At 60.1% G+C, this 113,226-nt stretch carries 106 protein-coding genes and 3 pseudogenes (2 of these 109 only partly in view); 57 read left to right on the top strand and 52 right to left on the bottom strand.

Features of this window, described 5'->3' with window-relative positions:
- A protein-coding gene (locus HBO10_RS08625) for a TonB-dependent siderophore receptor (protein WP_034129184.1) crosses the window boundary here: on the top strand, positions 1-179 show its 3' portion. The gene continues 2,257 nt to the left of window position 1, outside the view; only the last 179 of its 2,436 coding nucleotides appear in the window; its start codon lies beyond the left edge, outside the window; its stop codon occupies positions 177-179.
- An 18-nt stretch (positions 180-197) separates the two neighbouring features.
- Here HBO10_RS08625 and mnmE read toward each other — a convergent pair whose 3' ends face one another.
- The 5 genes from mnmE to rpmH all read right to left on the bottom strand — a co-directional run bounded on the left by mnmE (position 198) and on the right by rpmH (position 4,126).
- Positions 198-1,568 (bottom strand): tRNA uridine-5-carboxymethylaminomethyl(34) synthesis GTPase MnmE, encoded by a 1,371-nt coding sequence (mnmE, locus tag HBO10_RS08630; RefSeq protein WP_034129185.1) that lies wholly within the window; start codon positions 1,566-1,568, stop codon positions 198-200.
- A gap of 79 nt (positions 1,569-1,647) precedes the next feature.
- Complete coding sequence (gene yidC, locus HBO10_RS08635) at positions 1,648-3,330, bottom strand: membrane protein insertase YidC (RefSeq protein ID WP_034129186.1); 1,683 nt, start codon at positions 3,328-3,330, stop codon at positions 1,648-1,650.
- 2 nt (positions 3,331-3,332) lie between these two features.
- Entirely contained in the window at positions 3,333-3,578 is a 246-nt protein-coding gene (gene yidD / locus HBO10_RS08640; protein ID WP_019816912.1) for a membrane protein insertion efficiency factor YidD, read from the bottom strand.
- Positions 3,571-3,975 (bottom strand): ribonuclease P protein component, encoded by a 405-nt coding sequence (gene rnpA / locus HBO10_RS08645; RefSeq protein WP_003177079.1) that lies wholly within the window; start codon positions 3,973-3,975, stop codon positions 3,571-3,573. The genes yidD and rnpA overlap by 8 nt, the downstream gene beginning before the upstream one ends.
- A gap of 16 nt (positions 3,976-3,991) precedes the next feature.
- A complete protein-coding gene (gene rpmH / locus HBO10_RS08650) occupies positions 3,992-4,126 on the bottom strand; it encodes a 50S ribosomal protein L34 (protein ID WP_003213577.1) in 135 nt (44 codons plus the stop codon).
- Between the two features lie 585 nt (positions 4,127-4,711).
- Between rpmH and dnaA the strand changes: the two genes are divergently transcribed.
- The 4 genes from dnaA to gyrB are packed head-to-tail and all read left to right on the top strand — an operon-like array spanning position 4,712 to position 10,917.
- Positions 4,712-6,229 carry a chromosomal replication initiator protein DnaA gene (dnaA, locus tag HBO10_RS08655; RefSeq protein ID WP_034129187.1) on the top strand — a complete coding sequence of 506 codons (1,518 nt, stop codon included), beginning with the start codon at positions 4,712-4,714 and terminating at the stop codon, positions 6,227-6,229.
- Positions 6,230-6,267: 38 nt separating this feature from the next.
- Complete coding sequence (gene dnaN, locus HBO10_RS08660; RefSeq protein ID WP_003187250.1) at positions 6,268-7,371, top strand: DNA polymerase III subunit beta; 1,104 nt, start codon at positions 6,268-6,270, stop codon at positions 7,369-7,371.
- A 20-nt stretch (positions 7,372-7,391) separates the two neighbouring features.
- Positions 7,392-8,495, top strand: coding sequence for a DNA replication/repair protein RecF (gene recF, locus HBO10_RS08665; protein ID WP_003187251.1), 1,104 nt, complete (start codon positions 7,392-7,394; stop codon positions 8,493-8,495).
- Between the two features lie 4 nt (positions 8,496-8,499).
- On the top strand, positions 8,500-10,917 hold the full coding sequence (gyrB, locus tag HBO10_RS08670) for a DNA topoisomerase (ATP-hydrolyzing) subunit B (protein WP_034129188.1): 2,418 nt from the start codon (positions 8,500-8,502) through the stop codon (positions 10,915-10,917).
- A gap of 104 nt (positions 10,918-11,021) precedes the next feature.
- Here gyrB and HBO10_RS08675 read toward each other — a convergent pair whose 3' ends face one another.
- The gene (locus tag HBO10_RS08675; protein WP_034129189.1) at positions 11,022-11,744 is read right to left on the bottom strand and encodes a response regulator transcription factor; all 723 of its coding nucleotides are present in this window, start codon (positions 11,742-11,744) and stop codon (positions 11,022-11,024) included.
- A 409-nt stretch (positions 11,745-12,153) separates the two neighbouring features.
- On the opposite strand from HBO10_RS08675, the pseudogene HBO10_RS08680 reads away from it, so the two are divergent.
- Positions 12,154-14,433: pseudogene (locus HBO10_RS08680) on the top strand (CHASE2 domain-containing protein).
- A 181-nt stretch (positions 14,434-14,614) separates the two neighbouring features.
- Here the strand turns inward: HBO10_RS08680 and HBO10_RS08685 are convergent.
- From HBO10_RS08685 to glyQ, 4 genes are all read right to left on the bottom strand, one after another.
- Positions 14,615-15,385, bottom strand: a complete 771-nt coding sequence (locus HBO10_RS08685; protein WP_003187258.1) for a lysophospholipid acyltransferase family protein — start codon at positions 15,383-15,385, stop codon at positions 14,615-14,617.
- 82 nt (positions 15,386-15,467) lie between these two features.
- Positions 15,468-16,004: a D-glycero-beta-D-manno-heptose 1,7-bisphosphate 7-phosphatase gene (gmhB, locus tag HBO10_RS08690; RefSeq protein ID WP_161793233.1), complete on the bottom strand. Its 537-nt coding sequence runs from the start codon at positions 16,002-16,004 to the stop codon at positions 15,468-15,470.
- A gap of 2 nt (positions 16,005-16,006) precedes the next feature.
- Positions 16,007-18,061 (bottom strand): glycine--tRNA ligase subunit beta, encoded by a 2,055-nt coding sequence (gene glyS, locus HBO10_RS08695; RefSeq protein ID WP_034129190.1) that lies wholly within the window; start codon positions 18,059-18,061, stop codon positions 16,007-16,009.
- Positions 18,058-19,011, bottom strand: a complete 954-nt coding sequence (gene glyQ / locus HBO10_RS08700) for a glycine--tRNA ligase subunit alpha (RefSeq protein WP_003187265.1) — start codon at positions 19,009-19,011, stop codon at positions 18,058-18,060. The genes glyS and glyQ overlap by 4 nt, the downstream gene beginning before the upstream one ends.
- Positions 19,012-19,092: 81 nt before the next feature.
- Between glyQ and tag the strand changes: the two genes are divergently transcribed.
- Both tag and HBO10_RS08710 read left to right on the top strand, forming a co-directional pair.
- Positions 19,093-19,650, top strand: coding sequence for a DNA-3-methyladenine glycosylase I (gene tag, locus HBO10_RS08705; RefSeq protein WP_034129191.1), 558 nt, complete (start codon positions 19,093-19,095; stop codon positions 19,648-19,650).
- 40 nt (positions 19,651-19,690) lie between these two features.
- Positions 19,691-20,578: a lysophospholipid acyltransferase gene (locus tag HBO10_RS08710; protein WP_014716285.1), complete on the top strand. Its 888-nt coding sequence runs from the start codon at positions 19,691-19,693 to the stop codon at positions 20,576-20,578.
- A gap of 183 nt (positions 20,579-20,761) precedes the next feature.
- Here HBO10_RS08710 and HBO10_RS08715 read toward each other — a convergent pair whose 3' ends face one another.
- The 5 genes from HBO10_RS08715 to def form a co-directional block, all read right to left on the bottom strand.
- Positions 20,762-21,073, bottom strand: coding sequence for a tetratricopeptide repeat protein (locus HBO10_RS08715; protein ID WP_034129192.1), 312 nt, complete (start codon positions 21,071-21,073; stop codon positions 20,762-20,764).
- 135 nt (positions 21,074-21,208) lie between these two features.
- Positions 21,209-22,582, bottom strand: coding sequence for a Trk system potassium transporter TrkA (gene trkA / locus HBO10_RS08720; RefSeq protein WP_014716287.1), 1,374 nt, complete (start codon positions 22,580-22,582; stop codon positions 21,209-21,211).
- A gap of 22 nt (positions 22,583-22,604) precedes the next feature.
- A complete protein-coding gene (gene rsmB / locus HBO10_RS08725) occupies positions 22,605-23,915 on the bottom strand; it encodes a 16S rRNA (cytosine(967)-C(5))-methyltransferase RsmB (RefSeq protein ID WP_034129193.1) in 1,311 nt (436 codons plus the stop codon).
- The gene (gene fmt / locus HBO10_RS08730) at positions 23,912-24,865 is read right to left on the bottom strand and encodes a methionyl-tRNA formyltransferase (RefSeq protein WP_034129194.1); all 954 of its coding nucleotides are present in this window, start codon (positions 24,863-24,865) and stop codon (positions 23,912-23,914) included. Before fmt ends, rsmB begins: the two co-directional genes overlap by 4 nt.
- A 69-nt stretch (positions 24,866-24,934) precedes the next feature.
- Positions 24,935-25,441: a peptide deformylase gene (def, locus tag HBO10_RS08735; protein WP_020301426.1), complete on the bottom strand. Its 507-nt coding sequence runs from the start codon at positions 25,439-25,441 to the stop codon at positions 24,935-24,937.
- Between the two features lie 135 nt (positions 25,442-25,576).
- Between def and HBO10_RS08740 the strand changes: the two genes are divergently transcribed.
- From HBO10_RS08740 to HBO10_RS08750, 3 genes are all read left to right on the top strand, one after another.
- A complete protein-coding gene (locus HBO10_RS08740; protein ID WP_034129195.1) occupies positions 25,577-26,353 on the top strand; it encodes a hypothetical protein in 777 nt (258 codons plus the stop codon).
- 63 nt (positions 26,354-26,416) lie between these two features.
- Positions 26,417-27,520: a DNA-processing protein DprA gene (gene dprA, locus HBO10_RS08745; protein WP_169921963.1), complete on the top strand. Its 1,104-nt coding sequence runs from the start codon at positions 26,417-26,419 to the stop codon at positions 27,518-27,520.
- A gap of 74 nt (positions 27,521-27,594) precedes the next feature.
- Positions 27,595-28,152, top strand: coding sequence for an L-threonylcarbamoyladenylate synthase (locus HBO10_RS08750; protein WP_034129197.1), 558 nt, complete (start codon positions 27,595-27,597; stop codon positions 28,150-28,152).
- Between the two features lie 111 nt (positions 28,153-28,263).
- On the opposite strand, the gene HBO10_RS08755 is transcribed toward HBO10_RS08750, so the two are convergent.
- Entirely contained in the window at positions 28,264-29,241 is a 978-nt protein-coding gene (locus HBO10_RS08755; RefSeq protein ID WP_034129198.1) for a quinone oxidoreductase, read from the bottom strand.
- Between the two features lie 178 nt (positions 29,242-29,419).
- On the opposite strand from HBO10_RS08755, the gene hemF reads away from it, so the two are divergent.
- Positions 29,420-30,352 (top strand): oxygen-dependent coproporphyrinogen oxidase, encoded by a 933-nt coding sequence (gene hemF / locus HBO10_RS08760; protein WP_014716294.1) that lies wholly within the window; start codon positions 29,420-29,422, stop codon positions 30,350-30,352.
- The gene (gene aroE, locus HBO10_RS08765) at positions 30,352-31,170 is read left to right on the top strand and encodes a shikimate dehydrogenase (RefSeq protein ID WP_034129199.1); all 819 of its coding nucleotides are present in this window, start codon (positions 30,352-30,354) and stop codon (positions 31,168-31,170) included. Before hemF ends, aroE begins: the two co-directional genes overlap by 1 nt.
- Positions 31,171-31,298: 128 nt before the next feature.
- Here the strand turns inward: aroE and HBO10_RS08770 are convergent, their stop codons facing one another.
- From HBO10_RS08770 to betC, 3 genes are all read right to left on the bottom strand, one after another.
- Complete coding sequence (locus HBO10_RS08770) at positions 31,299-32,867, bottom strand: SulP family inorganic anion transporter (protein WP_034129200.1); 1,569 nt, start codon at positions 32,865-32,867, stop codon at positions 31,299-31,301.
- A 219-nt stretch (positions 32,868-33,086) separates the two neighbouring features.
- Positions 33,087-34,001 (bottom strand): choline ABC transporter substrate-binding protein, encoded by a 915-nt coding sequence (gene choX, locus HBO10_RS08775; RefSeq protein WP_034129201.1) that lies wholly within the window; start codon positions 33,999-34,001, stop codon positions 33,087-33,089.
- Between the two features lie 18 nt (positions 34,002-34,019).
- On the bottom strand, positions 34,020-35,534 hold the full coding sequence (betC, locus tag HBO10_RS08780) for a choline-sulfatase (RefSeq protein ID WP_034129202.1): 1,515 nt from the start codon (positions 35,532-35,534) through the stop codon (positions 34,020-34,022).
- A gap of 103 nt (positions 35,535-35,637) precedes the next feature.
- On the opposite strand from betC, the gene HBO10_RS08785 reads away from it, so the two are divergent.
- From HBO10_RS08785 to HBO10_RS08810, 6 genes are all read left to right on the top strand, one after another.
- Positions 35,638-36,588, top strand: coding sequence for a LysR family transcriptional regulator (locus HBO10_RS08785; RefSeq protein WP_034129203.1), 951 nt, complete (start codon positions 35,638-35,640; stop codon positions 36,586-36,588).
- 30 nt (positions 36,589-36,618) lie between these two features.
- Positions 36,619-36,945, top strand: coding sequence for a DOPA 4,5-dioxygenase family protein (locus HBO10_RS08790; RefSeq protein WP_014716300.1), 327 nt, complete (start codon positions 36,619-36,621; stop codon positions 36,943-36,945).
- A 176-nt stretch (positions 36,946-37,121) separates the two neighbouring features.
- A complete protein-coding gene (locus HBO10_RS08795; protein WP_034129204.1) occupies positions 37,122-38,081 on the top strand; it encodes a 2-dehydro-3-deoxygalactonokinase in 960 nt (319 codons plus the stop codon).
- A gap of 1 nt (position 38,082) precedes the next feature.
- Positions 38,083-38,703, top strand: coding sequence for a 2-dehydro-3-deoxy-6-phosphogalactonate aldolase (locus tag HBO10_RS08800; RefSeq protein WP_034129205.1), 621 nt, complete (start codon positions 38,083-38,085; stop codon positions 38,701-38,703).
- Positions 38,704-38,751: 48 nt separating this feature from the next.
- Positions 38,752-39,900 (top strand): galactonate dehydratase, encoded by a 1,149-nt coding sequence (gene dgoD, locus HBO10_RS08805; RefSeq protein ID WP_003187297.1) that lies wholly within the window; start codon positions 38,752-38,754, stop codon positions 39,898-39,900.
- A gap of 101 nt (positions 39,901-40,001) precedes the next feature.
- Positions 40,002-41,306: an MFS transporter gene (locus HBO10_RS08810; protein ID WP_034129206.1), complete on the top strand. Its 1,305-nt coding sequence runs from the start codon at positions 40,002-40,004 to the stop codon at positions 41,304-41,306.
- Positions 41,307-41,339: 33 nt separating this feature from the next.
- On the opposite strand, the gene HBO10_RS08815 is transcribed toward HBO10_RS08810, so the two are convergent.
- The 3 genes from HBO10_RS08815 to trpB all read right to left on the bottom strand — a co-directional run bounded on the left by HBO10_RS08815 (position 41,340) and on the right by trpB (position 45,223).
- A complete protein-coding gene (locus HBO10_RS08815) occupies positions 41,340-42,998 on the bottom strand; it encodes a BBE domain-containing protein (protein WP_034129207.1) in 1,659 nt (552 codons plus the stop codon).
- A gap of 189 nt (positions 42,999-43,187) precedes the next feature.
- Positions 43,188-43,997, bottom strand: coding sequence for a tryptophan synthase subunit alpha (trpA, locus tag HBO10_RS08820; protein ID WP_034129208.1), 810 nt, complete (start codon positions 43,995-43,997; stop codon positions 43,188-43,190).
- A complete protein-coding gene (trpB, locus tag HBO10_RS08825) occupies positions 43,997-45,223 on the bottom strand; it encodes a tryptophan synthase subunit beta (RefSeq protein ID WP_003187301.1) in 1,227 nt (408 codons plus the stop codon). Before trpB ends, trpA begins: the two co-directional genes overlap by 1 nt.
- Positions 45,224-45,331: 108 nt before the next feature.
- On the opposite strand from trpB, the gene HBO10_RS08830 reads away from it, so the two are divergent.
- The gene (locus HBO10_RS08830) at positions 45,332-46,228 is read left to right on the top strand and encodes a LysR family transcriptional regulator (protein WP_034129209.1); all 897 of its coding nucleotides are present in this window, start codon (positions 45,332-45,334) and stop codon (positions 46,226-46,228) included.
- A gap of 8 nt (positions 46,229-46,236) precedes the next feature.
- Here HBO10_RS08830 and HBO10_RS08835 read toward each other — a convergent pair whose 3' ends face one another.
- On the bottom strand, positions 46,237-46,563 hold the full coding sequence (locus HBO10_RS08835; protein WP_003187304.1) for a DUF883 family protein: 327 nt from the start codon (positions 46,561-46,563) through the stop codon (positions 46,237-46,239).
- Positions 46,564-46,720: 157 nt separating this feature from the next.
- Between HBO10_RS08835 and HBO10_RS08840 the strand changes: the two genes are divergently transcribed.
- A complete protein-coding gene (locus HBO10_RS08840) occupies positions 46,721-46,936 on the top strand; it encodes a dodecin (protein ID WP_005783406.1) in 216 nt (71 codons plus the stop codon).
- Between the two features lie 116 nt (positions 46,937-47,052).
- Positions 47,053-47,280 (top strand): DUF1161 domain-containing protein, encoded by a 228-nt coding sequence (locus tag HBO10_RS08845; RefSeq protein ID WP_034129210.1) that lies wholly within the window; start codon positions 47,053-47,055, stop codon positions 47,278-47,280.
- 136 nt (positions 47,281-47,416) lie between these two features.
- On the opposite strand, the gene HBO10_RS08850 is transcribed toward HBO10_RS08845, so the two are convergent.
- Complete coding sequence (locus HBO10_RS08850; RefSeq protein WP_034129211.1) at positions 47,417-48,418, bottom strand: LLM class flavin-dependent oxidoreductase; 1,002 nt, start codon at positions 48,416-48,418, stop codon at positions 47,417-47,419.
- Between the two features lie 217 nt (positions 48,419-48,635).
- Here HBO10_RS08850 and HBO10_RS08855 point away from each other — a divergent pair, with 217 nt between their 5' ends.
- Both HBO10_RS08855 and HBO10_RS08860 read left to right on the top strand, forming a co-directional pair.
- Positions 48,636-49,067, top strand: coding sequence for an OsmC family protein (locus HBO10_RS08855; protein WP_034129212.1), 432 nt, complete (start codon positions 48,636-48,638; stop codon positions 49,065-49,067).
- Positions 49,068-49,279: 212 nt separating this feature from the next.
- Positions 49,280-49,519: a DUF1161 domain-containing protein gene (locus tag HBO10_RS08860; RefSeq protein ID WP_003187312.1), complete on the top strand. Its 240-nt coding sequence runs from the start codon at positions 49,280-49,282 to the stop codon at positions 49,517-49,519.
- Between the two features lies 1 nt (position 49,520).
- On the opposite strand, the gene HBO10_RS08865 is transcribed toward HBO10_RS08860, so the two are convergent.
- Complete coding sequence (locus HBO10_RS08865; RefSeq protein ID WP_034129213.1) at positions 49,521-49,943, bottom strand: hypothetical protein; 423 nt, start codon at positions 49,941-49,943, stop codon at positions 49,521-49,523.
- 110 nt (positions 49,944-50,053) lie between these two features.
- Between HBO10_RS08865 and HBO10_RS08870 the strand changes: the two genes are divergently transcribed.
- Positions 50,054-51,097 (top strand): aminopeptidase, encoded by a 1,044-nt coding sequence (locus HBO10_RS08870; RefSeq protein ID WP_034129214.1) that lies wholly within the window; start codon positions 50,054-50,056, stop codon positions 51,095-51,097.
- Positions 51,098-51,192: 95 nt separating this feature from the next.
- Here HBO10_RS08870 and HBO10_RS08875 read toward each other — a convergent pair whose 3' ends face one another.
- A complete protein-coding gene (locus HBO10_RS08875; RefSeq protein ID WP_169921964.1) occupies positions 51,193-51,852 on the bottom strand; it encodes an HAD family hydrolase in 660 nt (219 codons plus the stop codon).
- The gene (locus tag HBO10_RS08880) at positions 51,849-52,391 is read right to left on the bottom strand and encodes a gamma carbonic anhydrase family protein (protein WP_034116625.1); all 543 of its coding nucleotides are present in this window, start codon (positions 52,389-52,391) and stop codon (positions 51,849-51,851) included. The genes HBO10_RS08875 and HBO10_RS08880 overlap by 4 nt, the downstream gene beginning before the upstream one ends.
- 101 nt (positions 52,392-52,492) lie before the next feature.
- Between HBO10_RS08880 and prlC the strand changes: the two genes are divergently transcribed.
- Together prlC and HBO10_RS08890 are read left to right on the top strand one after the other, a co-directional pair.
- Positions 52,493-54,544: an oligopeptidase A gene (prlC, locus tag HBO10_RS08885; RefSeq protein ID WP_034129216.1), complete on the top strand. Its 2,052-nt coding sequence runs from the start codon at positions 52,493-52,495 to the stop codon at positions 54,542-54,544.
- Positions 54,541-54,816 (top strand): YheV family putative zinc ribbon protein, encoded by a 276-nt coding sequence (locus HBO10_RS08890; protein WP_020301415.1) that lies wholly within the window; start codon positions 54,541-54,543, stop codon positions 54,814-54,816. Before prlC ends, HBO10_RS08890 begins: the two co-directional genes overlap by 4 nt.
- A 105-nt stretch (positions 54,817-54,921) precedes the next feature.
- Here the strand turns inward: HBO10_RS08890 and HBO10_RS08895 are convergent, their stop codons facing one another.
- On the bottom strand, positions 54,922-55,572 hold the full coding sequence (locus tag HBO10_RS08895; protein ID WP_034129217.1) for a dual specificity protein phosphatase family protein: 651 nt from the start codon (positions 55,570-55,572) through the stop codon (positions 54,922-54,924).
- Between the two features lie 275 nt (positions 55,573-55,847).
- On the opposite strand from HBO10_RS08895, the gene HBO10_RS08900 reads away from it, so the two are divergent.
- From HBO10_RS08900 to HBO10_RS08925, 6 genes are all read left to right on the top strand, one after another.
- Complete coding sequence (locus HBO10_RS08900; RefSeq protein ID WP_034129218.1) at positions 55,848-56,600, top strand: gluconate 2-dehydrogenase subunit 3 family protein; 753 nt, start codon at positions 55,848-55,850, stop codon at positions 56,598-56,600.
- A 2-nt stretch (positions 56,601-56,602) separates the two neighbouring features.
- Positions 56,603-58,387 (top strand): GMC family oxidoreductase, encoded by a 1,785-nt coding sequence (locus HBO10_RS08905; RefSeq protein ID WP_034129219.1) that lies wholly within the window; start codon positions 56,603-56,605, stop codon positions 58,385-58,387.
- Between the two features lie 12 nt (positions 58,388-58,399).
- The gene (locus HBO10_RS08910; protein ID WP_034129220.1) at positions 58,400-59,698 is read left to right on the top strand and encodes a cytochrome c; all 1,299 of its coding nucleotides are present in this window, start codon (positions 58,400-58,402) and stop codon (positions 59,696-59,698) included.
- Between the two features lie 82 nt (positions 59,699-59,780).
- A complete protein-coding gene (locus HBO10_RS08915; protein WP_034129221.1) occupies positions 59,781-60,839 on the top strand; it encodes a PA0069 family radical SAM protein in 1,059 nt (352 codons plus the stop codon).
- 228 nt (positions 60,840-61,067) lie between these two features.
- The gene (locus HBO10_RS08920) at positions 61,068-61,799 is read left to right on the top strand and encodes a carbonic anhydrase (RefSeq protein WP_003187331.1); all 732 of its coding nucleotides are present in this window, start codon (positions 61,068-61,070) and stop codon (positions 61,797-61,799) included.
- Between the two features lie 85 nt (positions 61,800-61,884).
- Positions 61,885-63,426: a SulP family inorganic anion transporter gene (locus HBO10_RS08925; RefSeq protein ID WP_034129222.1), complete on the top strand. Its 1,542-nt coding sequence runs from the start codon at positions 61,885-61,887 to the stop codon at positions 63,424-63,426.
- 168 nt (positions 63,427-63,594) lie between these two features.
- Here the strand turns inward: HBO10_RS08925 and HBO10_RS08930 are convergent, their stop codons facing one another.
- Positions 63,595-64,242 carry a hypothetical protein gene (locus HBO10_RS08930; protein WP_003187334.1) on the bottom strand — a complete coding sequence of 216 codons (648 nt, stop codon included), beginning with the start codon at positions 64,240-64,242 and terminating at the stop codon, positions 63,595-63,597.
- A 369-nt stretch (positions 64,243-64,611) separates the two neighbouring features.
- On the opposite strand from HBO10_RS08930, the gene coxB reads away from it, so the two are divergent.
- The 4 genes from coxB (at position 64,612) to HBO10_RS08950 (ending at position 68,991) form a co-directional block, all read left to right on the top strand.
- Positions 64,612-65,739 (top strand): cytochrome c oxidase subunit II, encoded by a 1,128-nt coding sequence (gene coxB / locus HBO10_RS08935; protein WP_014716323.1) that lies wholly within the window; start codon positions 64,612-64,614, stop codon positions 65,737-65,739.
- A 58-nt stretch (positions 65,740-65,797) separates the two neighbouring features.
- Positions 65,798-67,381 (top strand): cytochrome c oxidase subunit I, encoded by a 1,584-nt coding sequence (ctaD, locus tag HBO10_RS08940; protein ID WP_003187339.1) that lies wholly within the window; start codon positions 65,798-65,800, stop codon positions 67,379-67,381.
- Between the two features lie 135 nt (positions 67,382-67,516).
- A complete protein-coding gene (locus HBO10_RS08945; protein WP_003187340.1) occupies positions 67,517-68,068 on the top strand; it encodes a cytochrome c oxidase assembly protein in 552 nt (183 codons plus the stop codon).
- 35 nt (positions 68,069-68,103) lie between these two features.
- A complete protein-coding gene (locus tag HBO10_RS08950) occupies positions 68,104-68,991 on the top strand; it encodes a cytochrome c oxidase subunit 3 (RefSeq protein ID WP_034129223.1) in 888 nt (295 codons plus the stop codon).
- A gap of 6 nt (positions 68,992-68,997) precedes the next feature.
- On the opposite strand, the gene HBO10_RS08955 is transcribed toward HBO10_RS08950, so the two are convergent.
- A complete protein-coding gene (locus HBO10_RS08955; RefSeq protein ID WP_003187345.1) occupies positions 68,998-69,201 on the bottom strand; it encodes a twin transmembrane helix small protein in 204 nt (67 codons plus the stop codon).
- 31 nt (positions 69,202-69,232) lie between these two features.
- Between HBO10_RS08955 and HBO10_RS08960 the strand changes: the two genes are divergently transcribed.
- From HBO10_RS08960 to HBO10_RS08980, 5 genes are read left to right on the top strand one after another with little or no spacing between them, the layout of a single operon-like run.
- Positions 69,233-69,997, top strand: a complete 765-nt coding sequence (locus HBO10_RS08960; protein WP_034129224.1) for an SURF1 family protein — start codon at positions 69,233-69,235, stop codon at positions 69,995-69,997.
- The gene (locus tag HBO10_RS08965) at positions 69,963-70,547 is read left to right on the top strand and encodes a hypothetical protein (RefSeq protein WP_034129225.1); all 585 of its coding nucleotides are present in this window, start codon (positions 69,963-69,965) and stop codon (positions 70,545-70,547) included. Before HBO10_RS08960 ends, HBO10_RS08965 begins: the two co-directional genes overlap by 35 nt.
- Positions 70,548-70,557: 10 nt before the next feature.
- Positions 70,558-71,637: a COX15/CtaA family protein gene (locus HBO10_RS08970; RefSeq protein ID WP_034129226.1), complete on the top strand. Its 1,080-nt coding sequence runs from the start codon at positions 70,558-70,560 to the stop codon at positions 71,635-71,637.
- Positions 71,625-72,524 (top strand): heme o synthase, encoded by a 900-nt coding sequence (gene cyoE, locus HBO10_RS08975; RefSeq protein ID WP_034129227.1) that lies wholly within the window; start codon positions 71,625-71,627, stop codon positions 72,522-72,524. Before HBO10_RS08970 ends, cyoE begins: the two co-directional genes overlap by 13 nt.
- Positions 72,521-73,156, top strand: a complete 636-nt coding sequence (locus tag HBO10_RS08980) for an SCO family protein (RefSeq protein ID WP_034129228.1) — start codon at positions 72,521-72,523, stop codon at positions 73,154-73,156. Before cyoE ends, HBO10_RS08980 begins: the two co-directional genes overlap by 4 nt.
- A gap of 129 nt (positions 73,157-73,285) precedes the next feature.
- Here the strand turns inward: HBO10_RS08980 and HBO10_RS08985 are convergent, their stop codons facing one another.
- From HBO10_RS08985 to HBO10_RS08995, 3 genes are read right to left on the bottom strand one after another with little or no spacing between them, the layout of a single operon-like run.
- Positions 73,286-74,056, bottom strand: a complete 771-nt coding sequence (locus HBO10_RS08985) for a MetQ/NlpA family ABC transporter substrate-binding protein (RefSeq protein WP_034129229.1) — start codon at positions 74,054-74,056, stop codon at positions 73,286-73,288.
- A 51-nt stretch (positions 74,057-74,107) separates the two neighbouring features.
- The gene (locus HBO10_RS08990) at positions 74,108-74,782 is read right to left on the bottom strand and encodes a methionine ABC transporter permease (protein WP_003187354.1); all 675 of its coding nucleotides are present in this window, start codon (positions 74,780-74,782) and stop codon (positions 74,108-74,110) included.
- Positions 74,782-75,789, bottom strand: a complete 1,008-nt coding sequence (locus HBO10_RS08995; RefSeq protein ID WP_034129230.1) for a methionine ABC transporter ATP-binding protein — start codon at positions 75,787-75,789, stop codon at positions 74,782-74,784. Before HBO10_RS08995 ends, HBO10_RS08990 begins: the two co-directional genes overlap by 1 nt.
- A gap of 265 nt (positions 75,790-76,054) precedes the next feature.
- Here HBO10_RS08995 and katE point away from each other — a divergent pair, with 265 nt between their 5' ends.
- A complete protein-coding gene (gene katE, locus HBO10_RS09000) occupies positions 76,055-78,196 on the top strand; it encodes a catalase HPII (RefSeq protein ID WP_034129231.1) in 2,142 nt (713 codons plus the stop codon).
- An 86-nt stretch (positions 78,197-78,282) separates the two neighbouring features.
- Here the strand turns inward: katE and HBO10_RS09005 are convergent, their stop codons facing one another.
- The 4 genes from HBO10_RS09005 to HBO10_RS09020 are packed head-to-tail and all read right to left on the bottom strand — an operon-like array spanning position 78,283 to position 81,085.
- The gene (locus HBO10_RS09005) at positions 78,283-79,002 is read right to left on the bottom strand and encodes a PA5502 family lipoprotein (protein WP_014716334.1); all 720 of its coding nucleotides are present in this window, start codon (positions 79,000-79,002) and stop codon (positions 78,283-78,285) included.
- A gap of 37 nt (positions 79,003-79,039) precedes the next feature.
- Entirely contained in the window at positions 79,040-79,828 is a 789-nt protein-coding gene (znuB, locus tag HBO10_RS09010) for a zinc ABC transporter permease subunit ZnuB (RefSeq protein ID WP_034129232.1), read from the bottom strand.
- The gene (gene znuC, locus HBO10_RS09015) at positions 79,821-80,591 is read right to left on the bottom strand and encodes a zinc ABC transporter ATP-binding protein ZnuC (protein WP_034129233.1); all 771 of its coding nucleotides are present in this window, start codon (positions 80,589-80,591) and stop codon (positions 79,821-79,823) included. Before znuC ends, znuB begins: the two co-directional genes overlap by 8 nt.
- Positions 80,591-81,085: a Fur family transcriptional regulator gene (locus tag HBO10_RS09020; RefSeq protein ID WP_169921969.1), complete on the bottom strand. Its 495-nt coding sequence runs from the start codon at positions 81,083-81,085 to the stop codon at positions 80,591-80,593. Before HBO10_RS09020 ends, znuC begins: the two co-directional genes overlap by 1 nt.
- A 46-nt stretch (positions 81,086-81,131) precedes the next feature.
- On the opposite strand from HBO10_RS09020, the gene HBO10_RS09025 reads away from it, so the two are divergent.
- A complete protein-coding gene (locus HBO10_RS09025) occupies positions 81,132-82,061 on the top strand; it encodes a zinc ABC transporter substrate-binding protein (protein WP_034129234.1) in 930 nt (309 codons plus the stop codon).
- Between the two features lie 107 nt (positions 82,062-82,168).
- Here HBO10_RS09025 and HBO10_RS09030 read toward each other — a convergent pair whose 3' ends face one another.
- Together HBO10_RS09030 and HBO10_RS09035 are read right to left on the bottom strand one after the other, a co-directional pair.
- Positions 82,169-83,122, bottom strand: a complete 954-nt coding sequence (locus HBO10_RS09030) for a homoserine kinase (RefSeq protein ID WP_034129235.1) — start codon at positions 83,120-83,122, stop codon at positions 82,169-82,171.
- A gap of 56 nt (positions 83,123-83,178) precedes the next feature.
- Positions 83,179-83,469 (bottom strand): DUF2782 domain-containing protein, encoded by a 291-nt coding sequence (locus tag HBO10_RS09035; RefSeq protein ID WP_016978788.1) that lies wholly within the window; start codon positions 83,467-83,469, stop codon positions 83,179-83,181.
- Positions 83,470-83,543: 74 nt separating this feature from the next.
- On the opposite strand from HBO10_RS09035, the gene polA reads away from it, so the two are divergent.
- On the top strand, positions 83,544-86,339 hold the full coding sequence (polA, locus tag HBO10_RS09040) for a DNA polymerase I (RefSeq protein WP_034129236.1): 2,796 nt from the start codon (positions 83,544-83,546) through the stop codon (positions 86,337-86,339).
- Positions 86,340-86,610: 271 nt separating this feature from the next.
- On the opposite strand, the gene yihA is transcribed toward polA, so the two are convergent.
- The gene (yihA, locus tag HBO10_RS09045; protein ID WP_003187369.1) at positions 86,611-87,252 is read right to left on the bottom strand and encodes a ribosome biogenesis GTP-binding protein YihA/YsxC; all 642 of its coding nucleotides are present in this window, start codon (positions 87,250-87,252) and stop codon (positions 86,611-86,613) included.
- Positions 87,253-87,444: 192 nt separating this feature from the next.
- Here yihA and HBO10_RS31260 point away from each other — a divergent pair.
- From HBO10_RS31260 to HBO10_RS09070, 6 genes and pseudogenes are all read left to right on the top strand, one after another.
- A pseudogene (locus HBO10_RS31260) lies at positions 87,445-87,652 on the top strand (cytochrome).
- 33 nt (positions 87,653-87,685) lie between these two features.
- Positions 87,686-88,312 (top strand): cytochrome c4, encoded by a 627-nt coding sequence (locus HBO10_RS09050; protein ID WP_014716340.1) that lies wholly within the window; start codon positions 87,686-87,688, stop codon positions 88,310-88,312.
- 167 nt (positions 88,313-88,479) lie between these two features.
- On the top strand, positions 88,480-89,115 hold the full coding sequence (gene dsbA / locus HBO10_RS09055; protein ID WP_014716341.1) for a thiol:disulfide interchange protein DsbA: 636 nt from the start codon (positions 88,480-88,482) through the stop codon (positions 89,113-89,115).
- A gap of 10 nt (positions 89,116-89,125) precedes the next feature.
- The gene (locus tag HBO10_RS09060) at positions 89,126-90,004 is read left to right on the top strand and encodes an endonuclease/exonuclease/phosphatase family protein (protein ID WP_034129237.1); all 879 of its coding nucleotides are present in this window, start codon (positions 89,126-89,128) and stop codon (positions 90,002-90,004) included.
- A complete protein-coding gene (locus tag HBO10_RS09065; protein WP_034129238.1) occupies positions 90,001-92,058 on the top strand; it encodes a diguanylate cyclase in 2,058 nt (685 codons plus the stop codon). The genes HBO10_RS09060 and HBO10_RS09065 overlap by 4 nt, the downstream gene beginning before the upstream one ends.
- A gap of 89 nt (positions 92,059-92,147) precedes the next feature.
- Positions 92,148-92,924, top strand: coding sequence for an N-acetylmuramoyl-L-alanine amidase (locus HBO10_RS09070; protein ID WP_034129239.1), 777 nt, complete (start codon positions 92,148-92,150; stop codon positions 92,922-92,924).
- Positions 92,925-93,061: 137 nt separating this feature from the next.
- On the opposite strand, the gene HBO10_RS09075 is transcribed toward HBO10_RS09070, so the two are convergent.
- A complete protein-coding gene (locus HBO10_RS09075) occupies positions 93,062-94,849 on the bottom strand; it encodes a KinB sensor domain-containing domain (protein ID WP_034129240.1) in 1,788 nt (595 codons plus the stop codon).
- 10 nt (positions 94,850-94,859) lie between these two features.
- Positions 94,860-96,206 carry a sigma-54-dependent response regulator transcription factor AlgB gene (gene algB, locus HBO10_RS09080; protein ID WP_034129241.1) on the bottom strand — a complete coding sequence of 449 codons (1,347 nt, stop codon included), beginning with the start codon at positions 96,204-96,206 and terminating at the stop codon, positions 94,860-94,862.
- A gap of 389 nt (positions 96,207-96,595) precedes the next feature.
- On the opposite strand from algB, the gene HBO10_RS09085 reads away from it, so the two are divergent.
- From HBO10_RS09085 to HBO10_RS31265, 6 genes and pseudogenes are all read left to right on the top strand, one after another.
- A complete protein-coding gene (locus tag HBO10_RS09085; RefSeq protein ID WP_020301400.1) occupies positions 96,596-96,880 on the top strand; it encodes a hypothetical protein in 285 nt (94 codons plus the stop codon).
- Positions 96,881-96,957: 77 nt separating this feature from the next.
- On the top strand, positions 96,958-97,122 hold the full coding sequence (locus HBO10_RS09090; RefSeq protein WP_003187386.1) for a DUF1328 domain-containing protein: 165 nt from the start codon (positions 96,958-96,960) through the stop codon (positions 97,120-97,122).
- Between the two features lie 2 nt (positions 97,123-97,124).
- The gene (locus HBO10_RS09095) at positions 97,125-97,592 is read left to right on the top strand and encodes an inhibitor of vertebrate lysozyme family protein (protein ID WP_169921965.1); all 468 of its coding nucleotides are present in this window, start codon (positions 97,125-97,127) and stop codon (positions 97,590-97,592) included.
- Positions 97,593-98,305: 713 nt separating this feature from the next.
- Positions 98,306-99,637: a glutamate/aspartate:proton symporter GltP gene (gene gltP, locus HBO10_RS09100; RefSeq protein WP_003187390.1), complete on the top strand. Its 1,332-nt coding sequence runs from the start codon at positions 98,306-98,308 to the stop codon at positions 99,635-99,637.
- Positions 99,638-99,734: 97 nt separating this feature from the next.
- The gene (locus tag HBO10_RS09105) at positions 99,735-100,964 is read left to right on the top strand and encodes a spore maturation protein (RefSeq protein WP_034129243.1); all 1,230 of its coding nucleotides are present in this window, start codon (positions 99,735-99,737) and stop codon (positions 100,962-100,964) included.
- A gap of 28 nt (positions 100,965-100,992) precedes the next feature.
- A pseudogene (locus HBO10_RS31265) lies at positions 100,993-101,079 on the top strand (outer membrane lipoprotein carrier protein LolA); the annotation flags it as partial.
- Positions 101,080-101,090: 11 nt separating this feature from the next.
- On the opposite strand, the gene lptE reads toward HBO10_RS31265, so the two are convergent.
- From lptE to HBO10_RS09155, 10 genes are all read right to left on the bottom strand, one after another.
- Positions 101,091-101,702, bottom strand: a complete 612-nt coding sequence (lptE, locus tag HBO10_RS09110; protein WP_034129244.1) for an LPS assembly lipoprotein LptE — start codon at positions 101,700-101,702, stop codon at positions 101,091-101,093.
- On the bottom strand, positions 101,699-102,637 hold the full coding sequence (locus HBO10_RS09115) for an MlaD family protein (protein ID WP_003187394.1): 939 nt from the start codon (positions 102,635-102,637) through the stop codon (positions 101,699-101,701). Before HBO10_RS09115 ends, lptE begins: the two co-directional genes overlap by 4 nt.
- A gap of 1 nt (position 102,638) precedes the next feature.
- The gene (locus HBO10_RS09120) at positions 102,639-103,442 is read right to left on the bottom strand and encodes an ATP-binding cassette domain-containing protein (RefSeq protein ID WP_014716351.1); all 804 of its coding nucleotides are present in this window, start codon (positions 103,440-103,442) and stop codon (positions 102,639-102,641) included.
- Positions 103,439-104,587, bottom strand: a complete 1,149-nt coding sequence (locus HBO10_RS09125) for an ABC transporter permease (RefSeq protein ID WP_034129245.1) — start codon at positions 104,585-104,587, stop codon at positions 103,439-103,441. Before HBO10_RS09125 ends, HBO10_RS09120 begins: the two co-directional genes overlap by 4 nt.
- Before the next feature lie 54 nt (positions 104,588-104,641).
- Complete coding sequence (locus tag HBO10_RS09130; RefSeq protein WP_003187399.1) at positions 104,642-105,673, bottom strand: DUF5924 family protein; 1,032 nt, start codon at positions 105,671-105,673, stop codon at positions 104,642-104,644.
- Between the two features lie 68 nt (positions 105,674-105,741).
- Complete coding sequence (locus HBO10_RS09135; RefSeq protein ID WP_060763820.1) at positions 105,742-107,124, bottom strand: pitrilysin family protein; 1,383 nt, start codon at positions 107,122-107,124, stop codon at positions 105,742-105,744.
- 58 nt (positions 107,125-107,182) lie between these two features.
- Positions 107,183-108,841 (bottom strand): Na/Pi cotransporter family protein, encoded by a 1,659-nt coding sequence (locus HBO10_RS09140; RefSeq protein WP_003187402.1) that lies wholly within the window; start codon positions 108,839-108,841, stop codon positions 107,183-107,185.
- Between the two features lie 273 nt (positions 108,842-109,114).
- On the bottom strand, positions 109,115-109,882 hold the full coding sequence (locus HBO10_RS09145; protein ID WP_003187403.1) for a TerC family protein: 768 nt from the start codon (positions 109,880-109,882) through the stop codon (positions 109,115-109,117).
- A 67-nt stretch (positions 109,883-109,949) separates the two neighbouring features.
- Positions 109,950-111,257 carry a CitMHS family transporter gene (locus HBO10_RS09150; RefSeq protein WP_003187405.1) on the bottom strand — a complete coding sequence of 436 codons (1,308 nt, stop codon included), beginning with the start codon at positions 111,255-111,257 and terminating at the stop codon, positions 109,950-109,952.
- Between the two features lie 408 nt (positions 111,258-111,665).
- Positions 111,666-113,226 carry the 3' portion of a DUF4105 domain-containing protein gene (locus tag HBO10_RS09155; RefSeq protein WP_034129248.1) on the bottom strand. The gene runs 401 nt beyond the window's last position, so the window shows 1,561 of its 1,962 coding nt (coding positions 402-1,962); its start codon lies off the right edge, out of view; the stop codon is at positions 111,666-111,668.

Here is a 113,226-nt window from a genome sequence, read left to right on the forward strand (position 1 = left end):
CAGGAAGCGTCACCTTAGTGGATGCGGCACTGGGTTATCAGATCAACCCACACTGGTCGGTGGACCTGAACGCCAAGAACCTGTTCGACAAGAAATATGTATCCGGTTGCAACGATGCGGGGCGTTGCTATTGGGGCGACAGCCGTACCTTGCTCGGTACGGTGTCTTACAACTGGTAGACGGTGTGGATAACTCGGTTACTTGCCAATGCAAAAGCTGGAGAAAATCCGCCCCAGCAAATCATCCGAGCTGAAAGCGCCGGTGATTTCGCCCAACAGCTGCTGCGCCTGACGCAGATCTTCAGCCAGCAGCTCCCCAGCCCCCGCCAAGGTCAGCTGGGCCCGCCCGTGCTCCAGAGCCGCGCTGGCATGACGCAACGCTTCCAGGTGCCTGCGCCGCGCACTGAAGCTACTTTCCGACGTCTGTTCGTAGCCCATGCAGGCTTTAAGGTGCTCGCGCAGCAACTCCAGACCGTCACCCGCCGATTTCGCGCTCAAGCTGATAGTGACGTGGCCATCTTCACTGGTTTCCAGGGCGATGGCTTCACCCGTAAGGTCGGCCTTGTTACGGATCAAGGTGACTTTGGCCGGGTCTGGCCGTTGTTCAAGAAATTCCGGCCACAAGGCAAAAGGATCCACAGCTTCCGGTGCAGTGGCATCCACTACCAGCAACACACGATCGGCTTCGCTGATCGCCTTGAGCGCACGTTCCACGCCGATCTTTTCCACCTGGTCGTCGGTGTCGCGCAGACCAGCGGTGTCGACCACGTGCAGCGGCATACCGTCTATGTGGATATGCTCGCGCAAGATATCCCGGGTAGTGCCGGCGATCTCGGTGACGATGGCCGCCTCGCGCCCTGCCAGAGCATTGAGCAGGCTGGATTTACCGGCATTTGGTCGGCCGGCAATCACCACCGTCATTCCATCGCGCAGCAAGGCGCCCTGCCCGGCTTCGCGCAGCACTGTGGATAACTCAGCGCGGACTTTATCCAGCATCTCCAATACGTGGCCATCCGCCAGGAAGTCGATTTCTTCTTCCGGAAAATCAATCGCGGCTTCGACGTAGATGCGCAGGCTGATCAGTTGCTCGGTCAAGTTATGCACACGCAGGGAAAAAGCCCCCTGCAACGAACGCAATGCGTTACGTGCAGCCTGTGCAGAACTGGCTTCGATCAAATCGGCGATAGCTTCGGCCTGGGCCAGGTCGAGCTTATCGTTCAAGAATGCGCGTTCGCTGAATTCCCCTGGTCTGGCCAGGCGGCAACCCAATTGCAAGCAGCGCTGCAGCAGCATGTCCAACACCACAGGACCACCGTGCCCTTGTAGTTCAAGGACATCTTCACCAGTGAACGAGTTAGGCCCTGGAAAATAGATGGCCAGCCCCTCGTCCAATACGCTGTGGTCGGCATCCAGGAACTGGCCGTAATGGGCATAACGGGGTTTCAGCTCCCGGCCGCTGATGGCCCTGGCTGCCACGCCCGCCAATGGCCCGGAAATTCTAACGATGCCGACGCCGCCCCGACCTTGAGCGGTAGCGACAGCAGCGATGGTTTCACGAGGAGCGCTCATCAGCATGTTCCAGAACAAAAGTGACGGAAAGCAAAACGCCCCACTAGGGGGCGTCTTGAGTGGTTATCCACAGAGTAAATTACGCCTCGGCTTTTTTGGTAGCCGCTTCGATTTTACGTGTGATGTACCACTGTTGAGAGATCGACAACACGTTGTTGACCACCCAGTACAGTACCAAGCCAGCAGGGAACCACAGGAAGAAGAAGGTGAAGATGATTGGCATCATTTTCATTACCTTGGCCTGCATCGGATCCGGCGGGGTTGGGTTCAGACGCTGCTGGATAAACATGGTCGCGCCCATGATGATCGGCAGGATAAAGAACGGGTCTTTGATCGACAGGTCAGTTATCCACAGCATGAACGGCGCCTGGCGCATTTCAACGCTTTCCAGCAATACCCAGTAAAGCGACAGGAACACCGGCATCTGTACCAGAATCGGCAAGCATCCACCCAGCGGGTTGATCTTCTCTTTCTTGTACAACTCCATCATGGCCTGCGACATTTTCTGCCGGTCATCACCATGTTGTTCTTTCAGCGCGGCCAGTTTCGGGGCCACGGCACGCATACGCGCCATCGACTTGTAGCTGGCTGCCGACAGAGGGAAGAAAAGCCCTTTGATCAGCATGGTCAGGAAGATGATCGACCAGCCCCAGTTACCCACGATGCTGTGGATATGTTGCAACAGCCAGAAGATCGGCTGGGCAATGAACCACAGGAAGCCGTAGTCCACAGTCAATTCCAGGCCTGGGGACAACTCTTTCAGTACCGCCTGGCTTTTAGGGCCGGCGTACAGGGTAGCGCTGGTTTCAGCCTTGGCACCTGGAGCGACGGTCAACGCCGGGCCAGTGAAGCCAATGATGTAATTGCCCTGGCTGTCCTTGCGGGTTTGAACCAGGTTCGCGTCACCCTTGTTCGGAATCCAGGCGGTCACGAAATAGTGCTGCAGCCACGCTACCCAGCCACCTTGGACGGTTTCTTTCAGCGTGCCCTTGTCGATATCTTTCATCGACACTTTTTTGTACGGCTCGTTACTTGTCCACAGGGCGGCGCCCAGGTAAGTGGCGGTACCGGTGGCGGTGCTGGAAGACGGATCGGAGCTGGCGTCACGCTTGAGCTGGGCAAACAGGTTGCCGCTCCAGGCTTTGTCGCTGGTGTTGTCGATCAGGTAAGTGACCTTCAAATCGTACAAACCGCGGGTAAAGCTGAAACGCTTGATGTAGTTGACACCGTCGAGGCTGAATTTCAGGTCGACGTTCAACTGGTTCTGGCTGTCTGCCAGTTGATAAGTCTTTTGTTCGGTCGAATAAACCGGACGACCGGTAGCACGTGCATCCGGACCATTGGTACCGGTCAGGCCGCTTTGTGCCAGATAAGTACGTTCACCGCCGTTATCAAACAGTTGGAACGGCACATCCGGATGGTCTTGGCGACGTGGATACAGCGGCAGCTTCAGCTGTGCGATATCACCACCCTGTGGGTCGATAGCCAACTCGAGCACATCCGTTTTCACGTGGATGAGGTCTTTGTTGGTGACCACTGGCGTTTCTAACGGGGCACTTGTCTCGCCATTCGCGCTGGGTACATCGGCACTCGCGGACGCATTGTTACCCAGCGGGGTGTCCGGAATAGCCGGCGCAGCCTGATTGGTAGCAACATTCTGAGTCGGCAGGGCAGCCTGACCGTAGTCCTGGTTCCATTTAAGGACCATGACATAGGACACGATTGCCAGGGCGACGATCAGGATTGTGCGTTTAATATCCATGATTACTCGGCCATCGAAGAAGAACGGGAGGTAGGGATAGGTGGAACCGGGTCATAACCACCGGGATTCCACGGATGACAGCGACCTAAACGACGAAAGGTCAGCCAGCCACCGCGCAGAAGACCATGATTTTCTATGGCCTCTAACGCGTAGCAGGAACAACTGGGGTAGAAACGACAGTGACTGGCCATCAGAGGACTAATGGCATAGCGATAAAACTGGATCGGAACGATTGCCAGTTTACGCATCAAGGCTGTCTACCCCTACAGTTTCGGTGCTGACTGCTGGTGCTGGCTTGTGGGTACGCGCCAAACGTTTCCAGAGCTTGCCGAAATGCTGAATCAATTCGGGGTTTTCTACATCACCCAAGCCTTTGCGCGCGACGATAACAATATCCCAACCAACCAGAGTGTCCTGGTGGAGCCGAAACGATTCGCGCATCAGACGCTTGAGGCGATTGCGCTCAACGGAGAGCTTTACGCTCTTCTTGCCGATCACCAACCCGAGACGGGGGTGATCAAGATCGTTGTTACGCGCAAGGAGCAGGAGATTTTTCCCCGGAACCTTGCCGGTGGGGGAGTCAAAGACTGCCTTGAAATGCCGGGGGGTTAGCAGACGCTTTTCCCGACTGAAGTCCTGACTCACCACCAGTACCGGATTATCAAACTGCCAGACGCGCACGACCTTTGGCGCGGCGACGCGACAGGACAGCACGGCCGTTCTTGGTAGCCATGCGAGCACGGAAGCCGTGAGTACGGGCGCGTTTGATGGTGCTTGGTTGGAAAGTACGTTTCATGGCGTTGTTACCTGGTTCGTCCACAACGGGCCGGAATGGCCCCCGTTTTAAGAGACCGGCGATTCTAGAGAAAGCAAGCCTCTAGGTCAATTTCCAACCAGCTTTTCCTTTAATTAGATGTCGACGGGGTTCTGACGACCTTCTCTCCGTTTGGCTTCCATCTGGCAGGCGATAGATATAAAAATAAAGAAGGAAGTTATTTAAAGCTTTTCTGTAAAGCTTATAAAAGCTAGGGACGCGATCATCTGTGGATAACTGCTTTGAGCCCTTGTTCCACGCGTTGTACAGAGAATGACAACACGGGGGAGAAGCGGTGCTCTGCCTGTGCTGCGCTATCGGATAAGCTGTGTGTGGAACGGGTAGTTATCCACAGGCCAGTTACCCACAGACTTTTGACCCCACTTGTGCAACGAGCTCAGGTGGGTTTATCCACAGAGCTTATGCACAGACCACTGGTCGCCTTTTTAGCGGTTAAGGCATTGATTTTGGCTGGCCTGTGAGCAACCTACATGTGGATAAGTGGACGGCTGGCCGCTACAATGGCGGCTGTTTTTGCCTCACCGGCTTTCAACTTAGGGGATATCCGTGTCAGTGGAACTTTGGCAGCAGTGCGTGGAGCTTTTGCGCGATGAGCTGCCTGCCCAGCAATTCAACACCTGGATCCGTCCGCTACAGGTCGAAGCCGAAGGCGACGAGTTGCGTGTCTATGCGCCCAATCGTTTTGTCCTCGACTGGGTCAACGAGAAGTACCTGGGCCGCGTTCTCGAATTGCTCGATGAACATGGCAACGGTCTGGCTCCTGCTCTCTCCCTATTAATAGGCAGCAAGCGCAGCTCGGCTCCCCGCGCCGCGCCGAATGCGCCATTGGCCGCCGCCGCGTCGCAAGCCCAGGCCGCTGTGGCGCCTGTCGCCGCAGCACCTGCACCGGCAGCTGCGCCGTCCAAGCCGTCCTCGCGCAAAAATGCGCCAGAGAATGAGGAGCCGTCCCGCGACAGCTTCGACCCGATGGCCGGTGCCAGCTCCCAACAGGCACCTGTGCGCTCCGAGCAACGTACTGTGCAGGTAGAAGGTGCGCTCAAGCACACCAGTTACCTGAACCGCACCTTTACCTTCGAGAACTTTGTCGAAGGCAAGTCCAACCAACTGGCCCGAGCGGCCGCCTGGCAGGTCGCCGATAATCCCAAGCATGGTTACAACCCGCTCTTCCTTTATGGCGGCGTGGGCTTGGGTAAGACGCACTTGATGCACGCCGTTGGTAACCACCTATTAAAGAAGAACCCGAATGCCAAGGTGGTTTACCTGCATTCGGAGCGCTTCGTGGCCGACATGGTCAAGGCCTTGCAGCTCAACGCAATCAACGAGTTCAAACGTTTCTACCGCTCCGTTGATGCCCTGTTGATCGATGACATTCAGTTCTTCGCCCGCAAGGAACGTTCCCAAGAGGAGTTCTTCCACACCTTCAACGCCCTGCTCGAAGGTGGCCAGCAGGTCATCTTGACCAGTGACCGTTATCCGAAGGAAATCGAAGGCCTGGAAGAACGTCTGAAGTCGCGTTTCGGCTGGGGCCTGACGGTTGCAGTCGAGCCACCGGAGCTGGAAACCCGTGTTGCGATCCTGATGAAGAAGGCCGACCAGGCTAAAGTCGATCTGCCGCACGATGCTGCGTTCTTCATCGCCCAACGCATCCGTTCCAACGTGCGTGAGCTGGAAGGCGCGCTCAAGCGGGTCATCGCTCACTCGCACTTCATGGGCCGCGATATCACCATCGAGCTGATTCGCGAGTCCTTGAAAGACTTGTTGGCCTTGCAGGACAAGCTGGTGAGTGTGGATAACATCCAGCGCACCGTGGCCGAGTACTACAAGATCAAGATTTCCGACCTGCTGTCCAAGCGCCGTTCGCGCTCGGTCGCACGTCCACGCCAGGTTGCCATGGCCCTCTCCAAGGAGTTGACCAACCACAGCCTGCCGGAAATCGGTGATGTGTTCGGCGGACGCGACCACACCACGGTCTTGCACGCATGCCGCAAGATCAATGAACTTAAGGAATCCGACGCGGATATTCGCGAGGACTACAAGAACCTGCTGCGTACACTGACTACGTGATGACACCAGCGCAGCTTATTAAGGCAAGGGACTAGACCATGCATTTCACCATTCAACGCGAAGCCCTGTTGAAACCCCTGCAACTGGTCGCAGGCGTCGTCGAGCGCCGACAGACCTTGCCGGTGCTTTCCAACGTATTACTGGTGGTCGAGGGGCAGCAGTTGTCCTTGACCGGTACCGATCTGGAAGTCGAACTGGTGGGTCGCGTCCAGCTCGAAGAGCCCGCCGAACCGGGCGAGATCACCGTGCCGGCGCGCAAGCTGATGGATATCTGCAAAAGCCTGCCCAACGATGCGCTGATCGACATCAAGGTGGATGAGCAGAAGTTGGTGGTCAAGGCAGGCCGTAGCCGTTTCACCCTGTCGACCTTGCCGGCCAATGACTTTCCAACCGTAGAAGAAGGCCCGGGCTCGCTGACGTGCAGCCTGGAGCAAAGCAAGCTGCGTCGTTTGATCGAGCGCACCAGCTTCGCTATGGCTCAGCAGGACGTGCGTTACTACCTCAACGGTATGCTGCTGGAAGTATCGGAAGGCATCATCCGCGCCGTGGCCACCGACGGTCACCGTCTGGCAATGTGCTCGATGCGTGCCGATATCGGTCAGCCGGATCGTCACCAGGTGATCGTTCCACGCAAAGGTATCCTTGAACTGGCGCGTTTGCTCACCGAGCCGGACGGCAACGTCAGCATCGTGTTGGGCCAGCACCACATTCGTGCCACCACCGGCGAGTTCACCTTCACCTCCAAGCTGGTCGACGGCAAGTTCCCAGACTACGAGCGTGTGTTGCCTAAAGGTGGCGACAAGCTGGTGGTCGGTGATCGTCAGGCCCTGCGTGAAGCCTTCAGCCGTACTGCGATTCTGTCCAACGAAAAGTACCGTGGTATTCGCCTGCAACTGGCCAACGGCCAACTGAAAATCCAGGCCAACAACCCGGAACAGGAAGAGGCGGAAGAAGAGGTGGGTGTCGACTACAACGGCGCATCGCTGGAAATCGGCTTTAACGTGAGCTACCTGTTGGACGTGCTGGGTGTCATGACCACCGAACAGGTTCGTCTGATCCTGTCGGACTCCAACAGCAGCGCCCTGGTGCAAGAATCTGACAACGACGACTCGGCTTACGTTGTCATGCCGATGCGCCTGTAATCATGCTCAGCAGAAGCTAGATGTCCCTTAGTCGCGTCTCGGTCACCGCGGTGCGCAATCTGCACCCGGTGACCTTCTCCCCTTCCCCCCGCATCAACATCCTCCATGGCGCCAACGGCAGTGGTAAAACCAGCGTGCTGGAAGCCATCCACCTGCTGGGGCTTGCGCGTTCCTTCCGCAGTGCCCGTTTGTTACCCGTGATTCAGTACGAACAATTGGCCTGTACCGTATTTGGCCAAGTGGAACTGGCTGAGGGCGGACATAGCAGCCTGGGGATATCGCGTGATCGCGGTGGCGAATTTCAGATCCGAATCGACGGGCAAAATGCGCGCAGCGCAGCGCAACTCGCCGAGATCCTGCCGTTGCAACTGATCAACCCCGACAGCTTTCGATTGTTGGAGGGGGCCCCAAAAATCCGTCGGCAGTTTCTCGACTGGGGCGTGTTCCACGTGGAACCACGCTTCATGGCCACTTGGCAGCGCCTGCAGAAGGCCCTGCGGCAGCGGAACTCATGGCTGCGGCATGGTACACTTGACGCCGCTTCGCAAGCAGCCTGGGACCGTGAACTGTGCCTGGCCAGCGACGAAATAGATGAATACCGCCGCGCCTATATCAAAGCCTTGAAACCAGTCTTTGAGCAGACCTTGAGCGAGTTATTGGATCTCGAGGGGCTGACGCTGAGTTATTACCGGGGTTGGGACAAAGAGCGTGAGCTGAGTGCAGTGCTCGCAACGTCCTTGCAACGGGATCAGCAAATCGGACACACCCAGGCCGGCCCCCAGCGCGCTGATTTGCGCCTTAGATTAGGTGCACACAATGCTGCGGATATCTTGTCCCGCGGCCAGCAGAAGTTGGTGGTCTGTGCGTTGCGTATCGCGCAGGGCCATTTGGTTAGCCAGGCTCGACGCGGTCAGTGTATTTATTTGGTGGATGACTTGCCGTCAGAACTCGACGAGCAGCACCGCCGCTCGCTATGCCGCTTGTTGGAAGACTTACGCTGCCAGGTGTTTATCACCTGTGTAGACCACGAATTATTGAGGGAAGGCTGGCAGACGGAAACGCCAGTCGCTTTGTTCCACGTGGAACAAGGCCGTATCACCCAGACCCACGACCATCGGGAGTGAAGGCATGAGCGAAGAAAACACGTACGACTCGACCAGCATTAAAGTGCTGAAAGGTTTGGATGCCGTACGCAAACGTCCCGGTATGTACATTGGCGACACCGATGATGGTAGCGGTCTGCACCACATGGTGTTCGAGGTGGTCGATAACTCCATCGACGAAGCTCTGGCCGGTCACTGCGACGACATCAGCATTATCATCCACCCGGATGAATCCATCACCGTGCGTGACAACGGTCGTGGCATCCCTGTAGACGTGCACAAAGAAGAAGGCGTTTCGGCGGCAGAGGTCATCATGACCGTGCTCCACGCTGGCGGTAAGTTCGACGACAACTCCTATAAAGTATCCGGCGGTTTGCACGGTGTAGGTGTGTCGGTAGTGAACGCCCTGTCCGAAGAACTGATCCTCACTGTTCGCCGTAGCGGCAAGATTTGGGAGCAGACCTACGTCCACGGCGTACCACAGGAACCGATGAAAATTGTCGGCGACAGTGAAACCACCGGTACCCAGATCCACTTCAAGCCATCGGAAGAAACCTTCAAGAACATCCACTTTAGCTGGGACATCCTGGCCAAGCGGATTCGTGAACTGTCTTTCCTTAACTCCGGTGTCGGCATCGTCCTCAAGGATGAGCGCAGCGGCAAGGAAGAGCTGTTCAAGTACGAGGGCGGCCTGCGTGCGTTCGTTGAATACCTGAACACCAACAAGACCGCGGTCAACCAGGTGTTCCACTTCAACATTCAGCGCGAAGACGGCATCGGCGTGGAAATCGCCCTGCAGTGGAACGACAGCTTCAACGAGAACCTGTTGTGCTTCACCAACAACATTCCACAACGCGATGGCGGTACTCACTTGGTGGGTTTCCGTTCCGCGCTGACGCGTAACCTGAACACCTACATCGAAGCGGAAGGCTTGGCGAAGAAACATAAAGTCGCCACCACCGGTGACGATGCCCGTGAAGGCCTGACGGCGATTATCTCGGTCAAGGTACCGGATCCGAAGTTCAGCTCCCAGACCAAAGACAAGCTGGTGTCTTCCGAAGTGAAGACCGCGGTTGAACAGGAAATGGGTAAATACTTCTCCGACTTCCTGTTGGAAAACCCGAACGAAGCCAAGCTGGTCGTCGGCAAGATGATCGATGCTGCCCGCGCTCGTGAAGCCGCGCGTAAGGCCCGTGAGATGACCCGCCGTAAAGGTGCGCTGGATATCGCCGGCCTGCCAGGCAAACTGGCTGACTGCCAAGAGAAAGACCCTGCCCTCTCCGAGCTGTATCTGGTGGAAGGTGACTCTGCAGGCGGTTCCGCCAAGCAGGGGCGTAACCGTCGCACCCAGGCCATCCTGCCGTTGAAGGGCAAGATCCTCAACGTTGAGAAGGCCCGCTTCGACAAGATGATTTCCTCCCAGGAAGTCGGCACCTTGATCACCGCATTGGGCTGCGGTATTGGCCGCGATGAGTACAACATCGACAAGCTGCGTTACCACAACATCATCATCATGACCGATGCTGACGTCGACGGTTCGCACATCCGTACCCTGCTGCTGACCTTCTTCTTCCGTCAGTTGCCGGAGCTGATTGAGCGTGGCTATATCTACATCGCCCAGCCGCCGTTGTACAAAGTGAAAAAGGGCAAGCAAGAGCAATACATCAAAGACGACGACGCCATGGAAGAGTACATGACGCAATCGGCCCTTGAAGATGCGAGCCTGCACCTGAATGACGAAGCACCGGGCATCTCGGGTGAGTCGCTGGAGCGCCTGGTCAACGACTTCCGTATGGTCATGAAGACGCTCAAGCGTTTGTCGCGCCTGTACCCTCAGGAGCTGACCGAGCACTTCATCTACCTGCCAGCCGTGAGCCTGGAGCAGTTGGGCGATCACGCCGCCATGCAAGATTGGCTGGCCCAGTACGAAGTACGCCTGCGTACTGTGGAGAAGTCCGGCCTGGTATACAAAGCCAGCCTGCGTGAAGACCGTGAACGTAACGTATGGCTGCCAGAGGTCGAACTGATCTCCCACGGCCTGTCCAACTACGTCACCTTCAACCGCGACTTCTTCGGCAGCAACGACTACAAGACCGTAGTCACCCTCGGTGCTCAACTGAGCACCTTGCTGGACGACGGTGCTTACATTCAGCGTGGCGAACGCAAGAAGCAGGTCAAGGAGTTCAAGGAAGCCTTGGACTGGTTGATGGCGGAAAGCACCAAGCGTCATACCATCCAGCGCTATAAAGGTCTGGGCGAGATGAACCCTGATCAGCTGTGGGAAACCACCATGGACCCTGCTCAACGTCGCATGCTGCGCGTGACCATCGAAGACGCCATTGGCGCAGACCAGATCTTCAACACCCTGATGGGTGATGCGGTCGAGCCTCGTCGTGACTTCATTGAGGGCAATGCTTTGGCGGTGTCTAACCTGGACTTCTGATCAGGCACATCAGCTAAAAACAAAAGGCCAACGCTTAGCGTTGGCCTTTTTTATTGGTCTGCAGACTCGAATTCTTAAATGCTCCACGTGGAACATCGGCGTACTCAATTTTGCGCGGCGGGTGTCACACTCTCCAACCGATACCCGTACCCATAGATCGTCAACAGCTGCCAACCGCGATCAGCTGTCAGCCCTAGCTTGTTACGCAGGCGGTAGATATGCGTGTCCAACGGCCGCGACGACACCATTTCTTCGTGGCTCCAGAACCGCTCATACAGGTACTCGCGAGACAACGGTCGGGCCAGGTTGGCAAATAGACAACTTGCCAAACGGTATTCTCGTTCTGTCAGGTTGATAGGTTTGCCCGCTCGGGTGACGGTCAGTTCGGCATCGTCGAAAGTCAGATCGTTAAAGTTCTGCACTTCCTGGGTGGCCGACTTTTGCAAACCGTGGCGCCGCAGGACGGCGCTGACTCGGGCTTTGAGTTCGTTGGGCCGAAACGGCTTGCTGACATAATCATCCGCCCCACTATTCAACGCCGTTACGATGTCACTCTCGGCATCGCGACTGGTGAGCATGATCACGGCAGGGGGCGATTCCATGTGCTCGCGAGTCCAGCGCAATAACGCGATCCCGGAGATGTCCGGCAGTTGCCAGTCAAGAATCAGCAGGTCAAAGGTTTCCCGGCGTAGCTGGCGCAGCAGGTCTTCACCACGTTCGAAAAAATGCAGCGACCAAGGCTGTTCAGTCGGGCCGGGAATCTGTCGCAGTGTCTGTTCCACCCGTCGCAACTCCGCGGGTTCGTCATCCAGTATTGCGACACGCATGGGTGGGGTCCTTCCTACAAAAAACGAGAGCTTGGATAGGGGCACATGCTGTACAAATGCCGGCCTCTGAATCTGAATAATTATGGGCGGATTTTACGGTGCTCGTATCTCTCGATACGCTGAAAGCGCCGTAAACGCCACCCACTACGTCCTCAAAGAAAGATACCGGCTCCAGTCGGTCAGGAAAAGGGTCGGTGCCGATCGCCTCGCTGGTGCGTAATGCCTGCTTGAATGTGCGGTATCGTTCATTGCGCGGCCGCGGGAACTCCTCCAATGAGACCCAAATAAGCTTCACTGGTTTCAGAACACCGTATGCACTTCATCGCAACCCCATGGAGAGGGATCCTGGGCTTATGAAATCTTTACTCAATGACCATCGACTCCTTGGCACCCTTTTGGCGGTAGCCCTGTGAACCTATGGCGCAAAGCCGAGAAACGCCAACCTACCCAGGCGCAGCTTTTGTTTCATGGGCTGGTTCGTGAATGGCTGTTGATCGGTTTGGTGCTCCTGCCCTTCACCGCTTACTTATCCTTGAGCGCGGGGCTTGCACTCAACAATCCGCTCTATGACAGCCTGCGCCGCCTGACGCCGTTACCGGCAGATCCACGGATCTTTCTGGTGACCATTGATACGCCCAGCCTGGAAGCATTAGGCCCGTGGCCCTGGCCGCGCAGCGTGCATGCCGAGCTGATTGAACGCCTGAACGCCGCACGGCCAGCGGGCATTTTGTTTGACGTGATCTTCAGTGAGCCCGGCGACAATAATGACGACCAACAACTGGCCGATGCCGTCTGCAAAGCCGGCAATGTATTGCTGCCCATCGCCGGGGACAGCAGCGTCAGCCCCAAGGCCCAGGTAACGCCGTTGTCGCCACTGCTCAAGTGCGCCAAGGGCGTCGGGCACATCAACGTCGAAGCGGATAACGACGGAGTGGTGCGCAGCGTGTATCTACGTGAAGGCCCTCCGGGAAGCACACTTCCTCAGTTGGCGTGGCTGGCATTCGCCATGAGCGAGCACGCCGAGACGATGCCGGGCCTGCCGCAAGAGCCTACTGGAGGTCACTGGCACCAGGAACATGAAATCCGTGTGCCGTTCACTTCGGAACCAGACCATTTTCCCAGTGTGTCCTACGTCAGCGTATTGCGGGGCGAGGTACCTCCCGAGTCTCTGCGTGGTCGCCTGGTTCTGATCGGCGCCTCAGCCTATGGCATGGCCGATCGTTTCGTGACGCCGCTCTCTTCCACCGTAGGTACCACAGCGGGCGTTGAAATCCAGGCGGACGTACTGAATGGTTTATTGCAGGGCCGCAGCATCGTTGATTTGCCCGGCTGGCTGGCGGCGTTGCTGGCAACGTCCCTGGTGGCCCTGCTGTTGGGCCTTCTGCTTGTGCGCCCACGCTACGCCCTATGGATGACCTTGGCAGGCATGGCCGTGGCTTTGCTGGGCTCATGGGCATTATTGCGCCTGGGCCACTGGTGGAGCCCCGCAGCGTGCCTGATCGGTTTGTTGCTGAGTTACCTGATCTGGAATTGGCGACGTCTGAGCGTAATCCTCGCCTACTTTGGCTGGGAACTGGCACGCCTGGATAACGAACCCAAGGTGCTTCCGGAACGTCGTCGCGCGCCTGCCAGTTAGGGCGATGTGCTGCAAGGGCGGATCTTTGCCCTTGAACAAGCCGTCAGCCGTACCCGCGATACGCGGCGCTTTATGGCTGATGGCTTAGAGTGCCTACCGGTAGCGACCCTGATTACCGATCCCCAGGGCAGTATCCTGTTGGCCAACCGCGTGGCCCGTGAAGTATTCGGCAATGACCTGGTCGGCGAAAACCTCGTCGAACAGCTCGCCGATCTGGGTTATCCCCCGCTGCATAATGGTGTACGCCCTGCCCTCTCGGCGCTGGAGCTGGTCGAGTTTCGCGATATCCACCAACGCAGTTTGCGCATGGAACTGGCCCCATTGCTGCCTGCCGAAGGGGATTTCGCCCTCGGCTGGTTGTTGAGCCTGACGGACCTGAGCAAGGAGCGTGAAGCCCAGCAGCATCGCGAGACGATGCTGCGTTTCCTTTCCCACGACCTGCGTGCGCCGCATTCAGCGATCCTCGCCCTGCTGGACGTGCACAACGAGGAGTCCCCGGTGTTTACTCAGATCGAACAGCAGGTACGGCGAGCCTTGAGTCTGACCGAATCCTTTGTGCAATTGGCCAAGGCTGAAGCGGACGGTTACCAGTTCCAGCCCACCCTGTTTGCCATGCTGGTGATGGACGCTTTTGATCAAGTGGCGGTGATTGCGCAGTTGAAGGGCATCCATTTGGTCCACGACCTGGATGAGGCGGATGAAGCCATGGTCTATGCCGACCAATCGCTGCTCACACGGGCATTGTTCAACGTGCTGGAGAATGCGATCAAATACTCCCCATCCGGCACCACCGTCAGGTTAAGGCATGGCAGTGCGCAAGGCTGGTTGGAATGCGGGATAAGTGATCAGGGGCCGGGGATTGCGCCGAAGGATCTACCGGAGTTGTTCAACCAATACCGACGTTTCGATTCGGCCCAGGGCAGTGAAGGTCTTGGGTTGGGCCTGACCATGGTCAAGGCGGTAGTAGAACGGCATGGAGGGCGGATCGTGTGCGAAAGTGAGCTAGGCAAAGGCTCGACGTTTATCCTGCTGCTGCCGCTATTGGAGGACTGAAAAAGCGGCTTTTTTGCTGTGCATAAAAAACCGGTCACAAGGACCGGTTTTTTTATGAAGAAAAAACTTATGCACGTTTTTCTGAATTTTATGAGCTTCAGAAATATATAAGTAAATCAGCTTGTTATGAAGCAAAAAAGCCAATTCGCCAACAAAGCGTACACAGGTTATCCACAGATGCTCAAACGGCCGGCGTCTCCACCACCACCGGTTCCGGAGGCAGGGAGCCCATGGCCCGTTGCTGCGCCTCATTCCACGCCGCAGCGCGGTCGTTCAGGGCGGCGATGGCACGTGGTCCTTCGCCTTCTGCATACATCGGTTCGCCGATCACTACGGTGATAGTCCCTGGGCGTTTAGCCCAGCCAGTCTTGGGCCAGAACTTGCCAGCGTTATGCGCAATCGGCAGCACAGGCAGGTTGGCGTTGACCGCCAGGGCGGTACCACCGCGTGAGAACTTGCCCACTGTGCCGTAGGGGACCCGCGTGCCCTCAGGGAAGATCAGCACCCAGACGCCGTCCTTGAGCAACTCATCGCCCTTCTTGGCGACATGCTTGAGCGCAGCCTTGGGGTTGTCCCGGTCGATGGCGATCGGACGCAACATGGCCATGGCCCAGCCGAAGAATGGCACATACAGCAACTCGCGCTTGAGCACCTGGCTCAACGGCGAGAAATACGCAGAGAGGAAGAACGTCTCCCAAGTGCTCTGGTGGTTCGAGAGAATCACGCACGGCTGATCAGGAACGTTTTCAGCGCCCTTGACCTCGAAACGAATATTCAGGAACACCTTGCTCAGCCACAAAGCGCAGCGGCACCAGTAGACATTGATAAAGCGATAGCGCGCCTTGAAGGGCAGGAAGGGTGCAATAAAAAAGCTCAGGGTGCACCAGAGAAACGAACTGGTGCCCAGCAGCAGGTAAAAGAAAAAGGTTCTGATGGCCTGCAAGATCGACATGGCGGCATTTACCGTTGCGGGACACGGCCCGCCTGTTAAAAGCGCACTCCCGAACAGTCCTTGGTCAGGAAGTCGAGGGCGGCTAGTTGTTGATAAGTTCTGCGGCAACGGCCGCCAGATCGTCAAAAATCAAGGTGCCTACCGGCAGGTTTTTAGCCTGGGTCTTTTCGCCTTTTCCGGTTTTAACCAAAACTGGCTGAGAGTCGACGGCTTTGGCCGCCTCCAGGTCACCGAGGCTGTCCCCGACGAACCATATCCCAGCCAAGGGCACCTTGTAATGTTCTGCAATAATTTTCAACATGCCAGGCTTGGGCTTGCGGCAATCGCAGCCTTCGTCCGGCCCGTGGGGGCAGTAGACCACCAGCCCCACCTCACCGCCCTGTTCGGCCACTAACGTGCGCAACCGCGCGTGCATGGCGTCCAGGGTGGCGATGTCGTAGTAACCGCGGGCGATGCCGGACTGGTTGGTGGCGATGGCCACTGTCCAGCCGGCTTTGCTCAACTGCGCGATGGCCTCGATCGAACCGGGCAGCGGGATCCACTCCTCCACCGACTTGATGTAAGCGTCGGAGTCGTAGTTGATCACCCCGTCCCGATCGAGAATCAGCAGTTTCAACATGGTCAGCCCAGTACGGAGATGTCGGCGATATTGATGAACAAACCACGCAGGCGCGCGAGCATCGCGTAGCGGTTTTTGCGCACGCCGGCATCGTCGGCATTGATCATCACCGCTTCGAAGAACGCGTCTACCGGTTCACGCAGAGACGCCAGGCGCGCCAACGCTTGCGCGTAGTCACGCTCGGCGATCAGCGGCTTCACGGCGTTCTCTGCCTTGGCGATGGCCGAGTTCAGCGAGAACTCCTTGGCGTCGGCAAACAGGCCAGGGTCGACTTCGGCATTGCCGAGGTTATCGGCCTTGCTCAGCAGGTTCGACACGCGCTTGTTCACGGCGGCCAGGGCATCGGCTTCCGGCAGCTTGCGGAACGCTTGCACGGCTTGTACACGCTGGTCGAAGTCCAGTGCCGAACCCGGTTGCAGGGCACGTACCGACAGGTAGACGGAAACGTCCACGCCTTCGTCTTCGTAACGCGCACGCAGGCGGTCGAACACGAACTCCAGCACTTGCTCGGCCAGGCCGGCTTGCTTGACCTTGGTGCCGAACTGGCCGACGGCGAATACCACGGCCTGGGTCAGGTCGAGGTCCAGCTTCTTGTCGATCAGGATACGCAGCACGCCCAATGCCGCACGGCGCAGGGCATACGGGTCTTTGCTGCCGGTGGGCAGCATGCCGATACCGAAGATACCCACCAGCGTATCGAGCTTGTCGGCAATCGCCACAGCTGCACCCGTCAGGGTGGTCGGCAGTTCTGCACCGGCACCGCGTGGCATGTACTGCTCGTTCAGGGCCAGGGCGACATCGTCCGGCTCGCCGTCGTTGAGGGCGTAGTAGTAACCGGCAACACCTTGCATCTCAGGGAACTCGCCGACCATTTCGGTGGCCAGGTCGCACTTGGACAGCAAGCCGGCACGCGCAGCCCATGCGGCATCACCGCCAATACGTGGGGCAATGTAGGCCGCCAGCTTGGACACACGCACGGCCTTGTCGTAGACGCTGCCGAGTTTTTCCTGGAACACCACGTTTTGCAGGCGCAGGTTGAAGTCTTCCAGCTTCTGCTTCTTGTCTTGCTTGAAGAAGAACTCGGCGTCGGTCAGGCGCGGGCGCACGACTTTTTCGTTACCGGCGATGATCTGCTGCGGGTCTTTGCTTTCGATGTTGGCCACGGTGATAAAACGCGGCAACAACTTACCGTCCACATCCAGCAGGCAGAAGTATTTCTGGTTGTCCTGCATGGTGGTGATCAAGGCTTCTTGCGGCACATCGAGGAAACGCTCTTCGAACGAGCACACCAGCGGCACCGGCCATTCCACCAGGGCGGTCACTTCGTCCAGCAGGCTTGGCGGCACGATGGCGGTGCCTTCCTGCAGGCGGGCCAATTCTTCGGTGCGCTTGCTGATCAGCTCGCGACGCTCATTGGCGTCGGCCAGCACATAAGCAGCGCGCAGGTCGTTGAGGTAGTTGGCCGGCGAAGTGATACGCACGCTTTCTGGATGATGGAAGCGGTGACCACGGGACTCACGACCGGCCTTCTGGGCGAGGATGGTGCAATCGATGACCTGGTCACCGAGCAGCATCACCAGCCATTGGGTCGGACGCACGAACTCTTCCTTGCGCGCACCCCAGCGCATGCGCTTGGGGATAGGCAGGTCGTTCAGGGAGTCTTCAACGATGGTCGGCAACAGGCTGGCGGTCGGCTTGCCGGTGATGACCTGGCTGAAACGCAGTTTCGGGCCACTTTGGTCGATCTCGCTCAGCTCTACGCCACACTTCTTGGCAAAGCCAAGGGCGGCCTGGGTCGGGTTGCCGTCGGCATCGAAAGCTGCCTGACGCGGTGGGCCGTCCAGGTTGATGTTGCGGTCCGGCTGCTGGGTTTCCAGCGCGGTCAGCAGCACAGCCAGACGGCGCGGCGCGGCGTAGACTTTTTTGGCTTCAAACTTCAGGCCGGCAGTCTGCAGGCCTTTTTCGATACCGGCCAGGAACGCATCGGCCAGGGTATTGAGTGCCTTGGGTGGCAGCTCTTCGGTGCCCAGTTCAACCAGGAAATCTTGAGCACTCATTGTGCAGCCTCCAGCTTAGCCAACACTTCATCACGCAAATCCGGGGTTGCCATCGGGAAGCCCAGCTTGGCGCGAGCCAGCAGGTAGGCTTGGGCGACGGAACGCGCCAGGGTGCGCACACGCAGGATGTATTGCTGGCGCGCAGTAACCGAAATAGCACGGCGGGCATCCAGCAGGTTGAAGGTATGGGACGCCTTCAACACCATTTCATAGCTTGGCAACGGCAGCGGCTGGTCGAGTTCGATCAGGCGCTTGGCTTCGCTTTCATAGAAGTCGAACAGTTCGAACAGCTTGTCGACGTTGGCGTGTTCGAAGTTGTAGGTGGACTGCTCCACCTCGTTCTGATGGAACACATCGCCGTAGGTCACCTTGCCGAACGGGCCGTCAGCCCATACCAGGTCGTAGACCGAGTCCACGCCTTGCAGGTACATGGCCAGGCGCTCAAGGCCATAGGTGATCTCGCCAGTGACCGGGTAGCACTCGATGCCGCCGGCTTGCTGGAAGTAAGTGAACTGCGTCACTTCCATGCCGTTGAGCCAGACTTCCCAGCCCAGGCCCCAGGCGCCCAGGGTTGGCGATTCCCAGTTGTCTTCGACGAAACGAATGTCGTGCACCAGTGGGTCCAGGCCCACATGCTTGAGCGAGCCCAGGTACAGCTCCTGGAAGTTGTCCGGGTTGGGCTTCAATACCACCTGGAACTGGTAGTAGTGCTGCAGACGGTTCGGGTTTTCGCCGTAGCGGCCGTCAGTCGGGCGACGACTGGGCTGCACATAAGCGGCGTTCCAGGTTTCCGGGCCGATGGCCCGCAGGAATGTAGCGGTGTGGAAAGTGCCGGCGCCTACTTCCATATCGTAGGGCTGAAGTACCACACAACCTTGCTCGGCCCAGTATTGCTGGAGGGCGAGGATCAAGTCTTGGAAGGTACGCACGGCTGGCGTAGGCTGGCTCACGAAATTCACCTGTTACTTGGGCTGCGATTTAAAGAGCGGGAGTATACCCGATTCGGCCCCGCCACCACTCCCTGGAGCCTTATGCCACGCTGCTTTTGGTGTTCTGAAGATCCGCTGTACATGGCTTATCACGATCAAGAGTGGGGAACGCCGCTGCGCGATGCGCAGGGTTTGTTCGAGTTGCTTTTGCTCGAAGGGTTCCAGGCAGGCCTGTCCTGGATCACCGTTTTACGCAAACGCGAGCATTATCGAAAGGTCTTGTTCGGGTTTGATGCGCAGCGCCTGGCCCAGTTGAGCGACGAAGAAATCGAGGCGCTGATGCAGGATCCCGGCATCGTGCGCAATCGCTTGAAGCTCAATGCCACCCGGCGCAACGCCGCGGCCTGGCTGGCGCTGGAAGACCCGGTGGGGTTGCTGTGGTCGTTTGTCGGCGGCAAACCCAAGGTCAATCACTTCAAGGATCGCAGCGACGTCCCGGCGATCACGCCCGAAGCCGAAGCCATGAGCAAAGCCTTGAAAAAGGCCGGCTTCACTTTCGTCGGGCCGACCATCTGCTACGCCTTCATGCAGGCCTCGGGCATGGTCATGGACCACACCCAGGACTGCGACCGTTACGCGGACTTGGTCAACGCCGGTTAGAATGCCGGCTTTGCGCACCACACACGATCAGGAGTGAACTGTGGAAAAGTTTAAAGGCGCCTTGCTGGTAGGCGCTCTTCGGTTGTTTGCCCTGCTGCCCTGGCGCGCTGTACAAGCCGTCGGCACAGGGATCGGCTGGATCATGTGGAAAACCCCCAACCGTTCCCGCGATACGGTGCGGATCAACCTCTCCAAATGCTTCCCGGACATGGACCCGGCAGAGCGCGAGCGCCTGGTGGGCCGCAGCCTGATGGACATCGGCAAGTCCCTCACCGAAAGCGCCTGCGCGTGGATCTGGCCGGCGCAGCGCTCCATCGACCTGGTCCGCGAAGTCGAGGGCCTGGAAGTGCTGCACGAGGCCCTGGCTTCTGGCAAAGGCGTGGTGGGCATCACCAGCCATCTAGGCAATTGGGAAGTGTTGAACCACTTCTACTGCAGCCAGTGCAAACCGATCATTTTCTATCGCCCGCCCAAGCTCAAGGCCGTGGACGAGTTGCTGCGCAAGCAGCGCGTGCAGTTGGGCAACCGCGTGGCGGCTTCCACCAAGGAAGGCATTCTCAGTGTGATCAAGGAAGTGCGCAAAGGCGGCCAGGTGGGTATTCCTGCCGACCCGGAGCCGGCTGAGTCCGCCGGGATCTTCGTACCGTTTTTTGCCACCCAGGCGCTCACCAGTAAATTCGTGCCGAACATGCTCGCGGGCCACAAGGCCGTTGGCGTATTCCTGCACGCCCTGCGCCTGCCGGACGGCTCGGGCTACAAGGTGATCCTGGAAGCGGCGCCGGAGGACATGTACAGCACCGACACCGCGACGTCCTGTGCGGCGATGAGCAAGGTAGTTGAGCGCTATGTAGGTGCTTACCCAAGCCAGTACATGTGGAGCATGAAGCGCTTCAAGAAGCGCCCGCCGGGTGAGGCGCGGTGGTATTGATTCACTACTGACTTAAATTCGCTGCGAAACCAATGTGGGAGCGGGCAAGCCCTAATGCCTGTAGGAGCGAGCTTGCTCGCGAAAAACTTCAGCGATAACGCGTGTTTCCTGAATAAACGCGGCGCCTATTGGTTTTTCGCGAGCAAGCTCGCTCCTACAGGTAGTAGGCAAGTCCCCTTCCAATCAAGCCTGGCGGTCGAGTTTCTTCAGGAACACTGCCATCTCTTTTTCGGCCTGCTTGTCGCCGTGGGCCTGGGCCGCTTCAATGCCTTTTTCCCACGCCTGTCGTGCGGAGGCACTGTCACCCTGGGCCTGGTGCGCCTTGCCCAACAACTTCCACGCCGCCGAGTACTTCGGATCGAACTCGACGCATCGCTGCAAATGCTCGGCCGCCTTTGCGTTGTCCTTCAGGTCCAGATAACCCTTGCCCAGGCCAAAGCGCAGCAATGAATTATCCACACCCTTGGCGAGCATTTTTTCCAGGGATTCGAGCATGGCTGTGCATCCTTTAGCTACATAGCGGTTTCGATATCGTCATCGCGGGCAAGCCCGCTCCCACACTTGGAGCGCGATCACATGTGGGAGCGGGCTTGCCCGCGATGGCGGCGGCAGGCTCACACAATTTTTTAATCAGAAAAAACTCAGCCCCACGTGGAACAGCTTCTCAACATCGCGAATATGTTTTTTATCCACAAGGAACAAAATCACGTGGTCTCCGGTGGCGATCACCGTATCGTCATGGGCAATGATCACTTCTTCATCGCGAATGATCGCGCCAATGGTGGTACCGGGCGGCAGGCCGATATCGCGGATCGCCTTGCCAATCACTTTGCTGGACTTGGAGTCACCGTGGGCAATCGCCTCGATGGCTTCCGCTGCGCCACGGCGCAACGAGTGCACGCTGACAATGTCGCCACGGCGCACGTGGGCGAGCAAGGTACCGATGGTCGCCAACTGCGGGCTGATGGCAATGTCGATATCGCCGCCCTGGATCAGGTCCACATAGGCCGGGTTGTTGATGATGGTCATCACCTTCTTCGCCCCCAGCCGCTTGGCCAGCAAGGACGACATGATATTGGCTTCGTCATCGTTGGTCAGGGCCAGGAAGATATCCGCGTCGGCGATGTTCTCTTCCATCAGGAGATCACGGTCCGAGGCGCTGCCTTGCAGTACGACAGTGCTGTCGAGGGTGTCGGACAAATGCCGACACCGCGTCGGGCTCATCTCGATGATCTTCACCTGGTAGCGGCTTTCGATGGCTTCGGCCAAACGCTCGCCAATCTGCCCACCGCCGGCTATGACGATGCGTTTGTAGCTCTCGTCGAGCCTGCGCATTTCGCTCATGACCGCACGAATGTTCGCCTTGGCGGCGATGAAAAACACTTCGTCGTCAGCCTCGATCACCGTGTCGCCCTGGGGCAGGATCGGCCGGTCACGGCGGAAAATCGCGGCGACGCGGGTTTCCACGTTTGGCATGTGCTCACGCAGCTGGCGCAGTTGCTGGCCCACCAACGGCCCGCCGTAATAGGCCTTCACTGCCACCAGTTGCGCTTTGCCTTCGGCGAAGTCGATGACTTGCAACGCACCTGGAATTTCGATCAGGCGCTTGATGTAGTGGGTCACCACCTGTTCCGGGCTGATCAGTACGTCCACCGGAATGGCGTCGTTGTCGAACAACCCGGCGCGGGTCAGGTAAGCCGCTTCCCGCACCCGAGCGATCTTGGTCGGGGTGTGGAACAGGGTGTGGGCGACCTGGCAGGCGACCATGTTGGTCTCGTCGCTGTTGGTCACAGCCACCAGCATGTCGGCATCGTCGGCACCGGCCTGACGCAGCACCGTCGGAAACGACGCGCGACCTTGCACCGTACGAATGTCCAGGCGGTCGCCCAGGTTGCGCAGGCGCTCGGCATCGGTGTCGACCACGGTGATGTCGTTGGCTTCACCGGCCAAATGTTCGGCCAGCGTGCCACCAACCTGCCCTGCTCCAAGGATGATGATTTTCATCCGGTCACTCCCTTAAAACCATTCAGCCGCGCGCGGCAGCGATCTTGATCAGTTTGGCGTAGTAGAAGCCATCGTGCCCGCCTTCCTGCGCGAGCAGTTGGCGACCGTGGGGCTGCTTGATACCGGCGCTAGTGGCGAGGTCCAGTTCGCGCGCGCCGCTGGTGCGGGCGAGGAAAGCTTGGATGACCTCGGTATTTTCGGTGGGCAGCGTGGAGCAGGTGGCGTAAAGCAGGATGCCGCCGACTTCCAGAGTCGGCCACAGCGCGTCGAGCAGTTCGCCTTGCAACACCGCCAGGGCGGCGATGTCGTCGGGCTGGCGGGTCAGCTTGATGTCCGGATGACGGCGGATCACGCCGGTGGCGGAGCAAGGAGCGTCCAGCAGGATGCGCTGGAATGGCTTGCCGTCCCACCAGGTGGCGGTGTCGCGGCCGTCGGCGGCGATCAGGTCGGCGTTGAGGCCCAGGCGTGCAAGGTTTTCCCGCACGCGCACCAGGCGCTTGGCCTCAAGGTCCACAGCCACCACACCGGCCAGGTCTTTTTCAACCTCAAGGATGTGACACGTCTTACCGCCTGGCGCGCAGCAGGCGTCGAGTACGCGCTGGCCTGGGGCCAAATCGAGCAGATCGGCAGCCAATTGCGCGGCCTCGTCCTGCACGCTGATCCAGCCTTCGGCAAAGCCCGGCAGGCTGCGTACATCGGCGGCGACTTCCAGCACGATACCGTCCGTGCTGTACACGCACGGGGTGGCGTTGATGGCCGCGCCGACTAGTAATTGCAGGTATGCATCCCGGCTGTGGTGGCGACGGTTGACCCGCAGGATCATCGGCGGGTGTGCGTTGTTGGCCGCGCAGATAGCCTCCCATTGCTCGGGCCAAAAGGCCTTCAGGGATTTTTGCAGCCAGCGCGGGTGGGCGGTGCGCACCACCGGATCATGTTCCAGCTCGGCCAACAGCGTTTCGCTTTCACGCTGGGCGCGGCGCAGCACGGCATTGAGCAGGGCCTTGGCCCAGGGCTTTTTCAGCTTGTCGGCGCAACCGACGGTTTCACCGATAGCGGCGTGGGCCGGCACGCGGGTGTAGAGCAACTGGTAGAGGCCCACCAGCAACAGCGCCTCGACATCCGCGTCCGCCGCTTTGAACGGTTTTTGCAGCAGCTTGGCGGCCAACGCAGACAACCGTGGCTGCCAACGGGCGGTGCCAAAGGCCAGGTCCTGGGTAAACCCGCGGTCGCGGTCTTCAACCTTATCCAACTGCGTCGGCAGAGAACTGTTGAGCGAAGCCTTGCCATTGAGCACAGCGGCGAGAGCCTTGGCGGCGGCCAGACGTGGGTTCATTGAGTGACCACTCCAAGCGTGGTGCCCAGGGCGAATTTCTCACGACGACTGTTGAACAAATCGCTGAAGTTCAGCGCCTTGCCGCCGGGCAATTGCAGACGCGTCAGGCACAGCGCCTGTTCACCGCAAGCCACCAACAGGCCGTCTTTGCTGGCGCCGATGATCTCACCGGGAGCGCCTACGCCATCGGCCAGGGTCGCGGCCAACACTTTCAAGGCTTCGCCGTTCAGGGTGCTGTGGCAGATCGGCCATGGGTTGAAGGCACGTACCAGGCGCTCCAGCTCCACGGCTGGGCGGCTCCAGTCAATGCGCGCTTCGTCCTTGTTCAGCTTGTGGGCGTAGGTGGCCAGGCTGTCGTCTTGGATTTCACCTTGCAGGGTGCCGGCAGCCAGGCCAGCGATGGCCTGGATCACGGCGGGCGGCCCCAGCTCAGCCAGGCGGTCGTGCAGACTGCCGCCGGTGTCTTGGGCGGAGATCGGGGTGGTGACTTTGAGCAGCATCGGCCCGGTATCCAGGCCGGCTTCCATGCGCATCACGGTCACGCCGCTCTCCTGATCGCCCGCTTCAACGGCGCGCTGAATCGGCGCCGCACCACGCCAGCGTGGCAGCAGTGAAGCATGACTGTTGATGCAACCCAGGCGCGGTATATCCAGCACAGCCTGAGGCAGGATCAAACCGTAAGCCACCACCACCAGCAGGTCGGGCTTCAGCGCGGCCAGTTCGGCCTGGGCGTCGGCGTTACGCAGGGTCGGCGGCTGCAGCACAGGAATGTTGTGCTCCAGCGCCAACTGCTTGACCGGACTCGGCATCAGTTTTTGCCCGCGACCGGCCGGGCGATCCGGCTGGGTGTACACCGCGACGATGTCATAAGGGCTGGCAAGCAGCGCCTTGAGGTGTTCGGCGGCAAATTCAGGAGTGCCGGCAAAAACAATGCGCAATGGCTCGGTCATGGGAGTTCTCGGTTAAAAACAGTCACAAAAGAAAAAGGCTTGCCGCAGCAAGCCTTTGGAAGAAGGGCATCAGGCTTGCTGGCGATGCTTTTTTTCCAGCTTCTTCTTGATGCGGTCACGCTTGAGCGTGGACAGGTAATCGACAAACAGCTTGCCGTTGAGGTGGTCGCATTCATGCTGGATACACACCGCCAGCAGGCCTTCGGCAACCAGTTCGAAAGGCTTGCCGTCACGGTCCAGCGCCTTGATCTTCACGCGCAGCGGGCGTTCCACATTCTCGTAGAACTCCGGCACCGACAGGCAGCCTTCCTGGTATTCGCCCATCTCTTCGGTCAGCGGTTCGAACTCAGGGTTGATGTACACCCGAGGTTCGCTGCGATCTTCCGACAGGTCCATGACCACGACACGCAGATGCACGTTGACCTGGGTAGCGGCGAGGCCGATGCCCGGGGCTTCATACATTGTTTCAAACATGTCATCGACCAACTGACGAACCTTGTCGTCCACTACGGCCACCGGCTTGGCGATCGTGCGCAGGCGCGAGTCGGGAAATTCGAGGATGTTCAAAATAGCCATAAGCGTAATTGCTGCACATGTGAGGAAGAGACAAATCGGCGGTGGGATGGACCCATACGGCCGGTGTGAAACGCTCGGAAGCCGCGAAGGCCATGGCATTTCACGCGAACGCACATAATAAAGGAGATTCACCCCATGAGGAAATCGCTACTCGTCTTGCTGCTGTGGGCCCCGTTCGCCACGGCGTTGATTGCGCAACCCACTGAGCGCCTGGATCAGGCAGCGCAACAGGCCATCCAGCATTTTTTACTGCACAACCGTATTTTTGACTCGCCCGAGGACCTGGATAACGCGCCTTACATTATTGCGGCGCAAGGCGGGCGCGTGCTGGGTGCCAACGACGAGCGTGTGCATGCGCGCGGGCGTCTGGACCCGGCCCAGCCGAGCTACGGGATCTTTCGCCGAGGCAAGGCCTACACCGACCCCGTTACCCAGGAGTTACTCGGCATCAATGCCGACGACATCGGCACTGCGCGCTTTGTGCTTGCCGACAGCCTCACCACCCTCGCAGTGCAACGGGTGACCCAGGAAATCCGCCCAGGCGACCGCTTGTTGCGCGCCGAGCCTCCCGTTGCTTTGGCGAACCTGGAGCCGTGCAAACCTGCACCCTTGATTACAGGGCATATCATCGACATCCCCAAGGGCGTCACGCAGATTGGCGTGCTCGACGCTGTGACCCTGAACAAGGGCCGCCGCGATGGCCTGGTGGAGGGCCAACTGCTGACGGTGATCAAGGCTGGCGCCACCGTGCGAGACGCCCTCACCGGCACGCCCACGCCACTCCCGGATGAGCGAGCCGGCACCCTTCTGGTGTTTCGTACCTATGAAAAGCTCAGCTATGCCCTGGTGCTCAGTGCTTCACGGTCGCTAGCCGTGCAAGACCGTTTCGAGACGGCTGATCAAGCGCAATAAATAGCCTGCTAAATAAGTTACCAACAGAGTTATCCACAGCTTGTTCCGGTCAAGGATGATCATATGAATCCGATAAACAGTAGCGATATTTCCCCGGCAGAGCTGGAAGCCCGGCTACGCTTGCACAGGCTGCCAGAACTGGGGCCCAAGCGTTTTCACGTATTGATCGAAGCCTTTGGTTGCGCTTCCAAGGCCCTGAGTGCTCCCGCCAGCGCCTGGCATTCCCTCGGTTTGCCCGCCGTCAGTGCCGAGGCCCGACGTAGCCCCAAAGTCCGTGACGGTGCCAGTGAAGCGTTGGCCTGGCTGGGGCGCCCGGCCCAGCATTTGCTGATGTGGGACCAACCTGATTACCCGGCGTTGCTCGCGCAGATCGACGATGCGCCGCCGTTGTTATTCGTGGCGGGCGACCCCGGTATTCTGGAAAAACCACAGTTGGCCATGGTGGGAAGTCGGCGTGCCTCTCGCCCGGGCATGGACACGGCAGCGGCCTTTTCCCGTAGCCTGGCGAGCGCCGGTTTTGTCATCACTAGTGGGCTGGCGGTGGGCATTGACGGCGCGGCGCACCAGGCGGCATTGGACGTAGGCGGCCATACCATCGGCGTGCTCGGCACTGGCCTGGAAAATTTTTATCCACAGCGCCATCGCAGGCTCGCCGCGGCGATGATTGCCCAAGGCAGCGCCGTGGTTTCCGAATTTCCGCTGGATGCCGCGCCCCAGGCCGGCAATTTCCCACGGCGCAACCGGATTATCAGCGGGCTGTCGTTAGGCGTGCTGGTGGTGGAGGCCAGTATGGCCAGCGGCTCGCTGATCACCGCACGCCTGGCGGCGGAGCAAGGGCGCGAGGTGTACGCGATTCCGGGTTCCATCCACCACCCCGCCGCCAAGGGCTGTCATCAGCTGATCCGTGATGGCGCGGTGCTTGTGGAAACCATCGAGCACATTCTTGAAAGCCTGCGCGGTTGGCAGCGGTTGTCCCATGCTGCGCCGGTGCGCGTGATCCATCCGTTGGTGGCGCTGCTGCACGCGGCACCGCATAGCAGCGAAGCCTTGGCGATTGCCAGCGGTCGGCCGTTGTCCCAAGTACTGGCCACCCTGACGGAACTGGAGTTGGAGGGCCAAGTGATTTGCGAAAGCGGGCGCTGGCTGGCGCGGTGCCCGCTTTTGTAGTGGCCCGTTTTTGGCGCTAGGTTTTGTAACGAAGATCGGTAAACTGCCCAGAGCTTTAGTCCGGAGAGTAAACAATGGTCAACAGGTGGCGTGTGCTGGAAGCCGCACGGGAAATTCGCGCAGGCGCAGTGATCGCCTATCCGACCGAAGCGGTTTGGGGCCTGGGCTGCGACCCGTGGAACGAAGAAGCAGTGGATCGACTGTTGGCGATCAAGAACCGCTCGGTCGACAAAGGCCTGATCCTGGTGGCGGATAATATTCGTCAGTTCGACTTTCTGTTTGAAGATTTCCCGCAAACGTGGATCGAACGCATGGCCAGCACTTGGCCAGGGCCGAATACCTGGCTGGTGCCCCATCAAGACTTGCTGCCTGAATGGGTCACGGGTGTGCATGACACCGTAGCGCTGCGGGTCAGTGATCATCCGTTGGTGAGAGATTTGTGCGCCCAGGTCGGCCCGTTGATTTCCACCTCGGCCAACCCTCAGGGCCGCCCGGCGGCCCGCACGCGGCTTCGCGTAGAGCAGTATTTTCGCGGGCAAGTGGACTTGGTGTTGGGCGGCGCCCTGGGTGGGCGCAAGAACCCGAGCCTGATTCGGGACCTGGTGACGGGTGATGTGGTGCGCCCCTCGTAAGGTGCAGCTCGTTCCCACGCTCTGCGTGGGAACGCCGCATTGGACGCTCTGCGTCCGCTTGTGACGCAGAGCGTCACGGTATGCATTCCCATGCAGAGCGTGGGAACGATCTTAAGGCAGCAGGATGGTTGAGCCAGTCGTGCGCCGTGCCGACAACTCCGTCTGCGCTTTGGCCGCCTCCGCCAGCGGGTAGCGCTGGTTGATATCAATGCGCACCTTGCCGCTCTTGATCATCGAAAACAGATCGTCCGCCATCGCCTGCAAGTTTGCCGCACTGTTGGCGTAGGTCGCCAACGTTGGCCGGGTTACGTACAGCGAGCCCTTCGCCGACAGAATCCCCAGGTTCACCCCATCCACCGCACCCGACGCGTTGCCGAAGCTCACCACCAAACCCCGTGGCGCCACGCTGTCCAGTGAGGTCAGCCAGGTGTCCTTGCCGACGCCGTCGTACACCACTGGGCACTTCTTGCCGTCAGTCAATTCCAGTACGCGTTGTGCGACATCTTCCTTGCTGTAGTCGATGGTTTCCCAAGCGCCTAGCGATTTGGCCAGGGCGGCTTTTTCCGGGGAGCTGACCGTGCCGATCAACTTCACCCCCAGGGCCTTGGCCCATTGGCAGGCCAGGGAACCCACGCCACCCGCAGCGGCGTGGAACAAAATGGTTTCACCGCCTTTGAGCTCATAGGTCTGGCGCAACAGGTATTGCACGGTCAGGCCTTTGAGCATGGCACCGGCGGCCTGTTCGAAGCTGATCTCATCCGGCAGGTGCACCAGGTTGGCCGCAGGCAACACATGCAGCTCGCTGTAGGCACCCAGCGGACCGCTGCCGTAGGCCACGCGGTCGCCAACTTTGAATTGGCTGACTTCACTGCCCACCGCGTCCACCACGCCAGCGCCTTCCGCACCAAGGCCCGATGGCAGCGCGGGCGGCGCGTAGAGGCCACTGCGGAAGTAGGTGTCGATGAAGTTCAGGCCGATGGCCTCGTTGCGCACCCGAACCTGCTGTGGGCCAGGCTCCGCTGGCGTGTAGTCCACATATTCAAGTACTTCGGGGCCGCCATGGGCGCTGAACTGGATACGTTTGGCCATCTGCACTTCTCCTTGGGTTCGAATCTGCGTAGCCCCCTATCGGACTCCTAAGCTTGATCCTCGTCAACTGCTGTGCACCTAAGTGCAGTGGCATCTAGGCGCAGTGGTATCCTGTGCGCCCATTTGCCGCCGACGCCCCATGGGCCTCGCGTAGCTTTGCCCGATTCAAGGTGATGCCATGACTACCCGCACCGAGGCTGTTAAAGCCTACCTGCTTGACCTGCAAGACCGCATTTGCAGCGCCCTGGAAACCTTCGAGACGGACACTCGCTTTATCGAAGACGCCTGGACCCGGCCAGCCGGCGGTGGCGGTCGTACCCGTGTGATGGAAAACGGTTCGGTGATCGAAAAAGGCGGTGTCAACTTTTCCCACGTGTTCGGCAGCGGTCTGCCACCGTCTGCCAGTGCCCATCGCCCTGAACTGGCGGGCCGTGGGTTTGAGGCCCTGGGTGTGTCGCTGGTGATCCATCCGCATAACCCGCATGTACCGACTTCCCACGCCAATGTGCGGTTTTTCATCGCTGAAAAGGAAGGTGAAGAACCGGTGTGGTGGTTCGGTGGTGGCTTCGATCTCACCCCGTATTACGGCAATGAAGAAGACTGCATTCACTGGCACCGCGTGGCCGAGCAGGCCTGTGCACCGTTTGGCCCGGACGTGTACTCACGCTACAAGGCCTGGTGTGACACCTACTTCCACATCAAGCACCGCAACGAGCCCCGTGGCATCGGTGGCCTGTTCTTCGATGACTTGAACGAGTGGGGCTTTGACACCTGCTTCGCCTTCATCCGCGCCATCGGCGATGCCTACATCGATGCCTACCTGCCGATTGTGCAGCGTCGCAAGGCCATGGCGTACACCGAGCAACAACGCCAGTTCCAGGAGTTCCGCCGGGGCCGCTACGTTGAGTTCAACCTGGTCTATGACCGTGGCACCCTGTTCGGCCTGCAATCGGGCGGGCGTACGGAGTCGATCCTGATGTCGCTGCCACCTCAGGTACGCTGGAGCTACGACTGGAAGGCCGAAGCCGGCAGCGAAGAGGCGCGCCTCACCGACTACTTCCTGCAAGACCGTGACTGGCTCGGCGTTGCCGCGCCCAAGGCGGCGGTGTGATGGACCGTTATGTTGTGTTCGGCAACCCCATCGGCCATAGCAAATCGCCGCTGATTCATCGTCTGTTCGCTGCCCAGACCGGCGAACAACTGGACTACAGCACGATGCTCGCGCCGTTGGAGGACTTCACCGCCTGTGCCCGTGAGTTCTTCCAACACGGCCGTGGCGCCAACGTGACCGTGCCGTTCAAGGAAGAGGCCTATCGCTTGGCCAATACCCTGACCGAACGGGCGCAGCGCGCCGGCGCCGTAAACACTTTGAGCAAATTGGCTGACGGCACGTTGTTGGGCGACAACACCGACGGCGCGGGCCTGGTGCGCGACTTGACGGTCAATGCCGGGCTGAGCCTGCAAGGCAAACGCATCCTGTTGTTGGGCGCCGGTGGCGCGGTACGCGGTGCGCTGGAGCCGTTGCTGGCGCAGCAACCCTCGTCGTTGATCATCGCCAACCGCACCGTGGAAAAGGCCGAGCGACTGGCTGAGCTGTTCGATGACCTGGGCCCGGTGTCTGCCAGTGGTTTCGACTGGTTGCGTGAGCCGGTGGATGTGATCATCAATGCCACGTCGGCCAGCCTGTCAGGCGATGTACCGCCGATTGCCGGCAGCCTGATCGAGCCGGGCAAGACCTTCTGCTACGACATGATGTACGCCAAGGAACCCACCGCATTCTGCCGCTGGGCGAGCGAGCAAGGCGCGGCGGTGGCGATGGATGGCCTGGGCATGCTGGTGGAACAAGCGGCGGAAGCCTTCTTGCTGTGGCGCGGTGTGCGTCCGGATTCGGCGCCCGTACTGGCCGAACTGCGCCGGCAATTGGCCTGATCCCACACGCTGATGTGGGCACACTTAATGTGGGAGCTGGCTTGCCTGCGATAGCAATAGGTCAGTTACCCATGTGCTGGCTGATCCACCGCTATCGCAGGCAAGCCAGCTCCCACAGTTGATCGGGTTTAGTCTTCGAAATGGAGGGGGCAGTTATCCGGCCCCTCCAGCTTCATCAGTTCCTCTACCACCTGCGGCCTGGCCCCACGCAACGTCAAGCTACGGCCCAACCCCGCCAACCGCCGCGCCTCCTGGTGCAGCATCTCCACCCCGGAATAGTCGATAAAGTTTATCTGCTGCGCCTCGATCACCACCCGCTCACCCTGCAGACGTTGCAGGCGCACTTGCAGGTAATGGCTGGCGCCAAAAAAGATCGAGCCGCCCACCCGCAACACATCCGCTTCACCGTCGCGCCAGTGTTGCACCCGTGGCTGCGAGGTGCGCTTGAGGTAGAAAAACAGCGACGCCAGTACCCCGGCATAGATCGCCGTTTGCAGCTCCAACAACAAGGTGGCGACACAGGTCAGGCTCATCACCACAAATTCGGCGCGGCTGACCCGGAACAGCGCACGAATGCCGCGGTGGTCCACCAGGCCCCAGCAGATCAGCAGGATACTCGCCGCCATGCTCGGGATCGGAATATGCGCGATCAACGCTGCGCCAAATAACGCGAATAGCGCCACCCACAGGGCCGAAAACACACCCGCCAATGGCGAACAGGCACCCGCCTCATAACTGAGGCCCGAGCGGGTGAACGATCCGGCTGACAGGTAGCCGGAAAAAAATCCGCCCACGATGTTGGATAAACCCTGGGCGCGTACTTCCTGGTTGGCGTCGAGCAGTTGTTGCGAGCGGGCGGACAGCGAACGGGCAATCGACAGGCTGGTCACCAACCCCAACATCCCCACCGCCACGGCACTGGGCAGCAGGCGCAGCACCAGATCCAGATCCATCGGCAACGGGCTGAACGGCGGCAGTTTGCCAATAAACGAACTGACCCGTGCCACATGCCCGAACATCGCCGGCCACAGCCATGCCGCCACGCTGCCCAACACCAAGGCGATCAACAGTGTCGGCCAGCGTGGCACCAGGTACTTGAGCAGCATACCTGCCAGCAACGTACCCAGCCCCAGGGCCAGGGACGCGTGGTCCCACTCGCCACGGTGGTCGATCAGCGCCAGCAGGCCATTGATAGCCGTGGCCTGGCTCGGTAAATCCAAGCCGAGCAGGTTGGGCAGTTGCCCCAAGGCGATCACTACGGCGGCGCCCAGGGTGAATCCCAGCACCACCGAATGGGAGACAAAGTTCACCAACGCGCCGAAGCGCAGCAGGCCGAGCAACCACTGGAACACCCCGGCGAGGAAGGTCAGCAACAGGATGAGGGTGATGTAGTCCTGGGAGCCTGGCACGGCCAATGGGCTGATGCTGGCGTAAAGCACGATGGAGATGGCGGCCGTGGGCCCGCAGATCAGGTGCCAGGACGAGCCCCACAGGCAGGCGATCAATACCGGGATGATGGCGGCGTAGAGCCCGTATTCGGCAGGGAGACCGGCGATCAGTGCGTAGGCAATCGACTGCGGCAGCGCAAGCACAGCGCCGCTGAGGCCGACGATGGCATCCCGGCCGACGCTGGCGCGGGTTTGGCGCGGCAGCCAGCGCAGGAAGGGCAAAAGTGTATGGCGGTTGGGCCGGGGCATCGCAGGCTCGGGTAAAGGGTTTTGGCAAGAGTATCAATGCATGGGTACTTGTGGGAGCTGGCTTGCCTGCGATGCTGGCGCCTCGGTGTGACAGGCATACCGGGGTGATGCTATCGCAGGCAAGCCAGCTCCCACAGGGTCGCCGGCAAGCGTCAGAGGGATCGTTCCCACGCTCTGCGTGGGAATGCTGCTCGGGACGCTCTGCGTCCGATTTTAACGTCAGAGTTTGGCTTTTACCGCTGGCAACGCCTCCTGGCCATCCAGGGTTTTCACGCCCTCCAACCATTGGTCCAACACTGCCGGGTTGGCCTTGATCCACGCCTTCGCCGCCTGCGCATTGCTGACCTTGTTGTTGGCCACGTCAGCCATGATGCTGTTCTCCATGGCCTGGGTAAAACTCAGGTTGGTCAGCAGTTTGCCGACATTGGGGCACGCTTGTGCGTAACCCTTGCGAGTCAAGGTATAGACGCTGCCGGTGGCACCAAAGTACTGCTCGCCGCCCTTGAGGTAGCGCATTTTCAGTTGCACGTTCATCGGGTGCGGGGTCCAGCCGAGAAAGGTGATAAAACGCTGTTTCTTCACCGCTCGCGAGACCTCTGCGAGCATCGCCTGTTCGCTGGACTCGATCAGCTTCCACTGCCCAAGGTCGAAATCATTCTTCTTGATGATCTCCTGCAGCGAGATATTGGCTGGCGCGCCGGAGCCAATGCCGTAGATTTTCTTGTCGAACTTGTCGGCAAATTTATTCAGGTCGGCAAAGTCATGCACCCCGGCGTCCCACACGTAGTCCGGCACGGCGAGGGTGAACTCGGTGCCCTCCAGGTTCTTCGCCAGTTGCACCACATCGCCGTTGGCCACGAACTTGTCGTAGAAGCCTTGCTGCGCCGGCATCCAGTTGCCGAGGAAGACATCCACCTGGCCGTCCTTGAGCCCGCCGAAGGTAATCGGCACCGCCAGGGTGTCGACCTTGGGTTGATAGCCCATGCCCGTCAGCAGGAAACTGGTGATAGCGTTGGTGGCGGCAATATCGCTCCAGCCTGGGTCGGCCATCTTTACCGTTTCGCAGCGCGTGTCTGCGTACACCTGGGCGCTGCTGAGCATCACCAAACTCAGTACCACGTTCAACTTTTGCATGGCCTTCCCTCTGTCTACTTATTGGTTTTGGCAGGGTTGTGGAAAACGTGCTTTGCGCTCCAGGTCATCAAGGTCGATATGGTTGCGCATGTACTGCTGACTGGCGTCTACCAGTGGCTGGTGATCCCAGCTCTTGAGCTTGCCATGGGTTAGCGCTTCAAACACCAGTCGGCGACGGCGTTGGCTGGCGAGCACCTGTTGATGGATCGCCGGGATGTCCCATTTAGCCCGCGCTTCACGCAAGAACGCCTCGAACAATGGCCGATGTTCAGCTGACTGGCTGAGGTTTTCCTGCTCGCTCGGGTCGTTGTGCACATCGAACAATAGGCAAGGATCGTCCTCGCTGTAGATGAATTTGTAGGCGCCCCGGCGAATCATCATCAATGGGCTGACGGTGCCTTCGGCCATGTATTCGCCAAACACTTCGTCATGCCCGCCCTGCCCCTGCAAGTGCGGGACCAGTGAGCGGCCGTCCAGCGGCAAGTGCGGGTCCAGTTCCCCGCCGGCCAATTCCACCAGGGTCGGCAACAAGTCGGCGGTCGACACGGCCTGGGTGACGCGGCCAGCGGCGAACTGCCCCGGCGCACTGATCAGCAGCGGCACGCGGGCGGCCATTTCAAACCAGTGCATTTTGTACCAGAGGCCGCGCTCGCCAAGCATGTCGCCGTGGTCGCCAGAGAAAATGATCAGGGTGTCGTCGGCCAGGCCGGTGTCTTCCAGGGTCTGCAGCAGCTTGCCGACGTTGCTGTCGATGTAGCTGCAGGCACCGAAGTAGGCGCGGCGCGCGTCGCGGATCTTATCCACAGGCAGCGGTTTGTCCCACAAGTCATAAACCTTGAGCAGCCGCTGGGAATGCGGGTCGAGGTCGGCCTGGGGCGGCGTCGTGGGCATTGGGATGTCGGTGTCTGCGTACAAGTCCCAGAACGGCTTGGGAATGGTGTAAGGGTCGTGGGGATGGGTCATCGACACCGTCAGGCAAAATGGCTGGTCACCTTCCTCACGGATATGGTCGAACAGATATTGCTGGGCCTTGAACACCACCTCTTCGTCGAAATCCAGCTGGTTGGTGCGCACGCACGGTCCGGCTTGCAGCACCGAGGACATGTTGTGATACCAGGTAGGTCGTACGTCTGGCTCATCCCAGTTCACTGCCCAGCCGTAGTCGGCGGGATAGATGTCGCTGGTCAGGCGCTCCTCATAGCCGTGTAACTGGTCGGGGCCGCAGAAGTGCATCTTGCCCGACAGTGCGGTGCGGTAGCCCAGGCGGCGCAAGTAGTGGGCATAGGTCGGCACATCGGCGGGGAAATCGGCGGCGTTGTCGTAGGCGCCGATCTTGCTCGGCAACTGGCCGCTGACCAAGGTGAAGCGCGACGGTGCGCACAGCGGGCTGTTGCAATAGGCGGCGTCGAACACCACGCCTTGTGCCGCCAGGCGGCTGAGGTTGGGCAGCTTGATCGGGGAAGGCCCGTAGAACGGCAGCATCGGCGCGGCCATCTGATCGGCCATGATGAAAAGAATGTTCTTGCGCTTCATGGTTTCTCGGCATTCCATAGGCAGTGTTTATGCCAATGAGCATGCGGCCCATGAATTATGGGGTAAAGCCCATGAGCAGCAATGACTAGGATAAGTTGAGCTTATGTATGAAGCGCTGGGTGACCTCTCTCTCGATTTGCTGCGCGCCTTTGAGGCAGCGGCGCGTCATCGCAGTTTCACCGCGGCCGCGATGGAGCTGGGCACCACCCAACCGGCGGTCAGCCAGCAAATCAAACGCCTTGAAGAGCAACTGGCGATCCGCCTGTTTGATCGCATTTACCGCGGCATCGAACTGACTGACGCCGGTGCCCTGCTGTTCGAGCATGTGCAAGGCGGCCTGCAGAACATCAACCAGGGGCTCGGCGCAATCACTCAACAAAGCCAGCATGAAGTGCTGCAAGTCGCCACCGACTTTGCCTTCGCCGCCTATTGGCTGATGCCACGCCTGCATCGTTTTCACCAGGCCAACCCGCAGGTGGATGTCAGCCTGGTCACCAGTGAGCGCAACCCGGCCACCCTGCGCAGCGATATTGATGTGGCGGTGCTGTTCGGCGATGGCCGTTTCAAGCAGGGCGAGAGCCTGTGGTTGTTCAATGAGGAAGTGTTCCCGGTGTGCAGCCCACAGTGGCTCAAGGAGCAGGTCGCGCCCCTGACGGTGCAGACCTTGCAAGACTGCCCGTTGCTGCACCTGCGCCAGGAAAACAACAGCCAGTGGTTTGACTGGAACGGCGTGTTCCGCGAACTGGGTATCACGGCTGCGCCGACCCCGGGGCAATTGCGCTTCGACAACTACACCTTGCTGATCCAGGCCGCGATTGCCGGCCAGGGCGTCGCCATCGGCTGGCGCCACCTGGTGGATAACCTGCTGGAGCAGAATTGGCTGTGCCGGCCGATCAGCTCCACGGTGATCTCGCGCTTGGGCTATTACGTGGTGCAACCCCAGCGCAAACGCCGCGGACAGTTGGTGGACCGCTTTGTCGAGTGGCTTGTGGCGGAACAGGCCAACAGTGCGCACTCGTTGACCGGGCTGGCCCTGCCGTCGATTGCGGTCTAGGATCGGCCCACAGTGGAACCGGAGTCAGTCATGCAACGTATCAAGGGCTACCACGCCCATATCTACTTCGACGCCAGCACGATTGAGCAGGCGCGCACGCTCTGTGAGGACGCCGCCAAGTTGTTCCCGCTGCGCATGGGCCGTGTGCACGAGCGGCCCGTGGGCCCGCACCCGGATTGGAGTTGCCAGCTGGCGTTCGAGCCGGAATATATCGGTGTGGTGTTGCCGTGGCTGGCGCTGCATCGCAATGGTCTGGTGGTGTTCCTGCACCCTGAAACCGGTGACGACCTCAAGGACCACACCGATTACGCCATCTGGATGGGCGCGATGCGCGAGCTGGACTTGTCGATTTTTTAACCTTCCTTACCCGATAAATCCGCGGCCTTCCCTAAGTAAAAACAAGAATGGTTGTAGGATTTATCTTGTCTTGTCTCATTATATGGGATTGATATTTATATATTGAGATATTCCGCTCCCTAGGTTTATATTCGCCCATCTGCTTTTTTCAGCACCCACTCATTTCAGGTGAAGCGATGCAGGCGCAATTGATCGCGCTCGATTGGGGGACCAGCTCCCTTCGTGCTTACAAACTCGGCCCCGCGGGCGTTGTGCTGGAACAGCGCTCGCAAGCCTGGGGCATCATGCATTTGCCCACAGAGCCCCGGGAAATAGCCGGTGTGCTATGCACTGACGGCTTTGAACTGGCGTTCGATAGCGCCTGTGGCGATTGGCTTGATGCCCAGCCCGGGCTACCGGTGATCGCTTGCGGCATGGTCGGCAGCGCACAGGGTTGGAGCGAGGCGGCCTATCGCAGCACGCCGGTGGATGTCGCCAGTCTCGGCCAGGCGTTGCATGGCATACGCAGCCTGCGTGGGGTGCAGGTGCATATCGTGCCGGGGGTGATCGAGCAAGTGGGTCTGCCTAATGTCATGCGTGGCGAAGAAACCCAAGTGCTCGGCGTACTGCAAGGCCTTGGGCCCCAGGTGTTGATCGGCCTGCCCGGCAGCCATTCCAAGTGGGTCGAGGTGGTGGAAGGCCGCATTACCCATTTCGATACCTTCATGACTGGCGAAGTGTTTGCGGTGTTGAGCAAGCACAGCATCCTGGGGCGTACCCAACAAGCGAGCGAGCAGTTCCAGGCCGAGGCGTTTGATCAAGGCGTGCGCGTAGCGCTGTCCAACGATGGCCAGCGTGGCGTGCTTTCGACCCTGTTCAGTGCCCGTACCCTTGGGCTCACCGCGCAGCTGGCGCCCGACCAGCAACCCGATTACCTGTCTGGCCTGCTCATCGGACATGAGCTCGCCGGCTTGCCAGATTCGGCCAAACATCAGCCGATCATCCTGGTCGGCGCTGCTGCACTTTGCGCCCGCTATCAACGCGCCCTCGCCCTTTGCGGATTTGCCCACGTCAGCCTGGCGCAAGAAGCCACCGAGCGTGGCCTGTGGCAACTGGCGCAAGCCGCCGGGCTCATTCGACCTGTACTGGAGGCCTGACATGCTCAAGCAAGCACTCGCACAAAACGGTTTGATCGCCATCCTGCGCGGCCTACGCCCCGACGAAGCCCAGGCGGTCGGCCAGGTGCTGTACGACGCGGGTTTTCGCGTGATCGAAGTGCCGCTCAACTCGCCAGACCCTTACGCCAGCATTCGCACCCTGTGCGACAGCTTGCCCGCCGATTGCCTGATCGGTGCCGGCACGGTGTTGACGCCTGAGCAGGTCGAACAGGTCAAGGCGGCCGGAGGCCAGGTGATCGTCATGCCCCACAGCGATGCCAAGGTGCTGCGTGCCGCCAAAGCGGCGGGCCTGTACTTGTCGCCTGGGGTAGCCACGCCTACCGAAGCCTTTGCCGCACTGGCCGAAGGCGCCGATGTGTTGAAGCTGTTCCCGGCCGAGCAGATGGGCCCTTCAGTGATCAAGGCATGGCTGGCGGTATTGCCGGCGGGCACGTTGCTGCTGCCGGTGGGCGGCATTACCCCGGACAACATGCAGGTGTTTACCGACGCCGGCGCCAAGGGCTTCGGATTGGGTTCCGGGCTGTTCAAGCCGGGCATGACAGTGGATCAGATTGCGAGCCGTGCCCAGGCTTATGTCGCCGCCTGGAAAGCCCTGAGCTGAGAGCATATTCCGCGCCCACAGGCGCTGCATCTATAAGAGAGACAAGAGATGAAAATCACCAAACTGACGACCTTTATCGTTCCGCCGCGCTGGTGCTTCCTCAAGGTCGAAACCGACCAGGGTGTGACCGGCTGGGGTGAGCCTGTGGTCGAGGGCCGCGCTCACACGGTGGCCGCCGCCGTCGAAGAACTGTCCGACTACCTGATCGGCAAAGACCCTCGCAATATCGAAGATATCTGGACCGTGCTCTATCGCGGCGGCTTCTACCGAGGCGGCGCGGTGCATATGAGCGCCCTCGCCGGCATCGACCAGGCGTTGTGGGACATCAAGGGCAAGGCCCTCGGTGTATCGGTCAGCGATCTGCTGGGCGGCCAGGTGCGTGACAAGATCCGTGTGTACTCATGGATCGGCGGTGACCGCCCCGCCGATACTGCCCGTGCCGCCAAAGAGGCGGTGGCCCGTGGCTTCACAGCCGTGAAAATGAATGGCACCGAAGAATTGCAGTTTGTCGACAGCTTCGAAAAAGTCGACCTGGCCCTGGCCAACGTCGCTGCTGTGCGCGATGCGGTCGGCCCTAACGTGGGTATTGGCGTCGACTTCCATGGCCGCGTGCACAAGCCGATGGCCAAGGTGCTGATGAAAGAGCTCGACCCGTACAAACTGATGTTCATTGAAGAGCCGGTGCTCAGCGAAAACTACGAAGCGCTGAAAGAACTGGCCCCGCTGACCAGTACGCCGATCGCCTTGGGTGAGCGCCTGTTCTCGCGCTGGGATTTCAAGCGGGTGCTCAGCGAAGGCTACGTCGACATCATCCAGCCGGACGCCTCCCACGCAGGTGGTATCACCGAAACCCGCAAGATCGCCAACATGGCCGAAGCCTACGACGTGGCCCTGGCCCTGCACTGTCCGCTGGGCCCGATTGCCTTGGCGGCATGCCTGCAGCTGGATGCGGTTTGCTACAACGCGTTTATCCAGGAGCAGAGCCTGGGTATTCACTACAACGAAAGCAACGATCTGCTCGACTATGTGCGTGATCCAGGCGTATTCGACTATGACCAGGGCTTTGTGAAGATCCCCAACGGCCCAGGTCTGGGCATTGAGATCAACGAGGAGTATGTGGTTGAGCGCGCGGCCATCGGCCATCGCTGGCGCAATCCGATCTGGCGCCATGCCGATGGCAGTTTTGCCGAGTGGTGATTTCCACCTGATTGAAACGCGCAAAAAAATGTGGGAGCAGGCAAGCCAGTTCCCACATTGAGCGCGTTCCTTCCTCAACAAATATAAAAAGAGGCACCCCCATGCACCCTGAATCCCTCACCGGGCAGGCTTCTTTAGTCACGCCTAGCAGAAAGCGCTTTTTCATCATGGTGCTGCTGTTCATCACCGTGGTCATCAACTACCTCGACCGTAGCAACCTGTCGATTGCCGCGCCCGCGCTGACCAGCGAGCTGGGGATCGATCCGGTGCAAGTCGGGCTGATTTTTTCTGCCTTCGGCTGGACCTACGCCGCCATGCAAATCCCGGGTGGCTGGCTGGTAGACCGGGTGCCGCCGCGCATTCTCTACACGGCCGCCCTGCTGCTGTGGTCGATTGCCACCGTGATGCTCGGTTTCGCCGCCAGCTTTATCGCGCTGTTCGTGCTGCGCATGGCCGTGGGCGCGTTGGAGGCGCCGGCCTATCCCATCAACAGCCGTGTGGTCACCACCTGGTTTCCCGAGCGCGAGCGCGCCACGGCTATCGGCGTCTATACCTCCGGGCAATTCGTCGGCCTGGCATTCCTCACTCCGGTACTGGCGTGGCTGCAGCACCAGTACGGCTGGCACATGGTGTTTGTGGTGACCGGTGGCGTCGGCATCCTGTGGGCCGCGATCTGGTACGCGGTGTACCGCGAGCCCAAAGATTTCAAAGGCGCCAACGAAGCCGAAATCCAACTGATCCGCGACGGTGGCGGGCTGGTGGACATGCAGGCTAAAACCGTCAAGGCACCCTTCAGCTGGACCGACCTCGGCATCGTGCTGAGCAAACGCAAGCTGTGGGGCATCTACCTGGGCCAGTTTTGCCTGAACTCCACGCTGTGGTTCTTCCTGACCTGGTTCCCGACGTACCTGGTGAAATATCGCGGCATGGACTTTATCCAGTCTGGCTTGCTGGCCTCCTTGCCGTTCCTGGCCGCGTTTGTGGGCGTGCTGTGTTCGGGGGTGTTTTCCGATTGGCTGATTCGGCGTGGGGCGTCAGTGGGCTTTGCGCGCAAGTTGCCGATCATCAGCGGGCTGCTGATTTCCACGGCGATCATCGGGGCCAACTACGTGGACTCGACGGGGTGGGTCATCGCGTTTCTGGCGGTGGCGTTTTTCGGCAATGGCCTGGCGTCGATCACCTGGTCGCTGGTGTCGACCTTGGCGCCTGCCCGTCTGTTGGGGCTGACCGGCGGGGTGTTCAACTTCATCGGCAACCTGGCGGCAATTGCCACGCCTATCGTGATTGGCTTTCTGGTCAGTGGCTCGTCATTTGCGCCGGCCATTACCTACATTGCGGTCCTGGCGCTGCTCGGCGCGCTTTCCTACATATTGCTGGTCGGCAAAGTCGAGCGGATCGAGCTGTAAAAAGGGCGACCTTCGGGTCGCCCTTTTTTCGTTCTACGGCACCGACATCTCGTTGCGAAATATATTGTGCGGGTCCCAGCGCTGCTTGGTACGGCGCAAGCGGCTTTCGATCATCAGATCGGGAAAGAAGATTTTGTACCACTGGGGGTTTTTGCCGTTGGCCGGATTACCGCCTGTGTAGGTCATGTCGAGGTCGGGGTAATTGATGTAGCAGCCTTCGAACGCATTGTTGAGCGGTACGCCTTGCGCATCGGCAAACGCATTGCCGTACAGCTCTCGGATCCAGTCGGCATGGGCTTGATCCGCGGCCGCGCTGTCGTCGTGCCAGTAACACTGGGGTTGCCACTTGAGGAAGGACGAACGCTGGGCGGCCGACGACTCCTTGCGCACGGGCGCGCTGGCGGCGTTGATCTGGCCGCCGAAGGACTGAATCTGGATCAGGCTTTGTGTCAGGTGGTTGTCAGGGTCCGGCCAGGTCAGGGTAGTCCAGATGGCCTGTAGCACTTGGGGGCTGAACTCACCTTTCTGATAGGCCGATTTATAGCGCCCACGCTGATTGTCTCCCGAACCATTCAATGTTTGCTGGCACACCAGCCAGTCCAGGCGCCGCGCCGCAGCCTGGGCGGATGAGACTGAGTCGATGGGGCGCCCGCCGGCTGTGCCGGGCGGCAAATGGACCACATGAAACGGCACCAGCGACTCGGTGGCAGGTAAGCCGATGGCCGTGAGCATCTTGTCGACAAAATCATCGAAGGGCGCACGGTCGTTCAGCTCACCCTCCTTGTCCACATAATGGATGCCCAAGGTGATATTGCCTGTGTGCTCGTGGCGCATTTCCAGTTTGGTCGCCAGGCCCCAGGTGTCCGGGTTGCTCTGATGACTGGCGAACCATCGCTGGTAAGCCACCAGCAGATTGTTAAGTGCATCCTGGGTCAGTACTGACCAATCCCATTCCAACACCAGCCACAGTACTTCTTTGGGGGCCGGTGGCAGGTCTTCGAAGTAATAGCTGGTGATAATGCCAAATTGCCCACCCCCCGCACCGCAGCACGCGGCGAACAGGTCCAATTCGTCCTGTTGCGTGCTGTCCCGGCTGACATGGCGCGGTTCGAGCCCTTTGCCTTGGCTGTCAGGCACCAAGATATCGACCCCGCTGAGCCAGTCACACACCAGTCCATACTTGCGCGACAGCAGCCCGTAGCCGCCACCACAAATATGCCCGCCCAGGCCCACTGAGTAACATGAGCCGCCGGGCAGGGTCTTGTTGGCCTGCTTGTACAACGCGCTATAGCTGTCCCAGACCTGGCTGCCGGCCTCTAGGCGAAAGCGGTAGCGAAAGGGCTGCGTCGGGCTCAGCTCTGAGCCGATTTGCCCGCTGGCGTCGTACACCACTCGGTTCAGCGCGCTGATATCCAGGATCGACAGCACCTCATTCGGGCTGTCGGGCATCTTGTTGGCGACAAACCCTTCGTAGCAATGACCGCCGCTGCGTACGGTGATGCGCCCATTGGGCAGGGCCAATGCCTGGGCGGCGGCGTCCATGATGTCTTGCGGGCTGCGGCACAGGTAAATCAGATTGGCGCCCTTGGTCGACGATTGGCCCTGCACGTTGCCCAAGGGCCAGCGCAGGTTGAAGCCTTTTTGTAGGGCTGAGTGACGACGGTCTGAAACCGTGACGAGATCAAATGCCATGATGTACTCCTTAAAGAGACAAGAATGACTTCTGATGCGGCTAACTTAACGACCGAGGGGCAAGGACTGCGGGGCTTGCGAAGGTGGTTAGACGGCAAAGGGCACGAAGTGCATTAAAAAAGGAGGTGGGCGACATGCCCACCTCCTTTGAAGCCTAGCGTATAAGCTGCGGTCGTTGCGCCGTGCAACTTACTTGCGTGCGTTGCGCACACCTTCCGACAGCGCTGCGCACAGGGTCAGCACGCCATCAATGGCTTGCTGGTCGTTCTTGGCCGTGGCGATGTGATCGATCAGCGCCGAACCCACTACCACCCCGTCCGCCAAGCGTGCGATGGCCGCTGCCTGGTCGGGTGTGCGGATACCAAAGCCGATGCTGATCGGCAGGTCGGTATGGCGGCGCAGACGGGCCACGGCTTCTTCGACGTGTTCCAGGGTGGCGGCACCCGCCCCGGTGACACCGGCGACCGACACGTAATACACAAACCCGGAGCTGCCATTGAGCACAGTAGGCAGGCGCACGTCATCGGTAGTCGGCGTGGTCAGGCGGATAAAGTCGATACCTGCGGCCTGGGCCGGGTCGCACAGCTCGCCGTTATGCTCGGGGGGCATGTCCACCACGATCAGGCCGTCGACGCCCGCTGCCTTGGCATCGGCAATGAACTGCGACACGCCGTATTTGTGGATCGGGTTGAAATAGCCCATCAACACCAGCGGCGTGTCGTCGTTGTCCTGGCGGAACTCGCGAACCATCTGCAGGGTTTTCAACAGGTTCTGCTTGGCGGCCAGTGCGCGGATATTGGCCAGCTGGATGGCCGGGCCATCGGCCATCGGGTCGGTGAAGGGCATGCCCAGCTCGATCACGTCGGCGCCGGCGGCCGGCAAGCCCTTGAGGATCGCCAGCGAGGTGTCATAGCCGGGGTCGCCAGCAGTGACGAAGGTCACCAGGGCGGCGCGATTTTGTTCTTTAAGTTGCGCAAAGCGGGTTTGCAGGCGGCTCATCAGTGTTTCTCCTGCTTGGACTGTTCCATATGGTGCATCACGGTCTGCATGTCTTTGTCGCCACGGCCCGAGAGGTTGACCACCATCAGGTGATCTTTGGGCAAGTTTGGCGCGCGCTTGAATACTTCAGCCAGGGCGTGGGCGCTTTCCAGTGCCGGAATGATCCCTTCCAGGCGGCAGCATTTGTGGAAGGCTTGCAGGGCCTCATCGTCAGTCACCGAGGTGTACTGGACGCGGCCGATGTCATGCAACCAGGCGTGTTCCGGGCCGATGCCGGGGTAGTCCAGGCCTGCGGAAATCGAGTGGGCGTCGATGATCTGGCCGTCGTCGTCCTGCAGCAGGAAGGTGCGGTTGCCGTGCAGCACGCCCGGTACGCCGCCGTTGAGGCTGGCAGCGTGCTTGCCGGTTTCGATGCCATGGCCTGCGGCTTCAACACCGATGATCTCGACGCTGGTGTCATCCAGGAATGGGTGGAACAGGCCCATGGCGTTGGAACCGCCGCCGATGCACGCCACCAGGCTGTCCGGCAGGCGGCCTTCCTGGGCCTGCAACTGGGTGCGGGTCTCCTTGCCGATCACGGCCTGGAAGTCGCGCACCATCGCCGGGTATGGGTGTGGCCCGGCCACGGTACCGATCAGGTAGAAGGTGCTGTCGACATTGGTTACCCAGTCGCGCAGGGCTTCGTTCATGGCGTCTTTGAGGGTGCCGGTGCCGGCGACCACGGGGATGACCTCGGCGCCCAGCAGCTTCATGCGGAACACGTTGGCCTGCTGGCGCTCGATGTCGGTGGTGCCCATGTAGATCACGCATTGCAGGCCAAAGCGCGCTGCCACGGTTGCGGTGGCCACGCCGTGCATGCCGGCGCCGGTCTCGGCGATGATGCGTTTCTTGCCCATGCGCCGGGCCAGCAGGATCTGGCCGATGCAGTTGTTGATCTTGTGCGCGCCGGTGTGGTTGAGCTCTTCGCGCTTGAGGTAGATCTTGGCGCCGCCGCAGAACTCGGTCAGGCGTTCGGCAAAATACAGCGGGCTTGGGCGCCCGACATAATCGCGCTGAAAGTAGGCCAATTCTTCGTTAAACGCCGGATCTACCTTCGCCGCTTCATATTCACGGGCCAGGTCGAGAATCAACGGCATCAGGGTTTCAGCGACGTAGCGGCCGCCGAACGCACCAAACAGGCCGTTGGCGTCAGGGCCGTTGCGTAGATCGGTCTGGGACTGAGTCATGGGACGCTCCAGGAAAAATGTGTTTAAAGGCAATGACGGTCACTCTACTCGTGACGCTCTGGCCTGAAAACCGATAAGATCGCCGCAACCTGTCAGGAAAACTCACAGATGAGCCGCGACCTTCCTCCCCTCAACGCCCTGCGCGCTTTTGAAGCCACCGCTCGCCTTAACAGCGTCAGCCAGGCTGCGGAGCTATTGTACGTGACCCATGGTGCGGTCAGCCGCCAGTTGAAAGTGCTGGAGGAGCACTTGGGCGTGAGCCTGTTCATCAAGGATGGGCGCGGCCTTAAACTCACAGATGCCGGCGTCAGGCTACGAGATGCCAGCAGCGAGGCTTTCGAGCGGTTGCGCGACGTGTGCGCCGAACTCACCCAACGCGGCGCTGACGCGCCCTTCGTTCTTGGTTGTTCAGGCAGCTTGCTGGCGCGTTGGTTTATCCCTCGGCTGGGGCGGTTGAATGTTGACTTGCCGGATTTACGCTTGCACCTGTCGGCAGGCGAAGGCGATCTGGACCCGCGCCGCCCGGGGCTGGATGCCTTGCTGGTATTCGCTGAGCCGCCGTGGCCGGCGGATATGCAGGTGTATGAGCTGGCCAGCGAGCGCATCGGCCCGGTCTTGAGCCCCCGCTTCGCCGGTTTTGAACAACTGCGTCAGGCCCCAGCGTCGGATCTGCTGGAGCAACCCTTGCTTCACACCACCTCACGTCCGCAAGCCTGGCCCAGTTGGGCACGGCAACACGGCCTAGAGCCCGGCGCGCTGAAACTCGGCCAGGGGTTTGAGCATTTGTATTATCTGCTGGAAGCGGCGGTTGCCGGCTTGGGAGTGGCAATTGCGCCAGAACCGCTGGTGGCAGAGGACCTGCGAGCGGGTCGCCTGGTGGCGCCTTGGGGGTTCAGTGAAACCCCGGCGCACCTGGCGTTGTGGCTACCCAAGCGCGCCGCAGACGGGCGCGCCGGGCAGTTGGCGCAATGGCTCAAGGCTGAGCTGTTGCGTCAACCGATGTAACCGGTCAATCAGTCACCGCGTTTGCACAGCAGATAAGCCGCCAGCAGGCCCAGCGCGCCAACGGCGACACCGGCGGTCGTCCAGGGGTGCTCTTGTGCGTAGTCACGGGTGGCAGCGCTGGTTTCGCGGATTTTGACTTTGCTTTCTTCGTAGGCGTCGCTGATCAGGTGGCGAGAGTGCTTGAGGGCGTTCTCTGCATTGCTTTTCAAGGCCTTCAGCGTTTTGCGCGACTCATCGGACGCGTCGTCCTTGAGGCTCTCCAGCGATTTGAGCAGGCTCGAAATCTCGGCTTCCATGCTTTCCAGCGACGCTTTGCGTAAAGAAGTGTTGGCCATGTGGACATCTCCTGAAGTGATTGAGTGGCGTGTGTAGATACCGACTGCGCCGCTTTCAGAAAGTGCAGTAATTCTGAACTTTCGCCTCCCAACGGTCGCCTGAAGCAGTACGCACATTCGCTGCTAGTCTTGATTGACGACCTAAAGGAGAAACGCCATGAGTGATCATCACACGTACAAAAAAGTCGAACTGGTAGGCTCTTCCACCACCAGCATCGAAGACGCGATCAACAATGCCCTGGCTGAAGCCAACAAAAGCATCAAGCATCTGGAGTGGTTTGAGGTGACCGAAACCCGTGGTCACATCAAGGATGGCAAGGCTGCGCACTTCCAGGTCACGCTCAAAGTGGGATTCCGCATTGCCAGTAGTTGATCGGCAGAGTTGAACTTTGCCCGCTGGCCGATTGCCATAACCTGCGCTACAAACAACGGGTGCCGACGCGATGAGCGTCGGCACGCTCTTTTTGATCAGCGCAAGGAAAGTAACGGATGAAGAAGTTTCTGTTAGCGGTAGGGTTGTTGAGCATTGCGGGTACCGCTATGGCGGCGGGCAAGCCTTGTGAAGAGCTGAAAAGCGAAATCGCAGCGAAAATCGACGCCAACGGCGCTTCGGGGTATTCGCTGGAAGTGGTGGACAAAGGTGCTACGCCAAGTGACCAGAAAGTAGTTGGCACCTGCGAAGGTGGCACCAAGGAAATTGCCTACAAGCGCGGCTAACCTCGTGCTGTATAAGCGACGCACCTGTGGCGAGGGAGCTTGCTCCCGCTGGAGTGCGCAGCGCTCCCATTTTTTGGGGCCGCTACGCAGCCCAGCGGGAGCAAGCTCCCTCGCCACAGGTATATCGTTTGACCATTCAGCCCTTCATTACTTGTGCAAGCAGCTCGTAGGAATGAATCCGGTCGGCGTGCTCATACAGGTCACTGGTAAAAATCAGCTCATCGGCACCGGTCTGCTCGATCAACACCTCCAACTTGCCGCGAATCTTCGCCGGGCTGCCCACCATGGCCAAGCCGAGGAAGCTACCGACCGCATCTTTTTCATGGGGCAACCACAGGCCGTCCATGGTTTTTACTGGAGGGCGCTGCACCAGGCTCTGGCCGCGCATCAACGCGAGAATACGCTGGTACACCGAGGTGGCCAGGTAATCGGCCTGCTCATCGGTGTCGGCCGCCACCAGCGGAATGCCGAGCATCACGTAGGGCTTGTCCAGCACCGCCGAAGGCTTGAAGTGATTGCGATACACGCGAATTGCCTCATGCATCAAGCGCGGTGCGAAATGGGAGGCGAAGGCGTAAGGCAAGCCACGCTCACCGGCCAATTGTGCGCTGAACAGGCTTGAACCCAGCAGCCACACCGGCACATTGGTGCCGGTGCCCGGTACCGCGATAACCCGTTGGTCGGGCGTACGCGGGCCGAGGTAGGCCATCAGCTCCGCCACATCTTCGGGGAAGTCATCGGCACTGCCGGAGCGTTCACGGCGCAGGGCGCGGGCGGTCATCTGGTCGGAACCGGGCGCGCGCCCCAGGCCCAGGTCAATACGACCGGGGTAGAGGCTTTCCAGCGTACCGAACTGCTCGGCGATCACCAGTGGCGCGTGGTTTGGCAACATCACCCCGCCAGACCCCACGCGAATGGTCGAGGTGCCGCCTGCCAGGTAACCGAGCAGTACCGAGGTGGCCGAACTGGCGATGCCGTCCATATTGTGGTGCTCAGCTACCCAAAAACGGTGGTAGCCGAACTTCTCCACATGCTGGGCCAGGTCCAGGGAATTGCGCAGCGACTGCGCCGGGCTGCCGTTGGCGCGTACGGGCACCAGGTCGAGGGTCGAGAACTTTACGTCGGACAGCGATTTCATAAGCCTGCTTCTCCAATGGGGGCGCAGGCTTTCTAGACGAACCAAAACCTGCCGCTTCATGTGCATGCTCTATGCAATGAGGGCATATACCCGAGATTCAATAGGTAGCTCTGAAATTTCCTACTAGATTGCTAGGTTTCTCTTACGAATGAACTTTGTTTTGACGTCTATCCTCAGAACGCTTACCGACGCAAAACCACCGTTCGAGGAGAAAGCTATGAGTATCGTTAAAAAGGCATCCGCGCATTGGGAAGGCGACCTGAAGACTGGCCTGGGCTCCATTTCCACCGAAACCGGCGTGCTGCGCGAAGCGCCCTACGGCTTCAAGGCCCGCTTCGAGGGCGGCAAGGGTACCAACCCTGAAGAATTGATCGGCGCGGCTCACGCCGGCTGTTTCTCCATGGCGTTTTCCATGATTCTCGGCGACGCCGGGCTCAAGGCTGAAAGCATCGACACCCAGGCCGAAGTGACTCTGGACCAGGTCGAGGGCGGCTTTGCGATTACAGCAGTGCACCTGATCCTGAAGGCCAAAATCCCAGGCGCGAGCCAGGCACAGTTCGATGAACTGAGCAAAAAAGCCAAGGAAGGGTGCCCGGTGTCCAAGGTGCTGAATGCGACCATCACCTTGGATGCCACGCTGGTCAACTGACACAGCAGTCATCTTATGTGGGAGCGGGCTTGCTCGCGAATGCGGTGGATCAGCCGATATCTTCGGTGACTGATACTCCGTATTCGCGAGCGAGCCCGCTCCCACATTTTTAGTCCTGCGTAAAATCAGAACTCGTGTTTGTAAAATGTGGTCGAATAGCCCATGCAGCCTAGGCGCACACTCGTGCGCAGCGCATTCAGGGAGCTCCACACATGAAACGTTTTGCCTTGGCAATCATCTGCGGTGTATTGGCCACTTCGGCCGTGGCCGCGCCAAAAGATTGTGAAGAGCTCAGGAAAGAAATCGAAGTGAAGATCCAGGCCAAGGCGATTCCGTCCTACACCCTGGAAATCATCACCGCCGAAGAAGCCAAGAACCATGACGAAGCCATGATTGTCGGCTCATGCGAAAACGGCACCAAGCGCATCATCTATCAAAAGAACAACGACTGACTCAGATGCAGTTCACGCTGCGCTCTTCGGCCAATAGTTGGCGGGTTGAGTCGTACAGCCGGATGTTGGGCGTGAACGCCAGTGAGCGCCCTTCCAACACATAGCGCTGGCCGGCCTGAAAGTTGTTGTACTGCAGCGTCATGAAGCAGGTGCGATACATCATCTGGCTGAGGCCACCCAGGCCGCCGCCAGCGGGCACTTCAAAGTCAAAGCGCACCATCAGCTCGTGAGGGCCGGGAGGCATTTGAAAAAAGCGCCCGTCGTCGAGGTTTTTCCCGTCCAGGCGCTGAGCCATTACCAACTTGGAACCCGGGGTGGGCGTGGTGAAATCGACCCAGGCCTGCTGCGGGTCCACGGGGGGGATGGGGGTCGAGGCGCAAGCGCTGAGGAATACAGCGGCGACGGGAAGCAAGAGCTGGCGCATGGCAGGTACTCAACACGAGAAGAGGCTTGAGTATAAACACGCCACGCCGTGGAAAAATCCCCGGCAAGCGCGATAGTCTGGCGAACCCATCACCCAGGAGCAGTCAGTGCATGATCAGGCGTTTTCTTCCAGGACTGATGGTTTTGCTGCTCAGCGGCTGCTCCAGTGTCAGTTATTACAGCCAGTTGGCGAGTGGCCAATGGCAACTGTTGCGGGCCCGGGAGCCGGTTGCCGAGGTCATCGCCGACCCTGCTCGCCCGCCACTGCTGCGCGAGCATCTGGCTCAATCGCAGAAAGCTCGAACCTTTGCCAGTGAACACCTGCATCTGCCGGACAATCAAAGTTACCGGCTCTATGCCGATATTGGCCGACCCTATGTGGTCTGGAATGTCTTCGCCACGCAGGAATTTTCTCTGTCACCCCAGAACCATTGCTTTCCCATCGCCGGTTGCGTCGCCTATCGCGGCTACTACAACCAAGGTGCGGCCCGGGGCGAGGCGGCGCTGTTGCGGCAACAGGGCATGGATGTGTCGATCGGCGGCGTGGAGGCCTACTCCACCCTGGGCTGGTTCAACGACCCGATCATGAGCTCGATGATGAGCTGGGGCGATGAGCGCCTTGCCACGCTGATCTTCCATGAGCTGGCCCACCAGCGCTTCTACGTGAAGGACGACACCGAGTTCAACGAGTCCTATGCCAGTTTTGTCGAGCAGGAGGGCACGCGCCAATGGCGTGCGGCGCGGGGCCTGGCGCCTGTCGGCGATGCGGCGTTGAAGCAACGCGATCAATTTATCCGGTTGATTCTCGATACCCGTAGACGCCTGGAGGCGTTGTACGCGCAGCCGTTGGCAGCGGACGCGATGCGCCGGGCCAAAGCGGCGCAATTCGAGCAGTTGCGTAGTGAATACCGGCACCTGCGTGATAGCCAATGGGGTGGTGACAAGCGTTATGACGCCTGGATTAACCAGCCGATGAATAACGCGCGGCTTTTGCCGTTTGGGTTGTATGACCAATGGGTGCCGGCGTTTGCGGCGTTGTTTGCGCGGGAAGGCGGGGATTGGGTGAGGTTTTATGCGGCGGTGGAGCGGTTGGGCGGGTTGCCGGTGGAGCAGCGTAAAGCGGCGTTGAGGCAGTTGGAGAGGGTTGGCCGTTAGGGCCTTATCGCAGGCAAGCCAGCTCCCACAGTTGACCGCATCCTCATGTTGAAAATCGGTCAACTGTGGGAGCTGGCTTGCCTGCGAAAGCGGTCTCAAGGACGCTGCAAAAACGCCTGATGCATCTGGTCCAACGTCTCGAAATGCCAGGTCGGTGCCTCGGCACTCAGCTCTTCAAAACTACCAAACCCATACCCCACGGCGGCCGAATCCAGCCCATTACTGCGTGCGCCGATCAGGTCATGCTTGCGATCACCGATCATCAAGGTGGTGGCCGGGTCCAACCGTTCCTCACGCATCAAATGCGCGATCAACTCGACCTTGTTGGTACGCGTGCCGTCCAGTTCGCTGCCGTAGATCACCTTGAAGTACTTGGCAAAGTCGAAATGCCGCGCAATCTCGCGGGCAAATTCCCACGGTTTGGAGGTGGCTACGTACAGCTGACGCCCTTGGCTGTTCAACTCTTCCAATAACGGCATGACGCCGTCGAACACGCGGTTTTCGTACAGGCCGGTGACCTTGAAGCGCTCACGGTAGAAATTCACCGCCTCCCATGCCTTGGCCTCGTCGAAGGCGTAAAACTGCATGAACGCCTGCAGCAAGGGCGGGCCGATGAAGTGTTCGAGTTTGGTCAGGTCGGGCTCCTCAATGCCCAGTTTGGCCAAGGCGTACTGGATCGAACGGGTAATGCCCTCGCGTGGGTCGGTGAGGGTGCCGTCCAGGTCGAACAGGACGGTGGGGTGATGCAGGGTCATTGATCGAATCCTTCAGCCAGGTGCAGGTCTTTGAGCTTCACGTAGTTCGCAGCGCTGTAGGTGAAAAAGGCGCGTTCTTTGTCAGTCAATGCGCGAACCTGTTTGACCGGGCTGCCCACATACAAAAAACCACTGTCGAGTTTCTTGCCTGGCGGCACCAGGCTGCCGGCGCCGATGATCACGTCGTCTTCGACCACGGCGCCATCCATCACGATACTGCCCATGCCGATCAGGATGCGGTTACCCACGGTGCAGCCATGCAGCATGACTTTGTGGGCGATGGTCACATCGTCGCCGATCAGCAACGGGAAACCCTCAGGATTGAACGGCCCCGCATGGGTAATGTGCAGCACGCAGCCGTCTTGCACGCTGGTGCGCGCACCGATGCGGATGCGATGCATGTCGCCACGGATCACTGTCAGCGGCCAAACCGAGCTGTCAGTGCCGATTTCGACATCGCCGATCACCACCGCCGAAATATCGACAAACGCCCCGGCGCCGAGGGTTGGCGTGTGGTTCTGATAGGTGCGAAGGGTCACGATAGCCTCTCTCTCTTCTGCTGATAGCTGCGGTGGGTGTTGATTGTAATTAAGATGGCCCCATCTTTGTTCTACATGTTTCTTCAGCCAAGGTGCCCACCGTGAGCGCGAACAACCCTCTTTTGCAGTCCTACGACCTGCCGCCGTTCTCGGCGATCCGTGCCGAGCACGTGCAGCCGGCCATCGAACAGATCCTCGCCGACAACCGCGTGGCAATCGCAGAGATCCTGCAAAGCCAGGGTAAAAATCCGACGTGGGCAGGCCTGGTCCTGGCCATGGATGAACTCAATGATCGCCTTGGCGCGGCCTGGAGCCCGGTCAGCCACCTCAATGCCGTGTGCAACAGCGCCGAACTGCGCGAAGCCTACGAGGCGTGCCTGCCGGCATTGAGCGCCTACTCCACCGAAATGGGCCAGAACCGTGAGCTGTTCCAGGCCTTCGAAGCCCTGGCCAACAGCCCGGAAGCTGCCGGTTTCGATGTGGCGCAAAAAACCATTCTGGAACACTCCCTGCGTGACTTCCGCCTGTCGGGTATTGATTTGCCGCCGGAGCAGCAAAAACGCTACGCCGAGGTGCAGAGCAAGCTGTCCGAGTTGGGCAGCAAATTCTCCAACCAGTTGCTGGACGCCACCCAGGCCTGGACCAAGCACGTCACTGATGAGGCGATACTTGCCGGCCTGACCGATTCGGCCAAGGCGCAAATGGCTGCCGCCGCCCAGGCCAAGGGCCTCGACGGCTGGCTGATCACGTTGGAATTCCCCAGCTACTACGCCGTCATGACCTACGCCCAGGACCGCGCCCTGCGTGAAGAGGTTTATGCCGCCTACTGCACCCGTGCGTCGGACCAGGGCCCGAATGCCGGTCAGAACGATAACGGCCATGTGATGGAGCAGATCCTCGACCTGCGTCAGGAACTGGCCCAATTGTTGGGTTATGCGTCGTTCTCCGAGCTGAGCCTGGCCACCAAGATGGCCGAATCCAGCGACCAGGTGCTGAGCTTCCTGCGCGACCTGGCCAAGCGCAGCAAGCCGTTCGCCGCCCAGGACCTGCAGCAACTCAAGGCCTACGCCGCCGAGCAAGGCTGCGCTGATCTGCAGAGCTGGGACAGCGGTTTCTACGGCGAAAAACTGCGTGAGCAGCGCTACAGCGTGTCCCAGGAAGCGCTGCGCGCCTACTTCCCCATCGACAAAGTGCTGGGCGGCCTGTTTGCCATTGTGCAGCGCCTGTACGGCATCGAGATCGCTGAGCTTAAAGGCTTCGACACCTGGCACCCGGATGTGCGCTTATTCGAGATCAAGGAGAACGGCGAGCACGTCGGACGCTTCTTCTTCGACCTGTATGCCCGCGCCAACAAGCGTGGCGGTGCCTGGATGGATGGTGCCCGTGACCGCCGCCGTACCCTTGATGGCGTGCTGCAAAGCCCCGTCGCCAACCTGGTGTGCAACTTCACCCCGGCCGACAGTGGCAAGCCTGCCCTGCTGACCCACGATGAAGTCACCACCCTGTTCCACGAATTCGGCCACGGCCTGCATCACCTGCTCACCCGCGTGGAGCACGCCGGCGTATCCGGTATCAACGGTGTGGCGTGGGACGCGGTGGAACTGCCGAGCCAATTCATGGAGAACTGGTGCTGGGAGCCTGAAGGCCTGGCGCTGATCTCCGGCCACTACGAAACCGGCGAGCCCCTGCCCCAGGACCTGCTGGAAAAAATGCTCGCGGCGAAAAATTTCCAGTCCGGCCTGATGATGGTGCGTCAGCTGGAGTTCTCGCTGTTCGACTTTGAACTGCACGCCACCCATGGCGATGGTCGCAGCGTGGCCCAGGTACTTGAAGGCGTGCGCGATGAAGTCTCGGTCATGCGCCCACCGGCCTACAACCGCTTCCCCAACAGCTTCGCTCACATCTTCGCCGGCGGTTATGCGGCGGGTTACTACAGCTACAAATGGGCGGAAGTGCTGTCGGCGGACGCGTTCTCCAAGTTTGAGGAAGACGGCGTGCTCAACGCCCAGACCGGGCGTGCCTTCCGTGAAGCCATCCTGGCCCGTGGCGGCTCCCAGGCGCCGATGGTGCTGTTCGTCGATTTCCGCGGACGCGCGCCGTCGATTGACGCACTCTTGCGCCACAGCGGCTTGAGTGAGGACGCGGCAGCATGAGTGAAGGGCCTGTGATTACCAAAAAGCAATTTATCGCCGGGGCGGTCTGCCCGGCGTGCAGCGAGCCGGACAAGTTGAAGATGTGGACCGAAGACAGCGTACCGCACCGCGAATGCGTGGCCTGCGGGTATACCGATACGCTGAATGATCAAGGCCTGTCGGTGCCCAAGGAATTGGGCACTAGGGTCAATACCACCGCGTTGAAAGCGCCGGCCGATCCTAAGGTGCAGGCAGTGCAGTTCTTCCCGAACCCGAAGCTGAAAAAAGACTAAGCCGGCACTCACTGTAGGAGCGAGCTTGCTCGCGAAGAACTCAACAGCGCGGCGTTTATCCAGGAAAACGCGCGTTATCGTTAACCTTCGCGAGCAAGCTCGCTCCTACAATTTTTTTTCTTCCTTACCCGTTGTGGTGATCCAGCCTTTCATTGAGCACAACGCAAAGGCGCTGGTGCTGCAATCCCCATTCGCCAAAGCTGTGCGCAACTTGTCGACATCGGCTTTCATCATGTAGCGAACGCCATCCTTGAAACCATTGCTGCTGCCAAAGCCGCCCAAGGTCATTTCGTTCAGCGCGTCCTCCTTGCTCCACCCTTGAACCACCACCCGATACATCGCTGCCATCAGGCCGGTGCGGTCGGCGCCGTGCTTGCAATGCATCAACACCGGGCCATCGGCCTCTGCTGCCTGAATCGCTCTGATTGCCGCCAGCACGTCGGCATCGTCGACGTGGTTGGTTCGATAGCTCAACTGCACCTGTTTGATATCAGAGGATTGGAGCCACTGCGTATCAGATTCTGGCAAGAAGTTGATGACCGTAACGATCTTGAGTTTTTGCAATAACGGCAGCGCATGTCCATCCGGCAATGCGCTGCGATAGAGCGTGGGTGTCATCTGGTGCAGGTTGTATTGGTTACCCACCGGCTGGGCCCACTCCGGCGAGCGGATCGACGCAGCCTCATCGGCTTGTACGGTGCTGAACAGGCTCATGAGCGCCAGGCCGAGAACGAGGAGTAAGCGTGTGTTGAACATGAACGTCGTGACCGAGCTAGGAAGTGGCTGATGGGCCGCAGATTCACTCAAAGCGGGTCAATACGGCGTGAGGTCCGTGTCAAAGAATCGTGATGCTTGCGATCTGATCCGGTGTTTTTGTCACCGAATCGACGCCTCTGAATTCTTAGCCTGCTATCATTTGTAACTAATGTTTGCCATTGTGCCGTGTCTGCTTGGATCCAATTAGCGGCAAAGCCTTCACGCTGCTCCCAGAAGCGGCGGATAAACCCGTGACCACATGATGAGGTGTACCTATGTCTGATCAAGATCAAGACAACCCCCGGCGTGACTTTTTACGCAAATCCTTGACCTTGATCCCGGTGGTCACGGTTGCCAGCACCGGCCTTGGCGGTTCGATGTTAATGGCCACTCCGGAACCGGCCCAGGCCGAGCCGGCCAAACCCGCGGTCAGCGACAAAGCCTACGAGCCAAGTTATTTCACGGCCGAGGAATGGGCGTTTATCAACGCCGCCGTCGAGCGCTTGATTCCCGCTGACGCCCAAGGCCCAGGTGCCCTGGAAGCTGGCGCGCCGGAATACATCGACCGCCAGATGAACACCCCTTACGCCAGTGGCGCCCTGTGGTTCATGCAAGGCCCGTTCAACGCTGATGCGGCGCCGGAGATGGGCTGGCAAAGTAAATTGGTACCCAAGGAGATCTATCGCCTCGGCATTGCTTCTACGGATGCGTGGTCGAAAGCGTTCAACGGTAAGGCTTTTGCTGCGCAAGACAGCGCTACCCGAGACGATATGCTGCGACGCCTGGAGGCTGGCGGCAGTGAAGTCGCTGCGCACTTCGACGCGGTGCCGCCCAAGATGTTCTTCAACCTTTTGCTGCAAAACACCAAGGAAGGCTTCTTCTGCGACCCTATCCACGGCGGTAATAAAGGCATGGTCGGCTGGACCATGATCGGCTTTCCCGGCGCCCGCGCCGATTTCATGGATTGGGTGGAACGCAACGAGCAATACCCCTTCCCGGCTGTTTCCATTCGCGGCGAGAGGGCGTAAACGTGGCGACCATCATGAAGAAAGTGGATGCAGTGATTGTGGGCTTCGGCTGGACGGGCGCGATCATGGCCAAAGAGCTGACAGAAGCGGGCCTCAACGTGGTAGCGCTGGAGCGCGGCCCGATGCAGGACACTTATCCAGACGGCAACTATCCCCAGGTCATCGACGAATTGACCTACAGCGTGCGTAAGAAGCTGTTCCAGGACATCTCCAAAGAAACGGTGACCATTCGCCACAGCGTGAATGACGTCGCCCTGCCCAATCGTCAGTTGGGCGCGTTCTTGCCGGGCAATGGCGTTGGTGGTGCGGGGCTGCACTGGTCGGGCGTGCATTTTCGCGTTGATCCAATTGAGCTGCGCATGCGCAGCCATTACGAAGAGCGCTACGGGAAGAACTTCATTCCCAAGGACATGACCATCCAGGACTTCGGCGTCAGCTACGAAGAGCTGGAGCCGTTTTTCGACTATGCGGAAAAAGTCTTTGGCACCTCCGGGCAAGCCTGGACGGTCAAGGGCCAACTGGTCGGTGAAGGCCGTGGCGGCAACCCCTACGCGCCGGATCGCTCCAACCCGTTCCCGCTGGAGGCGCAGAAAAATACTGTCTCCGCCCAGCTGTTTCAGAAAGCGGCGACCGACGTAGGTTACAAACCTTACAACCTGCCTTCGGCCAATACGTCGGGGCCGTACACCAACCCCTACGGTGCGCAGATGGGCCCGTGCAACTTCTGCGGGTTTTGCAGTGGCTACGTGTGCTACATGTACTCCAAGGCTTCGCCGAACGTGAACATCCTGCCGGCCTTGCGCCAGGTGCCCAACTTCGAGCTGCGGCCCAATTCCCACGTGCTCAAGGTCAACCTCGACAGCACCAAGAAGAAAGCCACCGGCGTGACCTACATCGACGCCCAGGGCCGCGAGTGTGAACAACCGGCTGACCTGGTGATTCTTGGCGCCTTCCAGTTCCATAACGTGCGCCTGATGCTGCTGTCCGGCATCGGCAGACCCTACGACCCGATTACCAACGAGGGTGTGGTAGGCCGCAACTTCGCCTACCAGAACATGGGCACCATCAAGGCGTTCTTCGACAAGGACACCCACACCAACAACTTTATCGGCGCGGGCGGCAATGGCGTGGCCATCGACGACTTCAACGCCGACAACTTTGACCATGGCCCCCACGGCTTCGTGGGTGGTTCGCCGATGTGGGTCAACCAGGCGGGCAGCCGGCCGATTGCCGGTACGTCCAACCCGCCGGGCACGCCGGCGTGGGGCAGTGCCTGGAAGCGCGCCACCGCCGATTACTACACCCATCAAGTCTCAATGGATTCCCACGGTGCCCATCAGTCCTACCGGAGCAACTACCTGGATCTGGACCCGGTTTACCGCGATGCCTACGGCCTGCCGCTGCTGCGCATGACCTTCGACTGGCAAGAAAACGACATCAAGATGAACCGCTTCATGATGGAAAAAATGGGCAAAGTGGCCCAGGCCATGAACCCCAAGGCCATCGCCGTGCTGGGTAAAAAGGTCGGTGAGCATTTCAATACCGCCTCCTACCAGACCACCCACCTCAACGGTGGCGCGATCATGGGCACCGACCCGAAAACCAGTGCGTTGAACCGCTACTTGCAGAGCTGGGATGTACACAACGTCTTTGTCCCTGGTGCTTCCGCTTTCCCACAAGGCTTGGGCTACAACCCTACCGGCCTGGTGGCAGCGTTGGCCTATTGGTCGGCACGAGCGATTCGCGAGCAGTACCTCAAAAACCCCGGCCCGCTGGTTCAGGCATAAGGAGCGATGACCATGAAAGCACTCGTTATCGCCTCCCTGGCGCTGTTCAGCAGCTGCTCGATCAGCGCCGCCGAAACCGATCTGATCAAGCAGGGTGAATACCTGGCGCGCGCCGGCGACTGCGTCGCCTGCCACACCGCCAAGGGTGGCAAGCCCTTCGCTGGCGGCCTGCCAATGGAAACGCCTATTGGCGTGATCTACTCCACCAACATCACCCCGGACAAGACCGGCCTGGGCGACTACAGCTTCGAGGATTTCGACAAGGCCGTGCGCCATGGCGTCGCCAAGAACGGTAGTACGCTTTACCCGGCAATGCCCTACCCGTCTTACGCACGTGTCAGCGACAGCGATATGCAAGCGCTGTATGCGTACTTCATGAAGGGGGTCGAACCGGTTGCCCAGGAAAACAAGGACAGCGATATTCCCTGGCCCTTGAGCATGCGTTGGCCGTTGGCGGCCTGGCGCTGGATGTTTACCCCGGCAGTCGAGGCGCATCAGCCGCAAGCCGCTGCCGACCCGGTGATCGATCGCGGTGCCTACCTGGTGGAAGGTCTCGGACATTGCGGCGCCTGCCATACGCCGCGTGCCCTGACCATGCAGGAAAAAGCCCTGAGTGCCACGGACGGCAGCGCCTTCCTTTCTGGCAGTGCGCCGTTGGAAGGCTGGATTGCCAAAAGCCTGCGCGGCGACCACAAGGACGGCCTCGGCAGCTGGAGCGAAGAGCAACTGGTGCAGTTTCTCAAGACCGGCCGCAGTGACCGCAGTGCGGTGTTCGGCGGTATGAGCGATGTTGTCGTCCATAGCATGCAGTACATGTCGGAAGATGACCTGACCGCTATCGCGCGATACCTCAAGAGCCTGCCGGCAGTCGATCCGAAGGACCAGCCGCACCAGTACGACAAGCAGGTAGCCGAAGCGCTCTGGAAAGGTGATGACAGCAAGCCGGGCGCCTCGGTGTATATCGACAACTGCGCGGCCTGCCACCGTACCGACGGCCATGGCTATACGCGGGTATTCCCGGCGCTGGCGGGCAACCCGGTGTTGCAGACGGCAGATGCCACGTCGTTGATCAACATTGTGTTGAACGGCGGCACCTTGCCGGCCACCCATGCGGCGCCATCAACCTTCACTATGCCGGCGTTCGCCTGGCGTCTGTCGGACCAGGAAGTGGCGGATGTGGTCAGTTTTATCCGTGGCAGCTGGGGCAACCAGGGCGCGCCGGTCAAGGCGAGCGATGTGGCGGACCTGCGCAAAAACGATCTGCACACCACCTCGGGCGATGACCTGGGGCAGGTGACGCAAAAGCACTGATAAGTTCGCTGGCCGCCCAACGGCACTGGTCAGAAACCTCGCGCCTCGATACTGTATATAAAAACAGTATCGAGGCGTTTTCATGTCTACTGCGCTGCCGCCCCGTGGCCGGGGTACGGCCACCAATCTGCATAATCGCTTTGCACCCACCGTCAGCGTGGCCGAGGACGACGGTTGGTACCAGGAAGTGCCGCCGACCCAAGGCACCGAAGTGCGTATCGAAACGGCCAAGACCATCATCACCCGCAACAACTCGCCGGACTTGCCGTTTGATCGGTCGATCAACCCGTATCGTGGTTGTGAACATGGTTGCATCTACTGCTATGCGCGGCCCAGCCATGCCTATTGGGACATGTCGCCCGGGCTGGACTTTGAAACCAGATTGATTGCCAAGAGCAATGCGGCCGATGTGCTGGAACAGCAGCTGTCCAAGCCGGGCTACGTGTGTGCGCCGATCAACCTGGGCTCCAATACCGATCCGTACCAGCCAATCGAGCGCGAATACCGGATCACCCGGCAAACCCTTGAAGTACTGCTGCGCTACCGCCACCCAGTGACGATCATCACCAAGGGCTCGCTGATCCTGCGCGACCTCGACCTGCTGACCGAGTTGGCCCGCCAGCGCCTGGTGGGGGTGATGATCAGCCTCACCAGCCTGGACGACGAACTCAAGCGCATCCTGGAACCGCGCACGGCGGCCCCCAAGGCACGGCTGCGGGCGATTCGGGTAATGCGCGACGCAGGCATCCCGGTGGGCGTGCTTTGTTCGCCAATGATCCCGATGATCAACGACAGCGAGCTGGAGAGCCTGCTTACCGAAGCTCACGCGGCCGGCGCACAAAGCGCGGCGTATATGATGCTGCGCCTGCCGTTGGAGGTGGCGCCGTTGTTCGAGGAGTGGCTGGCGGCCCATTACCCCCAGCGAGCAACCCATGTGATGAGCCTGGTGCGTCAAGTACGCGGGGGTGAGGTGTATGACAGCCGGTTTGGCGTGCGTATGCGTGGTGAAGGGCCGTTTGCCGATTTGCTGGCGCAGCGTTTCAGCAAGGCGATCAAGCGTCTGGGGCTGAATCGGCGGGAAGGGTTCAACCTTGATTGCACGGCGTTTTGCCCACCGGGCAGGCAGATGGCTTTGTTGTAGACTGAGGGAGAGACGTGCACCTTTGCTGTAGGAATAGTCGCGTTTTGACATCACTGAAACCCGCGTTCTAGAGCGGTTCATTCAGTTTGAGTTAAGTTTCGACGTTTACCTTGTTCAGCGAGTGACTGATGAGTCGGCAGCCTGGCCGGTGCTTGTTTTACAACTATTTCATCGCCATGGCGTCGAACTGACCTGAACCCTCCCCTGCATTGATCAAGAGGATGAATCATGAGTGACAAGGATAAACAGCCGTTGGCTGCGTCGGCTTCAGCCCCTCAGGTGGCGGAATCCGCCGATGCAGCGCTGCAGCATATCGTTGACGGCTTTTTGCATTTCCATCACGACGTCTTCCCCCAGCAGGAAGAACTCTTCAAGAAACTCGCCACCGCCCAGAGCCCAAGGGCGATGTTCATCACCTGCGCCGACTCGCGCATCGTGCCCGAGCTGATCACCCAGAGCTCCCCAGGCGACCTGTTCGTGACCCGTAACGTCGGTAACGTGGTGCCGCCCTACGGCCAGATGAACGGCGGTGTTTCCACGGCTATCGAATACGCTGTGCTCGCCCTTGGCGTACAGCACATCATCGTGTGCGGGCATTCGGACTGCGGCGCCATGCGTGCCGTGCTCAACCCCGACAGTCTGGAAAAGATGCCGACGGTCAAGGCCTGGTTGCGTCACGCCGAGGTCGCCAAGACCATGGTCCATGACAACTGCGACTGCGCCAACGAAGGCGAGAGCATGGCGGTGCTGACCGAAGAAAACGTCATCGCCCAACTGCAACATTTGCGTACCCACCCTTCCGTGGCTTCGCGCATGGCCAATGGTCATTTGTTTATCCATGGTTGGATCTACAACATCGAGACCAGCGAAATTCGGGCCTACGATGCGGACAAAGCGGCGTTCCGACCGCTGAACGGCACCGAGCCGATCCCTTCAGCGACGCCTAAAGCGCGCTTCTAAAACACTTCCCTGCCGGGTAATGCGGTGGCTGCCATGGATGCAGCCAGGCTTTACCGCGCCCGGCGAATGCCTCGGGAGAGTCATCATGCGTGCTGCTCAATTGAAAGCTGTATTGCCACGGGAGCTGCTCGCCTCGGTGGTTGTTTTTCTGGTCGCCTTGCCACTGTGCATGGGCATCGCGATTGCGTCCGGCATGCCGCCGGCCAAGGGCCTGATCACTGGCATCATCGGCGGCCTGGTGGTGGGCTGGTTGGCCGGCTCGCCGCTGCAAGTCAGCGGCCCGGCGGCGGGTCTGGCGGTGCTGGTGTTCGAGCTGGTGCGCCAGCACGGCATGCTGATGCTGGGGCCGATCCTGTTGCTGGCCGGCTTCCTGCAATTGGTTGCCGGGCGTTTGCGCCTGGGCTGCTGGTTTCGCGTCACCGCGCCGGCGGTGGTCTACGGCATGTTGGCCGGGATTGGCGTGTTGATCGTGCTGTCGCAGGTTCATGTGATGCTCGACGGCGCGCCCAAGCCTTCAGGGCTGGATAACCTGGCCGGCTTCCCGGCAGCGCTGGCTGCAGCAATTCCTACCTTCGGCGGCGGGCTCGGCTGGCAGGCTGGCGTACTTGGTTTGTCGACGATGTTGGTGATGTACCTGTGGGACAAATTCCGCCCGCAACAACTGCGGTTTGTGCCTGGCGCGTTGCTTGGCGTGGGCCTGGCGACTGTTGCCAGCCTGGTGCTGGCGTTGCAGGTCAAGCGCGTGGAAGTCCCGGAAAACCTTGCGGACGCTATCGACTGGCTGCGCCCCAGCGACTTGCTGAACCTGGCGGATCCACAGTTGCTGATCGCGGCATTCGCCGTGGCGTTTATTGCCAGTGCCGAAACCCTGCTGTCTGCCGCAGCGGTGGACCGCATGCACAGTGGTCAACGTTCGGATTTCGATAAGGAATTGTCGGCCCAAGGGGTGGGCAACATGCTCTGCGGTCTGGTTGGCGCTTTGCCCATGACCGGCGTGATCGTGCGCAGCTCGGCTAACGTCCAGGCCGGGGCAACCACGCGTCTGTCGGCGATGTTCCATGGCCTATGGCTGTTGGGTTTCGTGCTCTTGCTGTCGAGCGTGCTGCAGAGCATTCCGGTCGCGAGCCTGGCGGGTGTGCTGGTGTACACCGGCATCAAGTTGGTAGACATCAAGGCGTTCAAGGCGCTGGGCCGCTATGGGCGGATGCCGATGTTCACCTATGCGGCCACGGCACTGGCAATCATCTTCACCGATTTGCTGACCGGTGTGCTGGTGGGGTTTGGGCTTACATTGGTGAAGCTGGCGTTCAAGGCGTCGCGCCTGAAAGTCAGCCTGATCGACCTGCCCCAGGAAGGTGAGATGGAGCTGCGTTTGACGGGGGCGGCGACCTTTCTGAAGGTGCCGGCGTTGACTCAAGTGTTGTCGGCGGTACCTGCGGGGACCACCCTCCATGTGCCGTTGAGCAACTTGAGTTACATCGACCACTCTTGCCTGGAGTTGCTGGAAGAATGGGGCCGGGCCAATGCGGCCAAGGGCTCGACGTTGGTGATCGAGGCTCGCGGTTTGAAGCGTCGGCTGGAAGGTCGGGTGAGAACGACAGTGGGGATCGGCTCAGCGCCTGCCTGAACACCCCCCCAAACTCTGGGTGTCACTGTTCTTTGTAGGAGCAAGCTTGCTCGCGAGAAACGCTAACGATAACGCGTGCTTGCTGAATAAACGCGGCGTCTGTGAGTTTTTCGCGAGCAAGCTCGCTCCTACAAAAAGCTTGTCCAGCTCCTCTGTTGGATCTGCGATTTATGCCGGCTGATCCAGCGACAGCTCAACCCCAAGCTGGCGCGACAGGCATGGCCAGCGCTTCCAGGACGCTTCGGTCTGCGGGCTCTTGAGCTGTTCGCGATAGGCCTCGACCGACTCCAGCGCAAAGCTTTCCTCGTTAAGCATCTCATCCACCGCCAGGTGCACGGCTTCATCCAATTGGTTGGCGAAGTCTTCACCGATCAGTTGATGGGCGATCACGTTGGCCACGGTGGTATCCGCTGGAATCAACGGCTGGCCAAAATGCTTGATATACAGATCGTTCACTTCTTCGACCAGGCGATGCGCCAGGTAGGCCTCATCCAGCAGGCCATCAAGGCCGTCGTGGCCGGCCAGAATCGCTGGCGGCTGCAGGAAGAAATGTTCAGCGATTTTCAGTACCGGTTTGATCTGGCTTTCAATCCCGGCCTCACGGGCCACGTCATTGGCGGCGTCGAGCAAATCAGGAACCAGGTCGATGTAAGCGGTCACAAAACGGGTCATGACCATGTTGCGATCACCGTCAGCCAGGGCGATGGACGAATGCAGGTGCGGCACTTGTTTTTTCAGCTGGCTGACGAGCTGGCCGGTGCTGGCTTCGTGTTGATGGGCACGGGAAATCTGCTCGCGCAATGCGGCGGTGTTCATGAGGGCTCCAGTGAAGCAGGCGTAGGAAAAGGGAGAAGATAAGGTAGTTCGTTTATACGAGCGCCTAAGACGCATTTGTCATAATTATTTCATGGTTATAGGCAGGGGTTATATCGAAATGCCATCGTTCGTCGGATAAACGATTCCGCTGCCTATTTTACGGGCTCCGTCTGTCTGTTTCTATTCATTTGCCCCCACACATTGCGGGGTTGCTACGGCTGTCTATACTCGGTTTTGTACGCAATTAGCTGATGACGCCCAACTGCATGACGCAGGCAAGGCTTGGCGGTTGTAAGCAGTATGGAAGCCGCTCCCTTCGCCGCAGGTGCAAACCGGCGGGATAACAAGAAACATAAAGGGGAACCCGCAATGACGCGACATCCACACGTTTGGATGGGCCTCCTGTTGTGGTCGGTATTCGGCCAGGCGCACGCCGCCTGGACTACGAATATGGCGCCAGGGGCTACTGAAGTCAGCCACGCTGTGTTTGACCTGCATATGACCATTTTCTGGATCTGTGTGGTGATCGGCATCGTCGTGTTTGGCGCGATGTTCTGGTCGATGATCCTGCACCGTCGGTCCACGGGCCAGGTAGCGGCCAAGTTCCACGAAAGCACTACCGTGGAAATCCTCTGGACCGTGGTGCCCTTGCTGATCCTGGTGGCCATGGCTATTCCGGCCACCAAGACCCTGATCAACATCTACGACAGCAGTGAGTCGGATATCGATATCCAGGTCACCGGCTATCAGTGGAAGTGGCACTACAAATACCTGGGTCAGGATGTGGAGTTCTTCAGCAACCTGGCCACCCCCGCCGAGCAGATCCATAACCAGGCCACCAAGGGTGAGCACTACCTGTTGGAAGTCGACCAGCCGCTGGTATTGCCGGTGGGCGCCAAGGTGCGCTTTCTGGTGACCGCTGCCGATGTGATCCACTCCTGGTGGGTGCCGGCCTTTGCGGTCAAGCGCGATGCTATCCCTGGCTTCGTCAACGAGGCCTGGACCCGCGTCGAGAAGCCCGGCATCTACCGTGGTCAGTGCGCCGAACTGTGTGGCAAGGACCATGGCTTCATGCCCATCGTGGTGGAGGTCAAGTCCAAGGCCGACTACGACACCTGGCTGGGCGAGCGTAAGGAGGAGGCCGCCAAGCTCAAGGAGTTGACCTCCAAGGAATGGACACTGGACGAACTGGTGGCACGTGGCGACAAGGTCTATCACACCACTTGCGTGGCCTGTCACCAGGCCGAGGGCCAAGGCTTGCCACCGATGTTCCCGGCGCTCAAGGGCTCGAAAATCGCCACCGGGCCGGCCAAAGACCATTTGAGCATCGTGTATCACGGCAAGCCCGGCACCGCGATGGCAGCCTTCGGCAAGCAGCTCTCTGAAGTGGATATCGCCGCTGTGGTGACCTATGAGCGTAACGCCTGGGGCAATAACAAAGGCGACATGGTCACGCCCAAAGACGTGCTGGCTCTGAAACAGGCCCAAAGCAAATGACGACTTTCATTGCCAATGCCCTGAATCGTCCCGCTCACTCGCTTGCAGGAGAACGGCCATGAGCACTGTGATCGACCACGGTCATGCCGACCACGCCCACGGCCCCGCCAAAGGCTTGATGCGCTGGGTGCTGACCACCAACCACAAAGACATCGGCACCATGTACCTGTGGTTCGCCTTCACCATGTTCCTGCTCGGCGGCTCGTTCGCCATGGTGATCCGCGCCGAGTTGTTCCAGCCGGGCCTGCAGATCGTGCAGCCGGCGTTCTTCAACCAGATGACCACCATGCACGGGTTGATCATGGTATTCGGCGCGGTGATGCCGGCGTTTGTTGGCCTGGCCAACTGGATGATCCCGTTGATGATCGGCGCGCCGGACATGGCCCTGCCGCGCATGAACAATTTCAGCTTCTGGCTGTTGCCGGCGGCGTTCCTGTTGCTGGTGTCCACCTTGTTCACGCCCGGCGGCGGGCCGAATTTCGGCTGGACCTTCTACGCCCCGCTCTCCACCACTTATGCGCCGGAAAGCGTGACGTTCTTTATCTTTGCCATCCACCTGATGGGCATCAGTTCGATCATGGGCGCGATCAACGTGGTCGCCACCATCCTCAACCTGCGAGCGCCGGGCATGACCCTGATGAAAATGCCGCTGTTCGTGTGGACCTGGCTGATCACCGCATTCCTGCTGATCGCGGTGATGCCGGTACTGGCGGGCTGCGTGACCATGATGCTGATGGACATTCACTTTGGCACCAGCTTCTTCAGTGCGGCCGGTGGTGGTGATCCGGTGCTGTTCCAGCACGTGTTCTGGTTCTTCGGGCATCCCGAGGTGTACATCATGATCCTGCCGGCCTTTGGCGCCGTCAGCTCGATCATCCCCACCTTCTCGCGCAAGCCGCTGTTCGGTTACACCTCGATGGTCTACGCCACCGCGAGCATCGCGTTCCTGTCGTTCATCGTGTGGGCGCACCACATGTTCGTGGTGGGCATTCCGCTGGTGGGTGAGCTGTTCTTCATGTACGCCACCCTGCTGATTGCCGTGCCCACGGGCGTGAAGGTGTTCAACTGGGTCAGCACCATGTGGCAAGGCTCACTGACGTTCGAGACGCCGATGTTGTTTGCGGTGGCCTTTGTGATCCTGTTCACCATCGGCGGCTTCTCCGGGCTGATGCTGGCGATTGCCCCGGCGGACTTCCAGTACCACGACACCTACTTTGTGGTGGCGCATTTCCATTACGTACTGGTGCCGGGCGCGATCTTCGGGATCTTCGCTTCGGCCTACTACTGGCTGCCGAAATGGACCGGCCACATGTACGACGAAACCTTGGGCAAGCTGCACTTCTGGTTGTCTTTCGTGGGCATGAACATGGCGTTCTTCCCCATGCACTTTGTGGGGCTGGCCGGTATGCCGCGCCGAGTGCCGGACTACAACCTGCAGTTCGCTGACTTCAATATGGTCTCGTCCATTGGTGCCTTCATGTTTGGCGCCACGCAGATCTTCTTCCTGTTCATTGTCATCAAGTGCATCCGTGGCGGCCCGCCTGCGCCGGCCAAGCCGTGGGATGGCGCCGAGGGCCTGGAATGGAGCGTGCCCTCACCCGCGCCGTATCACACCTTCACCACGCCGCCGGAGGTCAAATGAAGCCCTCCCTATACTCCCCCTGTGGGAGCGGGCTTGCCCGCGATGGCGCTAGGTCAGGCGCTGAATCTACCAGCCCTCAGGCCCTCATCGCAGGCAAGCCAGCTCCCACAGAAAGTCCAAAGCCAGGTGGGCGCCATGGCTGACTCCGTCCCGCTCAAGCGCCTGGTCACCCGCCTGCTGATCCTAGTGCTGGCGATGTTCGCCTTTGGCTTCGCCCTGGTGCCGATCTACGACGTGATGTGCAAGGCGTTCGGCATCAACGGCAAGACCGCCGGGCAGTACGAGGGTGAGCAAATGGTTGACCCCTCGCGCCAGGTGCGGGTGCAGTTTCTGTCCACCAACGCCATCGACATGGTCTGGGAATTCCACTCCAAGGCCGATGAGATTGTGGTCAACCCCGGTGCAGTCAACGAGATGCTGTTCGTGGCCTACAACCCCACCGATAAGCCGATGACCGCCCAGGCGATACCCAGCATTTCCCCGGCCGAAGCGGCGATGTACTTCCACAAGACCGAATGCTTCTGCTTCACCCAGCAAGTGTTGCAGCCCGGTGAGCGCATTGAGATGCCCGTACGTTTCATCGTCGACCGCGCGATGCCCAAGGATGTGAAGCATTTGACCCTGGCGTACACGCTGTTCGATATCACTGCGCGCCAGCCGCCCGTGGCCGTCAGGACCGGGGGCTAGCTACTGTTTGCCCCCTCAATCAGGAGAGCGAATACATGTCGACTCATGATACGTACTACGTACCAACGCAAAGCAAATGGCCAATAATTGCCACGATTGGCCTGCTGGTCACCGTGTATGGCCTGGCCGTGTGGTTCAACGACTTGAAGGCCGCGCGCCCTGAATCCCACGGGCCGTGGATCTTTTTCGTCGGCGGTTTGCTGCTGGCCTACATGCTGTTTGGCTGGTTTGGCGCAGTGATCAAGGAAAGTCGTGCTGGGCTGTACAGCGCCCAGATGGACCGCTCGTTCCGCTGGGGCATGACCTGGTTCATCTTTTCGGAGGTGATGTTCTTCATCGCCTTTTTTGGTGCGCTGTTCTACGTGCGTGTCTGGGCCGGGCCTTGGTTGGCGGGCGAGGGGCCCAAGGGCATTGCGCACATGCTGTGGCCGAACTTCGAGTTTGCCTGGCCCCTGCTGAACAACCCCGACCCCAAGCTCTACCCTGCGCCCAAAGGCACCATCAGCCCCTGGGGCCTGCCATTGGTGAACACCATCCTGCTGGTGAGTTCCAGCGTGACCATCACCATTGCCCACCATGCCCTGCGCAAAGGCCATCGTGGTGCGCTGAAACTCTGGCTGGCGATCACCGTGCTGCTGGGCTTGGCGTTTCTTGGGTTCCAGGCCGAGGAATACATCCACGCCTACAAAGAGTTGGGCCTTACCTTGGGTTCGGGGGTGTACGGCGCGACGTTCTTCATGCTCACGGGCTTTCACGGCGCCCACGTGACCATCGGCACCATCATTCTGTTTGTGATGCTGATGCGTATCCTGCGCGGGCATTTCAATGCCGAGCACCAGTTCGGTTTTGAGGCGGCCAGTTGGTATTGGCACTTTGTGGACGTGGTGTGGATCGGGCTGTTTTTCTTTGTCTATGTGCTCTGACGCCGCTTACCACGGCGCATGAGAGACCAATTGGCCGCTGAAAAAGCCCCAGGCGATCAAGCCCACGGTGATCACGGCCAGGGTGACACGCACGGTCAAGGCAGTGACGAGGCGGTTGGAGTTGCCCTCGTCCTTGACCAGGAAGAACAAGCCACTGAACAGGCTCACCACGGTCGCGATCAGCATCAGGGCAATGGCGGCTTTGAGCATGGTCTGGCTCCGGGCTAATTGGGGAGGGGCGATGAGATCGAGTATAGCCAGTGCCATGCAACGCTTTCGTCCGGGCATCGCGCCGACGCTGGTGGTACTGGTGTTGCTGCCGTTGATGGTGGGCCTGGGGTTTTGGCAATTGTCCCGCGGGCACGAAAAGCAACTGTTGGTAGACCGTTATGCCGAGCGCCGCGCCGCCGAGCCGGTCAGCAGTGCGCAACTTAATGACATGGCTGATCCAGCCTTCCGTCGTGTTCACCTTCGCGGGCAACTGGATGGTGAACACAGCGTATTGCTGGATAACCGCATGCGTGACGGCAAGGCCGGTGTCGAGTTGCTGCAACCCTTTCATGATCAGGCCAGCGGCCTGTGGCTGTTGCTCAATCGCGGCTGGCTGCCTTGGCCGGACCGGCGTATCGCGCCCGCCTTTACTACTCCTGAACAGACGCTGAACCTCGACGCCTGGGTGTACGTCGCCCCAGGCGAGACCTTCCAACTGCATGCCGACCCGGCCAGCACGCAATGGCCGCGCCTGCTTACCGCACTGCACCCCGCCGCCCTGTGGGACGAACTGGGGCGCAGCGGTTTTGACTATGAACTGCGCGCCGAAGCGGGCCCCGGTACCTACGAAACCAGCTGGCCCGTCGTCGCCATGGGCCCGGAAAAACACCTGGCCTACGCTGTGCAATGGTTCGCCATGGCCATGGCGTTGCTGGCGCTTTACCTCTACCTCGGATGGCATAACAAAAAGGAGAAGCCCCATGGGAGCGGCCATGAATCCACCCAGCACATCTGACACGCCTGATCGGCGCAAGGGGCGCTGGCAGCTGATTTTGATCCTGATGATGGTGATCGGCCCGATGGTGCTGGCCACCTTCATGTACAAATTGCAGTTCTGGGTGCCGGACAGCCGCAGCTATCACGGCGAACTGATTGGCAACGGCCAGACCCGCGCCGACATCGGCGTGCAGGCCGATGAACAGCGCTGGCAACTGCTGGTCACCGCCCCCACCGCCTGTGCTGCCAATTGCCAGCAACTGGTCTACCTGGCGCGCCAGCTGCAGATCAGCCTTGGCCGTGATGCATCCCGTGCCAGCCATGCCCTGGCGGGTGCGCAACCGTTGAGCGGCGAATACGAGGCCAAGCTCAAAGCCGAATATCCACAGCTGCAGCGCTACCCGCTGGATGTGTCGTCCTTTACCAGGAACGCTGCCGCGCCCGGCGATGCGCAACTGTGGATCGTCGACCCCCACGGCAATCTGGTGCTGCGCTACGACGCCAAGGTCAAGGGCAAGGACTTGCTCAACGATCTGCGCTTGCTGCTGAAACTGTCGAACATCGGATAAGGGCACCCTCATGGCCAAGCCTGGATTTCGCCTCGCGCTGTTTGCCACGTTACTGGCGTTGTTTGTCGTGCTGCTCGGTGCCTATACCCGCCTGACCCACGCCGGCCTCGGCTGTCCGGACTGGCCGGGCTGCTATGGCTTTATCAGCGTGCCGCAAAGCGAAGCCCAACTGGCCCATGCCGAGTTGCACTTTCCCGACACGCCGGTGGAGGCCGACAAAGGCTGGGCCGAGATGACCCATCGCTACTTCGCGGGCAGCCTGGGCCTGTTGATCGCGCTGCTGGCGGCGCGTTCGTGGCGTCATCGACGCGATCCGGGCCAGCCGGTGAAGCTGCCGCTGTTCCTGCTGGCGGTGGTGTTCGCCCAAGCGGCGTTTGGCATGTGGACCGTGACCTTGAAGCTCTGGCCGCAAGTGGTCACAGGGCATCTTTTGGGCGGCTTTGCGACCTTGAGCCTGCTGTTTCTGCTGACCCTGCGGCTGTCCGGCGTATTGCCGGCGCTGGTCGTGCCCAAGCGCCTGCAATATTGGGCGACGGCGGGCCTGGTGCTGGTGATCGGGCAGATCGCCCTGGGCGGCTGGGTCAGTTCCAACTACGCGGCGGTGGCCTGTGTCGATTTGCCCACCTGTCATGGCCAATGGTGGCCGACGGCAGACTTCGCCAATGGTTTTCACCTGACCCAGCACATCGGCCCCAATTACCTGGGGGGCCAGCTCGACAGCGAAGCGCGCACTGCCATCCACCTGACGCATCGCATCGGCGCCGTGCTGGTCACGCTCGTGCTGCTCGGTTTGGCCTGGCAACTGCGAGCAGTAGGGATGACGCGCCTGGCCGGCCTGCTGTTGATCGCCCTGGCTGCGCAGATCTGCCTGGGGGTGAGCAATGTGGCGTTCGGCCTGCCGCTGCCGGTGGCGGTCGCGCACAACGCTGGCGGGGCAACGTTGTTGATGACGCTGGTGCTGGTCAATTATCACGCGCGCACCAGCCTGGTTCGGGTGCGTCACCCGCGGCTGTTCGGCTGGCGTTTTATCCCGCGCAAACAGGTGTCGGGCCTTATCACCCTTAAAGGAGAGCTGCCATGGCGACCGTGATCGGCGCACGTCGCGACCGGGCGATCTGGCGTGACTATTTGGAGCTGACCAAGCCCAAAGTAGTGGTGCTGATGCTGATTACTTCGCTGGTGGGCATGTTCCTTGCCACCCGCGCCGGGGTGCCCTGGACAGTGCTGGTGTTCGGCAACCTCGGCATTGCCCTGTGTGCCGGCGGCGCGGCGGCGGTCAATCATGTAGTGGATCGACGGATTGATGCCGTGATGGCGCGCACTCACAAGCGGCCGATGGCTGAGGGGCGTGTCTCGCCGATGGCGGCGTTAGCGTTTGCGTTGTTCCTGGCGATTGCAGGATTGGCCCTGCTGCTGGCGTTCACCAACCCGCTGGCGGCCTGGTTGACCTTGGCTTCGCTGCTGGGTTATGCGGTGATCTACACCGGCTTTCTCAAGCGAGCGACGCCGCAGAATATTGTCATCGGCGGTCTGGCCGGTGCGGCGCCGCCGCTGCTGGGTTGGGTGGCTGTCACTGGGCATGTGAGTGCCGAGCCCTTGCTGCTGGTGCTGATCATCTTCGCCTGGACTCCGCCACACTTCTGGGCCCTGGCTATTCACCGCAAAGAGGAATACGCCATGGCCGACATCCCGATGCTGCCGGTCACCCATGGCGAGCACTACACCAAGGTGCATATCCTGCTGTACACCTTCGCCCTGCTGGCGGTGAGCCTGATGCCCTACGTTATCCACATGAGCGGGCTGCTCTACTTGGGCTTTGCGCTGGTATTGGGTGCGCGCTTTCTGCAATGGGCCTGGGTGTTGTACCGTGGCAGCCAGCCGCACGCGGCGATCAACACGTTCAAGTACTCTATCTGGTACTTGCTGCTGCTGTTTATCGCCCTGCTCGTAGACCACTACTTATTGTTGAACCTATGACTCGAACTCAAAAAACCGTCTTCATCCTCGTGGCCCTGGTGGCGTTGATTATGGGCCTGACCGTCAACAAAGTGCTCTCGGGCAAAGGCCAGGGCGATCCCACTGCGCTGATCGACGCTGGCATCATTCTGCTGCCGCAAAGCCGCCAGTTGCCAGCGGTGGCCATGACCGACCAGGAAGGCCAGCCGGTGGTGGTCAATGAGTTGAAGGGCAAGTGGAGCCTGCTGTTTTTCGGTTACACCTTCTGCCCGGATATCTGCCCGACCACCCTCGCCCAGCTTCGCCAGATCAAGAGCGAACTGCCCAAAGAGGCTGTGGATAAGTTGCAGGTGATCCTGGTGAGCGTCGATCCGAACCGCGATACCCCGGCGCAGCTCAAGCAGTACCTGGGTTACTTCGACCCACAGTTCCAAGGCCTGACTGGCGCGAATGTGGAGGATGTACAGAAGGTTTCGAATGCGGTGAGCATTCCCTTCATTCCGGCGGATACCAGCAAGCCGAACTACACCGTCGACCACAGCGGTAACCTGGCACTGATCGGCCCGGATGGTACTCAGCGTGGGTTTATTCGTGCGCCATTGAACAACCAGAAGCTGGTGGCGCAGTTGCCGGGGTTGCTTCAGCGCAAGTGAGCACCTGATGATCGTTCCAACGCTCTGCGTGGGAATGCAGTTAGGGACGCTCTGCGTCCCCAAGCGTGACGCAGAGCGTCACAAGAGGCGTTCCCACGCGGAGCGTGGGAACGATCAGATCAGGAGAAATCAGAACGCCGGTTTGATCGCGCCTTTGTACTTCTCTTCGATGAATTTCTTCACTTCAGGCGTGTGCAGAGCTGCGACCAGCTTCTTCACCGCGTCCGCATCCTTGTTGTCTTGGCGGGTTACCAGGATGTTCACGTAAGGCGAATCGCTGCCTTCGATCACCAGGGCATCCTTGGATGGGTCCAGCTTGGCTTCCAGGGCGTAGTTGGTGTTGATCAGCGCCAGATCGACCTGGGTCAGCACGCGCGGCAAGGTGGCGGCTTCCAGTTCGCGGAATTTCAGGTTTTTATCGTTGCCGGTGATGTCCTTGATGGTCGACAGGATGTTGGTCGGGTCCTTCAGGATGATCAGGCCGTTCTTGGCCAGCAGCAACAGCGCACGGCCGCCGTTGGTGGCGTCGTTCGGGATCACCACGTTGGCGCCGTCAGGCAGGTCGGCCAGTTTTTTGTACTTGCTGGAGTAAGCGCCCAGAGGTTCCAGGTGCACAGCGCCGACGCTCACTAGGTGAGTGCCTTTGGCTTTGTTGAATTCATCCAGGTACGGCTGGTGCTGGAAGAAGTTGGCATCCAGGCGCTTTTCAGCCACCTGTACGTTCGGCTGCACATAGTCGGTGAAGACTTTGACCTTCAGGTCCACGCCTTCTTTGGCCAGGGCAGGCTTCACGAATTCGAGGATTTCGGCGTGAGGCACCGGCGAAGCAGCGACCGTAATAGTCTCGGCGTGGGCGGAAAACGCAGCCACGGCGGCGAAAGCAACCAGTAGTTTTTTCATCCAGCAAGCTCCTTGTTCGGGCATCTGCCGGCTGCACGCCGGCAATGGCCGTTATTTACGAGAAAAGTGCACCACCAGCCGGTCGCCGACGGTTTGCAGAATTTGCACCAGAATCAACAGCATCACCACAGTGACCACCATCACATCGGTCTGGAAGCGCTGGTAGCCAAAACGGATTGCCAGGTCGCCCAGGCCGCCAGCACCGACCACACCAGCCATCGCGGTGTAGGAAACCAGTGTAATAGCCGTCACCGTAATCGCCGCGAAGATGCCAGGGCGGGCCTCGGGCAATAGGGCATTGGTGATGATCTGGCGGGTGGTGGCGCCCATGGCCTGGGTGGCTTCGATGATGCCACGGTCCACTTCGCGCAGTGCGGTTTCCACCAGGCGCGCAAAGAATGGCGTAGCGCCGACGACCAACGGTGGGATCGCACCGGCAACACCCAGCGACGTGCCGGTGATCAGTACCGTGAACGGAATCATCACGATCAACAGGATGATGAACGGCAGCGAGCGCAAGATATTCACGATCAGCGACAACAGCGCGTACAGGCCTTTTTGTTCGAATAGCTGGCGCGGGCTGGTCAGGAACAACAGCACGCCCAGGGGCAGCCCCAGTAGCACGGTGAAGAACAGCGAGCCGAACAGCATGGTCATGGTGTCGCCGGTGGCGAGCCAGATTTCAGACCAGTCGATATTGGCGAAGAAACTCAGGAAAACGTCCATCAGCGCAGGACCTCCATGTGAACGTCGGCGGCGGTGAAGCGTGCGAACGCGGCTTCCATGTCACCGCCGGTGACGGCGAGGGTCAGTTGCCCGTAAGGGATGTCTTTGATGCGGTCGATACGACCGGCAAGAATGCTGTAGTCCACACCGGTTTCCCGTGCGACGGTACCCAGCAGTGGCGCGTAGGTCGCGTCCCCTTGGAACGTCAGGCGCACGATACGGCCTGGCACATGGGCAAAGTCGTCGCGCTGCTCGCCTTCGTCCACCTGTTCGGCTTCTTGTACGAAGCGCTTGGTGGTCGGGTGCTTGGGGTGCAGGAACACGTCGGCCACCGAGCCTTGCTCGACGATTACCCCGGCGTCCATGACGGCTACCTGGTCGCATACGCGGCGGATCACGTCCATTTCATGGGTGATCAACACGATGGTCAGGTTCAACTCGCGGTTGATCTCGGCCAGCAGTTGCAGGACCGACGCCGTGGTTTGCGGGTCGAGGGCGCTGGTGGCTTCGTCACAAAGCAGGATTTTTGGCTTGGTCGCCAGGGCTCGGGCGATGCCGACGCGCTGTTTCTGGCCGCCGGACAACTGCGCCGGGTACTTCTTGGCGTGGTCCGACAAGCCGACGCGGGCGAGCAGCTCAGCCACACGCTGGTCGATTTCCTTGCGCGACAGTTCACCGGCGAGCGTCAGCGGCAGCGCGACGTTGTCGGCCACGGTCTTGGACGCCAGCAAGTTGAAGTGCTGGAAGATCATCCCGACCTGCTGGCGAAAGCGCCGCAGGCCGTTGGCGTCCAGCGCAGTGACTTCTTCGCCATCCACCTTGATCTGGCCGCCACTGGGCTCTTCCAGACGGTTGATCAGGCGCAACAGGGTGCTTTTACCGGCACCCGAGTGGCCAATCAGGCCAAACACCTGGCCGTTCTCGACGCGCAGGCTGGTGGGGTGCAGGGCGGGGATATCCTTACCGGCGACGCGGTAGGTTTTATGGACGTTTTGAAACTCGATCACGTAGCGAACCTTGTGGGGCGCATTGAAAAGGGATCAGCGGTTAGCCGGGCGCGCATTTTAGCCTGTCCGTATAGCGTTTCTTAGCATTTATTTCGTATTCATCCAGTCATTTGGCAATAACGCGATCAAAGGTCATAAAAAAGGAACGGTGCAAAACCAAGTCAGTCACTACTTAAGCAACTCGATTTCCCAGGTGCCGTGCCTGGGGTTTTGCTCAAACGAGCCGGGGACCGCTCTGGCCACTTTGAATAAGGAGTTTTGACTGATGAGTACCAAGAAGCCAGCCACCCCGCCGAAGAGTGAACTCGCGGGCACTGATACCCTGGACCGTGGCAACACCAACGCCAAGCTGCAGGCGTTGGAAGAATTCCGTTCCGACGCGACCGGCCAGGCCCTGCGCACCAACCAGGGCGTGAAGATTTCCGACAACCAAAACAGCCTGAAAGTCGGCGCCCGCGGCCCTTCGCTGCTGGAAGACTTCATCATGCGTGAAAAGATCACGCACTTTGACCATGAGCGTATCCCCGAGCGCATCGTGCATGCCCGTGGTACGGGGGCCCATGGCTATTTCCAGAGTTACGGCGACCATTCGGCGCTGACCAAGGCAGGTTTCCTGCGCACGCCTGAGCATAAGACCCCGGTGTTCGCACGTTTTTCCACGGTGCAGGGCCCGCGTGGTTCCGGCGACACCGTGCGTGACGTGCGCGGTTTTGCCGTGAAGTTCTTCACCGACGAAGGCAACTTCGACCTGGTGGGCAACAACATGCCGGTGTTCTTCATCCAGGATGCGATCAAATTTCCTGACTTCGTCCACGCGGTGAAACCCGAGCCTCATAACGAGATTCCTACCGGAGGTTCGGCCCACGATACGTTCTGGGACTTTGTCTCGCTGCAACCGGAATCCGCGCACATGGTGATCTGGGCCATGTCCGACCGCGCCATTCCAAAAAGCTTGCGCGCCATGCAGGGCTTTGGGGTGCACACCTTCCGTTTGATCAATACCGAAGGTAAGTCCAGCTTCGTGAAATTCCACTGGCGCCCAAAAGTCGGCACCTGCTCGCTAGTATGGGATGAGGCGCAAAAGCTGGCCGGTAAAGATACGGACTACCACCGTCGTGACCTGTGGGAAGCGATTGAAAGCGGCGATTACCCCGAGTGGGAGCTGGGCGTACAGATCGTGGCCGAAGAAGACGAGCACAAGTTTGATTTCGACTTGCTCGACCCGACCAAGATCATTCCAGAAGAACTGGTACCGATCACGCCGCTGGGCAAAATGGTGCTCAACCGTAACCCGGACAACTTCTTCGCTGAAGTCGAGCAGGTTGCGTTCTGCCCGGGCCACATCGTGCCGGGCATCGATTTTACCAACGACCCATTGCTGCAGGGCCGGCTGTTTTCCTACACCGATACCCAGATCAGCCGACTGGGCGGGCCGAACTTTCATGAGATTCCAATCAACCGGCCTGTCGTGCCTTTCCATAACGGCCAGCGCGACGCTCAGCATCGCACCGTGATTGATAAGGGGCGTGCGTCCTACGAGCCAAACTCTATTGATGGTGGTTGGCCGAAAGAAACCCCTGCCGGTCCTACCGATGGTGGCTTTGAGTCCTACTACGAGCGCGTCGATGCCAACAAAGTGCGTGAGCGCAGCGAATCCTTCGGTGACCATTTCTCCCAGGCGACGCTGTTCTACAACAGCATGAGCCACCACGAGAAAGAGCACATCATCGCGGCCTATAGCTTCGAACTGGGCAAGGTGGAGCGCGAATTCATCCGTGCGCGCCAGGTCAACGAGATTCTGGCCAATATCGACTTGGAGCTGGCCAAGCGCGTTGCGCAGAACCTGGGCTTGCCGGCGCCGACCAAGGGCACCGTGCCAGCCCGTGAAACGTCGTTGAAAGAATCGCCTGCCTTGAGCCAGGTGAACTTGCTGTCGGGCAATATCAAAACGCGCAAAGTGGCGATTCTGGCAGCCAACGGCGTTGATGGTGCGGCCATTGACGCGTTAAAAGCCGCGCTGGAAGCTGAAGGCGCCCATGCCAAGTTGCTGGGGCCTACTTCGGCGCCGGTGACCACCGCGCAGGGCAAGACGCTGCCGGTCGACGCCTCGATGGAAGGCATGCCGTCCATTGCCTTCGACGCAGTGTTTATCCCGGGTGGCAAAGAGTCCGTGAAGGCGCTGAGCGGTGATGGCGTGGCGTTGCATTACGTACTGGAAGCCTACAAACACCTGAAGGCGATTGCGGTAGCCAGCGATGTGAAGCCGTTGCTGGACCTGCTGAAACTGGAGGAGGATGCGGGGTTGATCGTGGGCGCGGATGCCAAGGCGTTCAAGGCCTTCTTTGCGGCCATTGCCCAGCATCGAGTGTGGGAGCGTGAGCCGAAATCCAAGGCGATTCCGGCTTAACTTATCGGTTGTTTGTTAGATCGTCATCGCAGGCAAGCCAGCTCTCACACTGTTCAAATGTGGGAGCTGGCTTGCCTGCGATGCTTTTAGTCCGCCTTGCGCGGAATCAGCACAACCTGCGCCGGAATATGTTTCAGGATTTGCCGGTGAATCTTCAGGTCATACCCCGAATCAATTCGCTTCACCCGCTTGGTCAATAACGTGGCCAGCCACGGGTAATCCTGGGTGCGTGGCACCTGAATGCTGACATCGCACTGGTAATTCACCACGTCGGTGGCGATGGCGTCCAACTGATGGCGCATGTCTTCGACATCCGCGAGGTTCAGTGCCACGGTGGTGCTCGGCGCTGCCGGGTCGATGACCTTGGCCGCAGGCTTGGCTTCAGCGGCTTTCAACGCGGCCTCTGCCTGGTCCAATTCGGCTTTGCGCGCATGGCTGATGGCGCTGTTGACGCCACCGGTCAGCGCAGGGGCCTTGGGCATCAAAGCGCGGGCACGGCTCAGGGCCGTGGCGGCCGCGTTGACGTCGCCTTTTTGCAGCACGATCTGGCTGCGCTGCAGGTAGGCTTCGGCCAATTGACGCTGGTAGGCCTCAAGTGCCGGGTCGTTGGGCGATTGGGCCTGCAATGCAGCCAGTTGGTCTTCGGCGGTGGCCAATTCGCTGCTGGCCAGGTTTTGTTCCAGCTGCGCGATGGCCGCAGCCCGCGGATCCGGAGCCTGGGGGGCAGCGGGCGGCGTACTTTGGCAGGCGCCCAGCAGCAGTGAAAATGCGGCAAGGAGCAGATAACGGGAGGTGAACGGCTTCATTCCTGCGACTCTCTATTTGCGCAAAAAGCGAGCAAGTCTACACCCCTCGGCGGGGCAGGACAAAACTCAGCAGAAACAGGGCGGCCGCCGTAACCACAATCGACGGCCCGGCCGGTGTGTCCTTGAACCAGGACAGCGCCAGGCCACCACACACTGCAAGCATCCCCAGGAGGCTGGCGCCAATTGCCATCTGCTCCGGAGAGCGAGCGTGGCGCTGGGCAGCGGCGGCTGGAATGATCAGCAGCGACGTGATCAACAATACGCCGACAATCTTCATCGCGACAGCAATCACCACGGCGATGAGCAACATCAAGGCCATACGCAGGCCTGCGACGGGCAAGCCTTCTACCTTGGCCAGTTCTTCATGCACGGTGATCGCCAGCAACGGGCGCCACAGGGCCACCAGCAACACCAGCACCGCAGCGCTGCCGCCGAGGATCCAGGCCAGGTCGGTCGGGCTGATCGCCAGCAGGTCACCGAACAGGTAGGCCATCAGGTCGATGCGCACTTCATGCATGAAGCTCAGCACCACCAGGCCCAGGGACAAGGTGCTGGGTGCGAGGATGCCCAGCAGGGTGTCGGAGGCCAGTGGCTGGCGTTGCTGCAGGGTCACCAGCAGCACGGCTAGCAGCAGGCAGCCGACGGTCACGGCGATGGCCGGGCTTACATCCAGCAGAAAGCCCATGGCCACGCCCAGCAAGGCGGCATGGGACAAGGTGTCGCCGAAATAGGCCATGCGTCGCCACACCACGAACGAGCCCAATGGGCCCGCCACCAGTGCCAAAGCCAAGCCTGCCAGCAGGGCGTAGAGCAGAAAATCAGCCATGCTTGCAGCTATCTCCATGAACGTGGGGGGTATCGACGACGGCGCCATGCAGGTCATGGGCGTGGTCATGGTGGTGATGGTAGATCGCCAGGCTCTGGGCGTTCTTGCCGAACAGCTCCACGAACGCCGGGTCGCCACTGACCTGTTCGGGGTGGCCGGAGCAGCACACGTGGCGGTTGAGGCAGACCACTTGGTCGGTGGTGCTCATGACCAGGTGCAAGTCGTGGGAGACCATCAGCACGCCGCAACCATGGCGGTCGCGCAGGCGGGTGATCAGGCTGTACAGCTCGGCCTGGCCGGCGACATCGACACCTTGCACGGGTTCATCGAGTACCAGCAGCTCGGGCTCGCGCAGCAAGGCGCGGGCCAGCAGCACGCGCTGCATTTCGCCGCCGGAAATACTTTGCACCGGGTTGTCGATGACGTGTTCGGCGCCGACTTCCTTAAGCGCGGCCTGGGCGCGGGCGCGGTCTACGCCAGGCACCAGGCGCAGGAAGCGCAATACGGAGAGCGGCAATGTCGGGTCCACATGCAGCTTTTGCGGCATATAGCCCACGCGCAGCTTGGGCTTGCGCCAAACCGTGCCGCTGTGGGGCTTGAGCAGCCCGAGCACGGCGCGCACCAAGGTGGTCTTGCCAGCGCCGTTGGGGCCGATCAGGGTGACGATTTGCCCCGGTTCCACGCTCAGTGCGATGTTCTCCAGCACGTTTTGCCCGGCGAACGTGACCCCGACCTGCTCCAGGCGGATTAACGCTTTGCTCATTAAACCCCCTGGCAGCCTGCGCACAGGCCGACCACTTCGACCGTTTGCCCTTCGACCTTGAAGCCGACGTCGGCAGAGCTTTTGATAATGGCGTCGCTGATGCTTTTTTGTTCAAGCTCAATGGCGGCGTGGCACTCGCGGCAGATCAGGAACTGGCCCTGATGCGCGTGCTCCGGGTGGTTGCAACCGACAAAGGCGTTAAGCGAGGCGATACGGTGCACCAGGCCGTTTTCCAGCAGGAAATCCAACGCACGGTAAACGGTGGGCGGCGCGGCGCGGCGGCCGTCCTGCTCGCTGAGGACGCCGAGAATGTCGTACGCGCCCAAAGGCTTGTGGCTTTGCCACACCAGCTCCAGCACCCGGCGACGCAAGGCGGTCAGGCGCAAGCCTTTCTTTGCGCACAGGGTGTCGGCCTCTGACAATGCGGTGTGCACGCAGTGAGAGTGGTCGTGGGGACGGCTGGCAAGCGGTGTTTTAGGCATGAGCGGCGACAGATATTTGATAGAGACGTTATTATGTTACCCGTTCCTACGCCATCGAGTGGTCATCGTGTCCCGACTTTTTCCCGTTTTTGTCGTATTTGTCACCAGTTTGTTCGTTGCCGGTGCCGCTCAGGCGGAGGTCAAGGTGCTGACGAGCATCAAGCCCTTGCAACTGATTGCCGCTGCCGTGCAGGACGGCGTGGCTGTTCCAGAGGTATTGCTGCCGCCGGGGGCGTCGCCGCATAACTTCGCTTTGCGCCCATCCGACGTACGGCGTGTGCAGTCGGTGGACCTGCTGTACTGGATCGGGCCGGACATGGAAACGTTTTTGCCGCGTGTGCTCAAAGGCCGTACGGCGCCAACGGTGGCCGTGCAAGACCTACCAGGCATGAAACTGCGCGTCTTCGGCGAAGATAGCCACTCTCATGCCGATGAAGCCGACGAACATGATCACGATCACCGCCCAGGCAGTGTGGATGCGCACCTGTGGCTGTCCACGGTCAATGCACGTGTGATCGCCGCTCGGATGGCGGCCGATCTGAGCGCTGCCGACCCAGCCAATGCCGAGCGTTATCAGAGCAATGCGAAGGCCTTCGAAGAACGCCTGAACGCGCTGGATGCGCGCCTGAAGCAGCGTTTGGCGGGCGTTGATGGCAAACCTTATTTCGTGTTCCACGAAGCCTTTGATTACTTCGAAGAGGCGTACGGTTTGAAGCATGCTGGCGTGTTCAGCGTGGCCGCCGAAGTGCAGCCGGGCGCGCAGCACGTAGCGGCGATGCGCGCTCGTTTGCAGGAAGTGGGCAAGACTTGCGTGTTCAGCGAGCCGCCGTTGCGACCTCGCTTGGCCGAAACCCTGGTGGCCGGGTTGCCGGTGAAGTTGGCGGAATTGGATGCATTGGGTGGCTATACGCCAGCTACCGCGCAGGGTTATGAGCAGGTACTGGAAAAGCTTGGCAATGACCTGGCCGGTTGCCTGGAGTCGCTCTAACACGCAACACAAAACCCCTGTGGGAGTGGGCTTGCCCGCGATAGCGCAGTGTCAGTCGATACTGCTATTGCAGGCAAGCCAGCTCCCACATTGACCGAATCGGTCTTTTAAAGGGCGAACGGCAGGTGGACCGTGACCTGCTGACGCTGCGCCAGGCGATGCTCGAACTCAGCCGGGTCGTGAATCAACACATCCTGCCCGGCAAATGACTCGGCCGCGATCAGCCGGGACAGCCAGAACCGTACGCACGCCACGCGCAGCATGGTCGGCCATAGCTCGGCTTCCTTCGCGGTAAACGCTCGTAGCCCCGCGTAAGCGCCCAGCAGCGCCCGGGCACGGTGACCGTCAATCACGCCATCGGCATCCGAGCACCAGTCATTCAAGGCGATGGCCACGTCGTAGAGCATCGGCCCCGAACAGGCGTTGTAGAAGTCGATCAGGCCTGTCAGGTGCGTGCCTTCAAACATCGCGTTATCGCGAAACAGATCGGCGTGCACATTCGCCCGCGGCAGGCCGAGGATGTCGGCCTTGTGGGCGTCGATCTCGGCCAGCGCATCGCGCAACAGGCGTTGCTGGGCCTCGTTCAGGTGCGAAATGAGTTGCGCGCCCTCGCAGAGCATCCACTCCAGGCCGCGGTCGGTCTTGCGTTCAAGTACCTTTTCGCCCTGGGTGGCCAAGTGCAGGTGGCCGAGCAGTTCGCCAACCTGGGTGCAATGCTGTGCATTGGCCTCCTTGATGTGCTTGCCCGCCAGGCGCGGTTGCAGCAAGGCCGGTTTGCCCTTGAGTTCGCGCAAAGCGATGCCGTCGGTGGTACGCAGGGCGTACGGCACAGGCAGGTCGGCGTCGTGGAGCACGTCGAGCAGTTCGATGAAGAACGGCATTTCTGCCACCGGGCCACGCTCAACCAGGGTCAGGACGAACTCGCCCTGCTCCAGGCTGATAAAGAAATTGGTGTTTTCGCTGCCGGCGGCAATCCCCTGGAAATCAAGCAGGCGGCCGAGCCCATAAGGGGCGAGAAAGGTTTCCAGCTCAGGCCGAGCCAGGGGGGTGAACACAGACATGGTTAAAACTGCCGTTACGGGCGCTGCGGTGGGCAGCGCCGGTTAAAATTAAGAAATCATTTCCATTCGAAGATCTTCCATGACGGGATCAGCATATCCGGCTGGTCAGAGCGGATGAAGTTCGCGTCGGTGCCGTCCGCACGTACCAGAAAGTACGGTGGTGCACCCTTCGGGGTGACCTTGATCGCGTACAGAAAGCCGTTTTGGCGGTATTCCTGGATGGTTTTGTCGCCTTCCGTGCGAATGGTAACTTCCGGATCACCTCCAGGGGCACTGTCTGCCGCCATGGCAGCCATCGGAGCGAGTGCAATCAAACCGGTCAACAGCAGGCGATTGAATGTACGCATGATAACCTTGTCCCTTTGTTTTCATTGGTCCGGCTATTCTAGCGCCTGACCCGCCGAAAAGGTTGATCCTGCTCATGAGCCAAGCGCCCCTCGTCCTGGTGGACGGTTCTTCTTATCTGTATCGCGCCTTCCACGCGCTGCCACCGCTGACCACCTCCAAAGGCCTGCCCACCGGTGCGGTGAAGGGCGTGTTGAACATGCTCAAAAGCCTGCGCAAGCAGTACCCGGACAGCCCATTTGCGGTGGTTTTCGACGCCAAGGGTGGGACGTTTCGCGATGAGATGTACGCCGAATACAAAGCCAACCGCCCGAGCATGCCTGATGACATGCGCCTGCAGATCGAGCCGCTGCATCAAAGCGTGATCGCTCTTGGCTTCCCGTTGCTGTGCGTCGAGGGCGTCGAGGCCGATGACGTGATCGGCACCCTGGCCCGCAGCAGCGCGGCCGCCAGCCGCCCGGTGGTGATCTCGACCGGTGACAAAGACATGGCGCAGCTGGTGGACGGCCACATTACCTTGGTCAACACCATGACCGGTAGCTCGATGGACATCGAGGGCGTTAAGGAGAAATTCGGCGTCGCTCCGGAGCAGATCATCGACTATCTGGCGTTGATGGGTGACTCGTCCGACAACATTCCCGGCGTTCCGGGCATTGGCCCCAAGACCGCCTCCGGCTTGCTGGTGGGAGTCAATGGCGGCCTCAAAGAGCTTTATGAGCAGCTGGATATTGTGCCGACCCTGCCTATCCGTGGGGCCAAGACCCTGCCGGCCAAGCTGGAGGAGCACAAGGAGATGGCATTCCTGTCCTATCAGTTGGCGACGATCAAGATCGATGTGCCGCTGGATATCGGGTTGGATGATTTGCACCTGATCGAACCGGATCGCGAAAAGCTGCTGGAGCTGTACACGCTGCTTGAGTTCAAGAGCTGGTACGACGAAATCCAGCGCGATGCCAAGCGTGTCGAGCTCAAGTCGGCGAGCGAGGTTGCGCCTGCCGCCGAGATGCCGGTCGAGGCTGTTATATCAGTACCGGTAGAGGCGGTTTACACCACTATTCTGGACCAGGCTACCTTCGACGTGTGGCTGAAAAAACTCCACGATGCGCCGTTGTTTGCTTTCGACACCGAAACCACCGGCATCGACGCCCAGCAGGCGCAATTGGTCGGGGTCTCGTTTGCTGTGCAGCCCCATGAAGCCGCCTACATCCCGCTGACCCATTCCTATATCGGCGCGCCGGATCAATTGGACCGCGACACCGTGCTGCTGGCCCTGAAACCGCTGCTGGAAGACCCGACCAAACTCAAGGTGGGCCAGCACGCCAAGTTCGATATGAACATCCTGGCCAACTGCGCCATTGGTGGCGACCCTGCACAGGGCATTACCGTGCGCGGCATCGCCTTCGACACCATGCTCGAATCCTACGTGCTCAATTCCACCGCGACCCGGCACGATATGGACAGTCTGGCGAAGAAGTACCTGGACCACGACACGGTCAGCTTCCAGGACATCGCCGGCAAAGGGGCCAAGCAACTCACGTTCGATCAGATCGCCCTTGAGCAAGCCGGCCCCTATGCGGCCGAAGATGCCGACGTGACCTTGCGCCTGCATCAGCACTTGTACGCGCAACTGGCGGCGATCCCGAGCCTGGCCAGTGTGCTGACGGACATCGAGATGCCGCTGGTGCCGGTGCTGGCACGCATCGAGCGCCAGGGCGCACTGGTAGACAAGGACCTGCTCGGCATCCAGAGCATCGAACTGGGTAACAAGATGGTCGAGCTGGAGCGCCAGGCGTACGAGATCGCCGGTGAAGAATTCAACCTGGGTTCGCCCAAGCAGCTTGGGGCGATCCTGTACGAGAAGCTCGGCATGCCGGTGCTGAAAAAAACCGGCAAGGGCCAGGCATCCACGGCTGAGGAAGTGCTGGCCAAACTGGCCGAAGATGATTTTCCGCTGCCCAAGGTACTGATGCAGTACCGCAGCATGAGCAAGCTCAAAAGTACTTATACCGACCGCCTGCCGGAACAGATCAACCCACGCACCGGGCGTATTCATACGTCTTACCATCAGGCCGTCGCGGCGACCGGGCGCTTGTCCTCCAGTGATCCGAACTTGCAGAACATCCCGGTGCGCACCGCCGAGGGGCGGCGCATTCGTCAGGCGTTTGTCGCGCCCAAGGGCTACAAGCTGCTGGCGGCGGACTATTCGCAGATCGAGCTGCGGATCATGGCGCATTTGTCCAAGGACGAAGGCCTGATGAACGCCTTCCGCAATGACCTGGACGTGCACACGGCCACGGCGGCCGAAGTGTTCAAGGTCGAGTTGAATGAGGTCACGTCCAACCAGCGCCGCAGCGCCAAGGCGATCAACTTTGGCCTGATTTACGGCATGGGCGCCCAGAAGCTGGGCAAGGACATCGGCGTCGATACCAAGACCGCCAAGGCTTACATCGATGTGTACTTCGCTCGCTATCCAGGGGTGCGCGAATATATGGAGCGAACCCGCGCCCAGGCGGCGGATCAGGGGTATGTCGAAACCTTCTTCGGGCGGCGCCTGTACTTGCCGGATATCAACTCCAACAAGCCCCAGGAGCGCGCGGCGGCCGAGCGCACAGCGATCAACGCGCCGATGCAGGGTACGGCGGCGGACATTATCAAGAAAGCCATGGTGCAGGTGGATAACTGGCTGGCCGAGTCGGGCCTGGATGCCAAAGTCATCCTTCAAGTGCACGACGAATTGGTGCTGGAGGTGCGTGAAGACCTGGTCGCGCAGGTCAGCGAGAAGATTCGCGAGCATATGAGCGCGGCGGCTCAGTTGGACGTGCCTTTGGTGGTGGACGTAGGCGTAGGCGATAACTGGGACGAGGCGCACTGATTCCGCGGCTTTGCCATCACCGTCAGTGGTGGCGAAGCGGTTTAGATCGGAAACCGTCGTCAGTTATTTCCAATAGTTTTTTGAGCCTGTCGGAACTTAACCTGTGAACTGCCACTCAGAGTTACTGAATGGGTGGTGAAGCCCTTCAATGCTCCTATGTTGTGTTAAGTGTTGGCAGATAATTCCAGACCCCGCCCTAGCGGTCCGGAACTTGAACCCCGAACTTCCCCTCCCCAAAAGAAGTCCGGGGTTTTTTTTGCCCGCAGAAAAGTTACTCGGCGATTTCTGCGCCCTTGTCCGCCAATTCCATCCAGCCGGCCAGTACGGTGTAGGCCTCTTCAAGGCCCATGCGCTTGGGGGCGGAGAACAGCTGAATCGTGATGGTATCGCCCCAGCCCTTACGGATTTCGGACTGCACTTTGAGCAGGGTGTTCTTGGCTGCGCCGTAGGTGAGTTTGTCGGCCTTGGTCAGCAAAATGTGCATCGGCATGCCGCTGGCGACAGCCCAGTCGAGCATCAGCAAGTCGAAGTCGGTCATTGGATGGCGGATGTCCATCATCAGGATCAAACCCTTCAAACTCTCGCGACCGCCCAGGTAAGCCTCAAGGTGACGCTGCCAGTGCAGCTTCAGCGGGATAGGTACTTTTGCATAACCGTAGCCCGGCAGGTCGACCAGACGCCGATCATCGTCTAGCTTGAAGAAATTGAGTAGTTGCGTGCGGCCCGGGGTTTTCGAGGTGCGCGCCAGGCTGGCGTGAGTCAGGGTGTTCAGTGCGCTGGATTTACCGGCGTTGGAACGGCCGGCAAAGGCGACTTCAAAGCCCTCGTCATCGGGGCATTGGTCCACTTTGGCGGCGCTGAGCATGAAGGTGGACTGTTGGCACAGGCCGAGGATGGGGTTCTTGAGTTGCATGAGATTTCCGATGTGGGCGGTGCCGAGAAAGGGTGCGGCAAGCGGTGTCGTTTCCGTTTCAGTAGCGCCAGTATATAATGCCGCAGATTTTGTGTGTGCTTTGTCCCAGCGAAGGATGAGGTTCACGGGAGCGAAAGACCTTTATTGCGCATTAGAACGCAAAACGCTCTCAAACCCTGAATAGGTCGATGTATGGACCGACGGTTGCTCGCTTCTGCTGCCCTGATTCCGCTTTACGGCGCTCAGGCTACACAGGATCAACCGAGTTTGCATGGTCAGGCTGACGCAGTGCGTGACCCAGGGTTTCAAGGCAATGCCGCCGCGTGGTTTGTGCATGGACTGCAGTACTGAGGATTACCAGGCCGTCATTGATTTGATGGTGAGTAAACCCGGTAGATAACTCTTAAACCCTTAGCCGTAGTTGGATTAGCTGATGAACAAACTGATCGTGAGTCTGCTGTTGACCTTGGGCATCACAGGCGCTGCCGTCGCTGCAGAGGGCCCCGTCAAAGGTGATGCCACTGCCGGTCAAGCGAAGGCCGCCGTGTGTGGTGCCTGCCACGGCCCGGATGGTAACAGCCCGGCGCCGAACTTCCCCAAACTGGCCGGCCAGGGTGAACGCTACCTGAGCAAGCAGATGCACGACATCAAGGACGGCAAGCGCACGGTGCTGGAAATGACCGGCCTGCTGACCAATCTCAACGATCAGGACCTTGCGGACCTCGCGGCGTATTTTGCCAGCCAGAAGGGTAGCGTGGGAGCTGCCGATCCTAAATTGGTCGCCCGCGGAGAGCAGTTGTTCCGTGGCGGTAACCTGGAAAAAGGCTTGCCCGCCTGCACTGGTTGCCACTCGCCCAATGGCGCAGGCAACGCTGCCGCAGGCTTCCCGCACCTGAGCGGCCAGCATGCCACCTACATCGCCAAACAGTTGACCGACTTCCGCAAAGAAGAAGCCGGCCGGGCCAACGATGGGGACGCCATGACCATGCGCACTATCGCTCGCAAGCTGAGCGACGAAGATATCGCAGCCCTCTCCAGTTATATCCAGGGCCTGCACTGACGGGGCTGGGCGTTAACGCTCGATTAATCCCGCGATGCAAGCATAAAAAGGGTGGCTCAGGCCGCCCTTTTTTGTGGCCGCTGCCGTTACACTAACGAACTCATGTCCGCGTAGACCTGTCACAACAAAGGTCGCGTGAGGCGACTTTATTTGTCCAGGAGTAAAGCATGCGTAATCTGATCCTCAGCGCCGCTCTCGTCACTGCCAGCCTCTTCGGCATGACCGCACAAGCTGCCGATGTGCCGCTTGAAGCCGGTAAAACCTATGTTGAGCTGTCTAATCCGGTTCCGGTTGCGGTACCCGGCAAGATCGAGGTGGTGGAGCTGTTCTGGTACGGCTGCCCGCATTGCTACGCCTTCGAGCCGACTATCAACCCATGGGCTGAAAAGCTGCCCAAGGACGTTAACTTCCGTCGCATTCCTGCCATGTTCGGTGGCCCATGGGACGCCCACGGCCAACTGTTCCTGACCCTGGAAGCCATGGGTGTTGAGCACAAGGTCCACAACGCTGTCTTCGAAGCGATCCAGAAACAAGGCAAGCGCCTGACCAAGCCGGACGAAATGGCTGACTTCGTTGCTACTCAAGGTGTCGACAAGGACAAGTTCCTCGCGACCTTTAACTCCTTCGCTATCCAGGGCCAAATCAAACAGGCCAAGGAACTCGCGCAGAAGTACGGCGTGCAAGGCGTTCCAACTCTGATCGTCAACGGCAAATACCGTTTCGACCTGGGCAGCACCGGTGGTCCTGAAGCGACCCTGAACGTTGCCGACCAACTGATTGCCAAAGAACGCGCTGCCAAGTAAGGGGCTCGCCATGCGCCGCTGGGGTACCGAGCGTGTCGTTGGCCTGCATGAACCGCAGGTCAACGAGCATCACCTGGAGTCCACAGGCCTGCCGGCAGACAGCCGCTTGCGCCTGCTCAGCTTCAATATCCAGGTGGGCAACAGTACCGAGAAGTATCGGCACTACCTCACGCGTGGCTGGCAGCACCTGCTGCCCCACAAGGGGCGTACCGGTAACCTGCAGAAAATCGGCGACCTGCTAAGCGACTTCGACTTGGTCGCCCTGCAGGAAGCCGACGGCGGCAGCCTGCGCTCCGGCTATATCAACCAGGTGGAACACCTGGCTCAGCTGGGCGCCTTCCCGTACTGGTATCAGCAACTCAACCGCAACCTGGGGCGCCTGGCGCAGCACAGCAATGGCGTACTCAGCCGCCTCAAACCCACTGCCATTGAAGATCACCCCCTGCCAGGCCCCAAAGGGCGCGGGGCGATCCTTGTGCGTTTTGGCGAAGGCCCGGAAGCCTTGGTGGTGGTGATGATGCACCTGGCCCTCGGGGGGCGTACGCGCAACCTGCAACTGGCCTACGTGCGTGAATTGATTGGTAACTACAAGCACCAGGTGCTCATGGGTGACATGAACACCCATGCCAACGACCTGCTGCAGAATTCTCCGCTGCGCGACCTGGGGTTACTGGCCCCGCAAGTCGAAGCCACGTTTCCCAGCTGGCGCCCGCAGCGCTGTCTTGACCATATCCTGCTCAGCCCAAGCCTCACACTGGAAAGTGTGCAGGTGCTAGCGCAGCCCATTTCCGATCACCTGCCGGTCGCGGTAGAGATTCGTCTGCCGGGTTCGCTCACGGCTGATGCATTACCCGCGTTGAGCCCAGGCCCTCGCGGATCCCTTGCATGAGCGACGACGCCCAGCGCTGGAAAGAGAAATACCTCCAGAGCATCGAGCAACAAGACAAACTCGAACGCCGCTGGGCTGCCCGCCTCGATTTGCTGCGCCGCGGGCTGGTGCGCAGCACGCTGGCCGCTGAAGGCACCGACCGCGCCGTCGATCAATGCATGAAGGAAATGCGCGATGTCGTGCGCACGGACGACATGGACGCTGCCCTCGCCGCTTTACTGCCACGCCTGGAAAAGGCCGTGCTGGATTCGGAGCAGCGCCGCGAAACCCGTGTCGACCAGATCAGCACCGCGCTCACCGCCTTGGTCACCCAGTTGCAAAAGCTGCCGTTGCCCCGCGAGGTGGCTCGCCCGCTGAAAACCTTCGCCAAGCAACTCGATGGTCGCGTGGCACAAGCGCGGGAGATACCCCTGCTACTCAGTGAGCTGAGCAGCCTGCAGGGGCAGGCGCTGAATAATCTGGAGCCTGAAGGCGATACCGCACGCACAGGCCCGGGCCTGTTGCAACGCCTGTTCGGTAGTAAGGAGGCCGCCAGTGAAGCATTGCCGGTTGACGCTGAGCCACTGCCGGCAATGCAATTGGCAGCGCCAAAGCCTGCAGCGCCCAAACCCGCACCCGAACCGGAAGAACTTGCGCAATCGGAAGAGCTGACCCAAGCCTTGCGTGCCTTTGCACCGCTGTCACCCACACCCGTGGCCTTGAAGGCTGCGCCTGTTGCCGCGGCCGAAGGGCAAGAGGTCGCCAGAGAAACGCCGGTATTCGACGCTCCAGAGCTGCCGTCGATTGCGCCTGCGCAATTACCGGAGCCCGACGTGCAGGCGCCACCGGTTGCGGAGCCTGCTCACGAAAGCGCACTCGCTGCCTTTATCGAACCGCCGCCGGCTCCAGTCGAAACGCCGGATGAGACCACCATCGGCAGCCTGTCGCTGCCCCCCGTGCTGGAAAGCCCCGAGCCTGACGAGCTGCAACCGGACGGCACCTACGCCCTGCCCGATTCGCCTGAACCGTCCTACAGTTCGGTGGCCAAGCACATTGAAGGCACTTTGCTCGGCCTGCTGGAAGACCTTTCCCTGCCCGAACGTCACCAGCCCCAGGCCGAGGCGATGCGTGAGCGTCTCGCCCATGGTTTGAATTGGTACGAACTGCTGCCGATCCTGGATGACCTGGCCGTGCTGATGCTGGCGGTCACCGACAGTGGCCAGCATGAGTTCGAGGCTTATCTCAAGCAGCTCAACGAGCGTCTCGAGGCATTCCAGGGGCATTTGCAGGTCGCCAGCGACGGCCACGCCGACAGCAGCCTGGCCGCGCGGGAGTTGGACACACAGATTCGCGAGCAGGTGGACGGCCTGCAAAGCAGCGTGCAGGACGCCGCCGACCTGGACAGCCTCAAGCAGGTGCTCGAAAGCCACCTTGAAGGCTTGCTCGGCACCATGGATGAACACCAGCAACAGCGTGACCTGCGCGAACAGGAAGTGGCCGCACGCCTCAAAGGCCTGGCTGAACGCGTGGCCCATATGGAGCAGGAGGCCCAGGGATACCGCGAGCACCTGGAGGTGCAGCGCCAGAAGGCCTTGATCGATCCGCTCACCGGGCTGCCCAACCGTGCGGCGTGGAGCGAACGCCTCGATTACGAAGTCAACGCCTGGCATCAGCGCGGTAACAGCCTGTCGCTGGCCATGCTCGACCTGGACCACTTCAAGCGCATCAACGACGGCTACGGTCACCTGGCAGGGGACAAGGTCTTGAAGATCATCGCCAACGTGCTGAGCAAACGCCTGCGGCCGACTGACTTCATCGCGCGGTTTGGTGGTGAAGAGTTCGTGCTGCTCATGCCCGACTCAGCCTTGGCGGATGCCCTGGCCGTAGGTGAAGTATTGCGTGAGGCCATTGCAGCGTGCCCGTTCCACTTCAAGGGCGAGCCGGTAACGATCACGGTGTCCATGGGCGTGGCGCAGTTTCAACCCGGCGAGCGCAGTGACCTGGCGCTCAAGCGTGCCGACGAGGCACTCTACAGGGCAAAGGCTGCGGGGCGTAATCAGGTGCAGGCGGCATAAAAGATGTTCCATTTTGTGATTTGACCGCCTAGCCATGAACCTTACGTTACACTGTTGCATTATCGTCTTTCAGTGTAATGCCTCTCGCCATGAAATCCTTGTATATCGCTTTAGCGTTTCTTCTGCTCGCCGGCTGCGCCAGTGGCCCGCGCCTGAACACCAGCCATCCTTCGGTTAACCACGACAACCGCGTGCAGTTCGTTGTGGTGCATTACACCTCGACCAACCTTGAACGTTCCCTGGCGCTGTTGACCCATGGCCAGGTCAGCAGCCATTACCTGATCGGCGACGACGCCTCCGGCACCATCTACAAGCTGGTGGATGAAAGCCAGCGCGCCTGGCACGCCGGGCAAAGCGAGTGGATGGGGCGCACCTGGCTCAACTCCAGCTCCATCGGCATCGAGATCGTCAACCCAGGGTTCAGTGATACGCCGACTGGGCGTGTGTGGTACCCGTATTCCGAAGCGCAGGTGCAGTCGCTGATCGTGCTGCTCAAGGACATCAGCAAGCGCAATGGCATCGACCCCAAGAACATCATCGGGCACAGCGACATTGCCCCACTGCGCAAGCTGGACCCAGGCCCGTTGTTCCCTTGGAAACGCTTGGCGGCAGAAGGTCTGGCCGTGTGGCCGGATGCCCAGGCAGTGGCCCGGTTCCAGGTGCAGTACGCCGCGCAGTTGCCGAGCATTACCTGGTTCCAGGAAGAGCTGGCGCGCCTGGGCTACCAGACGCCGCAGACCGGTGAGCTGGATGTGGCCACAAGGCACGTCATCGCTGCGTTCCAGATGCGCTTCCGGCCATCGCTGTTTGATGGCACCCCGGATGCTGAAAGCGCCGCGATCCTGCGAGCCTTGAATCACCGCTGAAGGTGTAACAATGTTGGAGCGAGCTTGCTGTGGTGAGGGAGCTTGCTCCCGTTCGACAGCGAAGCTGGAGCCGGCTTTTTTGAGGGGCGCTTCGCACCCCAGCGCAAGCAAGCTTGCTCGCCACAGGGTTCTCGCTCCTACAGGGGTAATGCCATATAGAACTGCGTACCCTGCCCCGGTCGTGAGTACACACCCATGCGGCCGCCGTGCAATTGCACGATTTCCTTGCACAGTGCCAAGCCCAGGCCCGCACCGCCCTTCTTGCGGCCCACCTGTACAAAGGGTTCGAAGATTCGCCCTTGCTGGCCGTAGGCAATGCCTTCGCCGTTATCCTCGACGCTGATAATCACCCGCTCGCCATGCCGTCGTGCCTGCAGGCGAATCTGCCCGCCTTCGGCGGTGTGGCGCAGGGCATTGCCCAACAGGTTGTCGAGCACCCGCTCCAGTTGCACTTGGTCGGCATACAGCCGTGGCAACTCAGGCTGAGCTTCTACCAGCAACTCAATGTGCTGGGCGTTCGCAGGCTCAGCAAACCGAGCCCGTGCGTGCTCCAGCAAGTCGGTGACATCGCACGTGCCCAGGGTGAGTTTTTGCAGGCCGTTCTGGTAGCGCGAGAAGTTGAGCAGGTCGTTGATCAACTGCATCAGGCGCTGCATTTCTTCATTCACCGTATCCAGCAGGTCCGCCTCGCGGGAGTCCGGTGGGAACTTGGCCCGCTCACGGAACAAGCCGAAGGCCATGTGCATGCCGGTAACCGGCGTGCGCAGCTCATGGGAGGCGCGCAATACGAACTCGCTGCGCACCCGTTCGAAGGCGCGCTGTTCAGTCACATCATGCAGCACCATCACGGCCCCGAGAATGTGCCCCTGTGTATGGCTAACCGGGGTCAGGCTGTAGGTCAGCAGGCGCAACTCACCCTCGACTTCCACCTCCAGATCGTCCGGGGCCCGCTCCAGGTTGCCGCCGCGCAGCACCAGTTGCAGCTGTTCATCCATTTCCGCACGACCCATGGCTTCACCAAGGCCTTGACCCAGCCGCTCCTCATCCCAGCCCAATTGGCGCTGCGCTACAGGGTTGAGATGCTCCAGGCAGCCTTGGCGATCAATCATCAACAGGCCGTCATCGATACTGTCGAGCACCGCTTGCAGGCGCTGTTGGCCGGCCAGCAGCTCATCGATGTTAGTGGCCTGATGTTGGCGCAACGCTTCGGCCATGATGCCGAAACGTCGGGTCAACAGGTTCATTTCCGCTGCGGAGGAGATCGGCAGCGTGACTTCAAAGTCGCCCTGCCCGATCTTGTCGGCGGCCTTGGCCAAGGCTTCGATGGGACCACCGAAACGCCGGGCGATGCCATGGGCCGTGACGAAACCGATGATCAGCACCGCGAGCCCTACCAGCCCGAGCAGGCCCGCTATCAACAGGGCGCGCTCACGGGATTTATGTTCACTGGTACTGATATTTTCCAGGGCTCGCTTGTGTTCGGCGATCAAGCCGTTGCGCAGTATGTTGAAGGTCTCGGTGAGCTTTTCCTTGCTGCCCGCAGGCGGTGATGTCTGCTGGGATTGGTCAAACGCCTTGAGCAGATTCTGGTAATCCGAGCGTGCCTGGCTGAAACCATGGTTTTTGCCGTCGACCTGCTCATGGGCGATGCCCTGGTCCAACAGATCGAAATAATGCTGCTTGGAGGCTTGCAGGGCGTCTGGGTCGGGACGCTTCTCCAGCATCATGATCAACTGGTCGCCCAGGCTCTGACGCAATTTGAGCCCCAGGTCCAGGGTGATGAAATTACTGCGGATCAGCGATTCCTGGGTCTTGGCCATTTGCATGACGCTGACCAAGCCCAGGACCAACCCCAGCAAAGCCACGGTAATCAAGGCTGAGATGCTCAGGAATAACCGGGTGCGCAGTTTCATCGCGAGCTTCATAAGGTCCTGTTCAAAGGTTGTACTGCTTGCGTTTGCGGTACAGCGTCGACGCATCGATGCCGAGTGTGCGGGCCGCTTGGTCCAGTGTGTCGCTGGTCGCAAGTACGGCGCCGATATGGGCTTTCTCCAGCTCGTCAAGGCTCAAAGCCGACCCGATACGCGGTGCATTGTTGGCCGGTTGCTCAGCCATCCCCAGGTGGCTGATCTCAACCTTCTCCTGGGGGCAGATGATGCTGGCGCGTTCCACTACGTTGCGCAGTTCACGAATATTGCCGGGCCAGCGGTAGTTCAGTAGCGCTTCGCGGGCATTATCGCTGAAGCCGCGCGCCGGGCGTGCGTATTCCTTGACGAAGCGGGCAAGGAAGCGGTCAGCCAGGGTCAGGATGTCTTCACTGCGTTCGCGCAGCGGGGGCAAGTGCAAGGTGATGACATTCAGACGGTAGAGCAAGTCTTCACGGAAACGGCCATCGCGCACCATGTCTTCCAGGTTCAGGTTGGTGGCTGCGAGGATGCGCACGTCAGCGCGGCGGGTGACCGGGTCGCCCACGCGCTCATACTCTTTGTCTTGGATAAACCGCAGCAACTTGGGTTGCAACGTGAGGGGGAAATCGCCGATCTCGTCGAGAAACAGCGTACCGCCGTCCGCCTGGTTCACTCGGCCCAGGGTGCTTTCACTGGCGCCGGTGAATGCGCCGCGGCTATGGCCGAACAGTTCGCTTTCCATCAGTTCGGCGGTCAGTGACGGGCAGTTGATGGTCACGCAGGACTTCTTCGAGCGTTTGCTCCATCCGTGTATCGCCCGGGCCAACTCACCTTTACCGGTGCCGGACTCGCCGAGAATCAAGATATTGGCGTCCGTCCCGGCCACCTGCCGCGCGGTTTCCAACACCACCATCATGGCCGGGCTATGGGAGTCCAGGCCGTCTTTGGGCTGGCGCACCTCGCCTTCCAGCGCTTCCAGCCGCGCAGAGAGCTGACGCACCTCCAGTTGCTTGGCCGTGGCCAGGCGCAGTTGGTCGGGGCTGCAAGGCTTGACCAGGTAGTCGGCGGCGCCAGCCTGGATGGCGTCCACGGCGGTATCCACGGCCGAATGGGCGGTCACAATCACCACGCGCATCCACGGAGCCTGCACGCGCATCTGGGCCAGCACGTCCAGGCCATTGTCCTCGCCCAGGCGCAGGTCGAGGAAGCACAGGTCGAACACCTGACGCTGCATCAGGGCATCGGCCTGTGCGGCACTGTTCGCGGTGGCGACGGTGTAGCCCTCATCTTCCAGGCAATAGCGGAAGGTGCGCAGGATCGCGGATTCGTCATCCACTAAAAGAATGCGGCCTTGAAGTTCCTTGGCTGAATCCATCTGTCCCGCACTCCTTAACTATAAATGTGATGGTGTTTAGTCCCGGAATAATCGGGCAAGTTGCATGGTTTATTCTGATTCATAAAAGGCTTCTTCGTGCAGCTATCTGCGCGCCTTCCTACAGACGACGTCTGAGGGCATTTTCCCTTCCTTTCACCCTTCGATCCTTCGATGTGTGCGCTGGGTGTCTGGTTCCGACCCCCGACCATCGTGCATTTCGCACGGCCTGCAAGGAGGCATCGTGCAGGATGCTAGGCGACGAATCTATCGAGCAAGTGTAAATGCTTGATTTTATTGTGTTTTATTTTGCAATAAAGCTGGCATGCACTCTGCAATATCTCCCCCAAGAGCGTCATGAACGAATAATCAGAATGCGGGAGTAATGCAGCATGACTCGCCAAAGCCTCAGCCAATTGCGTGTATCGCCGCTGCGCTTGCAGCAGGGCCTGTTCGCCAGCCTGGCCTTGATGGTTACGTTGATTGCCGGCCAGCAGTTGCAGCATTGGCAGGAGCGTGCGCAGCCAGCCCCGCAATTTGAACGTCCCGTCATGACTCAGACCCATTTCCGTTCCATTGGCAGCGCCAGCGCCGATGTGACTGCCCCGCAATTGAGCCTGGTAGACCAGGGTTCCACCCTGGACGAACTGCCGGCCCATGACCGTTGGGTGTTCTAGGCAAAAAATGTCGCTCGTGTTGAGCGGCTGCACGGTATCACCGCTGTTACCCCTATAGAAGCATAAGGAGAATCACCATGTTGAGTTGGGCAATCACATTTCTGATCATCGCCATTGTGGCCGCAGTCCTGGGCTTCGGTGGTATCGCTGGCACCGCCACCGGCATCGCCAAGATCCTGTTTGTGGTCTTCCTGGTGATGTTTATCGCTTCGTTCTTCTTTGGTCGCAAAGGCCGAGGTTGAATATGGTCAGCCTGCCTTTTAAAGCCCTTGCTGCCGCCCTGCTGTTGGGCGGCAGCGGCCTGGCCATGGCCGCCAACGACGGTCAATCCCGGGCTAACGAATTGCTCAGCGCGGATCCGCAGTACCGTGAAACCTGGCAAGACGTGGTGAAGAAAGAGGAACGCCTGCCCGAATGGGTGATGAACCTGTCGGGCACGGCCGAGCAAATGAATGCCGTTGAGGAAGATGGCGACAAGTACTTGGTCGGGCCGCTTTGTGAAACCGCAGACACCTGCCTGAACAAGCGCCTGATCGTTGCCTTCAGCCTCGACAAGGAAGATGCCTATGCCATGTTAGTGGAAGTCCCGGCGGGTTTGCCAGCGGACAAGTCCCCGACACGGCACGCCGATTACCGTTTCCTCGGTAAGCCGGACGAGGGTATTCAAAAGCTGCTGATGGAACAGCTCAAGAAAGATCCGAATTGGTACTAGGTTCCGTGTGACGGAGCCGGCGTCCATAGAAGGAAGCCCTTGTGCTTCTTTCTGTTTGCATCGCTCCTTGAGTGATGCATGACCAGGGGGCCGGGTTGCTCTGATCGATCAGGATCGGCGTGACCTACGGGTACAGGGAGTACCTGCGCAAGGGCCGGGTCAGGCGAAAAGCTGCGCCGCAAGTTCACAAGACCTCAAGCTTGCTGAACTTGCGGCGGGCTTATGACTCTCATTCCCGCGTTTCATGCCGCCTATAGCCGTAGTTTTGTTTTTTTGCGTGTGGCCAACCATTACTGGGTATGTCGGCGTGACCATCTATCGAGAATTTTTCAATCGCGCTATAGGATCTTTCCGGCCCTAGGTGATGGATTTCTCAGACATTTCTGTCAGCCAATCGAAGTCGTCCAGTATCTCTGCGCGAGCCTGATTTGGCTGCTTAACGGCATATTCACCCGCTCGAATGGCGGATACGAACTGACCGTTTGGACAAATATTTTCAAAAAAAGCCATGCCGATTCGGCATAGGGTAGGCGTTTACGGCATTAGACGTCGCTCCCTTGCATGGGAATAGTTGCGCCTTTTTTCGCCTGCCAGTAAGCCATTTCGGCCACGCTGCGGTGACCTTCCATGGAGGCAGATGCACACACTTTTTCGCTTTCGAGCGTTGCAGCTGGCGCATTTGCCGTAAGTCCACTTGAAGCAAGGGTAATGACATGAAGAAGGCAAAGCTAAGCCTCGCCTGGCAGATCCTCATCGGTTTGGTACTGGGCATTGCAATCGGTGCCGTGCTCAACCATTTCAGTGCTGAAAAGGCCTGGTGGATCAGCAATGTGTTGCAGCCGGCGGGCGATATCTTTATCCGCCTGATCAAGATGATCGTGATCCCGATTGTGATTTCTTCGCTGATCGTCGGCATTGCCGGTGTAGGCGACGCGAAAAAGCTCGGTCGTATCGGCGTCAAAACCATCCTCTACTTCGAAATTGTCACCACCATCGCCATCGTGGTGGGCCTGTTGCTCGCCAACCTGTTCCACCCAGGCGCGGGCATCGACATGAGTACCCTGGGTACCGTCGATATCTCCAAGTACCAGGCGACTGCCGCCGAAGTGCAGCATGAACATGCGTTCATCGAGACCATCCTCAACCTGATCCCCTCGAACATCTTCGCCGCAGTCGCCCGAGGCGAGATGCTGCCGATCATCTTCTTCTCGGTGTTGTTCGGCCTGGGCCTGTCGAGCCTCAAGCCTGAACTGCGCGAACCGCTGGTGACCATGTTCCAGGGCGTGTCCGAGAGCATGTTCAAAGTCACCCACATGATCATGAAGTACGCCCCTATCGGTGTATTTGCACTGATCGCGGTGACGGTCGCCAACTTCGGCTTCGCCTCGCTGCTGCCGCTGGCCAAGCTGGTGATCCTGGTTTACGTCGCGATCCTGTTCTTCGCCTTCGCGGTCCTGGGTTTGATCGCACGCCTGTTTGGCTTCTCGATCCTCAAGCTGATCCGCATCTTCAAAGATGAGTTGGTATTGGCTTACTCCACCGCCAGCTCCGAAACCGTGCTGCCGCGTGTGATCGAGAAGATGGAAGCCTACGGCGCGCCGAAAGCGATCTGCAGCTTCGTGGTGCCGACCGGCTATTCGTTCAACCTCGACGGTTCGACCCTGTACCAGAGCATCGCGGCCATCTTCATTGCCCAGCTGTATGGCATCGACCTGTCGATCGGCCAGCAACTGATGCTGGTACTGACCCTGATGGTGACCTCCAAAGGTATCGCCGGCGTGCCGGGCGTGTCCTTCGTGGTGTTGTTGGCGACGCTGGGCAGCGTGGGCATCCCACTGGAAGGCTTGGCGTTTATCGCCGGTGTCGACCGTGTGATGGACATGGCGCGTACCGCCCTGAACGTGATCGGCAATGCCTTGGCCGTACTGGTTATCTCCCGTTGGGAAGGCATGTACGACGACGCCAAGGGCGAGCGCTACTGGAATTCCCTGCCGCACTGGCGCAGCAAGGAAGCCCTGCCTACGGCACAAGCCACCCGTAGCTGATTGCAGATTGATCGAAAACAAACCCCGGAAAATTCCGGGGTTTGTCGTTTCTGCCAGCCCCGTTATCATTCGCCCCATCTTTCGGGGGACTTATCTGATGCTCAATGGCCTGTGGCTTGGCTTCTTTGTCGTGGCAATGGTGTCAGCACTGGCGCAATGGCTGGTGGGCGGTAACGCCGGGATCTTCGCGGCGATGGTCGAAAGCATTTTCGCCATGGCCAAATTGTCGGTGGAAGTCATGGTGCTGCTGTTCGGTACCCTGACGTTATGGCTGGGCTTTCTGCGGATTGCGGAAAAAGCCGGGATCGTCGATTGGCTGGCCAAGGCCCTCGGCCCGCTGTTTCGCCGCCTGATGCCTGAAGTGCCCGCCGGGCACCCCGCGATAGGTTTGATTACCCTCAACTTTGCCGCCAACGGCCTGGGCCTGGATAACGCCGCCACGCCCATCGGCCTGAAAGCCATGAAGGCGCTGCAAGAGCTCAACCCCATCCCCAATACGGCGACCAACGCTCAGATCCTGTTCCTGGTGCTCAACGCGTCCTCGCTGACGCTGTTGCCGGTGACCATTTTCATGTACCGCGCCCAGCAAGGCGCCGCGGACCCGACGCTGGTGTTCCTGCCGATCCTGCTGGCCACCAGCGCCTCGACCCTCGTGGGCCTGCTGTCGGTGGCGGTGATGCAGCGTCTGCGGCTGTGGGACCCTGTGGTGCTGGCCTATCTGGTCCCCGGCGCGTTGATACTGGGTGGCTTCATGGCGCTGCTGGCGACCCTGTCTGCCACAGCGCTGGCCGGTTTGTCGTCGATCCTGGGCAACCTCACGCTGTTTGGCTTGATCATGCTGTTTCTGGTGATCGGCGCGTTGCGCAAGGTCAAGGTGTACGAGGCATTCGTCGAAGGCGCCAAGGAAGGCTTCGACGTAGCCAAGAACCTACTGCCCTATCTGGTGGCGATGCTGTGTGCGGTTGGCGTGTTGCGTGCCTCGGGCGCCTTGGAGTTCGGCCTGGAAGGGATTCGCCATGTGGTGGCCTGGACTGGCCTGGATACGCGCTTTGTCGACGCTCTGCCGACCGCAATGGTCAAGCCGTTCTCCGGCAGTGCGGCACGGGCGATGCTGATCGAGACCATGCAGACCCAGGGTGTGGACAGCTTTGCGGCGTTGGTGGCGGCGACGATACAGGGCAGTACTGAAACCACGTTTTATGTGCTGGCCGTGTACTTCGGCTCGGTAGGCATCCAGCGGGCGCGGCATGCGGTGGGATGTGCGTTGTTCGCGGAGTTTGCTGGTGTGGTCGCGGCTATTTTGGTGTGCTACTGGTTCTTCGGTTAAGCATGAGCCGCACCCTGTAGGAGCGAGCTTGCTCGCGAAAAACGTTAACGATGACGCGGGGCATCAGACTCCCCGAGGCGGTCTCAGGTTTTTCGCGAGCAAGCTCGCTCCTACAGGGCGGCGGAATCATCTATTCGGCGCAGCATTACCCTGTTGTACTACCCAATCCACCACCTGCTTATTCAGCTGATCCCCAGCCTGGCCAAAAGCAGCCACCACCGCTGGCACCTTGGCGTCACTCACCGGCTGCCTCACTTCAAACCGGCGGCTGGCGATAATCCTTTGATCACGCCCACGCACCAATCGCGCGTCGAGGCGAATCACCACCTCCACCGCTTTGCCTCGATACACACTCTGAAACGCCTGCAACTGCCCGCCCAGTTCATAGTCGGCTTGCAGGTTGGTCTCGTCGGTACTCAACAACGTCACGCGCCCGTCGCGCTGGAAGCCATCCAGCAGGCGATTACGCAGCAGCACCGGCGCCGGGTCGCTCCAGCGTGAATTCGCGTAGTTGCTGATCAAGTTGCCATCTGGCACTACGGCGATGCGCGGGCTATCGAGAAACTCGCTGGTCTGCGGCTTGGTCACGCGCAGCGACCAACTCACCGGCGTGCCTTGGCTGGCCGGTTGGGTGGACGCCAGGCGGTACACGTCCGAAGGGTCCGGCTTGGGTAGGATCGAACACGCGCTGACCAGTGCCAGGGCCATGGGGACGATCATGTGATACGCACGCTTCATGGCGTGAACTCCTTGTTCTTGTCGCTGCCCAGCAGGTAACCGCTGGGGTTGGCTTCCAGACGGCGGGAGATGGCGCGCAGCGAGCCGAGGGTTTCACGCAGCTCGCGCACGGCTGGCGCCAGCTCGTTAAGGCCCTGCATGCCGCTGTTCACCGAGTCCTGGTTATTGGTCAGCAAGGTATTGATGGTGGCGGTGCTTTGCTCCAGGGATTTCATCGCCTGCTCGGCGCTCCCGAAGGCTTGCTTGCCTTGTTCACTGAGCAAACCATTGGCGCTGCGCATCAGCACGGTGGTTTGCTCCAGCGCCGCGCCCGCCTGTTTGCTCACCTGCATCAATTGCTGCATCACCACCTTGATGTCGCCGCGTTGCTCGGCAATGGCGCCGGTGGTTTGTTGCAGGTTATCCAAGGTGTTGCTCAGGCGTTCGACGTTTTCCCGCGAGAACAGGTGGTTGGCGTTGTGCAGCAGCAGGTTGACGCTGGTCATCAGGTCGTTGCTGTTATTGAGCAGGCGTGCGATAGGCGATGGCGACGCGATGATTTCCGGCAGGTTGCCGTCCTTGCCCTTGAGCTCCGGGCTCTGCGGGGTGCCCCCACTGAGCTGGATGATCGAGGTGCCGGTGATACCGGTCAGGGCCAGTTTGGCCTGGGTGTCTTCCTTGATTGGCGTTTGCCCGGCCAGGCGGATGCGCGCCAGGACGCGGCGTGGGTCTTTGGGGTCCAGACGCAGGCTGATGACATCGCCCACCTTGATGCCGCTGTACTGAACCGCACTGCCCTGGGACAGGCCGCTGACCGCTTCGTTGAAGATCACTTCGTAATCCTGGAAGGCGGTATCGACGCTGGACTTGGCCAGCCACAGGCCAAACAGCATCGCGCCGACCACCACAATTACGCTGAACAGTCCGATCATCACATGATGGGCTCGGGTTTCCATGTCATACCTCGTTGAGCGATTGAGCGGCATCCAATGCCGCGCGGCCCCGGGGGCCGTGGAAATATTCGTGAATCCAGGCGTCGTCCGTTTCCGAAACGACATCGATGGCGTCGGCCACCAGCACTTTCTTCTGCGCCAGCACCGCCACACGGTCGGTGATGGTGTACAGCGTGTCGAGGTCGTGGGTGACCAGGAACACACTCAAGCCCAACGCATCGCGCAGGGTGAGGATCAGTTGGTCGAATTGCGCCGCGCCAATGGGGTCGAGACCGGCGGTGGGTTCGTCCAGGAACAGGATGTCCGGGTCCAAGGCCAGTGCGCGGGCCAGGGCGGCACGTTTGATCATGCCGCCGGATAACGAGGCCGGGTATTTGTCGGCCGCCGACAGCGGCAACCCCGCCAGGGCCAGCTTGACCGCCGCCAAGTGCTCGGCATCGGCGCGGCTGAGGCCGGCGTGCTCGATCAATGGCAGAGCCACGTTCTCGGTCACCGTCAGCGAGGAAAACAGCGCGCCCTTCTGGAACAGTACGCCAAAGCGGCGTTCTACCAGTGAGCGTTCATGTTCAGGCAGGCTCGGCAGGTTTTTGCCGAACACCCGTACTTCGCCTTCGCTGGGGCGCCGCAGGCCAACGATGCTGCGCAACAACACGGATTTACCGCTGCCAGAGCCCCCCACCACCGCCAGGATCTCGCCTTTGTACAAATCCAGGTCGAGGTTCTCATGCACGCTTTGGCTGCCAAAGCGATTGCACAAGCCACGCACTTCAATCACCGCCTCAGTGGGCGCACGGTGTAGACGACTCACCAGCCCATCTCCATGAAAAACATCGCCGCGACCGCATCCAGCACGATCACTACAAAGATCGATTGCACCACGCTCGATGTGGTGTGCGCGCCGACTGACTCGGCACTGCCGCTGACTTTGAAACCTTCCAGGCAACCAATGGCCGCGATCAAAAAGGCAAAGATCGGCGCCTTCACCATGCCCACCAGAAAGTGCTGCACGCCAATGTCCGATTGCAGCAGCGAAAGAAACATCGCCGGCGAAATATCCAGGGCCACCGCACACACCACACCACCGCCGACGATCCCCGAGAGCATCGCCAGGAAGGTCAGCATCGGCAACGCCACCAGCAGCGCCAGCACGCGCGGCAATACCAACAGCTCCATGGGGTCCAGGCCCAGGGTACGGATGGCGTCGATTTCTTCGTTGGCTTTCATGGAGCCGATTTGCGCGGTGAATGCACTGGCGGTACGGCCGGCGATGAGGATTGCGGTGAGCAACACGCCGAATTCACGCAGGAAGGAGAACGCCACCAGGTCCACGGTAAAGATCGTCGCGCCGAAGCTCTTGAGCACGGTGGCGCCAAGGAAGGCCACGACGGCGCCGACCAGAAAGGTCAGCAGTGCGACGATAGGCGCCGCATCCAGGCCCGTCTGTTCGATGTGGGCGACCATGGGCGTCAGGCGCCAGCGCTTGGGCCGCCAAATACCGCGGGCGAAGGTTTCGAGGATCAGGCCGATAAAGCCCAACAGCTTCATTGCGTCTTGCCAGACCGTGTCTACTGCGCGGCCGATGCGAGCCAACACTTGAATGCCGGCGGCCTCTTCCGGCTCTTTGATCGGTACGCAAAAGTCATTCAGGGAGCGGTAGACGGTCTTGAGCAGGGCACGGTCGGCGGCTGCCAGGGTGCAGTCAGTTTGTTCGGCAGAATGTTCGATGCGCGCAGGGCCCAGCAGCTCCACCAGCAGCGAGGCGCCGGCGGTATCCAGCGCACCGAGGCCGTTGAGGTCAATGCGGGCGCCGGCGTCATATTGGCCGTCGAGTGTGGCCGACAGCTTCTTCAGGTGGGCATAGTGGGCCAGCGTCCAGTCGCCGGTAATCCGTAGCGAAGGCGGGGTGCTGGACGTATCAAGATGGGCCGCGCCGGCCGTCGTGCGAGTGGTCATAAGCTCCGAGCTTGTTTGGCTATCCACAATTGCTACGTAATAGCACGATCCGGCTTACTTTGGGTTGTCCGCTTGTGCTGTGTCTATCACCTTGAAGCGCAGAACGCCGATGACTTGGCCGTCTTCGGTGAGCACCTGCACTTGCCAGCGCCCCACGGCGTCACCCGGGAAATTCTGCTTGTGGGTCCAGGCGCGATAGCCCTCCTTGCGCCCACCATGGATGTCCAAGGCAATGCGGTCGACTTCCTGGCCGTTGAATTTCCACACATGGTAGATCCGCTCATCCAGCCCGCGTGGTGCGTTGATCGCGGTGTACGCATACAGCCCACCGCTGCGCAATTGGGCGGCGGTGACTTGCTTGAGGTCGTCGCCCGGCGTGCGGTCTTGCAGTTGGGTGCTGATGGCGACTTCGGTCATCCACAGGGTGGCGGGCGGTACCCAGCTGCGCAGGAACCAGCCGGCGCAGCCGATGGCGGCCGTTACCCCCAGCAGCATCGCCCAGCCCTTGAGGCTACGCAGCGGCAGGCTGACGGCCAGGCTCGGGATCGACAGGACCATGGCCACGCCCAACGCCAGTTTGTAACTCTGGGCGGTGGTCAGGTGCATGATGATCGGCAGCGCGGTCAGCAACGCGGCGAATAGGGTCAGGGTGTGCAGGGCCAGGAACAGCGAGCGTTTGGGCGCCAGCCATTTGTAATACAGCGGGTCGATGATCGACACCAGCGCCGCTGCGCCGAGCAGGCCAGTGAACAACGATTGGCCGCTGTTCCAGGCGGTGGTGACGAAAAAGAACGGCAGGACGAAAAACAGACTTTCCTGGTGGATCATCTGGGTGGCGTAGCGCAGCAGCGGTTCAGGGATCTCGCGATTGAAGACCTTGGTGAACAGTTGCGTAAAACTGTTCTCCAGCATCAGCCACAACCAGCTCACCAGCATGATCACCGCAATCCAGCTGGCCATGCCCTGCTGGCGGTCTACCAGGATGAAGCTGCCCACCCCCGAGATGAAACCGCCGAGTGCGATCACCCCTGGGTAGCGCTTGATCAGTTCTATAACGCGCTGGATGAGGGGAGGCAAGTTCGGCATGGACGGTTCACTGGTTGTGGGAAAAATCTCAGACAGAATAACGCCTTGGCCCGATATTCTGCGCCTCATTACTCAACAGGTTTGCGATAAAGCCTCAGGCCGATCAAACCAAGGATGATCAGGCCCAGTACGCCCGCACCGATCCAGGTCAAGGCGTCATAACTCAACAGCGGTTTTTCGATGCGCCAGTAGCCCGGCTGCTGGAACGCTTCGCGCATGGCCTGGTTGGTTTGTGCCAGGCTCACGGCCTTGATGCGTTTGACCGGGTCGCTGAAACGTCCATTGGAGTAGTCGCCGGCCGCACTCCAGTAATAGTCGGCCAGTGCGCTGTTGCCTTGCACTGCCCAGGCTTGGCGGGCAATGGCGGCTTGTTGCAGGCGTGTGAATACCGTTGGGTCGAGGCCATCCTTGAGCAACTGGGCCTTGAGGTCTTGCAAGACCTGCTCGGCTTCAGGGAGGTTTTCTCGCTCAAGGTCGGCATTCAGGCTGAGGAACCCAACGCCGCCGAGCACTTCGCGTTCCACCCACGGGCCGTAGGACAAACCGTGCTTGAGGCGCAGTTGCCGGTAAAGCGCCCAGTCGAGGTAGTCCTTGAGCAGGTTGTAGGTTTCATCATGCTGGTCGTCCAGCACAGGCTCTGGGAACAGCCAGTGCAGCTTGGCGCCATCGCCCACCCAGCCGCGGATCAGGTCGCGGTGGCCGGCGGCGGTGTGCTGGATTTCCGGGAGGGGGCGATGTTCGCTCGGCTCCACTGGGTCGAGTTGACCATAGGTGCGTTCCAGGTAGGCGGGAAGCAGTTTGTCGAGATCGCCGACGACGATCAGGGTCATGTTGTTCGGCGCGTACCATTCTTTGCGCAGCTTCTCCAACTGGTCGCGGGTGAGGTGGCTGACCTCGGCGCGTTCGGCGCACTTGAGGCCCAGCTCGACGGCCAATTGGTTACTGGCGCTGTGACCGAGGTCCTGGCGATCCAGCAGGCGTTGCAAGTGTGAATAATGGCCACCGTCTTCGCGCTCCACCACTTGCTTGGCGGCATTGATATGGGCGTCGGTCAGTTGCGTGCGCGTGAGGATTGCCAGCAGCAGGTCCAGCACCTTGCGTTGGTTCTGCGCGGGCGCCTCGATCACGAAGGTGGTGTCGGCGTTGCTGGTGTAGGCGTTCCACTCGCCGCCCAGGGCTTGCATGCGGTCTTCGAGGTCGCCTTCGCCGCCGCCGTCGATACCGCTGAACAGCAAGTGCTCGAACAAGTGCGGCAGCTCTTTTTCTTCGCAACCGAAGTCGTCCAGGCCCACACCAACCACCAGGCGAATAGCGACATGCCCACGCTCGGTGCCCGGTTTGAGCAGCAGTTGCAGGCCGTTGGGCAAGGTGTAGCCCTCGACTTGCAGGCGGTCAAAGGCAAAGGCGTGTACCGAGCCCAAGAGCAGGCAGGCGAGTAACAGGCGACGCATAACAAGCTTCCTGGCGAATGAGGTCCACTGTTTACTGACTTCGCTCGCGGGCGTACGTTCAGGGCGAATGGGTAATGTCGGCAATACTTTCAGCCGAGAGCGCGCCAGTGTCGGACGTTTCCAACACTACATAAGCACTGCTGCAGAACAACGAGTTCAAGCGTTTCATGTCGGCAATCAGTTCCAAGTGCAGGGAACTGGTTTCCAGGCTCTGCACGATCTTGCGCTGCAGGCGGCTGACATGGGCGTGGGCCAGGCGGCGTTCCTGGGCGCGGAAGCGGCGCTTTTCGCGCAGTAATTGGCGGGCGCTTTCCGGGTCGCCGCTGAGAAACACCGACAGGCCCAGGCGCAGGTTGGCGATCAACTGGCTGTGCAGGCCACTGAGTTCCTCCAGGCCCACTTCGGAAAATTGCCGGCGTTGCGAAGTCTTCTGTTGCTGGACTTTGCGCAGCATGCGTTCGATCAGGTCACCGGCCAATTTCAAGTTGATCGATAGCTCGATGATTTCGGCCCAGCGGCGGTTGTCCTGTTCACTCAGGTCTTCACGGGGCATTTGCGCCAGGTAGAGTTTGATCGCGCTGTAGAGCGCTTCGACATCATCGCTCAGGCTGCGCATTTCTTGGGTAACGGCGGTTTGATTGCCGCGCAGCACTTCCTGCATCGAAGTGAGCATATTGTCGATCAAGTCACCCAGGCGCAGGGTTTCGCGGGCGGCGTTCGCCAGGGCCAGGCTTGGGGTATTCAATGAGGCCAGGTCCAGATGGCGTGGCTTGGCCTTGCCATTGGTTTCGGGGCGTTCCGGCAGCAGCCATTCGCACAGGCGTGCCATGGGCCCGATGGTGGGTAACAGGATCAGGCAGCGGCTGACGTTGTAGAGCAGGTGGAAGGTGATGACCATGCCCTGGACGCTGTAGTCCAGGCCGTCCATCCAGCCTACGAGCGGGTCGAGCACCGGAATGATCAGCAACAGACCGATCAATTTGTACAACAGGCTGCCCAGGGCCACTTGACGACCGGCAGTGTTTTGCATGCTGGTGCTGAGAAAAGCCAGTACACCGCTGCCGATGTTGGCGCCGATCACCAAGCCGATGGCCACGTGCAAGCCGATCACGCCGGCACCGGCCAGTGTGGCCGTGAGCAACACCGCAGCAAGGCTGGAGTAGGAAATCATGGCGAACAGCGCGCCGACCAGGGCGTCCAGCAAGATATCGCCGGTCAGCGAAGCGAAGATGACTTTGACGCCCTGGGCATGGGTAATTGGCCCGGCGGCTTCGACGATCAATTGCAGCGCGAGGATGATCAGGCCCAGGCCGATCCCGACCCGGCCCAACTGCCCTGCCCGCGTCTGCTTGCGCGACAGGAAGAAAATCACCCCGAGGAATATCAGCAGCGGCGACAGCCAGGACAAATCGAACGTCAGCACCCGCGCCATCAAGGCCGTACCGACGTCGGCGCCAAGCATGGTGGCCAAGGCCGGCGTGAGGCTCATCAGCCCCTGGCCGACGAACGAAGTCACCAGCATCGCGGTGGCGTTACTGCTTTGCACCATGGCCGTCACCAGGATACCGGCGACAAATGCCAGCCAGCGCTTGGACATGTTCTGCCCGATTACTTGGCGCAAATTGGAACCGTAGACCCGCAGGATGCCGGTTCGGACGATATGCGTGCCCCAGATAAGCAGGGTCACGGCGGAAAGCAGATTGAGCAAGGTCAGCATGCTCGGCCCCCCCGTGTGGGTGCGCTCCAGCAGGAGCGAAGGAAAGTTACCGCGTGCCGCTCTACGTCTTGTACCTAAGCTGTAGTTGGCGAATGGGCTCTGCGCCAGCATCGCATAGCTAAACTCGGGATTGAAACAAAACTGTCATGAAGATCGTTCCCCACGCTCGGCGTGGGAACGCATCCTGTGGCGCTCTGCGTCACTTTGCGGACGCGGAGCGTCCGAGAGGGCATTCCCACGCGGAGCGTGGGAACGATCACTCGCGGGTCAAATTTACTGACCCGGAATGTCCTTGCGCAGTTTCACTGGGTCCTGCTGTTTCTTCTTTTTCGCGATGGCGGTACGCATCTTGATGTTCACCGCTTCCACCGCCAGCGAGAACGCCATGGCGAAGTAGACGTAGCCTTTTGGCACGTGTACGTCGAAGGATTCAGCGATCAGCACGGTACCCACGACCAGCAGGAACGACAGCGCCAGCATTTTCAGCGACGGGTGCTTGTCGATGAACTCGCTGATAGTGCCGGCAGCCAGCATCATCACCAATACCGCAACGACGATGGCGGCAACCATCACCGGCACGTGGGAAACCATGCCGACGGCGGTAATCACCGAGTCCAGGGAGAACACGATGTCGATGATGGCGATCTGGATAATGGTGTAGATGAACTTGCCACCGGCGCCTTTGGGCTCGTCTTGGGTTTCATCTTCACCCTCCAGCGCGTGGTACATCTCCTGGGAGCTTTTCCACAGCAGGAACAGACCACCGAAGAACAGGATCAGGTCACGACCGGAGATGCCCTGGCCAAACACCACGAACAGGTCGGCGGTCAGTTGCATGACCCAGGTGATCGACAGCAGCAACAGGATGCGCGTGACCATGGCCAACGCCAGGCCGAAGATCCGGGTGCGCGCCTGCATATGCTTGGGCATGCGGCTGACCAGGATCGAAATCATGATGATGTTATCGATGCCCAGGACGATCTCGAGAGCCGTCAGGGTGAAGAAGGCAATCCAGATTTCCGGATTGGTCAGCCATTCCATGTGTATTCCTTTGAGCAAGTGTTAACCGCGCAAGCTGTAGCGCCGCGCGGTGAGTGAGTCGGTACGATTATAGAGTGCTGAACAGCGGAAAAATCCCCATCAGCAGTGCGGCGAACATTATGCACAGGCACACCAGCACTGCCCACTTGAGCGTGAAGCGCTGGTGATCGCCGAATTCGATACCCGCCAGGGCAACCAGCAAGTACGTCGAGGGTACCAGTGGGCTGAGCAAATGCACGGGTTGCCCGACGATCGACGCCCGCGCCATTTCCACCGCGGTGATGCCGTAATGGCTGGCAGCTTCGGCCAGTACCGGTAGTACGCCGTAGTAGAACGCATCGTTGGACATGAAGAAGGTGAACGGCATGCTCACCAGCGCGGTGATCACCGCCAGGTAAGGGCCCATCGCTTCTGGGATGACCGCCAACAGGCTCTTGGACATGGCGTCGACCATGCCGGTGCCCGACAGGATGCCTGTGAAGATACCGGCGGCGAAGATCAAGCCCACCACCGCCAATACGCTACCGGCGTGAGCCGCGACGCGGTCTTTCTGCTGCTGCAGGCATGGGTAGTTGACGATCATGGCGATACTGAACGCCACCATGAACAGTACCGGCAGCGGCAACAGGCCGGCAATCAGGGTGCACATCAACGCCAGGGTCAGGGCGCCGTTGAACCAGATCAGTTTCGGACGGCGAGCGTCGGGGAATTGCGACACGCTGATTTCGCTGTGGTCGATCTCGTCGCCCTGCAGGTGCAATTCACCCAGGCGCGCACGTTCGCGCTTGCCGTACATGTAGGCAATCACCAGGATCGCCACCACACCGGCGGCCATGGCCGGGATCATCGGTACGAAGATGTCCGACGGGTCTACATGCAGCGCACTGGCGGCGCGTGCCGTCGGGCCGCCCCAGGGGGTCATGTTCATGACGCCACCGGCGAGAATGATCAGGCCCGCCATGATCCTTGGGCTCATGCCGATGCGCTGGTACAGCGGCAGCATGGCCGCGACGCAGATCATGTAGGTGGTGGCACCGTCACCGTCCAGAGAGACCACCAGGGCCAGTACCGCGGTGCCGACCGACACCTTGAGCGGGTCGCCCTTGACCATCTTGAGAATCTTGCGCACGGCCGGGTCGAACAGGCCGGAGTCGATCATCAAGGCAAAATAGAGAATGGCGAACATCAGCATCACGCCAGTCGGCGCAAGCTTGGTGATGCCTTCGAGCATCATCGGGCCGATCTTCGGTGCGAAACCGCCGAACAGCGCGAACAGGATCGGCACGATGATCAAGGCGATCAGCGCGGACAGGCGCTTGGTCATGATCAGGAACATGAACGTGATGACCATGGCAAAGCCAAGGAAAGTCAGCATAGGAATACTCCAGGCGTAGCGCGGCTAGGGAATGGCGGACCGAGTGGCGGTCAGCGCAGAACGAAAGGCACGAGGCGTACGGGTGGAGTTGGAGCGAACAGGCGGGTACGAGCGGACATCGGGAATCACCATTGTTGTTGTTAACAGCCGGTCTGTTGCCGGCAGTGAGGGCGATCCTAGACGGGGAAGCTTTCAGCCAGCTTTCGCTGAGAAAACAGCTGATGAAGGGCAGGCACCCGTTCTTCAGGTTGACGCAGAACAAAATGTGGCTGGCTTGCTTTTGTAGGAGCGAGCTTGCTCGCGAAAAACGTCAACGATAACGCACGCTTCCTATAGAAACGCGGCGCCTGTTAGTTTTTCGCGAGCAAGCTCGCTCCTACAAGGGCAAGCCGGCTTACACAGTGGTGTTCAGGGCAGTTCGAGGCCACCGGCGGCTTTATGCAGCGCTCGTAGGTGTTCACCTACTTGTTTGAGGTTGGCTTCACAGGCGGCAATCTCGGCGGCGCGGGATGGATCGAGCAGCGCCCTCACCTCTTTATCCAGCTCGCCGGTCAACGACTGCAACTGCTTCTGGCGTTCGGCGCTCTCCGATTCCAGGCGCTTGGCTTCCGAAGGTTGCGGCAGGCCATAACCCCCACTGTCCAGCAACTCGGCCGGGCGACTCAGGAAGCCGCTGTTGGCGAGAATTTGCTGCAGCGTGTTGTTGGCTTTCTCCATGCCGCCGTATTTCAGCTCGCGGGCATTGAGATAGCGTTGTTTGACCTCATCCTGGGCGAGCATCAGTTGTTTGCGATAGCTGGCCTGCTCCAGCAGCAACAGCGCGGCGCTGGTACGCAGGTCGGCCTGGCTGAACCATTGGCGACGCGCTTGCGCATCCAGGGACAACCAGTCTTCGACTTGGGTCTGCTTGATCGGCAGTTGCTTGCGCAGCACATCGAACATGGCCTGGTAGCGCTCGCGGAACGAGTCGAAGTGATACCCCAGCCGCAGTGCCTCGCGCTTGTCATTCAATACGCTGGTATCGGCCAGGCCGCGGGCGCTGAGCACTTCCAGCAAACCGTTGGGGGTGATGTTGTCCAGGCCGGTCAATTGCGGGTTGGCGCTGCCGCTGCGCAACAGTTTCAGGCTTTCGACCGCACAGTTGTTGGAGATAAAGAAGTAGTTGCCGTCATAGCTCCAGTGCATCTCAGCCGCATGTTCGACGGTGTCGTTGATTTCCTGGCGGCTGAGCTTCAGCGGCACCGACGCCAGGCCACGCAGTTCGGTTTTGGTGTACTCATCAATGACCTGGGCCAGCGGCAGTACGAACAGCCGCGACGGGTATTTGCCCACCAGGCCATCCCAGCTCGACAGCTGGACGTCACCGACGAAGGCACGGTAAGACAGCACCAGATGCCGGTTCAGATCCAGCCGGCAATCCGGGCCACGCGGGCGGCCTGGAGCGCAAATCACCAGGCGCAACATGCTATGGCCCCAACGGCTCACCAGGTTCTGGTTGGCTTCGGCAAGCAGATAGTCGATTTCATACACGCGTTCCGGATCGATCTGGCCCAGGGGCGTCTTGGCGAAATCGTTGCCCGCGTTCAGGAAGGCATAGGTGCTGGCGCAGGTGTCCTGTCCGGGCGGTGCCCAGCCGAAGTGATCCTTGTAATAACGGAACAGCGCGGGGCGGCGACAGGCGTAGCTGGGGTCCAGGAGGAAGTACTCCATGTTGACTGCTACGAATTCCAGCGGGCTGGTGGTTTCGTAGATGTCCGGGCTGCGTACCACCTGATGGTTGTGCTGCTCACGCTCGCCGCGGCGACCGACATATTGTGGCCAGCCGGCGAGGTCCAGCAGGCGCGGGTCGTCACTGAGGGTAAAGCGGCGGTCGTTCTGGCCACGGCACTGGTCGGGCAAGCCGATCAAGCCGGTGATGTTGTTCTGGCGGCTGCAGCGCTGGATCAGCGTGCGCTCGTCCTTGGACCAC

The sequence above is a fragment of the Pseudomonas sp. WS 5503 genome (assembly GCF_012985385.1).
Lineage (GTDB): Bacteria > Pseudomonadota > Gammaproteobacteria > Pseudomonadales > Pseudomonadaceae > Aquipseudomonas > Aquipseudomonas paracarnis.

Coding starts and splice junctions, on each gene's coding strand:
- mnmE (WP_034129185.1), bottom strand. CDS start 1,568: ATGAGCGCTCCTCGTGAAACCATCGCTGCTGTCGCTACCGCTCAAGGT.
- yidC (WP_034129186.1), bottom strand. CDS start 3,330: ATGGATATTAAACGCACAATCCTGATCGTCGCCCTGGCAATCGTGTCC.
- yidD (WP_019816912.1), bottom strand. CDS start 3,578: ATGCGTAAACTGGCAATCGTTCCGATCCAGTTTTATCGCTATGCCATT.
- rpmH (WP_003213577.1), bottom strand. CDS start 4,126: ATGAAACGTACTTTCCAACCAAGCACCATCAAACGCGCCCGTACTCAC.
- dnaN (WP_003187250.1), top strand. CDS start 6,268: ATGCATTTCACCATTCAACGCGAAGCCCTGTTGAAACCCCTGCAACTG.
- recF (WP_003187251.1), top strand. CDS start 7,392: ATGTCCCTTAGTCGCGTCTCGGTCACCGCGGTGCGCAATCTGCACCCG.
- gyrB (WP_034129188.1), top strand. CDS start 8,500: ATGAGCGAAGAAAACACGTACGACTCGACCAGCATTAAAGTGCTGAAA.
- HBO10_RS08675 (WP_034129189.1), bottom strand. CDS start 11,744: ATGCGTGTCGCAATACTGGATGACGAACCCGCGGAGTTGCGACGGGTG.
- HBO10_RS08685 (WP_003187258.1), bottom strand. CDS start 15,385: ATGTCGATCTTGCAGGCCATCAGAACCTTTTTCTTTTACCTGCTGCTG.
- gmhB (WP_161793233.1), bottom strand. CDS start 16,004: ATGTTGAAACTGCTGATTCTCGATCGGGACGGGGTGATCAACTACGAC.
- glyS (WP_034129190.1), bottom strand. CDS start 18,061: ATGAGTGCTCAAGATTTCCTGGTTGAACTGGGCACCGAAGAGCTGCCA.
- tag (WP_034129191.1), top strand. CDS start 19,093: ATGCCACGCTGCTTTTGGTGTTCTGAAGATCCGCTGTACATGGCTTAT.
- HBO10_RS08715 (WP_034129192.1), bottom strand. CDS start 21,073: ATGCTCGAATCCCTGGAAAAAATGCTCGCCAAGGGTGTGGATAATTCA.
- trkA (WP_014716287.1), bottom strand. CDS start 22,582: ATGAAAATCATCATCCTTGGAGCAGGGCAGGTTGGTGGCACGCTGGCC.
- rsmB (WP_034129193.1), bottom strand. CDS start 23,915: ATGAACCCACGTCTGGCCGCCGCCAAGGCTCTCGCCGCTGTGCTCAAT.
- fmt (WP_034129194.1), bottom strand. CDS start 24,865: ATGACCGAGCCATTGCGCATTGTTTTTGCCGGCACTCCTGAATTTGCC.
- def (WP_020301426.1), bottom strand. CDS start 25,441: ATGGCTATTTTGAACATCCTCGAATTTCCCGACTCGCGCCTGCGCACG.
- HBO10_RS08740 (WP_034129195.1), top strand. CDS start 25,577: ATGAGGAAATCGCTACTCGTCTTGCTGCTGTGGGCCCCGTTCGCCACG.
- dprA (WP_169921963.1), top strand. CDS start 26,417: ATGAATCCGATAAACAGTAGCGATATTTCCCCGGCAGAGCTGGAAGCC.
- HBO10_RS08750 (WP_034129197.1), top strand. CDS start 27,595: ATGGTCAACAGGTGGCGTGTGCTGGAAGCCGCACGGGAAATTCGCGCA.
- HBO10_RS08755 (WP_034129198.1), bottom strand. CDS start 29,241: ATGGCCAAACGTATCCAGTTCAGCGCCCATGGCGGCCCCGAAGTACTT.
- hemF (WP_014716294.1), top strand. CDS start 29,420: ATGACTACCCGCACCGAGGCTGTTAAAGCCTACCTGCTTGACCTGCAA.
- aroE (WP_034129199.1), top strand. CDS start 30,352: ATGGACCGTTATGTTGTGTTCGGCAACCCCATCGGCCATAGCAAATCG.
- HBO10_RS08770 (WP_034129200.1), bottom strand. CDS start 32,867: ATGCCCCGGCCCAACCGCCATACACTTTTGCCCTTCCTGCGCTGGCTG.
- choX (WP_034129201.1), bottom strand. CDS start 34,001: ATGCAAAAGTTGAACGTGGTACTGAGTTTGGTGATGCTCAGCAGCGCC.
- betC (WP_034129202.1), bottom strand. CDS start 35,534: ATGAAGCGCAAGAACATTCTTTTCATCATGGCCGATCAGATGGCCGCG.
- HBO10_RS08785 (WP_034129203.1), top strand. CDS start 35,638: ATGTATGAAGCGCTGGGTGACCTCTCTCTCGATTTGCTGCGCGCCTTT.
- HBO10_RS08790 (WP_014716300.1), top strand. CDS start 36,619: ATGCAACGTATCAAGGGCTACCACGCCCATATCTACTTCGACGCCAGC.
- HBO10_RS08795 (WP_034129204.1), top strand. CDS start 37,122: ATGCAGGCGCAATTGATCGCGCTCGATTGGGGGACCAGCTCCCTTCGT.
- HBO10_RS08800 (WP_034129205.1), top strand. CDS start 38,083: ATGCTCAAGCAAGCACTCGCACAAAACGGTTTGATCGCCATCCTGCGC.
- dgoD (WP_003187297.1), top strand. CDS start 38,752: ATGAAAATCACCAAACTGACGACCTTTATCGTTCCGCCGCGCTGGTGC.
- HBO10_RS08810 (WP_034129206.1), top strand. CDS start 40,002: ATGCACCCTGAATCCCTCACCGGGCAGGCTTCTTTAGTCACGCCTAGC.
- HBO10_RS08815 (WP_034129207.1), bottom strand. CDS start 42,998: ATGGCATTTGATCTCGTCACGGTTTCAGACCGTCGTCACTCAGCCCTA.
- trpA (WP_034129208.1), bottom strand. CDS start 43,997: ATGAGCCGCCTGCAAACCCGCTTTGCGCAACTTAAAGAACAAAATCGC.
- trpB (WP_003187301.1), bottom strand. CDS start 45,223: ATGACTCAGTCCCAGACCGATCTACGCAACGGCCCTGACGCCAACGGC.
- HBO10_RS08830 (WP_034129209.1), top strand. CDS start 45,332: ATGAGCCGCGACCTTCCTCCCCTCAACGCCCTGCGCGCTTTTGAAGCC.
- HBO10_RS08835 (WP_003187304.1), bottom strand. CDS start 46,563: ATGGCCAACACTTCTTTACGCAAAGCGTCGCTGGAAAGCATGGAAGCC.
- HBO10_RS08840 (WP_005783406.1), top strand. CDS start 46,721: ATGAGTGATCATCACACGTACAAAAAAGTCGAACTGGTAGGCTCTTCC.
- HBO10_RS08845 (WP_034129210.1), top strand. CDS start 47,053: ATGAAGAAGTTTCTGTTAGCGGTAGGGTTGTTGAGCATTGCGGGTACC.
- HBO10_RS08850 (WP_034129211.1), bottom strand. CDS start 48,418: ATGAAATCGCTGTCCGACGTAAAGTTCTCGACCCTCGACCTGGTGCCC.
- HBO10_RS08855 (WP_034129212.1), top strand. CDS start 48,636: ATGAGTATCGTTAAAAAGGCATCCGCGCATTGGGAAGGCGACCTGAAG.
- HBO10_RS08860 (WP_003187312.1), top strand. CDS start 49,280: ATGAAACGTTTTGCCTTGGCAATCATCTGCGGTGTATTGGCCACTTCG.
- HBO10_RS08865 (WP_034129213.1), bottom strand. CDS start 49,943: ATGCGCCAGCTCTTGCTTCCCGTCGCCGCTGTATTCCTCAGCGCTTGC.
- HBO10_RS08870 (WP_034129214.1), top strand. CDS start 50,054: ATGATCAGGCGTTTTCTTCCAGGACTGATGGTTTTGCTGCTCAGCGGC.
- HBO10_RS08875 (WP_169921964.1), bottom strand. CDS start 51,852: ATGACCCTGCATCACCCCACCGTCCTGTTCGACCTGGACGGCACCCTC.
- HBO10_RS08890 (WP_020301415.1), top strand. CDS start 54,541: ATGAGTGAAGGGCCTGTGATTACCAAAAAGCAATTTATCGCCGGGGCG.
- HBO10_RS08895 (WP_034129217.1), bottom strand. CDS start 55,572: ATGTTCAACACACGCTTACTCCTCGTTCTCGGCCTGGCGCTCATGAGC.
- HBO10_RS08900 (WP_034129218.1), top strand. CDS start 55,848: ATGTCTGATCAAGATCAAGACAACCCCCGGCGTGACTTTTTACGCAAA.
- HBO10_RS08910 (WP_034129220.1), top strand. CDS start 58,400: ATGAAAGCACTCGTTATCGCCTCCCTGGCGCTGTTCAGCAGCTGCTCG.
- HBO10_RS08915 (WP_034129221.1), top strand. CDS start 59,781: ATGTCTACTGCGCTGCCGCCCCGTGGCCGGGGTACGGCCACCAATCTG.
- HBO10_RS08920 (WP_003187331.1), top strand. CDS start 61,068: ATGAGTGACAAGGATAAACAGCCGTTGGCTGCGTCGGCTTCAGCCCCT.
- HBO10_RS08925 (WP_034129222.1), top strand. CDS start 61,885: ATGCGTGCTGCTCAATTGAAAGCTGTATTGCCACGGGAGCTGCTCGCC.
- HBO10_RS08930 (WP_003187334.1), bottom strand. CDS start 64,242: ATGAACACCGCCGCATTGCGCGAGCAGATTTCCCGTGCCCATCAACAC.
- coxB (WP_014716323.1), top strand. CDS start 64,612: ATGACGCGACATCCACACGTTTGGATGGGCCTCCTGTTGTGGTCGGTA.
- ctaD (WP_003187339.1), top strand. CDS start 65,798: ATGAGCACTGTGATCGACCACGGTCATGCCGACCACGCCCACGGCCCC.
- HBO10_RS08945 (WP_003187340.1), top strand. CDS start 67,517: ATGGCTGACTCCGTCCCGCTCAAGCGCCTGGTCACCCGCCTGCTGATC.
- HBO10_RS08950 (WP_034129223.1), top strand. CDS start 68,104: ATGTCGACTCATGATACGTACTACGTACCAACGCAAAGCAAATGGCCA.
- HBO10_RS08955 (WP_003187345.1), bottom strand. CDS start 69,201: ATGCTCAAAGCCGCCATTGCCCTGATGCTGATCGCGACCGTGGTGAGC.
- HBO10_RS08960 (WP_034129224.1), top strand. CDS start 69,233: ATGAGATCGAGTATAGCCAGTGCCATGCAACGCTTTCGTCCGGGCATC.
- HBO10_RS08965 (WP_034129225.1), top strand. CDS start 69,963: ATGGGAGCGGCCATGAATCCACCCAGCACATCTGACACGCCTGATCGG.
- HBO10_RS08970 (WP_034129226.1), top strand. CDS start 70,558: ATGGCCAAGCCTGGATTTCGCCTCGCGCTGTTTGCCACGTTACTGGCG.
- cyoE (WP_034129227.1), top strand. CDS start 71,625: ATGGCGACCGTGATCGGCGCACGTCGCGACCGGGCGATCTGGCGTGAC.
- HBO10_RS08980 (WP_034129228.1), top strand. CDS start 72,521: ATGACTCGAACTCAAAAAACCGTCTTCATCCTCGTGGCCCTGGTGGCG.
- HBO10_RS08985 (WP_034129229.1), bottom strand. CDS start 74,056: ATGAAAAAACTACTGGTTGCTTTCGCCGCCGTGGCTGCGTTTTCCGCC.
- HBO10_RS08990 (WP_003187354.1), bottom strand. CDS start 74,782: ATGGACGTTTTCCTGAGTTTCTTCGCCAATATCGACTGGTCTGAAATC.
- katE (WP_034129231.1), top strand. CDS start 76,055: ATGAGTACCAAGAAGCCAGCCACCCCGCCGAAGAGTGAACTCGCGGGC.
- HBO10_RS09005 (WP_014716334.1), bottom strand. CDS start 79,002: ATGAAGCCGTTCACCTCCCGTTATCTGCTCCTTGCCGCATTTTCACTG.
- znuB (WP_034129232.1), bottom strand. CDS start 79,828: ATGGCTGATTTTCTGCTCTACGCCCTGCTGGCAGGCTTGGCTTTGGCA.
- znuC (WP_034129233.1), bottom strand. CDS start 80,591: ATGAGCAAAGCGTTAATCCGCCTGGAGCAGGTCGGGGTCACGTTCGCC.
- HBO10_RS09030 (WP_034129235.1), bottom strand. CDS start 83,122: ATGTCTGTGTTCACCCCCCTGGCTCGGCCTGAGCTGGAAACCTTTCTC.
- HBO10_RS09035 (WP_016978788.1), bottom strand. CDS start 83,469: ATGCGTACATTCAATCGCCTGCTGTTGACCGGTTTGATTGCACTCGCT.
- polA (WP_034129236.1), top strand. CDS start 83,544: ATGAGCCAAGCGCCCCTCGTCCTGGTGGACGGTTCTTCTTATCTGTAT.
- yihA (WP_003187369.1), bottom strand. CDS start 87,252: ATGCAACTCAAGAACCCCATCCTCGGCCTGTGCCAACAGTCCACCTTC.
- HBO10_RS09050 (WP_014716340.1), top strand. CDS start 87,686: ATGAACAAACTGATCGTGAGTCTGCTGTTGACCTTGGGCATCACAGGC.
- dsbA (WP_014716341.1), top strand. CDS start 88,480: ATGCGTAATCTGATCCTCAGCGCCGCTCTCGTCACTGCCAGCCTCTTC.
- HBO10_RS09060 (WP_034129237.1), top strand. CDS start 89,126: ATGCGCCGCTGGGGTACCGAGCGTGTCGTTGGCCTGCATGAACCGCAG.
- HBO10_RS09065 (WP_034129238.1), top strand. CDS start 90,001: ATGAGCGACGACGCCCAGCGCTGGAAAGAGAAATACCTCCAGAGCATC.
- HBO10_RS09070 (WP_034129239.1), top strand. CDS start 92,148: ATGAAATCCTTGTATATCGCTTTAGCGTTTCTTCTGCTCGCCGGCTGC.
- HBO10_RS09075 (WP_034129240.1), bottom strand. CDS start 94,849: ATGAAGCTCGCGATGAAACTGCGCACCCGGTTATTCCTGAGCATCTCA.
- algB (WP_034129241.1), bottom strand. CDS start 96,206: ATGGATTCAGCCAAGGAACTTCAAGGCCGCATTCTTTTAGTGGATGAC.
- HBO10_RS09085 (WP_020301400.1), top strand. CDS start 96,596: ATGACTCGCCAAAGCCTCAGCCAATTGCGTGTATCGCCGCTGCGCTTG.
- HBO10_RS09090 (WP_003187386.1), top strand. CDS start 96,958: ATGTTGAGTTGGGCAATCACATTTCTGATCATCGCCATTGTGGCCGCA.
- HBO10_RS09095 (WP_169921965.1), top strand. CDS start 97,125: ATGGTCAGCCTGCCTTTTAAAGCCCTTGCTGCCGCCCTGCTGTTGGGC.
- gltP (WP_003187390.1), top strand. CDS start 98,306: ATGAAGAAGGCAAAGCTAAGCCTCGCCTGGCAGATCCTCATCGGTTTG.
- HBO10_RS09105 (WP_034129243.1), top strand. CDS start 99,735: ATGCTCAATGGCCTGTGGCTTGGCTTCTTTGTCGTGGCAATGGTGTCA.
- lptE (WP_034129244.1), bottom strand. CDS start 101,702: ATGAAGCGTGCGTATCACATGATCGTCCCCATGGCCCTGGCACTGGTC.
- HBO10_RS09115 (WP_003187394.1), bottom strand. CDS start 102,637: ATGGAAACCCGAGCCCATCATGTGATGATCGGACTGTTCAGCGTAATT.
- HBO10_RS09125 (WP_034129245.1), bottom strand. CDS start 104,587: ATGACCACTCGCACGACGGCCGGCGCGGCCCATCTTGATACGTCCAGC.
- HBO10_RS09130 (WP_003187399.1), bottom strand. CDS start 105,673: ATGCCGAACTTGCCTCCCCTCATCCAGCGCGTTATAGAACTGATCAAG.
- HBO10_RS09135 (WP_060763820.1), bottom strand. CDS start 107,124: ATGCGTCGCCTGTTACTCGCCTGCCTGCTCTTGGGCTCGGTACACGCC.
- HBO10_RS09140 (WP_003187402.1), bottom strand. CDS start 108,841: ATGCTGACCTTGCTCAATCTGCTTTCCGCCGTGACCCTGCTTATCTGG.
- HBO10_RS09145 (WP_003187403.1), bottom strand. CDS start 109,882: ATGGAATGGCTGACCAATCCGGAAATCTGGATTGCCTTCTTCACCCTG.
- HBO10_RS09150 (WP_003187405.1), bottom strand. CDS start 111,257: ATGCTGACTTTCCTTGGCTTTGCCATGGTCATCACGTTCATGTTCCTG.